121 protein-coding genes, 2 tRNA genes and 1 pseudogene (1 of these 124 running past the window's edge) are annotated in these 111,266 nt (G+C 58.3%); 91 read left to right on the top strand and 33 right to left on the bottom strand.

What is annotated here, in order from left to right; all coding sequences use genetic code 11:
* The 4 genes from FOY56_RS12315 to recO all read left to right on the top strand — a co-directional run.
* On the top strand, nucleotides 1-386 hold the final stretch of the coding sequence (locus tag FOY56_RS12315; protein ID WP_146346147.1) for an amidohydrolase. 1,483 nt of this gene lie to the left of the window's left edge; the window shows 386 of its 1,869 coding nt (coding positions 1,484-1,869); the start codon falls outside the window, past its left edge; its stop codon occupies nucleotides 384-386.
* Nucleotides 387-530: 144 nt separating this feature from the next.
* A complete protein-coding gene (gene era / locus FOY56_RS12310; protein WP_146346146.1) occupies nucleotides 531-1,439 on the top strand; it encodes a GTPase Era in 909 nt (302 codons plus the stop codon).
* Complete coding sequence (locus FOY56_RS12305; RefSeq protein ID WP_146346145.1) at nucleotides 1,436-1,765, top strand: DUF1491 family protein; 330 nt, start codon at nucleotides 1,436-1,438, stop codon at nucleotides 1,763-1,765. The genes era and FOY56_RS12305 overlap by 4 nt, the downstream gene beginning before the upstream one ends.
* A 6-nt stretch (nucleotides 1,766-1,771) precedes the next feature.
* Nucleotides 1,772-2,497 (top strand): DNA repair protein RecO, encoded by a 726-nt coding sequence (recO, locus tag FOY56_RS12300; RefSeq protein ID WP_146346144.1) that lies wholly within the window; start codon nucleotides 1,772-1,774, stop codon nucleotides 2,495-2,497.
* On the opposite strand, the gene FOY56_RS12295 is transcribed toward recO, so the two are convergent.
* A complete protein-coding gene (locus FOY56_RS12295; RefSeq protein WP_342779797.1) occupies nucleotides 2,481-2,957 on the bottom strand; it encodes an META domain-containing protein in 477 nt (158 codons plus the stop codon). The genes recO and FOY56_RS12295 overlap by 17 nt on opposite strands.
* Here FOY56_RS12295 and FOY56_RS12290 point away from each other — a divergent pair.
* Nucleotides 2,956-3,441, top strand: a complete 486-nt coding sequence (locus FOY56_RS12290) for a TrmO family methyltransferase domain-containing protein (RefSeq protein WP_146346143.1) — start codon at nucleotides 2,956-2,958, stop codon at nucleotides 3,439-3,441. The genes FOY56_RS12295 and FOY56_RS12290 overlap by 2 nt on opposite strands.
* Nucleotides 3,442-3,648: 207 nt before the next feature.
* On the opposite strand, the gene FOY56_RS12285 is transcribed toward FOY56_RS12290, so the two are convergent.
* Nucleotides 3,649-5,340 carry an acyl-CoA dehydrogenase family protein gene (locus FOY56_RS12285; RefSeq protein WP_146346142.1) on the bottom strand — a complete coding sequence of 564 codons (1,692 nt, stop codon included), beginning with the start codon at nucleotides 5,338-5,340 and terminating at the stop codon, nucleotides 3,649-3,651.
* 144 nt (nucleotides 5,341-5,484) lie between these two features.
* Here FOY56_RS12285 and FOY56_RS12280 point away from each other — a divergent pair, with 144 nt between their 5' ends.
* Nucleotides 5,485-6,252: a sulfite exporter TauE/SafE family protein gene (locus FOY56_RS12280; protein WP_146346141.1), complete on the top strand. Its 768-nt coding sequence runs from the start codon at nucleotides 5,485-5,487 to the stop codon at nucleotides 6,250-6,252.
* A 60-nt stretch (nucleotides 6,253-6,312) separates the two neighbouring features.
* On the opposite strand, the gene FOY56_RS12275 is transcribed toward FOY56_RS12280, so the two are convergent.
* Nucleotides 6,313-7,911 (bottom strand): phosphoenolpyruvate carboxykinase, encoded by a 1,599-nt coding sequence (locus FOY56_RS12275; RefSeq protein ID WP_146346140.1) that lies wholly within the window; start codon nucleotides 7,909-7,911, stop codon nucleotides 6,313-6,315.
* A gap of 340 nt (nucleotides 7,912-8,251) precedes the next feature.
* Here FOY56_RS12275 and FOY56_RS12270 point away from each other — a divergent pair, with 340 nt between their 5' ends.
* Genes FOY56_RS12270 through FOY56_RS12240 form a run of 7 tightly spaced genes read left to right on the top strand, consistent with a single transcriptional unit; the run spans nucleotide 8,252 to nucleotide 13,640 of the window.
* Nucleotides 8,252-8,953, top strand: coding sequence for a response regulator transcription factor (locus FOY56_RS12270; protein ID WP_146346139.1), 702 nt, complete (start codon nucleotides 8,252-8,254; stop codon nucleotides 8,951-8,953).
* 34 nt (nucleotides 8,954-8,987) lie between these two features.
* A complete protein-coding gene (locus FOY56_RS12265) occupies nucleotides 8,988-10,694 on the top strand; it encodes a sensor histidine kinase (protein ID WP_146346138.1) in 1,707 nt (568 codons plus the stop codon).
* A 3-nt stretch (nucleotides 10,695-10,697) separates the two neighbouring features.
* The gene (locus tag FOY56_RS12260; RefSeq protein ID WP_246139476.1) at nucleotides 10,698-11,132 is read left to right on the top strand and encodes an HPr kinase/phosphorylase; all 435 of its coding nucleotides are present in this window, start codon (nucleotides 10,698-10,700) and stop codon (nucleotides 11,130-11,132) included.
* Nucleotides 11,132-12,025, top strand: coding sequence for an RNase adapter RapZ (gene rapZ / locus FOY56_RS12255; RefSeq protein ID WP_146346137.1), 894 nt, complete (start codon nucleotides 11,132-11,134; stop codon nucleotides 12,023-12,025). The genes FOY56_RS12260 and rapZ overlap by 1 nt, the downstream gene beginning before the upstream one ends.
* Nucleotides 12,022-12,417: a PTS sugar transporter subunit IIA gene (locus tag FOY56_RS12250; protein WP_146346136.1), complete on the top strand. Its 396-nt coding sequence runs from the start codon at nucleotides 12,022-12,024 to the stop codon at nucleotides 12,415-12,417. The genes rapZ and FOY56_RS12250 overlap by 4 nt, the downstream gene beginning before the upstream one ends.
* A 12-nt stretch (nucleotides 12,418-12,429) precedes the next feature.
* Nucleotides 12,430-12,699, top strand: coding sequence for an HPr family phosphocarrier protein (locus FOY56_RS12245; protein WP_146346135.1), 270 nt, complete (start codon nucleotides 12,430-12,432; stop codon nucleotides 12,697-12,699).
* A gap of 38 nt (nucleotides 12,700-12,737) precedes the next feature.
* Nucleotides 12,738-13,640: a lysophospholipid acyltransferase family protein gene (locus FOY56_RS12240; RefSeq protein ID WP_146346134.1), complete on the top strand. Its 903-nt coding sequence runs from the start codon at nucleotides 12,738-12,740 to the stop codon at nucleotides 13,638-13,640.
* 7 nt (nucleotides 13,641-13,647) lie between these two features.
* On the opposite strand, the gene FOY56_RS12235 is transcribed toward FOY56_RS12240, so the two are convergent.
* Together FOY56_RS12235 and FOY56_RS12230 are read right to left on the bottom strand one after the other, a co-directional pair.
* Nucleotides 13,648-14,286 carry a MarC family protein gene (locus FOY56_RS12235; RefSeq protein ID WP_146346133.1) on the bottom strand — a complete coding sequence of 213 codons (639 nt, stop codon included), beginning with the start codon at nucleotides 14,284-14,286 and terminating at the stop codon, nucleotides 13,648-13,650.
* A gap of 14 nt (nucleotides 14,287-14,300) precedes the next feature.
* Nucleotides 14,301-15,176, bottom strand: coding sequence for a 3-hydroxybutyryl-CoA dehydrogenase (locus tag FOY56_RS12230; RefSeq protein ID WP_146346132.1), 876 nt, complete (start codon nucleotides 15,174-15,176; stop codon nucleotides 14,301-14,303).
* A 169-nt stretch (nucleotides 15,177-15,345) separates the two neighbouring features.
* Here FOY56_RS12230 and FOY56_RS12225 point away from each other — a divergent pair, with 169 nt between their 5' ends.
* A complete protein-coding gene (locus FOY56_RS12225; RefSeq protein ID WP_222434984.1) occupies nucleotides 15,346-16,161 on the top strand; it encodes a DUF6473 family protein in 816 nt (271 codons plus the stop codon).
* 59 nt (nucleotides 16,162-16,220) lie between these two features.
* On the opposite strand, the gene FOY56_RS12220 is transcribed toward FOY56_RS12225, so the two are convergent.
* From FOY56_RS12220 to FOY56_RS12195, 6 genes are all read right to left on the bottom strand, one after another.
* Nucleotides 16,221-17,150 carry an electron transfer flavoprotein subunit alpha/FixB family protein gene (locus FOY56_RS12220; RefSeq protein ID WP_146346130.1) on the bottom strand — a complete coding sequence of 310 codons (930 nt, stop codon included), beginning with the start codon at nucleotides 17,148-17,150 and terminating at the stop codon, nucleotides 16,221-16,223.
* Nucleotides 17,150-17,908, bottom strand: coding sequence for an electron transfer flavoprotein subunit beta/FixA family protein (locus FOY56_RS12215; protein ID WP_146346129.1), 759 nt, complete (start codon nucleotides 17,906-17,908; stop codon nucleotides 17,150-17,152). Before FOY56_RS12215 ends, FOY56_RS12220 begins: the two co-directional genes overlap by 1 nt.
* A 182-nt stretch (nucleotides 17,909-18,090) precedes the next feature.
* Nucleotides 18,091-18,663 carry a cob(I)yrinic acid a,c-diamide adenosyltransferase gene (locus FOY56_RS12210; protein WP_146346128.1) on the bottom strand — a complete coding sequence of 191 codons (573 nt, stop codon included), beginning with the start codon at nucleotides 18,661-18,663 and terminating at the stop codon, nucleotides 18,091-18,093.
* On the bottom strand, nucleotides 18,663-18,872 hold the full coding sequence (locus FOY56_RS12205; protein ID WP_146346127.1) for a twin transmembrane helix small protein: 210 nt from the start codon (nucleotides 18,870-18,872) through the stop codon (nucleotides 18,663-18,665). Before FOY56_RS12205 ends, FOY56_RS12210 begins: the two co-directional genes overlap by 1 nt.
* Before the next feature lie 73 nt (nucleotides 18,873-18,945).
* Nucleotides 18,946-19,776, bottom strand: a complete 831-nt coding sequence (locus tag FOY56_RS12200) for an SDR family NAD(P)-dependent oxidoreductase (RefSeq protein ID WP_146346126.1) — start codon at nucleotides 19,774-19,776, stop codon at nucleotides 18,946-18,948.
* Between the two features lie 156 nt (nucleotides 19,777-19,932).
* A complete protein-coding gene (locus FOY56_RS12195) occupies nucleotides 19,933-20,568 on the bottom strand; it encodes an SH3 domain-containing protein (protein WP_246139475.1) in 636 nt (211 codons plus the stop codon).
* A 225-nt stretch (nucleotides 20,569-20,793) separates the two neighbouring features.
* On the opposite strand from FOY56_RS12195, the gene FOY56_RS12190 reads away from it, so the two are divergent.
* The 8 genes from FOY56_RS12190 to FOY56_RS12155 all read left to right on the top strand — a co-directional run bounded on the left by FOY56_RS12190 (nucleotide 20,794) and on the right by FOY56_RS12155 (nucleotide 30,542).
* On the top strand, nucleotides 20,794-23,139 hold the full coding sequence (locus FOY56_RS12190) for a DNA topoisomerase IV subunit A (protein WP_146346125.1): 2,346 nt from the start codon (nucleotides 20,794-20,796) through the stop codon (nucleotides 23,137-23,139).
* A 106-nt stretch (nucleotides 23,140-23,245) separates the two neighbouring features.
* A complete protein-coding gene (locus FOY56_RS12185) occupies nucleotides 23,246-23,836 on the top strand; it encodes a hypothetical protein (protein WP_146346124.1) in 591 nt (196 codons plus the stop codon).
* Between the two features lie 141 nt (nucleotides 23,837-23,977).
* Entirely contained in the window at nucleotides 23,978-25,153 is a 1,176-nt protein-coding gene (tuf, locus tag FOY56_RS12180) for an elongation factor Tu (RefSeq protein ID WP_146346099.1), read from the top strand.
* 301 nt (nucleotides 25,154-25,454) lie between these two features.
* Nucleotides 25,455-26,396, top strand: a complete 942-nt coding sequence (locus FOY56_RS12175; protein ID WP_146346123.1) for a lipid A-modifier LpxR family protein — start codon at nucleotides 25,455-25,457, stop codon at nucleotides 26,394-26,396.
* An 85-nt stretch (nucleotides 26,397-26,481) separates the two neighbouring features.
* Nucleotides 26,482-27,456 carry a zinc transporter ZntB gene (locus tag FOY56_RS12170; RefSeq protein ID WP_186766322.1) on the top strand — a complete coding sequence of 325 codons (975 nt, stop codon included), beginning with the start codon at nucleotides 26,482-26,484 and terminating at the stop codon, nucleotides 27,454-27,456.
* 54 nt (nucleotides 27,457-27,510) lie between these two features.
* On the top strand, nucleotides 27,511-28,167 hold the full coding sequence (locus tag FOY56_RS12165; RefSeq protein WP_146346121.1) for a CatB-related O-acetyltransferase: 657 nt from the start codon (nucleotides 27,511-27,513) through the stop codon (nucleotides 28,165-28,167).
* Between the two features lie 300 nt (nucleotides 28,168-28,467).
* Nucleotides 28,468-29,307, top strand: coding sequence for an HTD2 family dehydratase (locus tag FOY56_RS12160; protein WP_246139474.1), 840 nt, complete (start codon nucleotides 28,468-28,470; stop codon nucleotides 29,305-29,307).
* On the top strand, nucleotides 29,304-30,542 hold the full coding sequence (locus FOY56_RS12155; protein ID WP_146346120.1) for a CoA transferase: 1,239 nt from the start codon (nucleotides 29,304-29,306) through the stop codon (nucleotides 30,540-30,542). Before FOY56_RS12160 ends, FOY56_RS12155 begins: the two co-directional genes overlap by 4 nt.
* Nucleotides 30,543-30,545: 3 nt before the next feature.
* On the opposite strand, the gene FOY56_RS12150 is transcribed toward FOY56_RS12155, so the two are convergent.
* Nucleotides 30,546-31,259, bottom strand: coding sequence for a lysophospholipid acyltransferase family protein (locus FOY56_RS12150; RefSeq protein ID WP_146346119.1), 714 nt, complete (start codon nucleotides 31,257-31,259; stop codon nucleotides 30,546-30,548).
* Between the two features lie 156 nt (nucleotides 31,260-31,415).
* Here FOY56_RS12150 and FOY56_RS12145 point away from each other — a divergent pair.
* The 4 genes from FOY56_RS12145 (at nucleotide 31,416) to secE (ending at nucleotide 34,145) form a co-directional block, all read left to right on the top strand.
* Nucleotides 31,416-31,491 (top strand) — tRNA-Trp (locus FOY56_RS12145).
* A 418-nt stretch (nucleotides 31,492-31,909) separates the two neighbouring features.
* Nucleotides 31,910-32,542: an NAD(P)H-dependent oxidoreductase gene (locus FOY56_RS12140; RefSeq protein ID WP_146346118.1), complete on the top strand. Its 633-nt coding sequence runs from the start codon at nucleotides 31,910-31,912 to the stop codon at nucleotides 32,540-32,542.
* Nucleotides 32,543-32,660: 118 nt separating this feature from the next.
* A complete protein-coding gene (locus tag FOY56_RS12135; RefSeq protein ID WP_146346117.1) occupies nucleotides 32,661-33,890 on the top strand; it encodes a multidrug effflux MFS transporter in 1,230 nt (409 codons plus the stop codon).
* Between the two features lie 57 nt (nucleotides 33,891-33,947).
* On the top strand, nucleotides 33,948-34,145 hold the full coding sequence (gene secE, locus FOY56_RS12130) for a preprotein translocase subunit SecE (RefSeq protein WP_146346116.1): 198 nt from the start codon (nucleotides 33,948-33,950) through the stop codon (nucleotides 34,143-34,145).
* A gap of 18 nt (nucleotides 34,146-34,163) precedes the next feature.
* Here secE and FOY56_RS12125 read toward each other — a convergent pair whose 3' ends face one another.
* Nucleotides 34,164-35,870, bottom strand: a complete 1,707-nt coding sequence (locus FOY56_RS12125; RefSeq protein WP_146346115.1) for a calcium-binding protein — start codon at nucleotides 35,868-35,870, stop codon at nucleotides 34,164-34,166.
* Between the two features lie 336 nt (nucleotides 35,871-36,206).
* On the opposite strand from FOY56_RS12125, the gene nusG reads away from it, so the two are divergent.
* Nucleotides 36,207-36,740 (top strand): transcription termination/antitermination protein NusG, encoded by a 534-nt coding sequence (gene nusG, locus FOY56_RS12120; RefSeq protein WP_146346114.1) that lies wholly within the window; start codon nucleotides 36,207-36,209, stop codon nucleotides 36,738-36,740.
* Nucleotides 36,741-36,813: 73 nt separating this feature from the next.
* Here the strand turns inward: nusG and FOY56_RS12115 are convergent, their stop codons facing one another.
* Nucleotides 36,814-37,254, bottom strand: a complete 441-nt coding sequence (locus FOY56_RS12115; RefSeq protein WP_186766321.1) for an ester cyclase — start codon at nucleotides 37,252-37,254, stop codon at nucleotides 36,814-36,816.
* Nucleotides 37,255-37,606: 352 nt separating this feature from the next.
* Here FOY56_RS12115 and rplK point away from each other — a divergent pair, with 352 nt between their 5' ends.
* From rplK to FOY56_RS12100, 3 genes are all read left to right on the top strand, one after another.
* A complete protein-coding gene (rplK, locus tag FOY56_RS12110) occupies nucleotides 37,607-38,032 on the top strand; it encodes a 50S ribosomal protein L11 (RefSeq protein ID WP_146346112.1) in 426 nt (141 codons plus the stop codon).
* Between the two features lies 1 nt (nucleotide 38,033).
* The gene (rplA, locus tag FOY56_RS12105; protein ID WP_146346111.1) at nucleotides 38,034-38,732 is read left to right on the top strand and encodes a 50S ribosomal protein L1; all 699 of its coding nucleotides are present in this window, start codon (nucleotides 38,034-38,036) and stop codon (nucleotides 38,730-38,732) included.
* Nucleotides 38,733-38,908: 176 nt separating this feature from the next.
* Nucleotides 38,909-40,606, top strand: coding sequence for an AMP-binding protein (locus FOY56_RS12100; protein ID WP_146346110.1), 1,698 nt, complete (start codon nucleotides 38,909-38,911; stop codon nucleotides 40,604-40,606).
* Nucleotides 40,607-41,083: 477 nt separating this feature from the next.
* On the opposite strand, the gene FOY56_RS12095 is transcribed toward FOY56_RS12100, so the two are convergent.
* Nucleotides 41,084-41,455: a hypothetical protein gene (locus FOY56_RS12095; RefSeq protein WP_146346109.1), complete on the bottom strand. Its 372-nt coding sequence runs from the start codon at nucleotides 41,453-41,455 to the stop codon at nucleotides 41,084-41,086.
* 563 nt (nucleotides 41,456-42,018) lie between these two features.
* On the opposite strand from FOY56_RS12095, the gene rplJ reads away from it, so the two are divergent.
* From rplJ to FOY56_RS12065, 6 genes are all read left to right on the top strand, one after another.
* Nucleotides 42,019-42,537 carry a 50S ribosomal protein L10 gene (rplJ, locus tag FOY56_RS12090; protein WP_146346108.1) on the top strand — a complete coding sequence of 173 codons (519 nt, stop codon included), beginning with the start codon at nucleotides 42,019-42,021 and terminating at the stop codon, nucleotides 42,535-42,537.
* Between the two features lie 81 nt (nucleotides 42,538-42,618).
* The gene (gene rplL, locus FOY56_RS12085; protein ID WP_146346107.1) at nucleotides 42,619-42,993 is read left to right on the top strand and encodes a 50S ribosomal protein L7/L12; all 375 of its coding nucleotides are present in this window, start codon (nucleotides 42,619-42,621) and stop codon (nucleotides 42,991-42,993) included.
* Nucleotides 42,994-43,271: 278 nt separating this feature from the next.
* Nucleotides 43,272-47,408, top strand: a complete 4,137-nt coding sequence (rpoB, locus tag FOY56_RS12080; RefSeq protein WP_146346106.1) for a DNA-directed RNA polymerase subunit beta — start codon at nucleotides 43,272-43,274, stop codon at nucleotides 47,406-47,408.
* An 86-nt stretch (nucleotides 47,409-47,494) separates the two neighbouring features.
* The gene (gene rpoC / locus FOY56_RS12075; protein ID WP_146346105.1) at nucleotides 47,495-51,736 is read left to right on the top strand and encodes a DNA-directed RNA polymerase subunit beta'; all 4,242 of its coding nucleotides are present in this window, start codon (nucleotides 47,495-47,497) and stop codon (nucleotides 51,734-51,736) included.
* A gap of 193 nt (nucleotides 51,737-51,929) precedes the next feature.
* Complete coding sequence (locus FOY56_RS12070; RefSeq protein ID WP_146346104.1) at nucleotides 51,930-52,736, top strand: glycosyltransferase; 807 nt, start codon at nucleotides 51,930-51,932, stop codon at nucleotides 52,734-52,736.
* 3 nt (nucleotides 52,737-52,739) lie between these two features.
* The gene (locus FOY56_RS12065; RefSeq protein WP_146346103.1) at nucleotides 52,740-53,600 is read left to right on the top strand and encodes a DMT family transporter; all 861 of its coding nucleotides are present in this window, start codon (nucleotides 52,740-52,742) and stop codon (nucleotides 53,598-53,600) included.
* Here FOY56_RS12065 and FOY56_RS12060 read toward each other — a convergent pair whose 3' ends face one another.
* Complete coding sequence (locus FOY56_RS12060; RefSeq protein WP_146346102.1) at nucleotides 53,601-54,410, bottom strand: putative rhamnosyl transferase; 810 nt, start codon at nucleotides 54,408-54,410, stop codon at nucleotides 53,601-53,603.
* A 349-nt stretch (nucleotides 54,411-54,759) separates the two neighbouring features.
* On the opposite strand from FOY56_RS12060, the gene rpsL reads away from it, so the two are divergent.
* The 15 genes from rpsL to rpiB all read left to right on the top strand — a co-directional run bounded on the left by rpsL (nucleotide 54,760) and on the right by rpiB (nucleotide 65,552).
* The gene (gene rpsL, locus FOY56_RS12055) at nucleotides 54,760-55,131 is read left to right on the top strand and encodes a 30S ribosomal protein S12 (RefSeq protein ID WP_009810698.1); all 372 of its coding nucleotides are present in this window, start codon (nucleotides 54,760-54,762) and stop codon (nucleotides 55,129-55,131) included.
* Between the two features lie 12 nt (nucleotides 55,132-55,143).
* Nucleotides 55,144-55,614 (top strand): 30S ribosomal protein S7, encoded by a 471-nt coding sequence (rpsG, locus tag FOY56_RS12050; protein ID WP_146346101.1) that lies wholly within the window; start codon nucleotides 55,144-55,146, stop codon nucleotides 55,612-55,614.
* 21 nt (nucleotides 55,615-55,635) lie between these two features.
* Nucleotides 55,636-57,753: an elongation factor G gene (gene fusA, locus FOY56_RS12045; protein ID WP_146346100.1), complete on the top strand. Its 2,118-nt coding sequence runs from the start codon at nucleotides 55,636-55,638 to the stop codon at nucleotides 57,751-57,753.
* Nucleotides 57,754-57,814: 61 nt separating this feature from the next.
* Entirely contained in the window at nucleotides 57,815-58,990 is a 1,176-nt protein-coding gene (gene tuf / locus FOY56_RS12040) for an elongation factor Tu (RefSeq protein ID WP_146346099.1), read from the top strand.
* An 87-nt stretch (nucleotides 58,991-59,077) separates the two neighbouring features.
* Nucleotides 59,078-59,392, top strand: coding sequence for a 30S ribosomal protein S10 (rpsJ, locus tag FOY56_RS12035; RefSeq protein ID WP_005621947.1), 315 nt, complete (start codon nucleotides 59,078-59,080; stop codon nucleotides 59,390-59,392).
* A gap of 19 nt (nucleotides 59,393-59,411) precedes the next feature.
* The gene (gene rplC, locus FOY56_RS12030; protein ID WP_146346098.1) at nucleotides 59,412-60,137 is read left to right on the top strand and encodes a 50S ribosomal protein L3; all 726 of its coding nucleotides are present in this window, start codon (nucleotides 59,412-59,414) and stop codon (nucleotides 60,135-60,137) included.
* Nucleotides 60,134-60,751 (top strand): 50S ribosomal protein L4, encoded by a 618-nt coding sequence (gene rplD / locus FOY56_RS12025; protein WP_146346097.1) that lies wholly within the window; start codon nucleotides 60,134-60,136, stop codon nucleotides 60,749-60,751. The genes rplC and rplD overlap by 4 nt, the downstream gene beginning before the upstream one ends.
* Nucleotides 60,748-61,044 (top strand): 50S ribosomal protein L23, encoded by a 297-nt coding sequence (locus tag FOY56_RS12020; RefSeq protein WP_146346096.1) that lies wholly within the window; start codon nucleotides 60,748-60,750, stop codon nucleotides 61,042-61,044. The genes rplD and FOY56_RS12020 overlap by 4 nt, the downstream gene beginning before the upstream one ends.
* Before the next feature lie 153 nt (nucleotides 61,045-61,197).
* Entirely contained in the window at nucleotides 61,198-61,713 is a 516-nt protein-coding gene (locus tag FOY56_RS12015; protein ID WP_146346095.1) for a P-loop nucleotide/nucleoside kinase family protein, read from the top strand.
* Between the two features lie 527 nt (nucleotides 61,714-62,240).
* Nucleotides 62,241-63,083: a 50S ribosomal protein L2 gene (gene rplB / locus FOY56_RS12010; protein ID WP_146346094.1), complete on the top strand. Its 843-nt coding sequence runs from the start codon at nucleotides 62,241-62,243 to the stop codon at nucleotides 63,081-63,083.
* A 3-nt stretch (nucleotides 63,084-63,086) separates the two neighbouring features.
* Nucleotides 63,087-63,365 carry a 30S ribosomal protein S19 gene (gene rpsS, locus FOY56_RS12005; protein ID WP_058260876.1) on the top strand — a complete coding sequence of 93 codons (279 nt, stop codon included), beginning with the start codon at nucleotides 63,087-63,089 and terminating at the stop codon, nucleotides 63,363-63,365.
* Nucleotides 63,366-63,368: 3 nt separating this feature from the next.
* Nucleotides 63,369-63,749, top strand: coding sequence for a 50S ribosomal protein L22 (rplV, locus tag FOY56_RS12000; protein ID WP_146346093.1), 381 nt, complete (start codon nucleotides 63,369-63,371; stop codon nucleotides 63,747-63,749).
* Nucleotides 63,749-64,465, top strand: coding sequence for a 30S ribosomal protein S3 (rpsC, locus tag FOY56_RS11995; RefSeq protein ID WP_146346092.1), 717 nt, complete (start codon nucleotides 63,749-63,751; stop codon nucleotides 64,463-64,465). Before rplV ends, rpsC begins: the two co-directional genes overlap by 1 nt.
* Before the next feature lie 13 nt (nucleotides 64,466-64,478).
* Nucleotides 64,479-64,892 carry a 50S ribosomal protein L16 gene (rplP, locus tag FOY56_RS11990; protein WP_146346091.1) on the top strand — a complete coding sequence of 138 codons (414 nt, stop codon included), beginning with the start codon at nucleotides 64,479-64,481 and terminating at the stop codon, nucleotides 64,890-64,892.
* 210 nt (nucleotides 64,893-65,102) lie between these two features.
* Entirely contained in the window at nucleotides 65,103-65,552 is a 450-nt protein-coding gene (rpiB, locus tag FOY56_RS11985; RefSeq protein ID WP_146346090.1) for a ribose 5-phosphate isomerase B, read from the top strand.
* A gap of 23 nt (nucleotides 65,553-65,575) precedes the next feature.
* Here the strand turns inward: rpiB and FOY56_RS11980 are convergent, their stop codons facing one another.
* The gene (locus FOY56_RS11980; protein WP_186766320.1) at nucleotides 65,576-66,430 is read right to left on the bottom strand and encodes a Vgb family protein; all 855 of its coding nucleotides are present in this window, start codon (nucleotides 66,428-66,430) and stop codon (nucleotides 65,576-65,578) included.
* Nucleotides 66,431-66,571: 141 nt separating this feature from the next.
* Here FOY56_RS11980 and FOY56_RS11975 point away from each other — a divergent pair, with 141 nt between their 5' ends.
* The 18 genes from FOY56_RS11975 to FOY56_RS11890 all read left to right on the top strand — a co-directional run bounded on the left by FOY56_RS11975 (nucleotide 66,572) and on the right by FOY56_RS11890 (nucleotide 77,166).
* Nucleotides 66,572-67,015: an acyl-CoA thioesterase gene (locus FOY56_RS11975; RefSeq protein ID WP_222434983.1), complete on the top strand. Its 444-nt coding sequence runs from the start codon at nucleotides 66,572-66,574 to the stop codon at nucleotides 67,013-67,015.
* Between the two features lie 113 nt (nucleotides 67,016-67,128).
* A complete protein-coding gene (locus FOY56_RS11970) occupies nucleotides 67,129-67,749 on the top strand; it encodes a 2OG-Fe(II) oxygenase family protein (protein WP_146346088.1) in 621 nt (206 codons plus the stop codon).
* Nucleotides 67,750-67,964: 215 nt separating this feature from the next.
* Entirely contained in the window at nucleotides 67,965-68,171 is a 207-nt protein-coding gene (locus tag FOY56_RS11965; RefSeq protein ID WP_146346087.1) for a cold-shock protein, read from the top strand.
* A 176-nt stretch (nucleotides 68,172-68,347) separates the two neighbouring features.
* A complete protein-coding gene (locus FOY56_RS11960) occupies nucleotides 68,348-69,040 on the top strand; it encodes a Crp/Fnr family transcriptional regulator (RefSeq protein ID WP_246139473.1) in 693 nt (230 codons plus the stop codon).
* 429 nt (nucleotides 69,041-69,469) lie between these two features.
* Nucleotides 69,470-70,000 carry a hypothetical protein gene (locus FOY56_RS11955; protein ID WP_146346086.1) on the top strand — a complete coding sequence of 177 codons (531 nt, stop codon included), beginning with the start codon at nucleotides 69,470-69,472 and terminating at the stop codon, nucleotides 69,998-70,000.
* On the top strand, nucleotides 69,997-71,292 hold the full coding sequence (locus FOY56_RS11950) for a hypothetical protein (protein WP_146346085.1): 1,296 nt from the start codon (nucleotides 69,997-69,999) through the stop codon (nucleotides 71,290-71,292). Before FOY56_RS11955 ends, FOY56_RS11950 begins: the two co-directional genes overlap by 4 nt.
* Before the next feature lie 215 nt (nucleotides 71,293-71,507).
* The gene (gene rpmC, locus FOY56_RS11945; protein WP_146346084.1) at nucleotides 71,508-71,708 is read left to right on the top strand and encodes a 50S ribosomal protein L29; all 201 of its coding nucleotides are present in this window, start codon (nucleotides 71,508-71,510) and stop codon (nucleotides 71,706-71,708) included.
* A gap of 14 nt (nucleotides 71,709-71,722) precedes the next feature.
* Nucleotides 71,723-71,953, top strand: a complete 231-nt coding sequence (gene rpsQ / locus FOY56_RS11940) for a 30S ribosomal protein S17 (RefSeq protein ID WP_085794080.1) — start codon at nucleotides 71,723-71,725, stop codon at nucleotides 71,951-71,953.
* A gap of 76 nt (nucleotides 71,954-72,029) precedes the next feature.
* Entirely contained in the window at nucleotides 72,030-72,398 is a 369-nt protein-coding gene (gene rplN, locus FOY56_RS11935) for a 50S ribosomal protein L14 (RefSeq protein WP_146346083.1), read from the top strand.
* Complete coding sequence (rplX, locus tag FOY56_RS11930; protein WP_146346082.1) at nucleotides 72,398-72,709, top strand: 50S ribosomal protein L24; 312 nt, start codon at nucleotides 72,398-72,400, stop codon at nucleotides 72,707-72,709. The genes rplN and rplX overlap by 1 nt, the downstream gene beginning before the upstream one ends.
* Nucleotides 72,702-73,265 (top strand): 50S ribosomal protein L5, encoded by a 564-nt coding sequence (gene rplE / locus FOY56_RS11925; protein WP_146346081.1) that lies wholly within the window; start codon nucleotides 72,702-72,704, stop codon nucleotides 73,263-73,265. The genes rplX and rplE overlap by 8 nt, the downstream gene beginning before the upstream one ends.
* An 18-nt stretch (nucleotides 73,266-73,283) precedes the next feature.
* Nucleotides 73,284-73,589 (top strand): 30S ribosomal protein S14, encoded by a 306-nt coding sequence (rpsN, locus tag FOY56_RS11920; protein ID WP_146346080.1) that lies wholly within the window; start codon nucleotides 73,284-73,286, stop codon nucleotides 73,587-73,589.
* A gap of 13 nt (nucleotides 73,590-73,602) precedes the next feature.
* Nucleotides 73,603-73,995, top strand: a complete 393-nt coding sequence (gene rpsH / locus FOY56_RS11915) for a 30S ribosomal protein S8 (RefSeq protein ID WP_146346079.1) — start codon at nucleotides 73,603-73,605, stop codon at nucleotides 73,993-73,995.
* Between the two features lie 10 nt (nucleotides 73,996-74,005).
* On the top strand, nucleotides 74,006-74,539 hold the full coding sequence (gene rplF / locus FOY56_RS11910) for a 50S ribosomal protein L6 (protein WP_146346078.1): 534 nt from the start codon (nucleotides 74,006-74,008) through the stop codon (nucleotides 74,537-74,539).
* An 11-nt stretch (nucleotides 74,540-74,550) separates the two neighbouring features.
* Nucleotides 74,551-74,910: a 50S ribosomal protein L18 gene (rplR, locus tag FOY56_RS11905; protein ID WP_146346077.1), complete on the top strand. Its 360-nt coding sequence runs from the start codon at nucleotides 74,551-74,553 to the stop codon at nucleotides 74,908-74,910.
* Nucleotides 74,911-75,030: 120 nt separating this feature from the next.
* A complete protein-coding gene (gene rpsE, locus FOY56_RS11900) occupies nucleotides 75,031-75,612 on the top strand; it encodes a 30S ribosomal protein S5 (RefSeq protein ID WP_146346076.1) in 582 nt (193 codons plus the stop codon).
* Between the two features lie 12 nt (nucleotides 75,613-75,624).
* A complete protein-coding gene (gene rpmD, locus FOY56_RS11895; RefSeq protein ID WP_146346075.1) occupies nucleotides 75,625-75,813 on the top strand; it encodes a 50S ribosomal protein L30 in 189 nt (62 codons plus the stop codon).
* Between the two features lie 141 nt (nucleotides 75,814-75,954).
* Nucleotides 75,955-77,166, top strand: coding sequence for a cytochrome P450 (locus tag FOY56_RS11890; RefSeq protein ID WP_146346074.1), 1,212 nt, complete (start codon nucleotides 75,955-75,957; stop codon nucleotides 77,164-77,166).
* Between the two features lie 49 nt (nucleotides 77,167-77,215).
* Here the strand turns inward: FOY56_RS11890 and FOY56_RS11885 are convergent, their stop codons facing one another.
* On the bottom strand, nucleotides 77,216-78,439 hold the full coding sequence (locus FOY56_RS11885) for a DEAD/DEAH box helicase (RefSeq protein WP_425468364.1): 1,224 nt from the start codon (nucleotides 78,437-78,439) through the stop codon (nucleotides 77,216-77,218).
* Nucleotides 78,440-78,876: 437 nt separating this feature from the next.
* Here FOY56_RS11885 and rplO point away from each other — a divergent pair, with 437 nt between their 5' ends.
* The 7 genes from rplO (at nucleotide 78,877) to rplQ (ending at nucleotide 84,140) form a co-directional block, all read left to right on the top strand.
* Nucleotides 78,877-79,356, top strand: coding sequence for a 50S ribosomal protein L15 (gene rplO / locus FOY56_RS11880; protein ID WP_146346073.1), 480 nt, complete (start codon nucleotides 78,877-78,879; stop codon nucleotides 79,354-79,356).
* Between the two features lie 110 nt (nucleotides 79,357-79,466).
* Nucleotides 79,467-80,837 carry a preprotein translocase subunit SecY gene (gene secY, locus FOY56_RS11875; RefSeq protein WP_146346072.1) on the top strand — a complete coding sequence of 457 codons (1,371 nt, stop codon included), beginning with the start codon at nucleotides 79,467-79,469 and terminating at the stop codon, nucleotides 80,835-80,837.
* Nucleotides 80,834-81,433 carry an adenylate kinase gene (locus FOY56_RS11870; RefSeq protein WP_146346071.1) on the top strand — a complete coding sequence of 200 codons (600 nt, stop codon included), beginning with the start codon at nucleotides 80,834-80,836 and terminating at the stop codon, nucleotides 81,431-81,433. The genes secY and FOY56_RS11870 overlap by 4 nt, the downstream gene beginning before the upstream one ends.
* A 259-nt stretch (nucleotides 81,434-81,692) precedes the next feature.
* Nucleotides 81,693-82,061 carry a 30S ribosomal protein S13 gene (gene rpsM / locus FOY56_RS11865; protein ID WP_146346070.1) on the top strand — a complete coding sequence of 123 codons (369 nt, stop codon included), beginning with the start codon at nucleotides 81,693-81,695 and terminating at the stop codon, nucleotides 82,059-82,061.
* Between the two features lie 14 nt (nucleotides 82,062-82,075).
* Complete coding sequence (rpsK, locus tag FOY56_RS11860) at nucleotides 82,076-82,465, top strand: 30S ribosomal protein S11 (RefSeq protein ID WP_146346069.1); 390 nt, start codon at nucleotides 82,076-82,078, stop codon at nucleotides 82,463-82,465.
* Between the two features lie 115 nt (nucleotides 82,466-82,580).
* Entirely contained in the window at nucleotides 82,581-83,597 is a 1,017-nt protein-coding gene (locus FOY56_RS11855; protein ID WP_146346068.1) for a DNA-directed RNA polymerase subunit alpha, read from the top strand.
* Between the two features lie 120 nt (nucleotides 83,598-83,717).
* Nucleotides 83,718-84,140 (top strand): 50S ribosomal protein L17, encoded by a 423-nt coding sequence (gene rplQ / locus FOY56_RS11850; RefSeq protein ID WP_146346067.1) that lies wholly within the window; start codon nucleotides 83,718-83,720, stop codon nucleotides 84,138-84,140.
* 54 nt (nucleotides 84,141-84,194) lie between these two features.
* On the opposite strand, the gene FOY56_RS11845 is transcribed toward rplQ, so the two are convergent.
* Complete coding sequence (locus tag FOY56_RS11845) at nucleotides 84,195-84,641, bottom strand: host attachment family protein (protein WP_146346066.1); 447 nt, start codon at nucleotides 84,639-84,641, stop codon at nucleotides 84,195-84,197.
* Nucleotides 84,642-84,779: 138 nt separating this feature from the next.
* Between FOY56_RS11845 and FOY56_RS11840 the strand changes: the two genes are divergently transcribed.
* From FOY56_RS11840 to FOY56_RS11795, 10 genes are all read left to right on the top strand, one after another.
* A complete protein-coding gene (locus FOY56_RS11840) occupies nucleotides 84,780-86,162 on the top strand; it encodes a trypsin-like peptidase domain-containing protein (RefSeq protein ID WP_146346065.1) in 1,383 nt (460 codons plus the stop codon).
* A gap of 2 nt (nucleotides 86,163-86,164) precedes the next feature.
* Complete coding sequence (locus FOY56_RS11835; RefSeq protein ID WP_146346064.1) at nucleotides 86,165-87,475, top strand: replication-associated recombination protein A; 1,311 nt, start codon at nucleotides 86,165-86,167, stop codon at nucleotides 87,473-87,475.
* A 101-nt stretch (nucleotides 87,476-87,576) separates the two neighbouring features.
* Nucleotides 87,577-87,957, top strand: a complete 381-nt coding sequence (gene crcB / locus FOY56_RS11830) for a fluoride efflux transporter CrcB (RefSeq protein WP_146346063.1) — start codon at nucleotides 87,577-87,579, stop codon at nucleotides 87,955-87,957.
* Entirely contained in the window at nucleotides 87,954-88,997 is a 1,044-nt protein-coding gene (locus FOY56_RS11825) for an RluA family pseudouridine synthase (RefSeq protein ID WP_146346062.1), read from the top strand. Before crcB ends, FOY56_RS11825 begins: the two co-directional genes overlap by 4 nt.
* Entirely contained in the window at nucleotides 88,994-89,674 is a 681-nt protein-coding gene (locus FOY56_RS11820; protein ID WP_146346061.1) for an HAD-IA family hydrolase, read from the top strand. The genes FOY56_RS11825 and FOY56_RS11820 overlap by 4 nt, the downstream gene beginning before the upstream one ends.
* Nucleotides 89,671-90,378 (top strand): ATP12 family chaperone protein, encoded by a 708-nt coding sequence (locus tag FOY56_RS11815; protein ID WP_146346060.1) that lies wholly within the window; start codon nucleotides 89,671-89,673, stop codon nucleotides 90,376-90,378. The genes FOY56_RS11820 and FOY56_RS11815 overlap by 4 nt, the downstream gene beginning before the upstream one ends.
* 205 nt (nucleotides 90,379-90,583) lie before the next feature.
* Nucleotides 90,584-91,600, top strand: a complete 1,017-nt coding sequence (locus tag FOY56_RS11810; protein WP_146346059.1) for an amino acid ABC transporter substrate-binding protein — start codon at nucleotides 90,584-90,586, stop codon at nucleotides 91,598-91,600.
* A 134-nt stretch (nucleotides 91,601-91,734) separates the two neighbouring features.
* Complete coding sequence (locus tag FOY56_RS11805; RefSeq protein WP_146346058.1) at nucleotides 91,735-92,967, top strand: amino acid ABC transporter permease; 1,233 nt, start codon at nucleotides 91,735-91,737, stop codon at nucleotides 92,965-92,967.
* A 3-nt stretch (nucleotides 92,968-92,970) separates the two neighbouring features.
* Nucleotides 92,971-94,266: an amino acid ABC transporter permease gene (locus tag FOY56_RS11800; protein WP_146346057.1), complete on the top strand. Its 1,296-nt coding sequence runs from the start codon at nucleotides 92,971-92,973 to the stop codon at nucleotides 94,264-94,266.
* A 12-nt stretch (nucleotides 94,267-94,278) separates the two neighbouring features.
* A complete protein-coding gene (locus FOY56_RS11795; protein ID WP_146346056.1) occupies nucleotides 94,279-95,046 on the top strand; it encodes an amino acid ABC transporter ATP-binding protein in 768 nt (255 codons plus the stop codon).
* Nucleotides 95,047-95,110: 64 nt separating this feature from the next.
* Here FOY56_RS11795 and FOY56_RS11790 read toward each other — a convergent pair whose 3' ends face one another.
* The 11 genes from FOY56_RS11790 to rpmH form a co-directional block, all read right to left on the bottom strand.
* Nucleotides 95,111-95,611: a SixA phosphatase family protein gene (locus tag FOY56_RS11790; RefSeq protein WP_146346055.1), complete on the bottom strand. Its 501-nt coding sequence runs from the start codon at nucleotides 95,609-95,611 to the stop codon at nucleotides 95,111-95,113.
* Nucleotides 95,608-96,255 (bottom strand): 4Fe-4S dicluster domain-containing protein, encoded by a 648-nt coding sequence (locus FOY56_RS11785; RefSeq protein WP_146346054.1) that lies wholly within the window; start codon nucleotides 96,253-96,255, stop codon nucleotides 95,608-95,610. Before FOY56_RS11785 ends, FOY56_RS11790 begins: the two co-directional genes overlap by 4 nt.
* Nucleotides 96,252-97,046 (bottom strand): sterol desaturase family protein, encoded by a 795-nt coding sequence (locus tag FOY56_RS11780; protein WP_146346380.1) that lies wholly within the window; start codon nucleotides 97,044-97,046, stop codon nucleotides 96,252-96,254. Before FOY56_RS11780 ends, FOY56_RS11785 begins: the two co-directional genes overlap by 4 nt.
* 57 nt (nucleotides 97,047-97,103) lie before the next feature.
* Entirely contained in the window at nucleotides 97,104-97,967 is an 864-nt protein-coding gene (gene argB / locus FOY56_RS11775; protein WP_146346053.1) for an acetylglutamate kinase, read from the bottom strand.
* 57 nt (nucleotides 97,968-98,024) lie between these two features.
* On the bottom strand, nucleotides 98,025-98,678 hold the full coding sequence (gene yihA / locus FOY56_RS11770) for a ribosome biogenesis GTP-binding protein YihA/YsxC (RefSeq protein ID WP_146346052.1): 654 nt from the start codon (nucleotides 98,676-98,678) through the stop codon (nucleotides 98,025-98,027).
* A 150-nt stretch (nucleotides 98,679-98,828) separates the two neighbouring features.
* A complete protein-coding gene (gene yidC / locus FOY56_RS11765) occupies nucleotides 98,829-100,646 on the bottom strand; it encodes a membrane protein insertase YidC (RefSeq protein WP_146346051.1) in 1,818 nt (605 codons plus the stop codon).
* A 128-nt stretch (nucleotides 100,647-100,774) separates the two neighbouring features.
* Nucleotides 100,775-102,322: a putative bifunctional diguanylate cyclase/phosphodiesterase gene (locus FOY56_RS11760; protein ID WP_146346050.1), complete on the bottom strand. Its 1,548-nt coding sequence runs from the start codon at nucleotides 102,320-102,322 to the stop codon at nucleotides 100,775-100,777.
* Between the two features lie 57 nt (nucleotides 102,323-102,379).
* Complete coding sequence (gene ttcA / locus FOY56_RS11755; RefSeq protein ID WP_146346379.1) at nucleotides 102,380-103,261, bottom strand: tRNA 2-thiocytidine(32) synthetase TtcA; 882 nt, start codon at nucleotides 103,259-103,261, stop codon at nucleotides 102,380-102,382.
* A gap of 104 nt (nucleotides 103,262-103,365) precedes the next feature.
* Nucleotides 103,366-103,608: a membrane protein insertion efficiency factor YidD gene (gene yidD, locus FOY56_RS11750; RefSeq protein ID WP_146346049.1), complete on the bottom strand. Its 243-nt coding sequence runs from the start codon at nucleotides 103,606-103,608 to the stop codon at nucleotides 103,366-103,368.
* A complete protein-coding gene (gene rnpA / locus FOY56_RS11745; protein WP_146346048.1) occupies nucleotides 103,605-104,015 on the bottom strand; it encodes a ribonuclease P protein component in 411 nt (136 codons plus the stop codon). The genes yidD and rnpA overlap by 4 nt, the downstream gene beginning before the upstream one ends.
* A 23-nt stretch (nucleotides 104,016-104,038) precedes the next feature.
* On the bottom strand, nucleotides 104,039-104,173 hold the full coding sequence (gene rpmH / locus FOY56_RS11740; protein WP_048599009.1) for a 50S ribosomal protein L34: 135 nt from the start codon (nucleotides 104,171-104,173) through the stop codon (nucleotides 104,039-104,041).
* A gap of 299 nt (nucleotides 104,174-104,472) precedes the next feature.
* Between rpmH and FOY56_RS11735 the strand changes: the two genes are divergently transcribed.
* From FOY56_RS11735 to FOY56_RS11720, 4 genes are all read left to right on the top strand, one after another.
* Nucleotides 104,473-105,201 (top strand): TVP38/TMEM64 family protein, encoded by a 729-nt coding sequence (locus FOY56_RS11735; RefSeq protein WP_146346047.1) that lies wholly within the window; start codon nucleotides 104,473-104,475, stop codon nucleotides 105,199-105,201.
* Between the two features lie 5 nt (nucleotides 105,202-105,206).
* Entirely contained in the window at nucleotides 105,207-106,625 is a 1,419-nt protein-coding gene (locus tag FOY56_RS11730; RefSeq protein ID WP_146346046.1) for a dihydrolipoyl dehydrogenase family protein, read from the top strand.
* A 14-nt stretch (nucleotides 106,626-106,639) separates the two neighbouring features.
* Nucleotides 106,640-108,025: a sensor histidine kinase gene (locus FOY56_RS11725; protein WP_146346045.1), complete on the top strand. Its 1,386-nt coding sequence runs from the start codon at nucleotides 106,640-106,642 to the stop codon at nucleotides 108,023-108,025.
* Between the two features lie 55 nt (nucleotides 108,026-108,080).
* A tRNA-Arg gene (locus tag FOY56_RS11720) sits at nucleotides 108,081-108,157 on the top strand.
* A gap of 39 nt (nucleotides 108,158-108,196) precedes the next feature.
* Here the strand turns inward: FOY56_RS11720 and FOY56_RS11715 are convergent.
* The 3 genes from FOY56_RS11715 to FOY56_RS11705 form a co-directional block, all read right to left on the bottom strand.
* The gene (locus tag FOY56_RS11715; protein WP_146346044.1) at nucleotides 108,197-109,285 is read right to left on the bottom strand and encodes a tyrosine-type recombinase/integrase; all 1,089 of its coding nucleotides are present in this window, start codon (nucleotides 109,283-109,285) and stop codon (nucleotides 108,197-108,199) included.
* The gene (locus FOY56_RS11710; RefSeq protein ID WP_146346043.1) at nucleotides 109,285-109,515 is read right to left on the bottom strand and encodes a hypothetical protein; all 231 of its coding nucleotides are present in this window, start codon (nucleotides 109,513-109,515) and stop codon (nucleotides 109,285-109,287) included. The genes FOY56_RS11715 and FOY56_RS11710 overlap by 1 nt, the downstream gene beginning before the upstream one ends.
* 164 nt (nucleotides 109,516-109,679) lie before the next feature.
* Nucleotides 109,680-110,858 carry a phage major capsid protein gene (locus tag FOY56_RS11705; protein WP_186766319.1) on the bottom strand — a complete coding sequence of 393 codons (1,179 nt, stop codon included), beginning with the start codon at nucleotides 110,856-110,858 and terminating at the stop codon, nucleotides 109,680-109,682.
* Nucleotides 110,859-111,136: 278 nt separating this feature from the next.
* Between FOY56_RS11705 and FOY56_RS11700 the strand changes: the two are divergent.
* Nucleotides 111,137-111,266: pseudogene (locus FOY56_RS11700) on the top strand (IS3 family transposase); the annotation flags it as partial.

Genomic DNA, 111,266 nt, shown 5'->3' with positions numbered 1-111,266 from the left:
TCCTTGGCCCGTCTCAGCGGGTGGATGTGATGACAGGCCTTAAATCGATGACGATCTGGCCTGCATGGCAACATTTTGAATCAGACCTGAAAGGCAGCATCGAAGTCGGGAAGCTGGCGGATTTCGTGATCCTGTCAGACGATCCGACCGCGGTTGATCCCGAAACACTCGACACATTGCAGGTCCTGAAAACGATCAAAGAAGACGTGGTGATCTATGCCGCTGATACCGGGCAGCAAGACGGCGCGCTCCAGAACCCGGCAAACCGGGTTGCTCTGGCATCGGGCGGAACCCCGATGGATGGTCACGCGTTTCTTCATGTGACGGAAGCCGGGATGCTGAAAATGATCGGAGCAGAGCCGAACGCAGCCCACCACCGCCACTGACACGGCGTCACCCCTGCATCGGGCCTTTGCCGGGCCCGGTTGCAACCGGCTTTGCCCCCTTGGCGCAGGCACCCCGATCAAGTTTACTGGTCATGACGACAGAAACCCTGTAAGCGATGCTATCTCAACTTCAGGAAGACCCAAATGACCACACGCGCAGGCTTTGTTGCCCTGATCGGAGAGCCCAATGCGGGCAAGTCCACCCTGACCAATCGTATGGTCGGGGCCAAGGTGTCGATTGTGACCCACAAGGTCCAGACCACCCGCACGCGTATTCGCGGTGTGGCGCTGGAAGGCGACGCTCAGATCGTGTTCGTCGACACGCCGGGCCTGTTCCGCCCGCGTCGCCGGTTGGACCGCGCCATGGTCGCCGCCGCCTGGGGCGGTGCTGCGGATGCCGACATCATTGTCCTGCTGATCGAAGCACAGCGGGGCGTCACGGACGGTGTGGAACGCATTCTTGAGGGGCTGGAAGACATCGGCAAAGGCCGCAAGGTTGCGCTGGCGATCAACAAGATCGACCGGGTGAAATCGGACGTTCTGCTGAGCCTGACCAAGGATCTGAACGACCGCTACCCGTTTGCCGAAACCTTCATGATCTCGGCCGAAAAGGGCTTTGGTGTTGATGACCTGCGCCGCTGGCTGGCAGACCAGTTGCCCGAAGGTCCGTGGCTGTACCCCGAAGATCAGCTGGCCGATCTGCCGATGCGCATGATTGCCGCCGAAATGACCCGCGAGAAACTGACGCTGCGATTGCATCAGGAACTGCCCTATCAGCTGACCGTCGAAACGGAATCTTGGGAAGAACGCAAAGACGGCTCTGCCCGTGTTGACCAGATCATCTATGTCGCCCGCGACGGCCACAAGGGGATCATCCTTGGCAGCAAGGGCGAAACGATCAAGGCAATCAGCCAGGCGGCCCGGGCCGAACTGGAAGAGTTCCTGGGCCGCAAGGTCCACCTGTTTCTGCAGGTCAAAGTGCGGCCCAACTGGCTGGAAGAGGCCGAGCGCTATTCGGAAATGGGGCTGGACTTCAAAGACGGCAACACATGAACGGGCTGGTCTCGTCCTTTTGGGTGCAGGCCTATCTGACACGGCTCCGGCTGAACGACATTCCGGCTTTTGTCACGTCCCACGGCGATGATGATGCCGGGGCGGTTCTGGTGAAACTGAACACACTTGACGGTCAGGCCGTCGCCCTGCACCGCGAATATGACCTGATGACCGGCCTTCGCCGCTGGTCCGAACTGCGCAAGGGCGCCGAGGCCGACGTCGACGAGGCCATCACCCGCCAAAAATCCTTTGACCCCGATCTGTGGGTCATCGAGGTCGAAGACCGCCGGGGCCGCCACCTGCTGGATGAACCGGGGCTGGAGTAGCGGGACATGGAATGGTCCGATCACGGTTTTCTGCTTTCTTCGCGCCGACATGGCGAGACGTCGGCAATCATCGACGTCTTCACACAAGAGCACGGTCGCCACGCCGGTGTTGTGCGGGGCGGCACCAGTCGCAAGATCGCACCGATCCTGCAGCCGGGGGCGCAACTGGCCCTCAATTGGCGCGCACGGCTTGAGGATCATATCGGGTCGTTTCAGGTTGAACCCCTGCGCAGCCGGGCGGTTGCCGCCTTTTCGGGCCGGCTGGCCCTCGCGGGCCTGAACACCGTCACCGGGCTTTTGTCCTTTTGCCTGCCCGAACGCGAACCGCACGCCGCGCTTTACATCCGAAGCGAACAATTGCTGGATCTATTGGGGCAGGACGACCTGTGGCCCCTGGCCTATCTGCGCTGGGAACTGGCCTTGTTGGAAGAACTGGGATTTGGCCTTGATCTGACCGAATGCGCGGCCACCGGGGCAACGCAGGAACTGATTTACATTTCGCCGAAATCCGGGCGGGCCGTGTCGCGCCGTGGTGCCGGGGAATGGGCCGACCGGATGCTGCCGCTTCCGCCGGTCTTGCGGGGTCACGGCGATGCGCCGGATGATGAAATCGCGCTGGCATTGCGCACCACCGGGTATTTCTTTGAAAACCGTGTCGCTCCGGCGCTTGGGAACAAACCAATGCCCGAGGCGCGGGCGCGGTTTCTGGACACGCTCAGTCGGACGCTGTGAACACCATTTCACGCCCCTCGGCGTTTCTAAGGACCAACAGCGCGCCCGAGATCTCGATTTCGGTCATCGCCTGCAGGGCCGAGAAATAAGCGGTCTCGGCATTGGCGTCCGGGCAGGCCCGGCTTGTGGACATCAGTTGCCCAATGTCGAACCACGGATAGGGCACAGCCAAAGTGCCGGAAAACCGGTTGCACGGGCCTTCGCCTGCAACTGCGCCCTGCGCCGGAAAACTCAGCGTCGCATGGGCCGCAAACGTGCGCCCGTCCAGTTCGCTCAGCACCCAGCCCCGATCCGCCGCCCCATAGCCGGTCGCGGTCTCGTCCCGGTCACAAAGGGTCAGGCCGAATAGGGCAAAGATCAACACAGCGCGCATGGGCGACAGGATGCCATGCAAAGACGGGTTGAACAATCGACGCGATAAGGGTGTCATGTTGGCAGCAACGACAGGAGGGTCTGACATGTCCGAGGACGATCATCGCGACGGCGAAACACGGCTAGGGTTCGATCCGGCGGACCAGGCAGATGCATCTGTCAGTTTCATCGGGCATATCCGGTCGGACTGGTCCAAGGGCAACTGTCCGCGCAACATTGGTCAGTCACGTCAGCAGGGGGGTGGCAATGCCCGGATCGAATTGCTCGATGGGTTTGCCCTCGGGCTGGCCGGGATGACAGTCGGTCAGGCGATCTGGGTGGTGACATGGATGGACGCGGCCCCGCGCGATCTGATCGTCCAGCGTCCGGGGCATACGTCTGGCCCACGCGGCGTTTTTCGCCTCAGATCACCGGCGCGGCCAAACCCTGTCGCCATGTCGGCGGTGCGGATCACCTCATTGGATCTTGACGCCGGAGTGATCGGGATCGATGCAACCGATGCCTACGACGGCACGCCCATCGTCGACATCAAGCCGTGGATCGAAGCGGTGGACATTCCGCCCGCGGATTGACCGCGCCCGCCGACCGGTTTGCTCATCCGATCGTAAGAGTACTGTGGGCCCGCATTTGGCGGGCATCGCTGTTGCTGCGTCGCAGCAAGGCGGGTTCACAGTGTCGAGACGTGGGGCACTCCCGCAAACTGAGCGCGGGAATGGGGTGGCCCGGACGATGTACAAAACGCACAATCGACCGTCCGGGCCATGTACAAAACGGACAAATCAGCCCAGCAAACGCCGTGCAATCACCTGCGCCTGAATTTCGGCCGCACCCTCAAAGATGTTCAGGATCCGGGCGTCACACAGCACGCGGCTGATCTTGTATTCCATCGCGAACCCGTTGCCGCCATGGATTTGCAGACCGTTATCGGCCGACGACCAGGCAACCCGCGCACCCAACAATTTGGCCATGCCAGCCTCAAGGTCGCAGCGGTGACCGTGGTCCTTTTCCCAAGCCGAGAAATAGGTCAGCTGACGCGCAATCATGATCTCGACCGCCATCATCGCCAGCTTGCCGGACACGCGCGGGAACTCGATCAGCGACTTGCCGAATTGCTTGCGGTCCTGCGCATATTGCATCGCGATATCCAACGCCGATTGCGCCACGCCGATGGCGCGGGCAGCAGTCTGGATGCGGGCAGATTCAAAGGTCTCCATCAGCTGTTTAAAGCCTTTGCCCTCTTCGCCGCCCAACAGGTTCTCGCCCTTCACGTGGAAGTTGTCGAAGCCCAGTTCATATTCTTTCATGCCGCGATAGCCCAGAACTTCGATCTCTCCGCCTGTCATGCCTTCGGTCGGGAAGGGGGCTTCGTCGGTGCCCGGCGTCTTTTCGGCCAGGAACATCGACAGGCCACGGTGATCGGTGGTGTCCGGGTTGGTGCGCGCCAGCAGTGTCATCACGTGGGTCCGCGCAGCATGGGTGATCCAGGTTTTGTTGCCGGTAACTTTGTAGTCGCCGTTGTCATCCTTGACGGCGCGGGTGCGCAGGCTGCCAAGGTCTGACCCCGTGTTTGGCTCAGTAAAAACAGCGGTCGGCAGGATTTCGGCGCTGGCAATCTTGGGCAACCAGTTGGCTTTCTGCTCATCCGTTCCACCACACAGGATCAACTCGGCCGCGATTTCCGAACGGGTGCCAAGCGATCCGACGCCGATGTAACCGCGCGACAGTTCTTCGGACACAACGACCATGGATGCCTTGGACAAACCAAAGCCGCCGAATTCTTCCGGGATGGTCAGACCGAAGACGCCCATTTCGGCCAGTTCCTCGATGATCTCCATGGGGATCAATTCGTCTTTGAGGTGCCAGTCGTGGGCATAGGGTTCGACCTTGTCGACGGCAAAGCGGCGGAACTGTTCGCGGATCATTTCCAGCTCTTCGTCCAGCCCGGTGGCGCCGACGGTGTTTTCCGCCGCGCGTTCCTGCATCAGTTCGACCAGACGGGTGCGGGCAGCTTGTGTGTTGCCTTTGCCGGCCAGGGTCGTGATTGCGTCGGTTGCCAATGCGGCAGTTGCATCTGCGCCAAGGCCCATGTCCTGCAGGCGCAGGATTTCGGTCTGGCTCATCGGGATGCCGCCCAGGATCTGCGACAGGTATTCTCCGAACGCGATCTGCTGGATCAGCTGTTCGACGTCGCCGAATTTGCCGTCGTCATTCAGGCGCGTCGCCCAGGCCTGCATCTGTCGCAGCGCTTCGACATAGGTGGCCAGCCACGCCAACCCATGTGCAGCGGCCTGATTGGCTTCGATCAGCCCACCAGATACGCGACCCTCTGCGGTAACGGTTTCGCGCACAGCGGCCTTGGCAGCGTCCAGTACGGTTTCGACCGGGGCAATCGCCGCGCCAGTCAACTCAAGAAGATTGGGCAGAGTTACGGGTGCTGAGGTCATCGTCATATCCTGTCCATCATGAGCCATGATTCATATCCTTTCTGGTGTCGCTTGGTCCTAAGCACTTTGCAGGTGCAGCGCAACAAAAATACGTTGAAAGCTTGGGTTTGGTTCAAAAGTTGCGCACACTTTTGTTGCAGCGCAGCGTCAAGGCGCATGGTAAGACCGCATATGGACGCGCTTTTCTCTCTTGTGACACCGTTTCAGTTAGGGCTGGCTTTTGCGATTGCCACTTTGGCCGGACTGGTCAAAGGCATGGTCGGGTTTGCGATGCCGATGATCCTGATCTCGGGTCTTGGCACGTTTTTATCCCCCGAACTGGCGCTGGCCGGGCTGATTCTGCCGACCCTGTTGTCCAACGGCCTTCAAGCCTTTCGCTTGGGCGCCCGGCAGGCCGTAGCAAGTGTTGCCAAATTCCGCGTGTTTCTGGGCGTGGGGGGGGCCTGCCTGTTGTTCAGCTCACAGTTGGTGACAACGATCCCGGCGTCGTTCTTTCTTTTGATGCTGGGCGTGATGGTCACCGGGTTTGCGGTGATGCAACTGATCGGCATCAAGTTTCACCTCGATCAACGCTCAACCCGCGTTGAGGCTGGGGTTGGCGCATTTGCCGGGTTCATTGGTGGTATGTCCGGGGTCTGGGGGCCGCCGACCGTTGCTTACCTGACCGCGTTGAATACGCCAAAGGTCGAGCAGGTTCAGATTCAGGGCGTTATCTATGGGTTGGGGGCCCTGCTGCTGACCTTTGCCCACTTGGGATCGGGCGTTCTCAGGCTTGAAACCTTGCCATTGTCGCTGGCGTTGATCGTTCCGGCGATGCTGGGGATGCGTGTCGGGCTGGTTTTGCTGGACCGGATCGATCAAGTGACCTTTCGCCGGGCGACCTTGGTCGTCTTGATTGTGGCCGGTCTGAACCTTGTCCGTCGCGGTTTGACGGGCTGACCCGCCAAAAAGAAAACCCCCGGCCAAGGCCGAGGGTTTCCAAGACACCAGTCAATCAGATCAGCCGATAGCGACGGCTTTCACATCATCATCGATATACGGGACGTATTGTTCGAAGTTGTCCGCGAACATCTGCACAAGCTTGGCGGCTTGCGCGTCATAGGCGGTGGGATCGTCCCATGTCCGGCGCGGGTCCAACAGAACCTCGGCCACGCCCGGCACAGCGACCGGCACGTCAAAGCCAAAGTTCGGATCCTTGCGGAACTCGGCTTCGGCCAGCGATCCGTCCAGAGCGGCGGTCAGCAGGCCGCGGGTTGCCTTGATTGGCATTCGCGATCCGGTACCGAATGCACCGCCAGTCCAGCCGGTGTTAACCAGCCAGCAGGTCGCGCCGTGCTGGGCGATCTTATCGCGCAACAGGTTGCCGTACACTTCGGGACGGCGCGGCATGAAGGGCGCACCAAAGCAGGTCGAGAACGTCGGCTCGGGCTCAACCACACCACGTTCGGTGCCCGGTGTTTTCGAGGTGAAGCCGGACAGGAAGTGGTACATCGCCTGCGCCGGGGTCAACCGCGAGATCGGCGGCAGCACGCCATAGGCGTCGCAGGTCAGCAGGATGATGTTCTTGGGATGACCGCCCAACGCGCTGGTTGACGCGTTCGAGATGTATTCAAGCGGATAGGCGCAGCGCATGTTTTCGGTCAGGCTGCTGTCTTCGAAATCCAGCTCCATGGTCTCTTCGTCATAGACCATGTTTTCGATCACTGTGCCAAACTTGTTGGTCGTGGCATAGATTTCCGGTTCGGCCTCGGGCGACAGGTGGATCGTCTTGGCATAACAGCCGCCCTCAAAATTGAAGGTGCCGCGATCTGACCAGCCATGTTCATCATCGCCGATCAGGACCCGGGCCGGATCTGCGGACAGGGTGGTTTTGCCGGTGCCCGACAAACCAAAGAAGATCGCCGTGTCGACCGGGTTACCCACGGCGTGGTTGGCCGAGCAGTGCATCGCCATGATACCTTTGCCAGGCAGCAGGTAGTTCAGCAAAGAGAAGACCGATTTCTTGTTCTCACCCGCGTACTCGGTGCCGCCGATCAGGATCAGCTTCTTGTCGAAGTTCATCGCGATGACCGTTTCGCTGCGGCAATTGTGCCGTTCGGGATCGGCCAGGAAGCTGGGGCAGTTAATGACGGTAAAGTCGGCGATGAAATCGTTCAGGTCTTCCCGGTCGGGACGACGCAGCATGTGCCGGATGAACAGGTTGTGCCATGCCAGTTCGGTCACCATGCGGACGTTGATCGCGTGGGTCGGGTCGGCACCGCCGACCAGATCCTGAACAAAATAATCCTTGCCCTTCATGTGGGCCAGCATGTCGTCGTACAGCGTGTCAAACCCCTCGGGCGTCATCGCCTTGTTGTTTTCCCACCAGATGGTGTCGGCGACGCTGTCGGTTTTAACGACGTGCTTGTCCTTGGGGGACCGACCAGTGAACTTGCCGGTCGACACCAGAAAGGCGCCTCCGTTCCCGAGGGTTCCTTCGTCGCGCTTGAGAGCGGCCTCGATCAGCGCGGGCTCAATTAGGTTGTAATAGACATTTCCCAGACCCTCGATGCCTTGATCTTCGAGGCGGAAGTTCGGGTTAACCCGTCCAGATGTCATGTGTATTTCTCCTGTGGCGGCGCTCGGCGTCTTATCTAAAAAGGGTCGCGCCTGATCACGATATGCCGGCAAATCAGCCGATGAGCCGGGTCTTAACATGACGTTTCGGGGCATGAACAGGTCGGTTTGACCCAGTTAGCGCAACCAAGGCAATCTTTAGCGCAACCATGCCGAAGAGCCGGATTTCAAAGGCAGGAATTCAACCGACCTTAACATATTTTTGCACAATCTGTTTGAAAAGGGACATCCGATTCGCAGTTATGGATTGATTCGCAATAGCAAAAAGTGTCAGAGTCACAGAAAAATATAACATACTCGAGCAGCATAGGGGCATGTTGAGATGTCTAAGATCGCATTGGTGGATGACGACAGGAATATCCTGACGTCCGTGTCGATGACACTTGAGGCAGAGGGCTTCGAGGTTGAAACCTATAACGACGGGCAGGCGGCTCTGGACGCCTTTAACAAGAAACTTCCCGATATGGCCGTGCTGGACATCAAGATGCCGCGCATGGACGGGATGGATCTTCTTCAAAGGCTTCGTCAAAAAACCCAGATGCCGGTCATTTTCCTGACGTCCAAGGACGATGAGATTGACGAAGTTCTGGGTCTGCGGATGGGCGCGGACGACTATGTCAAAAAACCGTTTTCTCAGCGCTTGCTGGTCGAACGTATCCGGGCGCTGCTGCGCCGGCAGGAAGCTGTAGACGGCGATGCTGCGGGCACGGGCCCCGAAAGCAAGCTGATGGAACGCGGCAATTTGCGGATGGACTCACTGCGCCATTCGGTCAGCTGGAAAGGCAATGACGTGTCGCTGACCGTCACCGAGTTCCTGCTGCTTCAGGCGCTGGCACAACGGCCCGGTTTCGTCAAAAGCCGCGATCAGCTTATGGACGTTGCGTATGATGATCAGGTCTATGTCGACGACCGAACCATCGACAGTCACATCAAGCGCCTGCGCAAGAAGATGCGCACTGCCGACAGTGACTTTGCCGCGATTGAGACCCTTTATGGTATCGGCTATCGATACAACGAAGAATAACACCGCCTTCGGGACTGGATGCTAAGGAACAACTGTGCGCGATACCGGGACATTGCCAACTTCTCGAAACGGAGACGTGGTGCTCGGCGACGATTGGGTCGCCCCTCGTAGCACGGTCGGCGAAGAGATGCGCGACATGCGGTCTCGCCGCGGCTTTTTCTCGGTCAGGGGGTCGCCTCTGACCCGAAAGATCATCGTTTTCAATATGATCGCGCTGATCATTCTGGTGTCGGGTATCCTGTATCTGAATTCGTCCCGGGAAAGCCTTGTGGCGCAACGTGCTGGCGCTCTTGTCGGCGAAGCCCGCCTGATTGCCAACGTTTTCGAGGCGCAGCTCAGCGATGGTACGCCGGTCAATCTGGCTGCATCAGATGGTGTGGATGTCGCGCAGACGCTGGACGTTCTGACCCTTCGGCAGGGGGTTGAGGTCTATGTCTTTGACACGGCTGAGGCGGTTGTCGGGTATACTCAGGGTACCGACGAAGCACCGGGCAAGATCGATACCGAAAAGACCCGGAACACGCCGCTTAGCGATACATTGACGGCGATCTGGCGCTCGGTTGCTTCGGTTTTCTCGTCACCGCAGCAGGCGGACCCCGCCGACCCGGTCGAGGATCAGCTGCGGGCTCAGGTCAAGGATACGGTTGCGAACGGAACGCGCATTCAGCCAATCGTCGACGAACCCGGCGGCACTGAGTTCGCCGTGCTTGCCCCGATCCTGCAGAGCGGTACCGCGGTCGGCGTTGTTGCATTGCTCAGCCCCTCTGGCGAAATTGACGCTTTGGTACGAAGTGAGCGTGAACGGGTGCTCCAGATGTTTGTCGTTGCCTTGCTTGTCTCGGTGGGTCTGAGCCTTGTGCTGGCGTCGACCATCGCCAACCCGCTGGCAGACCTTGCCGAGGCCGCCGAACTGGGGCGCGACCGGAACGCCCGCAAGATGAACCCTGAACGAATCCGCATCCCGGACCTGACGGCCCGCCCGGACGAAATCGGACGCCTGAGCCGCGCTTTAAGGGGCATGGTCTCGGCACTTTACACGCGCATCGATGGCAATGAACAATTCGCGGCCGATGTCGCACATGAGATTAAGAACCCGCTGGCCAGTCTTCAATCGGCCGTCGGAACGATGCGCATGGTCAAGCGCGAAGATCAGCGCGAAAAGCTGCTTGAGGTCATTGAACATGACGTGCGGCGGCTGGACCGGTTGGTCAGTGACATTTCGAATGCCTCGCGTCTGGACGCCGAACTGGTCAAAGAAGATCAGGAAAACTTTGACTTGCTGAACATGCTGGGCAATCTCAACCAGTATCTGGGCGAAGATGCCAAATCCAATGGCATCGACTATATTACTGACATGCCAGCCGGACCAATCATGATCCACGGTTTGGAAGCACGCTTGGCGCAGGTTTTTGTCAACCTGATCACCAATGCCGTATCGTTCTGCGAAGACGGCGATGCGATTCGGGTTTGGGTGCGCCGCCGCAACAATCGCGTGCTTGTGGTGGTCGAAGACACCGGCCCCGGTATCCCGGATCAGGCGCTCAGCAAGATTTTCAAACGCTTCTACTCGCAACGCCCCGAAGAGCATTTTGGCAATAACTCGGGCCTGGGCCTTGCGATTTCAAAGCAGATTGTCGAAGCACATGGCGGTGTAATCTGGGCCGAAAACATCCGCCCGACCGAGGCTGATGTGACGTCGGATCCATTGGGTGCCCGCTTTGTCGTTGGCCTGCCGGTCTGATCTGTGCCCGGTTCCGCGCCGGAAATCACCCTTCATGCAAGTTGTGTCGCTCTTGATGGCCGCGCCCTTCTGATCGTTGGCAAATCCGGCAGCGGCAAATCGGCCCTTGCCCTGTCCTTGATGGCGATGGGGGCAGACCTGGTCGCGGATGATCGTACGATATTGCGGCGGGACCAGTCGCAGGTGATCGCATATGCGCCTGATGCGATCAAAGGGCTGATCGAAGCCCGCTGTGTCGGGCTGCTTCAGGCGACCCCCTGCGCATTGGCACAGGTCGTCGCCATCGTGGATCTTGACCGGACTGAAACTCAGCGCCTGCCCACGCTTCGAAAAAGTGATCTGCTGGGGCAATCTGTAACCTTGTTTCTGAAAGTGGAAGGCGCACATTTTGCATCAGCATTAATCCAGTTCTTGAAAGCCGGTCGCAGGAGCCCGTGATGCCCGAGCACAGCCCCGTCCCAAAGCGGCTCGTCCTTGTGACGGGCCCGTCCGGCGCAGGCCGGTCGACGGCGATCAATGTGCTTGAAGATCTCGATTTCGAAGCCATCGATAATATCCCTTTGCGTCTTGTGCCCCGGCTTCTGGACGATCCGGAACAGCCACGCCCAATGGCGCTGGGAATTGATACGCGAAACCGCGATTTTTCGACCATTGGCCTGTTCGACCTGATCGATCAGCTGGGCGCAAAAGCAGACGTGGATCTGACCATTCTCTATGTGGATTGCAATGATGATGTGCTGTTGCGCCGGTTCTCGGAAACCCGTCGGCGCCACCCGCTGGCCCCGGCAGAAAATCCAGAAACCGGCATTGCGCGCGAACAGGAGCTGTTAAGTCCGATCCGTGATCGCGCCGACATCCTGATCGATACGTCCGACCTGAACGTTCATCAGCTACGCGCCGATATCGAAAACTGGTTTGCGCCAGATGGTGGCCGGAAACTGGCGCTATCCATCCACTCGTTTTCGTACAAACGTGGTTTGCCGCGCGGCATCGACATGGTTTTTGACTGCCGTTTTCTGGCCAATCCCTATTGGGAGCCGTCCTTGAGGCACCTGAATGGCCTGGATGCCCGCGTCGCAGATCACGTAAAAGGCGATCCGCGATTCGGGGTGTTCTTTGAAAAGGTTCTGGATCTGACCCAGAGTTTGCTGCCAGCCTATGTTGACGAAGGCAAATCGCATTTCTCGATCGCATTCGGATGTACCGGCGGGCAACACCGGTCGGTTACATTAACCGAAACTCTGGCCAAAGCCCTTGCGGAACAGGGCCAGCAGGTGTCAATTAGACACCGCGAGCTGGAAAACCAGCAGAAAGTTAAGAGGCCGGTTTGATCGGAATCGTGATCGTGGCGCATGGGGGGTTGGCGAGAGAGTATCTGGCCGCCATGCAACATGTCGTCGGGCAGCAACCTGGCATGATGGCCATCTCGATCGAGCCGGATGATGATCGCGACGCCAAACAGACCGAGATTTGTGTTGCGGCTGACGCTGTCGACAAGGGCGATGGTGTGGTCATGGTGACCGACCTGTTTGGCGGATCACCGTCGAATCTGAGCCTTCTGGCCTGCGCACCCGCCGACCGCCGCATACTTTACGGTGCGAATCTTCCGATGTTGATCAAACTGGCAAAATCCCGCCATATGCCCGTTGGCGACGCAGTGCGCGGTGCCATGGAGGCCGGCAAAAAATATATCAACACACAAAATATCAGCACCGACACCTGACAGACGGACCAAATGACCCAACGCACACTGAAAATCGTGAATGAAAAAGGCCTGCATGCGCGGGCCTCGGCAAAATTGGTGGAAGTCGTCGAAGGATTTGACGCCACCGCGGAAGTGGAGCGGGACGGCATGAGCGCGTCCGGCGATAGTATTATGGGGCTTTTGATGTTGGCAGCGTCGAAGGGAACGACTATTGACGTTGAAACATCGGGACCTGACGCAGAACCTTTGGCGAATGCGCTGGAGGCTCTGGTGGCAGACCGGTTCGGCGAGAAGTACTAGCATCAGTGATCCGGCGCCGGTCGGACAGGAAAGGCGACGTGGCAGACACCGCTCATAACAGCGACGCCGGGGTTCAGCCCAAGCGTCCGGTGGAGCAGACAGCCGAGGTCTATGACCGTCGGACCCTGACCTATGCAAATTCCTTCGATGACCCTTGGACATCTTTTGCTATCAAGACAATCGAATGGTTCACCGGCAAGCTGACGATCTTGCGCATGGTCAGACAGTTCGAACGCCAGAACGCCGATTATCGCGGGCAAAAATTCTGGCGCGGCGCGCTGAATGTCATGGGAATCGAACTTCAGACGCCGGAAGAACAACTGGCCAATATCCCGAAAGACGGGCCTGTTGTGGTCGTGGCGAACCACCCGCACGGTATGGTCGATGGTATGATCTTTGCGGATCTGATCGGCCGCGTGCGTGAAGATTACCGCATTCTGACACGTTCGGTCCTGACCGGGCTGGACGAAACCGCGACGTCTTTCATGATTCCAGTTCCGTTCCCGCACGACCCGGAAGCGCAGCGCAAGATGGTCGAAATGCGCGCCAGCGCGATGGAGCATCTGGCCAACGGCGGCGTCGTGGCGCTGTTCCCATCAGGCGTTGTGATGTCATCGGACACATGGTGGGGCCCGCCGATTGAACAGGAATGGAACGTTTTCACGGCGAAAATGATCCGCAAGTCCGGTGCGCGCGTCGTGCCGATCTACTTCCCGGGTCGAAACTCCCGTGCCTATCAGATTGCGAACCGTATTTCTGCGATCCTGCGGCAGGGTTTGTTGCTGCATGAAATCGTGCGGGCTTGCAACAAACCGCAAGCCCCTATTGTGGGTGAGCCGCTGACCGATGCTCAGATGGAGCAGCTGGCCCAGAACCCGCGTGGGTTCATGGCATGGCTGCGCCAGCACACGCTGGATTTGGGCGCCAAAAGCAAGGGCTGAAACCTGATCAGTTTGGCACAGTGCTGAGCATCGGGAAATGTGCGGCGATTCCGTCGAACATGAATTCAAACGCGATGGCCGCAATCATCAGGCCCATCACCTTGTTAAAGATCAGCGTTACATTGGGCGTGAACAGGCGGTCCGAGGCCAATGCAACGCGCAAGGTCAGAAATACCGAAGCCGATACCAACGCCATGATCCCGACCATGAACAACTTGTGCGTCACACCACTGAATTCGGTGGAAAACAGGACAACTGCGCTGAGCACGCCGGGGCCGGCCAGAACCGGAATCGTCAGGGGCACGATGCCCAATGCGATGATCGAGCTCGCCCTTGCTTCGCCCTGATTGCCTTCGTCCGGTTCGCTGCGCAGCATGTCCAGAGCAATCAGCAATAACAGGAACCCGCCTGCCGCCTGAAACGCGCTGAGCTCGATGCCAAAAGCGGTGAGGATGGTTTGCCCCGCAAAGACGAACAGCGATGTTGCAACGAAAAAGCCAAGCGCGCCGACATTGGCCGCAGTTTTCTTGTCGGCAAGTGTGCGACCGCCAACAAGCCCCAGAAACATCGGGACAATGACGGGCGGCGATACGAGCGCAAAAATCCCGACGAAAATCTGCACATATTCAGGCCATGAAACTGTCAAGCGCGTCCCCTTGGTTACCGTGTCGGGACCGGCACATCGCCGCGATAGTCATAGAACCCGCGCTGAGTTTTGCGCCCCAGCCACCCGGCTTCGACATATTTGGTCAACAGCGGGCAGGGGCGATACTTTGTATCGGCAAGCCCGTCGTGCAGCACGTTCATGATGGCAAGGCAGGTGTCCAACCCGATAAAATCGGCAAGTTCAAGCGGCCCCATCGGGTGGTTGGCACCCAGCTTCAAAGACTGATCGATCGACAGCACGTTCCCAACGCCTTCGTACAACGTGTAGACCGCTTCGTTGATCATCGGCATCAGGATACGATTCACGATAAAGGCCGGGAAATCTTCGGCGCTGGCCGAGGTCTTGCCAAGTTTATCCACCACAGCCTTGCAGGAGGCGAAGGTTTCCGCATCCGTGGCAATGCCGCGGATCAGTTCGACCAGTTGCATCACCGGTACCGGGTTCATGAAATGGAACCCCATGAACCGTTCGGGGCGATCCGTGCGGGACGCCAACCGTGTGATTGAAATCGAGGATGTGTTTGACGTCAGGATCGTGTGTGGTTGCAAATGTGGTTGCAGGTCATCAAAGATTGCCTGCTTGATCGTTTCACGTTCCGTGGCGGCTTCGATCACAAGGTCGGTTGCACCAAGGTCAGGCAGGTCCAGCGTCGTGACGATGCGTTTCAGCGCAGCGTCCATGTCAGCTTCGGTCATCTTGCCGCGCGACACCTGACGGGCCATATTCTTGTGAACCGACGCCAGGGCCGCATCCAGTGCCTGTTGGCTGATGTCGGTCATCAGAACGTCATACCCGGCCTGCGCCATGACATGGGCGATACCATTGCCCATCTGGCCCGCGCCGATCACACCGATTTTCTGAATGTCCATTCTGTGCTGCCCTTCGCTGGAAGTTCTCAGGTGACCTTATCGGTCTGTACGCGCGATGGACAAGGGCCGCGATCCTCTGGCGACACTTTGCAGCAAATTGTGCCATTAGCCGAATCGCAAGAGTCTGGTCTGCATTGTCCCTCTTGGGTGAACAAAATTGGTGGGTGTTATGACCTTTCAGGTAACAGGAACTGGTGCGCCGGGGGATGCAGCTTGCACATATGGAACGTCGAAATTGCTGTTCAGGGGACCAAAGCGGTCCTTGGATCAGCCCTACATTGCCTTTCTGGGGGGCAGCGAAACCTTCGGACGGTTCGTCGACCGGCCTTTTGCGTCGTTGATTGAATCCCGACTGGGCAGAACCTGCGTCAACCTTGGAAGCACAAATGGCGGTCTGGATACGATCCTGCGCGATGTCGAGGTGATGCGGATTGCCGCCGCAGCATCAATGGTCGTGCTGCAGCTTCCGGGCGTACAGGGGCAGTCCAACCGGTATTATCGGGTCCATCCCCGGCGCAATGATCGCTTTCTGCAGGCCACGTCACATCTGAGGCGTCTTTATCCCGAAGTAGATTTTACCAGATTTCACTTTGTGCGTCATTTGCTGGTTGCTTTGTGTGACATTGATCCGGCCCGGTTTCGGACAGTCAGCGATGACCTGCAGGCCCGGTGGGTCCGGCGCATGCAAGGGATGTTCACAAAGTTTCAGGGAAGGGTTCATCTGCTGTGGTTGCAGTATCAAACAGGAGCCGGTGATGGCGCGCTAGACGATGAGCCATTGCTGGTCACCCGTGCCATGCTTGAAAGCGTTTCAAAGACGGCGATGGGTGTGGTCACGCTCCCTGTTCAGGCGGCAATACAGACCGGTGACATGAGCGAAATGCGGTTCGGTGATCTGCAGCAGCCGATTGCAGAAAACATGATCGGCCCGGACACGCATCGCCGGATCGCGGAACGGCTGGCTGAAGTGCTGGAGCGCCAATAGAAAAGGCCCGCCAAACAGGCGGGCCCGAGATTTTTCGTCGAAAAATCTTTTGCTACCGGTCAGCCCAGCTTTTCGGTCAGCTCAGGTACGGCCGAGAACAAGTCTGCGACCAGACCGAAGTCCGCGACCTGAAAGATCGGGGCTTCTTCGTCTTTGTTGATCGCAACGATGATCTTGGAGTCCTTCATTCCGGCCAAGTGCTGGATTGCGCCCGAGATGCCAACTGCGACGTACAGATCCGGTGCAACGACCTTGCCGGTCTGACCAACCTGCCAGTCGTTCGGGGCATAGCCCGAGTCGACAGCTGCCCGCGATGCACCAACGGCTGCGCCCAGCTTGTCGGCCAGGGCTTCGATGATCTTGAAGTCTTCTTCCGACCCAACGCCACGGCCACCAGAGACGACAACACCGGCCGAAGTCAGTTCCGGACGATCGCTTGCGGCAACCTTGTCCTCGACCCACTCGGACAGGCCGGGGTTTTCGGCAGCGCCAATGGTTTCGACAGATGCCGAACCGCCTTCACCAGCTGCATCAAAGGTCGCGGTGCGGAAAGTGATGACCTTCTTGGCATCCGACGATTTGACGGTCTGCATGGCGTTGCCGGCGTAGATCGGGCGTTCGAATGTGTCGGCGTCGATTACGGCGGTCGCGTCCGAGATCACCATCACATCCAGCAGCGCGGCGACGCGCGGCATGACGTTCTTGGCATCGGTCGTGGCCGGGGCAACGATGTGGTCATAGTCGCCAGCCAGCGAAACGATCAGCGCGGCTGTGGGTTCTGCAAGGCGATGGCCCAGCGATGCGTCTTCGGCGACCAGAACCTTGGCAACACCGTCGATCTTGGCCGCGGCTTCGCCAGCGGCGGCAGCCGAGGCACCGGCGCACAGCACGGTCACATCACCCAGCGCCTGCGAGGCGGTCACGGCCTTGGCAGTGGCATCCATCGCCAGTTCGCCACTGGTCACTTCGGCAAGGAGAAGAACAGCCATTACACAGCCCCCGCTTCTTTGAGTTTCTCAACCAGCTCGTCGACCGAACCGACAATAATGCCAGCCGCACGCTCAGCAGGCTCAACAGTCTTGACGATCTCAAGGCGCGGCGTGACGTCTACGCCATAGTCGGCGGCGGTTTTCTCATCCAGCGGCTTTTTCTTCGCCTTCATGATGTTGGGCAGCGACGCATAACGTGGTTCGTTCAGACGCAGATCGACAGTGATGATGGCGGGCATCTTCACGGAAAGGGTCTGCAGGCCGCCGTCAACTTCGCGGGTCACTTTGGCGGTGTCGCCGTCAATGTCGACTTCCGAAGCGAACGTGCCCTGGGACCAGCCCAGCAGCGCCGACAGCATCTGGCCGGTGGCGTTCATGTCATTATCGATCGCCTGCTTGCCGCAAAGTACAACACCCGGCTGCTCTTCTTCGACAATCTTGGCGAGGATCTTGGCAACCGACAGCGGTTCGATATCTGTGTGCACGTCATCTGCGGCAATGACCAGGATGGCGCGGTCGGCGCCCATGGCCAGTGCGGTGCGCAGGGTTTCCTGCGACTGCTTGACGCCGATTGAAACAGCGATGACTTCGTCAGCCTTGCCTGCTTCTTTCAGGCGGATCGCCTCTTCGACGGCGATCTCGTCGAATGGGTTCATCGACATCTTAACATTGGCGAGATCAACACCCGATCCGTCCGCTTTCACGCGAACTTTCACGTTGTAGTCAATCACGCGCTTGACAGGTACCAATACCTTCATTTCGCGGTCTCTCCTTCAGATAACGGTCAGTCGCCAGTGCGACTCCCCCTTCAACTCAAGCCGAGTTGATAACGGTAAGATGACAGGGGGAATAGTCCAAAATCGTCACGCCGCGGCGCGGCGACGTCGCGTTTCGGATCAATTTGCAGCGCAAAGAGAGCATCGGCCTGTCAGTCCAAGCCTTAGCGGTTTGCGCCAGGCACCCAAAGCACATCGTCTTTGCCGCCGTTATTGGCCACCCGAGCGGCAACAAAGAACCAGTCCGACAGCCGGTTGAGGTACTTGATTGCGGAGGCGTTCACCTGTTCATCCGTCGACAGTTCGACGGCCAGCCGTTCAGCACGGCGCGACACGGTGCGGCACACATGCAGATGCGCCGAGAGCGCCGATCCGCCGGGCAGGATGAAACTGCGAAGCGTCGTCAAATCCGCGTTCATCACGTCGATTTCAGATTCCAGCCGTGTGACCTGCTCTGGCGCCATACGCAGCGGCGGGTATCCGGCCTCAAAATCCTTGTCCATATCGGGGCGGCAAAGGTCAGCCCCAAGATCGAACATGTCGTTTTGGATGCGGGCCAGCGCCTCGTCCATCTCACCCGAGGCTTCAAGGCGGGCGACGCCGATGAATGAGTTCAACTCGTCCGACGTGCCATAGGCATCGACCCGGATGGCGTGTTTGGCGACACGCACACCATTGCCCAATGCCGTGTCTCCGGCATCACCGGTGCGGGTATAGATCTTGTTCAGGATAACCATCAGTTAAACGCCCCCTGGCCACGCAGATAAACAAACAGCAGGATCAATGCGATGGCGACAGCCTGCAGCAGGATGCGCAGCTGCATCATCTTATTGCCGTACTTCGCGTTGAACTTGCCGCCTTTTGCAAAACCGCCAATGCCAAGCATCAGGACAATCACGACGGCGCACATTGCGACAATCATGGCTATGAACAGAACTTGACCCATCCGACGCAGACTCCTTTTGCGGCTATTGCGGTGATCTAGCGGTCCGGGGCCGAAAAGCGAACAGGTTTTTTCGTCAGATGCGCTTGATCAGGCGATCGGTCGCCCGCGTCGACAGGATGCGACGCAGATATCCCGCGACGTAAGTTGGGGTGGTTACGTAGTAGCGCGGCTTCGGACGCCGCGCTTCCAGCGCCTTTACCAATTTGGCGGTGACCGCTGATGGAGGCAGCTCAAACGCGTCCTTGCTGCCGCTGTCATCATACATCCGCGGTATCAGGCCGGTTTCATAGTCTTTGCGGCGGGGAGAACGCTTCCATTCGATATAGTGTTCGAACCAAGGTATGCCGTTCTCGCGAAACTTGGTTGTGATCGGGCCGGGTTCGACAAGAATCACGTCGATGCCTGTCCCGTCAAGTTCGACTCGCATTGTGTCTGTCAGCGCCTCAAGCGCATGTTTGGTCGCTGCATATGCACCGCGCCACTTCATGTAAACCAAGCCCAGCGTGGACGAACACTGAATGATTCGACCTTCTTCCTGACGTCGCATGATTGGGATTACCTGGCGGGTCAGGTCGTGCCATCCAAAGAAATTCGCTTCAAAGATCGCGCGCAGACCGTCTGTCGGCAAATCTTCGACGGCGGCGGATAAGGGATGTGCGCCGTTGTTGAACAGAGCATCCAGGCGTCCGCCTGTTGCCTCAAGCACCTCGGCCAGGCCGGATTCAATGGATGCACTATCGGTATAGTCGATCCGCGGGCTGTCAAAGCCCATGACGCGCATCCGATCACAGTCTTTTTGTTGGCGGCACGACGCAAACACGCGCCACCCCCGGTTTCGCAGGCCGTGGGCCGCGTCGTGACCAATGCCCGACGAACAGCCGGTTATCAGGATGGATCTTTTCATGACGCTCTAATTCCGTTTGTGCTGGCCAAAGCTATTCGCCGAAGTGCGGTCGCACAATCGCGATAAGCTCAGTTCTCATGCAGAAGAAGGAAGCAGGCTCAGGAAATCGCTTCAACATGTCTGTGTGGGATATCAGGCAGGCAAGCACGTCGGCTACTATTGCGTCTTTTTGGCAATCAAAGACGCAGAAATCCAACCCATTGTGCCTTCGGGTCTGGTCCGCAGGCGCAGCCAGCCGGTGCCCGAGTCACTTAGCACTTCGACTTCATGGCCAAGGGTAAGACTGGTGACGACTTCATAATTAGTCCCGGGTCCATGCCGCATGTTCACACGGGTGCCTTTTACCTCGCGGATATCAGGCTCGGGCGACGTGTACTCCTGGGTCGCGGGTTCGTCAGAGGTTTCGGTTTCTTCTGTTGGGGCGGTCCGCAGGCCGATCACACCTTCGCTCAGCGACGCAAGTTGCAGGCCCTGAACCGAGTTCTGGTCACCCAGAAGTGTCAGCCCATCACTCAGGCTGACCCGTGCTTTAGCCAGACGGACAGCAGCTTCAATGGCAGCGGTATCAGGCTTGGGTGCAGCACTTGGGGTGGCAGCAGCTTGCCCATCTTTGCGCGGCGCGAGAACCGGTTCAGCATCGCTTACCTGAATAGGGGTCGGCGCAGACACAGAGGATGACACGGCGGCTGTTTTCTCCGCACGTACGCCACGCGGTTCAAAGTCCGAGCCGCCACTCAGTTGATAAAAGGCAATGCCCATGAACAGAAACGTCACAACGATGAAGCGTGCCATGCCGTCAAACCCCCAATTTCGACCGTATACAAAACCCTAACCGCACTCCCGATCATGTCAGAGGCGGCAACAGAATCACTTCATAAAGGAATTGTACTCCTTTTGGACGGGGAGAGGGTCAGCGGAGTTCCCCTAATCTGAGAATCTCTTAAACGCGGAGCTTGACGCAAGAACGTCCACAAGGGGTGCTTGCCGCGCGCCGCGACTATGCGTATCACACGATCTATGAGCGATACTGTTGACGACCCCAACATGAAGTCCCCCAAAGGCCGCGAAGTGGCCGAGCCTTTGCGCCGTGCGATCGGGGACAGATACCTGACCTATGCCCTGTCGACCATCATGCATCGGGCGTTGCCTGATGCCCGGGACGGGCTGAAACCGGTGCATCGGCGCATATTGTATGCAATGCGCGAACTCAAACTCAGCGCATCCGGGGGGTTCCGAAAGTCTGCCAAGATCTCAGGCGACGTGATGGGCAACTATCATCCGCATGGTGACGCCGCGATTTACGACGCGATGGCGCGCTTGGCGCAGGATTTCAACGTTCGCTATCCGCTTGTCGATGGCCAAGGCAATTTTGGCAACATCGACGGCGACAATCCGGCCGCCAGCCGATACACCGAAGCGCGCATGACCATCGTCGCCGAGGCCCTGCTTGAGGGTCTGGACGAAGATTCGGTCGACTTTCGCGAAAACTATGACGGGACCCTTAGCGAACCGGTGGTTCTGCCGGCAACGTTCCCGAACCTGCTGGCCAACGGGTCATCCGGGATTGCGGTTGGCATGGCGACCAACATCCCGCCGCACAACATTTCGGAACTGTGCGATGCTTGCATGCACATGATCAAAACGCCCGATGTGCGTGATGAAACCTTGCTGAACTATGTGCCGGGTCCAGATTTCCCGACGGGCGGTGTAATTGTTGAGCCGAAGGAAAACATCGCTCAGGCCTATCGCACCGGGCGCGGGTCATTCCGCTTGCGCGCGAAATGGGAGAAAGAGGATCTGGGTCGCGGTCAGTGGCAGATCGTCGTAACCGAGATTCCGTATCAGGTTCAGAAATCCAAGCTGATCGAAAAGTTGGCCGAGGTGATCCAGACCAAAAAGGTCCCGATTCTGGCCGATGTGCGCGACGAGAGCGCCGATGACATCCGCATGGTGCTTGAGCCACGATCCAAGAACGTCGATCCTGAGATCCTGATGAACATGCTGTACCGAAATTCCGATCTGGAAGTGCGGTTCTCGCTGAACATGAACGTGCTGATCGATGGTGTTACGCCAAAGGTCTGTTCGCTCAAGGAAGTCCTGCGCGCGTTTCTTGATCATCGCCAAGAGGTGTTGCAGCGCCGATCACGCCACCGGATGGCCAAGATCGATCACCGGCTGGAAGTGCTGGAAGGGTTCATCATTGCCTTCCTCAATCTGGACCGTGTGATCGACATCATCCGATACGATGATGACCCCAAGGCGGCTTTGATGCGCGAAGACTGGGGCCGTGATTTCGTGCGCGCCATGTCCGAGGCTGACTATGTTTCTCCGCCCCGTGGCGAAGGCGAACTGTCTGACGTGCAGGTCGATGCCATCCTGAACATGCGCCTGCGGTCTTTGCGGCGTCTGGAAGAGATGGAACTGGTCCGCGAGCGCGACGCCCTGATGATCGAACGCGCCGGACTTGAAGATTTGCTGGCCGACCCCGGTTTGCAGTGGGACCGGATCAGCGAGCAACTGAAGGAAACCAAGAAGAAGTTCGGCAAGAATTACGAAGGTGGGGCGCGCCGGTCGCGCTTTGCGGAAGCTGGTGAAGTCGAAGAGGTCCCGCTTGAGGCGATGATCGACCGCGAACCTATCACCGTTGTTTGTTCTCAGATGGGCTGGGTGCGGGCGATGACCGGCCATATCGACCTTGGCCGCGAGCTGAAGTTCAAGGATGGCGACGGTCCGCGATTTGCGTTCCATGCTGAAACGACTGACCGGTTGCTGATTTTCGGATCGAACGGCCGGTTCTATACGCTTAGCGCTGCGAACCTGCCCGGAGGCCGGGGCATGGGCGAACCGGTCCGTCTGATGGTCGACCTGCCGAACGAGGTCGAAATCGTCGACTTGTTCATCCACCGCCCCGAAGGCCGGTTGATCGTCGCGTCGACGGCCGGAAACGGCTTTGTCGTGGCGGAAAAGGAAATCGTTGCGCAAACGCGGGCTGGCAAACAGTCGTTGAACGTCAAAGCGGACGAACGGGCCGTGGTTTGTCATCCCGTGGTCGGCGATCACGTTGCCATCGTATCGCAGAATGGCAAATTCCTGGTCTTCCCAGTGACCGAATTGCCGGAATTGTCGCGTGGAAAAGGCGTCCGTCTGCAGAAGTACAACATGGCCCGTGGCCGTCAGGGCGCGCTGGAATTGGATGGCGGCTTGGCCGACCTGACCACGTTTGACTGGTCCGAAGGTCTGAAATGGGAAATGGGCGGCGGCAAGACCCGGCATGAAACCGATTTGACCGAATGGTTGGGTAAACGGGCCAGCGTCGGCAAAAAGGCGCCGTTCGGGTTCCCGCGGGATCACAAATTCACGTGATTGTGGGCGCAGATATGACACGCTTTCAGATGCGGCACAGATTCAGGGGTTTGCACCTGTCGGCGCGCCGACTATGTGGTCTTCCTGACGAACCCTTCGAGGTAACATGACCCGACTGCTCTCTCTTCTGACCGGCCTCATCCTGCTTGCAGGCTGCGCAACGCAATCCATCGAGAACGAACCGAAGGTTCCGCTGGGGGATTTCAGCCTGGGCCACAATGTGGTGGTCGCGTCCAAAATGGCGAAAGGACCGATTTCGCGCGAGGCGACGGCAGACGAGTGGATAGCCGCACTCCGCAAAGGAATCGATACCCGGTTTGGGCGCTACGAAGGCGAAGCTTTGTATCATCTCGGGATCAGCGTCGAAGGTTATATGCTGGCTCCGGGCGGCATCCCGGTCCTTTACAGCCCCAAATCCGCGTTGATCATCCTGGTGACGGTCTGGGACGACGAACTTGGCAGAAAGCTGAATGACGAGCCACACGCGCTGACCATTTTTGAAACCACGGATACAGGATCGGTCGTGGTTGGGTCGGGACACAGCCGCACCAAAGCAGAACAGATGGACCAGCTATCCTACAATGCAGCCAAAGCGATCGAAACATGGCTGGCTGACATGCACGAACAGCACGGTTGGTTCACGGACAACCCGACTTTTAACCCGCCAAAACCCGAGCCACTGACGGGCCAACAGTAAGCCACTGACCTTGTGGCCGGACAGCCGGCTGTACACCCGAGTCAGGATGCGCTTGATTTTCGTCTCTGAACCAAATATGTCGCGCGCGCAGAGGAAACCGGGTCGCGTGTGACCCCACTATTTCAAAAGGGCGCCAAAAGAATGGCTAAGGAAAAGTTTGAGCGTAATAAGCCGCACGTGAACATTGGCACGATTGGCCATGTTGACCACGGGAAGACCACTCTGACGGCGGCGATCACCAAGTATTTTGGTGACTTCCAGGCGTATGACCAGATTGATGGCGCGCCCGAAGAAAAAGCCCGCGGGATCACGATCTCGACGGCGCACGTGGAATACGAGACCGAAAACCGTCACTATGCCCACGTCGACTGCCCCGGCCACGCTGACTATGTGAAGAACATGATCACCGGTGCGGCGCAGATGGACGGCGCGATCCTGGTTGTAAACGCTGCTGACGGCCCGATGCCGCAGACCCGCGAGCACATTCTGCTGGGCCGCCAGGTTGGTATCCCGACCATGGTCGTCTACATGAACAAAGTTGACCAGGTTGACGACGAAGAGCTGCTGGAACTGGTGGAAATGGAAATCCGCGAGCTTCTGAGCGCCTATGAGTACCCTGGCGACGACATCCCGGTCATCCCCGGTTCGGCTCTGGCCGCTCTGGAAGGCCGCGACGAGGAAATCGGTGAAAACTCGATCCGCGCGCTGATGGCGGCTGTTGACGACTTCATCCCGACGCCCGAGCGCGCCGTGGACCAGCCGTTCCTGATGCCGGTCGAAGACGTGTTCTCGATCTCGGGTCGTGGGACTGTTGTGACCGGTCGTGTCGAGCGTGGCGTGATCAACGTCGGCGACACCATCGAAATCGTTGGTATCAAAGACACCCAGACCACCACCTGTACCGGTGTTGAAATGTTCCGCAAGCTGCTGGATCGCGGCGAAGCCGGTGACAACATCGGCGCCCTGCTGCGCGGTATCGACCGTGAAGCCGTTGAGCGTGGACAGGTTCTGTGTAAGCCGGGTTCGGTGACACCGCACACCAAGTTCGAAGCCGAAGCCTATATCCTGACCAAGGATGAAGGTGGCCGTCACACGCCGTTCTTCGCGAACTATCGTCCGCAGTTCTACTTCCGGACGACCGACGTGACCGGTACCGTGACCCTGGCCGAAGGCACCGAAATGGTGATGCCTGGCGATAACGTGTCGTTCGGCGTTGAGCTGATCGCTCCGATCGCGATGGAAAACGGCCTGCGCTTCGCCATCCGCGAAGGCGGCCGCACCGTCGGCGCCGGCGTCGTCTCCAAAATCATCGAGTAATCGAGAAATCGATCTGAATCGAAAAGGCCGCCTGACAGGGCGGCCTTTTTTTGTCTGGGTACATAAAGACAAGATCCAACCCGTTTGCCATGGCGACACCGCATTCGAACCTCAAACCGGGCCGCAACTCCTTGGGTTGAGAGCAAGTGTATTCTGATTGAGACAGGTCCGATTCCATCCAAGTCAAAAACAACAAATTGTCTTGCTGCGAACAATTTCTCGTTCGTACAGTCTTGTAGAACTCTGAAGTGTCAGCCGACATACCAAAGGCCTTCTCAACCTGACTGGAAAGTCGCTGCTCATGAGAAAACTTCTTTTTATAGCGTTGCTGTGCATCCCTCAGCTTGTGTTTGCACAGTCAGACACTGACAACGACGTCAAACCTGATCCGCTCAAAAGAGAACTTGTTGGCGTTGGCTGGCTGTTTTCTGATGATCTTATCGGCGATGATTATGATCGCTGGCAAACGGCCTCTCTAACGTTCTCGTGGATTTATGCGCGCGGATGGCAGGGTAAGTTACCGTCCGGTTTCGGGGACCTGTTTGAAATTCGCGCCTATACTCAAATGATTTCGCCGGAAAACCTGACAGTCCCGAGCGCGACGGACAGGCGCTATGCAGGCGTCTTGTCACTGGGCGCGTATACCCATTTCGCGAGACGGAACTACGAATATTCGATTGGCGCAGAACTGGTATCGACAGGGCCGCAGAACGGCGTCGGGGATCTTCAGGTTCAGTTCCACAAATTGATCGGAAGCACACCTCCGTCGCAGGCGATCCGCAACAATCAAATTCCGAACGGGTTTTATCCGACCGTGGTCGCTGAAGTCGGTCGCGAGTTTGATCTTGGTCACTCTGTTCGGTTCAGACCCTTTGGCGAAGCCCGCGCTGGTGATGAAACTTTGGCGCGTATTGGATTTGACTTCACGTTTGGGCAGGTCGGGCGATCCGAACTTCTGGTGCGCGACAAAGTCACTGGCCAGCGCTATCGGACGATGCGCTCAGGGCCGAAGGGGGTTAGCGCCATTTTCGGCGTCGATGCGGCGTATGTTGGCGACAGTGTGTATTTTCCAGGCTCAGCCACTGTCATCATGGAAAACCAACGCTATCGAGCCCGCCTCGGATTTAACTGGGAAGCCAAACACGGCAACCTGTTTTACGGCCTGACCTATCTGAGCCGTGAATTTGAAAGCCAAAGACAAAGCCAGGTTGTCGGATCGCTGAGCTTTAAGATGTCATTCTGAATACGTAGCACAGAGCGACCTTTTTCCTCGTGACCTGCGTAATCGATGTAGTACTCTAAGTGCGATTTTCAGAGGAACATCGCCGGTGACCGAATTTATTCATTTTGCGTTGCGGCTGGATGGCCCGACCCCCGGGGCAGAGCTGTCAGACGACGATGTTCCCAAAGCGCTGGAAGCCGAGGACCTGGCTTGGGTTCACCTTTCGGCCACCAACCCGGAAAGCGTCCCGTGGCTTCAGCGCAACCTGGCGTATTTGCCAGATCCGGTGCACGACGCGTTGTTGGCGCAGGCGACGCGCCCACGGGTCAAGTTCATCGGGAATGGTGTTCTGGTGATCCTGCGCGGCGTGAATACAAACCCGGGGGCCAATCCTGACGACATGGTTTCGATCCGGCTTTGGGTGGATCCGGCGCGGATTGTCAGCCTGTCCCAGCGGCCTCTGTTATCGGTGCAGGACCTGTATACGACGATCCGGTCGGGCAAAGGCCCGCAAGAGGCAGGGGCCTTTCTGGCCGATCTGATCGACCGCCTGACCGACCGGATCGGTGCGCGTGGTGATATGCTTGAAGAGATCGGTGAAGAGATCGAAGACCAGATTTTGGGTGGGGGGGATAGCACCAGTCTGACGTCCAGATTGTCGGAAACCCGCCACGGGCTGGTCCTGTTGCGCCGCTTTCTGCCCCCTCAGCGCGAGGCGATTACACTGCTTGCCAGTGATAAGCTGCATTGGATCCGCGACCTTGCGCGGCTGCAACTGTCAGAATCGCATGATGCGCTGACCCGTAGCATCGAAGGATTGGATTCGTTGTCCGAACGCATGGATGTGGTCAACGACGAAATCGCCAATGCCCATTCCGAGCGCTTGAACGCCAACCTGTATCGACTGTCTATTCTAACGGCCGTGTTCTTGCCGCTTGGGTTTTTAACCGGGCTGATGGGGGTGAACCTTGCGGGTATGCCCGGGGCGAATTGGGAGCCATCGTTCTGGATTTTTTCCGCCGGCTTGGGGGTTGTTTTTGCACTTCAGATTTACATTCTCTGGCGTATGCGCTGGATGTAGATCATCGTTTTGCAGTCCGTGAGATGGTTGTGCTTGGGGTCAAAGGTGTCGTGAATGTCTGACGGATTTCCCTCGCCTGATACGCGCAACCCGGTCCGGTTGCCGGATGGCAGCGATCTGCAAGGGACGGTCTTTTTGAGGCCGGAAATTGATCACCCTCAGATTGAGGTGGGCGCTTATACCTATGCCAGTACCTTCGATCCGCCTGATGACTGGGCTGAGCGGTTGGCGCCCTATCTGTTCGACTTCTCGCCCGAGAAGCTGGTGATTGGCAAGTTCTGCCAGATTGCGGACGGTGTGACGTTCATCACAGCCTCGGCCAATCACCGGTATGATGGGTTTTCGACGTTTCCTTTTGCCGTATTCGGTGACGGGCGACGCGAAAACCGCCCGTCCCTGCCGGGGCCGGGCCCCGACACGATCATTGGCAACGACGTCTGGCTGGGGCAGGGTGCGCGCGTGTTGCCCGGCGCACGGATCGGGGATGGCGTGATCGTCGGAGCAGGGGCTGTCGTTGGCGGAGAGATCCCGGCCTATGGCATTGTTGCGGGTAATCCTGCGCGACTGGTACGCCGCCGCTTTGACGATGCCACGATCAATCGCTTGCTAGAGCTTGGTTGGTGGGACTGGCCGATCGAGACCATCGTAAAGGCCGAAGCCGCGATATGCGGGGCCGACCTTGCCGCGCTGGAACGGGCGTGCCCTTGGTAAATGCCTCGCGGTGTTTGTGCCCTTAGGTCTGTCATTGCGTCATCCGCGTGGCCAAAACTCTGTCCCTCGCGAATCACTGTTTCCGCTCACATCGGGGACTTCTGGATTGTAGACCAAAGAATACCGAAATGCCGCGCTGGCAAACTGCGATGGTCTTATCGTTATCTTTCAACATTCCAAATTTGCTGCATCTGCATAAATCGCCGAATGTATACGATGGTATTCTGCTAAGTGTATAATAAATATTGATTTTTCCGGAAGTCCCTGCATCCTTTGATGACACTCACGGGAGGGTAAGTTTTGGATCAGTTGAACGTAACAGCATGGGTTGGGCGTATGGAGCGTCTGGTTGGTGGGATCTCGGAACTGCAGGCACAGCAAATCTCTGCGACACTTGATCAAGGGTACAATATGCCGTTGCGAAACGGGGATCCGCTGCCGCCGCTGTGGCATTGGTGTGCGTTCCCGCCGACCGCTCCGATGGACGAATTGGGCCGCGACGGTCATCCGCGAACCGGTGAGTTTCTGCCACCATTGCGATTAGAGCGCCGCATGTGGGCCGGTGGGTCTTTGCAATTCTATGCGCCGTTGCGCGTGGGGGAACGCATCACGCGGCAATCGACAGTCAGCCGCGTTCAGAAAAAAGGCGATGACATGGTGTTTGTCACCGTTGATCATGTCATCCGGGGGGAGCAGGGCGTCGCGATTGAAGAGACCCAGGACATCGCGTATCTGCCGATTCCTCAGGACTACGCTCCACCCCGCAAGCGTCCGCTTCCAAATGCGCCAGTCCTGCGCGAAGCCTATCATATGAACGAGACGATGCTGTTCCGCTACTCGGCGGTCACGTTCAATGCACATCGCATCCACTATGATGCGGATTATGCGAGAACGGTGGAAAGATACCCGGGTCTCGTTGTGCACGGCCCCCTGCAAGCCACGCTTTTGATGCAGGCCGCAACCCGACACCGTGGATCGGTCCCTTGCGGTTTCCACTTTCGGGGTGTGCACCCGTTGTTTGCCGGCAAGCGGATGGAAGTCGTGGCGACCGACGACGCAGATGGTTCCATGCAGCTTTACACCGGGCAAGACGGCCACCAGGGCATGCAAGCCACGGCAATCTGGCAGGGCACGGTATGAGCGGGATTCTGAACGGGATGCGCGTGGTCGAAGGTTCGGCCTTTGTCGCTGTGCCGCTGGCCGGTATGACGCTGGCTCAGATGGGCGCTGACGTTATCCGGTTTGACCGCGTCGAAGGCGGTTTGGATGCAGGCCGCTGGCCCTTGGCCCCGTCCGGCGAAAGCCTGTTCTGGGCAGGTCTGAACAAGGGCAAGCGATCTGTCGCCGTTGATATGCGGTCGCCCGAGGGGCGCGAATTGATCACCCGCATCGTAACCGCGCCCGGAGACGACGCCGGGCTGTTTCTGACCAACCTGCGGGTGCGCGGGTGGATGGACTACGAAACACTCAGCCAGTTTCGCCGCGACCTGATCATGGTCACCTTGTCCGGCGACCGACACGGTCGTCCGGCTGTCGATTATACGGTCAACCCCGCTTTAGGAATTCCAGATATCACCGGGCCGGAATGCTATGATGAGCCTGTGGCCAACGCCTTGCCGGCGTGGGACCTGATCGCGGGCAATATGGTGGTTTCGGCAGCCCTGGCGGCCGAACGTCACCGGATGCGCACCGGGCAGGGGCAGGACGTTAACCTGTCGCTCAAGGACATCGCCGCAGCCATGGTCGGCCATCTTGGCATGATCGGCGATGCAGTGGTCAACAGCGCACCGCGTCAGAAATCTGGCAACGCGCTTTACGGTGCCTACGGACAGGACTTCCTGTGTGCTTGCGGTCAGCGCGTCATGGTCATCGGCCTGACACGTCGGCAATGGGGCGGTCTGATCAAACTGACCGGCACCGGCGACGCCATGGATGCATTGTCCAACGCCAGCGGTCTTGATCTGCGCGACGAAGGCAATCGATGGAAGCTGCGCAGGGCGATCACTGCAGTGCTGGAGCCTTGGTTTGCCTCCCGCCGCGTTGTCGATTTTGCAGCTGCGTTCGATACCGCCGGGCTGACCTGGTCAGTTTTTCGGTCGCTCAAGGATGCCGTCGCCGAGGATCCGGATCTGAGCGAAGACAACCCGATGTTTCGCATGATGAACCAGTCGGGCCTCGGGCGGTTTCCGGTCCCGGGATCGCCGATGTCCTTCGGGTCTCATACACGGCAGGCACCCGTACCCGCGCCGGTTTTGGGGGCGGATACCGAAGAGGTGCTGGGGGATGTGGCCCGGCTTGACAGCCGTGAAATCGCAACGTTGTTCGATCGTGGTATCGTTGATGGTCCGCGTCAGCGGGCGCGTCCGGCTGCCTGAGACCTAGTCTGCAGTTTGCGGCGGCGCCCAGGGCGTCCGCCCCATCATCTCATCAGCCTCGGCTGTGATCTGGTTCATGTGATCTTCAAGGCTTTGGCGCAGCACCTCGAAGTCTTCCGGGCTGGCCTTGCGGGGCACCGGATCGGTCCATTCCCTGCACAACAAAACCCCTTCGTTGCGCCGGGCGCGGGGCAATAGCATGTGGTCCCAGGTTCCGGCCTCGCGGGCGTGCCGCACGGAATAGGTAATACCGAATACCCGTTTGCCAGATGTTCGCGCCCAGACCAGCGGAACCGTCGACAAAACACGTTCCGGCCCCCGAGGACCGTCAGCCGCGATTCCGATCGAGATGCCCTGTTTCATTTTGCCCAACACCTCGCGGGACAGCGCCACATGGCGTTTGTGGCTGGACATGGCGATGGTATCCATGCCGAACAGCATCTGCACCCGACCCACCATGCTACCTGCGCGCGCGGCGGACGTGATGGTACAGACCCGCCCTTTGTCCAGCGGGAACAGATATGGCGATTGCACCAGCCTCTGATGCCACAGAACCAGGATAACGGGCTCTCCGGAGTCGACCAGCGCATCCAGTTCCTCATACCCGATGCGCTGCCATGCGGTGTTTTTGTGGACCTTGCGAATGTACCCGGCAAAGCGACGTGCGAACCAATTCAGAACGGTATCACTGTCAGCGAGTTTCTTGCGCAGGTTCATTCAGGGGCGTCCGGGGTAAAAACGGGTACGAACGCGGCGTATACCAGATGCCGTCGCGTTGCCAACCTTGGTCAGGTCTTTCGCACGGAAACCGCAGCTTGGCGCAAAAAGCCTCTTGAGTCCGTCGCGCGGCTTAGATACTTGGAGATCGGCCTTAGGGGTATAGCTCAGCTGGTAGAGCGACGGTCTCCAAAACCGTAGGTCGCGGGTTCGAACCCTGCTGCCCCTGCCATTTCCAATCAATGACCCAGTCGGGATAATCTTTTGACCGCGTGATGTGGTTTCCCAAGGTGTTCCTGATTCCCTCTGTCGCAGGCTCTCGATAACCGCAAGGTGACGCTGCCTGAAGGCCAAGGCCGAACGGGATCGCTTTGCGCCAATGTTCGATAATCCATCCGGGCGACCATGCCGGGGACACCCGGTTCAACGATGTGCCCGCACAGGACACCGACATTTTCAATGGAACCAGTGCAGCGCGGTCTGTACGTTCGTGAGCTGGATGTAAGCGGGCATTGCGGACACTGACCCGTTGCGTCTGAACGGGGTTGCTGAACTCTATAGAGTACTAGAAGCTGCAATTTCGGGACTGAACATCTTTGGGTTGGGATGCCGGAATTCGAGGTATGTAAATTGTTCAATCGGCCAGACAGATGCACGTATTAACGATCCTGGATCATCCAAACCCAAACTCTTTCAGTGCGGCTGTGGCCCGGCAGTTCATGTCCGGTGCTGGCGCAGCAGGACATACGACAGAATTGGCCGACCTGAATGCGGAGGGCTTTGACCCGCGCTGGTCTATGGCCGACATCGAAGCCGATGATGCGGGGCCCACACCAAAGGACGTTTTGTCCGAACAGGCGCGGATCGCACGGGCGGATGCAATTTGCTTTGTCTTTCCACTTTTTTGGTGGGGAATGCCCGCGATGACCAAAGGTTGGGTCGACCGGGTTTGGTCCTGGGGCTGGGCGTACAATCAGTTGGATGACCCGGACAAATCGCTTCAGCGACCGCGTACGGGGGTTCTTCTGGTTCCGGCGGGCGCACGGTCAGACGAGATGTCTCAGAGCGGCTATCTGGCGGCTTTGGAGACTGTCTGGATCAATGGGACATTCGGCTATTTCGGGTTCACCAAGAGAACCCTTGAGGTCCTTAATGGGTCAACAGGGTCCGAAAACCGACGCAAAGCGCTGTTGGACAAGGCGTACCAATGCGGCTTTGCCTTGTCGCGACCCACAGTCGACTCTTCGGACCGTGCGGTATCCGGCAACCACACCGGTCTTTGACCGGTCTGTCTGGAGACCGGCTGGCCACCTGAAACAGGTCTGACAGCGGTATTCAGTATTGCCAGAGGATATGATAGCGCTGGGTAAACGGCGGGTAGGTCCCGCAGACAGGCTTGTCATGCCCGCCCCAGCGCGAACGCCGCCCAGGCTCTCTACCCTGATCGTTCTGACCGGATTGTCGGTTCTGACGCTGAACATGTTCATGCCGTCGCTGCCGTCGATCGCAGAAGACTTCGGGGCGGATTATGCCATCGTTAACCTGTCTATCGCAGGCTATCTGGCGCTGACCGGTGTGCTTCAGCTGATTCTGGGCCCGATGTCCGACCGCTATGGGCGCAGGCCCGTCCTGTTGGTTGGGTTGGCGATCTTTGTCGTGGCGTCGCTGGGCTGCGCCCTCAGTACCTCGGTCTGGATGTTCCTGGCCTTCCGGATGCTTCAGGGGGTGATCATTGCCGGGTCTGTTCTGTCTCGCGCCGTCATCCGCGATACGACCGAGCCGAACCAGGCGGCAAGCCTGATGGGATACGTCGGCATGATTATGGCCATCGCGCCGATGACCGGCCCGATGTTCGGTGGTCTGCTGGAACAGTTTTTTGGTTGGCGGTCGACCTTTGTGTTCTTCACCGGTGGCGGGCTTATGGTGCTGATCTGGTGTTGGATCGATCTGGGCGAAACCAACACCTCCCCTTCGGCAACGTTCGCGGCCCAGTTCCGCAGCTATCCCGAGCTTCTGCGATCACGCCGGTTCTGGGGCTATACCCTGTGCGTGTCGTTTTCGGTCGGGGCGTTTTATGCGTTTCTGGGCGGGGCGCCATTGGCGTCCAAAGCACATTTCAACCTGTCCCCGGCGGCGCTGGGGATCGGACTGGGGTCAATCACGAGCGGTTTCATGCTGGGCAACTATTTGTCCGGCCGTCTGACCCCGCGCTATGGGCTGACCATGATGATGATCGCCGGACGGGTGGTCGCCAGCGTGGCCCTTCTGATCGGGTTGTGCTTGTGGATGGCGGGTGTACATCACGTGCTTGTCTTGTTTGCGCCTGCGGTTGCGACCGGACTTGGCAATGGGCTGACCATGCCATCAGCGCATGCAGGGACGATGTCGGTCCGCCCGCATCTGGCGGGCAGCGCATCGGGGCTTTCCGGCGCGGTCATGGTGATGGGCGGGGCGCTGATCACCTGGGCCACCGCCGCACTGCTGACGGATTCTAACGCCGCTTATGGCGTTCTGGGCATGATGCTTGTCTCGGCCGGGGGCGGATTGGCCGCGGCGCTCTATGTCCGTCGCATCGACCTGCGCGAAGGCCCGCCCGACGCCCAAGCCACGAGCCGGGACAACCGGTCTTGAATTCGACGTAAAGCCCCGTTATGTGCGGACCGTCGACAGCAAACAAACGAGCGCCCAATGGCCACCATGAACCCGATCCAGTTTTTCCAGCAGGTCCGCGCCGAGGTCTCCAAGGTCGTGTGGCCGACTCGCCGCGAAGTGTTGCTGACCACGGTTATGGTCTTCATCATGGCTGCGCTGACAGCTGTGTTCTTCGCTCTGGTTGATTTGATTATCCGAAGCGGCCTGCAATTCGTTCTGAATTTCTTCGGCTGACCGCTTCGGCATTTTCGGTCAAAGGATGAAGTCTGTCGCGTCCAGGGCATTGATGCCCCGGATCGAAATCGCCATATCATCCTGTCCATCCCCATCAATATCCGCGCGCAGCACGGTTGTGTTAGGGGATTGGGTAAAGCGCAACTCGCCTCCAGCGCCGGAATAAGCTGCCGTTCCGATAAAGGTAAACGCTTGGTTCCCGGTCGCAAGTCCGGCATCGATCAGCGACAGATCGATCAGGTCGACTCCGTCCTCGAAATCGCCAATGATGTCGCGCCCACCAAGGGCCACGGTGCTGTCGCTTACATTGAGGAACCGGAAGACATCTGCCTCGGAACCGCCTGTAAGCGTATCACGGCCCAGATCGCCTTGCAGGACGTCCTGATCGGCACCACCGTTCAGCGCATCATTGCCGGCGCCGCCGCGCAACAGGTCGTCATCAGCCCCCCCAAGAAGCCGGTCCAGCCCGTCACACCCTTCAAGCGCGTCGCTGCCCGCATTGCCGAAAAGCGTGTCATGGCCTGCGCCGCCAACCAATGTGTCGTTGCCATTTAGACCTGACAATGTATCCGCAGCGCCAAGGCCGAAAATGACGTTGTCGTCACCGTCTCCGGCGATGGTGTTGATGAAACCCGTGCCATACACACCGGCGTCAAAAATCTGCATCATCACGTCCTGACCAGACGCGTAAGTTGCATAGATTTGGTTGTAGTCGTTCTGCGCCATGGTGATTTCATTTCCGGCGGCACCTGTCACTTCGTAAGGATGCCCAACTGCATACCCATCCACGTCATAACGTTGGATGAACGTGCCGGTGTCATAGCTTGGGCTGTACGTTGTGCTGGAATAGGAAATCAGGAAGCCGCCATCATCCAAAGCTGCGACGTTAGGCGCACCGTCGAAATAGTCGAGGTCCTCGCTCACCAGAAATTCGGTGCCCTGCGGTGTGCCATTGGCGTCGAAAATCCGGGCGTAGACGCCGAAATCATCCGGGCCTTGTGATCCCGACCCCTCCCAGGCGACCAGAACACTACCGGACGCAAGCGTCGTCATCGCCACGTTGACGTTGAATGTGGACGCGTGTGTCGCAATCGGAATTTCCGCCGTCAGCGCGGTGCCAGCAGCGTCGAAAAACATGATCGTCGGGACGTATGAGTTTTCGAACAGCACGGCAAAGCCACCGGTGTTAAGCGACGTGACCTCGGCGTTATCTTCCAACGATATCTGGGTTTCGGCAAGCACCGTCGCGCCGGTTAGATCAACGATCTGCAGGTAGGATTGGTTGGATGCGCCTTCATAGACCACGGCCAGATTGCCGTTGGACAATTGCGTCAGCGCGTTATGGTCCGAGTTCGTTCCAAAGCTGAACGGGCCGCCAACCAGATCACCGTTATTGGCGTAGACCTGAACATAGGTTTCATGATCCTGCGTGCTGGTTTCGTGAACCCAGCTGACGGCAAACCCCCCGCCGGCCAGCGGCGTGGTGTCGTGCAGGTTGCCCCAGCCTGTGTAATCTTCCTGACCTATGATAACATAGCGGTCGTGTTCGACATTGAACAGTTGACCGATGAATTGAAACGGGTCGGTTAATCCGTTGGCACCGTGATCTTGCTCATAGCTGATCAGGAAATCGTCGTGACTGTAGCTGATGATCTGCACGGTTTGAGGGTAGGCGCCGGTATAGCCACCAACTTTGATCGGGGAAATGACTTCAATAAGGCTCAACGTTAAAGGCTCCGTAACATGTTGAATTTGTGGTCTAATGGCATAACGTTATGACGGGTCGGCACAAAATGCATCTCCATGTTGAGGTGACGTTGGGGAAGTCTAAACATGAGCCAGCCGCTGAGAAGTGTGCCCAAATTCTCGGCCGGTATCCGGCATCCTGGGGGCGCGGGCCTTGTCATGGGCGGCAAAGCGGAGTATGCACCCCGTCACTTCATGACATGGCGTGCGGCGATTCCGTTGGCACGCCGCTTTTTTGTTGCGCGACACGCTGCAACGCAAATCTAAGACAATGGGGTTCGGGCCGCTTCCCGACCGACACAGGGTGAACTGACAATGGCAAAACGGTGGTATTCGGTCAGCGTTCTTTCGAATTTCGAAAAGAAGATCGCAGAATCAATCCGGACTGCGGTGATCGAAAAAGGGCTTGAGGACGACATCGACGAAGTTCTGGTTCCCACCGAAGAAGTGATCGAAGTGCGTCGCGGCAAGAAGGTCACGACCGAGCGCCGCTTTATGCCCGGCTATGTTCTTGTCCACATGGAAATGTCCGATCAGGGCTATCACCTGATCAACTCGATCAACCGCGTCACCGGTTTTCTGGGCCCGCAAGGTCGCCCGATGCCGATGCGCGACGCCGAAGTGAACCAGATCCTGAACCGCGTTCAGGAAGGCGAAGAATCGCCGCGCACCCTGATCCACTACGAGATCGGCGAGAAGGTCAAAGTCAACGACGGCCCGTTCGAAGATTTCGACGGCATGGTCGAAGAAGTCGACGAAGACAACCAGCGCCTGAAAGTCACAGTGTCGATCTTCGGTCGCGAAACCCCGGTCGAGCTGGAATTCACCCAGGTCACCAAGCAAATCTAAGCGTCTGTTGCCTGATGCGTCGCGTCGGGCAACACCTTATCTCACCACGTTCAAGACCCGCTCGGATCAATGCTTAGGGTTGTGTATCGAACAACTGTGGCCGTGATGAATCAAACACGACGGGCGTGTCGAACATGGCGCACAGCCACAGCCGATAACGCGCGATCCGTCCCTCCCTTAGCTCGAAAAAGCTGAACACCGTGCCCGAAACCGGATTGCCGGTTGGCGCACGGTTCAGCCACGGGCCGACATGGGTTCCGGTGAACGACCACCACGCCATCACGTCGTCGGGGCCTGCTACGATCCGGTCGATGGAAAACTGCGGTGCATCCAGCGCCCTCCGAAACCCTTTGACATGGGCGATCAACCCATCCCGCCCGGGTGGTCCGCCAAAGGCTTGGTTGGCTTCATCAACCATATCGGGATGAGCGAGTTCATTGATCAGCTCAAACCGACCTTTGCCGCCAACCTCGGTCAGATAGGTTTCCATAACGTCATAAGGGGTTCGTTTCATGTCGATGATCATAAGCGTCGCGAATTCTCAGGCAATGGGCTGTACAAATCGCAAGCGTTTCAGGCCGATGTGCTGACCTTTGTGGTTTCGCTGGCCCAGGTCGCCCGGCATATCCTCCGGTTTGCCAGGCAGGGCCGTTCCTCTTCGCGGGGGGATCATCTGACAGCGCGCTGTGACATAGCCACTTACGGCGGAATCACTTGCATTGCACGCGGGGCCGGTGTAGGACGCGCGCCTGTCGCTGTCTCAGTGACACCCCCGTGGGAGGCGAGGTGATCGCGATCATCAGACCGGACCACATCGACCATATCTTTTGGAACGCGTTCCGGAAGAGTTGAAAAGGAGAAGGCCAATGGCCAAGAAACTCGTTGGCAGCATGAAGCTGCAAGTGCCTGCCGGACAGGCAAACCCGTCGCCGCCCGTCGGCCCTGCGCTGGGTCAGCGCGGCATCAACATCATGGAATTCTGCAAGGCGTTCAACGCCAAGACCGCAGACATGGAGCCTGGCGCTCCGTGCCCGACCGTGATTACCTATTATCAGGACAAGTCCTTCACCATGGACATCAAGACGCCCCCGGCGTCGTATTACCTGAAGAAGGCGGCCAAGGTTAAGTCGGGTGCGAAAACCCCGTCGCGTGAAACCGTTGGTACCGTGACCGCTGCTCAGGTGAAAGAAATCGCCGAAGCGAAGATGAAAGATCTCAGCGCCACCGACATGGAAGGCGCCATGAAGATCATCCTGGGCTCTGCCCGCTCTATGGGCATCGAGGTGAAGTAAGATGGCAAAGCTCGGAAAACGCACCCGCGCCGCGCGCGAAGCCTTTGCAGGCAAGAACGACGTCACCGTCGAAGAAGCTGTTGCAATGATTAAGGCAAACGCCTCGGCCAAGTTCGACGAAACCGTTGAAATCGCCATGAACCTGGGCGTCGACCCGCGCCACGCTGACCAGATGGTCCGCGGCGTGATCGGCCTGCCGAACGGCACCGGCAAAACTGTCCGCGTGGCTGTTTTTGCACGCGGCCCCAAGGCCGAAGAAGCTCAGGCCGCCGGAGCCGATATCGTTGGCGCCGAAGACCTGATGGAATCCATTCAGGGTGGCACCATCGATTTCGATCGTTGCATTGCAACCCCGGACATGATGCCTGTTGTTGGTCGTTTGGGTAAGATCCTTGGCCCACGCAACCTGATGCCGAACCCCAAGGTTGGTACCGTGACCATGGACGTCGCCGAAGCCGTCAAGAACGCCAAGGGCGGTGAAGTCCAGTTCAAGGCCGAAAAAGCCGGTGTTGTGCACGCAGGTGTTGGCAAGGCATCGTTCAACGAAGCCCAACTGGTCGAAAACGTTCGCGCCTTTATCGGCGCGGTTGCCAAGGCGCGTCCGTCGGGCGCCAAAGGCACTTACCTGAAGAAAATCTGCCTCAGCTCGACCATGGGTCCGGGTGTATCGGTGGACGTGGCCAACGCCTCGGGCGAATAAGCCCACCTTAAATCAATTCTGAAAGCCCGGGCTGTTTTGGTACAGCCCGGGCTTTTTGCTGTCCTGAGGACGGCAAATGGCAGAGTCGTACACGCGCCCCTGTTCGAATTGCGTTTTTTTTGTACAGTGAACTGCGGAGGACACGCAAAAACAATAAAATCAGGGGAGGAGACCGGATGCCAAACGTCTGGGACAAATATTATACCGAGGCCGCGCGCAGTTTTGATCCGATCACTGTCGAAAACCAGACACTGCCGCAAATGATGCGGCAGGCGGTGCAGGAGTATGCAGACCGCCCGGCTTTGACCACCATCCTGCCGACCGGCGCTGACGCCACGGTTACCTATGGCGATCTGGATGAGCATTCGGATCATTTCGCAGCCTATCTGCGGGAAGAACTAGGGATGGCGCAGGGCGATACGGTGGCCCTGATGACGCCGAACTGTATTGGCTTCGGTGTCGCTTCGATGGGGATCGCCAAGGCGGGCTGCATCAGCACCAACGTCAACCCGCTCTATACGGCGCATGAGCTTGAACATCAGTTGACCGACAGCGGGGCCAAGACGCTTGTGATCATCGATCTGTTTGGTGACAAGGTTGATCAGGTCATCGCAAACACAGGCGTCAAGCACGTCATCGTCTTGTCGCTGGTCGATTTCTTCCCGGTCATCAAGAAGACGCTGCTGGGGTTTGTGCTGAAACGTGTACGCAAGGTCGTGCCTGACATGGCGACGCCGCACACCAAAATGTCGGCAGCCCTGAACACCGGGCGGCGCGCGGCGCAGGGCCGCGATATTGCGGCCTATTCTGCCACCGTGCAGCCCTCGGATACGGCGTTGTTTCAGTACACCAGCGGAACCACGGGGCGTAGCAAAGGGGCTGAACTGTCACACGAAGGCATCATTCTGAACGCACATCAGGCTTATCTGATGACCGAAGGTCAGATGGAGGGCAGTGGAGAAACCACCCTTATCGCATTGCCGCTGTATCACATCACGGCCTTTGCGCTGATCTTTGTTGCAGGCCTGCAAACCGGTGGCCACGGCGTTCTGGTGCCCAGCCCACGCCCGCCGTCGAACCTGAAAACGGCGTTCGAGAAATACAACATCACTTGGTTCACCGGCATCAACACTCTGTTCGCTGCGATGATGGTCGAGCCCTGGTTCGACAAGAAGATGTTCGAAAACTTCCGGTTCTGCGGGTCGGGTGGCGCTGCCCAGCAGGCGGGTGTCGCGACCAAATGGCAGGACATGACGGGCATCAGCATCAATCAGGGCTATGGGATGACGGAAATCTCGGGCGTTCTGACGTTGAACCCACCGGCCGACAATCGCTTTGGCAAGGTTGGTATCCCGGTGCCGGGGGCCGAAATCCGAATTGTCGACGACAACGGCAACGATGTGCCTTTGGGCCAACCCGGCGAGGTGATCGCGCGTAGCCCGACCTTGATGAAAGGTTATATCAATCGGGCCGAGGCCACAGCCGAAACCATCCGCGATGGCTGGCTTTACTCCGGTGATATCGGCGTGATGGACGAAGATGGGTTTCTGGAGATCGTGGACCGTAAGAAAGACATGATCCTCGTGTCTGGCTTCAACGTCTCACCGAACGAGATCGAAGATGTGATTTCGACCATTCCCGGCGTGGTTCAGGTCGGCGTCATCGGCATCCCGGACGAAAAGTCGGCCGAAGTACCCGCAGCCTTCATCGTGCGCGCAGACGACAGCGTCACCGAAGAGGCCGTGCTGGCCGCCTGCCGCGAGGATCTGACCAACTACAAGATCCCGAAGCTGATCAAATTCGTCGAGGAGGTGCCCGTCACTCTGTCCGGAAAAGTGCTGCGTCGCCAGTTGCGAGAAGACTATCTGAGTTGAGGCTGGGATCTCCTAACTTACAAACAACCGGTTGATACATGATCGCCGACATCCGCAAATTTTGGTCGGATGTCGGTTCATAGTCCGAAATTCTGAATGCCGGAGAGCGCTTGAACGGAAGGTCTGGGGCTAATGTTTGAAGGTGACGAGCGTAGTTGTGTCCGACTATAGCATCCGCAAGAGCACCACTAACGCCACCCGCAGAAACACGGGCCAGGACTGCAATTCTAATACGCGGAGGTTTCGTAACGAACACCTCGAAGCACACCATCCGGGCTCCAGGTTGCCAAAAACTCTTCTATGGCAACCATGCGTTTCAGCATCAAAGACGATACCAATCCTTGGGATACAAAAATTTCACCTGATTCTCGGGGATGATTATAAACGCGGACACGTGTGATGATTTCCGTATGTGCGGTGTAAGTATCTGAGATAACGCCCTCCAGGCCTTGCGCCTCGAGCCAGAGCTTTGCCTTTTCAGGCGATCCATAACTGGCGAAAACCCGGAACATACAAACTTGCAAACGCGGCTTTGCTGGTCATTTTTTTCCAGTCTATTTTGCGCAGGTCCGGTGTCTCAGAGTGTCGCTCCATTCGAACCAGACAGTCTGTAACTGTCTTGAAACGCTCTACTTGCCGCAGTTCCGCTTTCCTTTCACGGGGAAATGGGCTCAAAACAAAAGGATCCGTGTCCTGCGTCGCAAGATGATCGTATTCAATCGGGCACGAGGCTGATGGCTCGCAGGTTGTGTGGATATAATCAACGTCTTGGTCTGACGCAGCAATCGCCGACACCCACAAGCAGAAGCCGAAAACAATAAATGCCGATACTGAGAAACTACGGATCATTCAGCGCCCTCCGAGCGATTTTGTATTGCATGCCCTAAATTTGAGAAAGCATGGCTACCAGTACCTTGCGGTCATTAGCTGCCCAAACAAGCCCTTGGTGTAATCGCAGCCAACTTTCGCTTTTGTACGCAAGACAGATATTGCCACCTTCCCCGTCAGGGTTTGCCTAGCGTAGGGGGCATCTACTTACACGATATCTGCACAGGTGCCGAACTGGTTATAGCCTATGGGCAAGCCGTCCGGGTTTGTGCGAACGGATACAACCTGTCGTTCAGCCGCTAAACTTTCACGTTTACCCCTTGGAAACCTCCGAACGCTGTCTTAAGTAAGGCTGCGGAACAAAGCGTGCGATTCGTCGTGCGCTTTATTTCGTTTCGTCCAAGACGGTGGGTGACGCGTTCTGCGTGTCTTAATCTCCTGCCTGAGACGGGAAAGACCAGATTGACCGGGGGCTGTTCCTCGGGCGGTTTTTGGCTCAACCCCGTATATCGGACCTGAACGCCGGGTGAATGCCCGGCAAACATGAGCCGGGACGTGGTTGCGTCCCAAACTTGGAGAGAACTGTGGATAGAGCCCAGAAAGAGAAAGTGGTCGAGGAACTCGGCCAAATCTTCGAAAGCTCTGGCGTCGTAGTGGTATCCCACTATGTCGGTCTGACAGTTGCTGAAATGCAGGATCTGCGCGCCCGTGCACGCGAAGCGGGTGGATCTGTGCGTGTTGCCAAGAACAGGCTCGCCAAAATCGCCCTTGACGGAAAGCCTTGCGAAAGCATCGCCGACCTTCTGACCGGTATGACCGTTCTGACCTATTCCGAGGATCCTGTGGCTGCGGCCAAGGTTGCCGAGGATTTCGCCAAAGAGAACAAGAAATTCGAAATTCTTGGCGGCGCAATGGGTGAGAACGCTCTGGACCGGGCCGGTGTTCAAGCAGTGTCGAAAATGCCGTCGCGCGAGGAGCTTATTGCTACCATCGCGGGCATGCTCGGCGCACCTGCTTCGAATATCGCCGGGGCCATTGGCGCACCTGCAAGCAACATCGCAAGCATCCTTTCGACCATCGAAGAGAAGGCGGAAGCCGCGTAAGCGGACAGCGACATGTACTGACCGGCGTAGGGTACCTGACCTGACGTTGGAAAACACATCTAAACGGAAAGAGCTGATAAAATGGCTGATCTGAAAGCACTCGCAGAAAGCATCGTGGGCCTGACCCTGCTGGAAGCACAAGAACTGAAAACCATCCTCAAGGATGAGTACGGCATCGAGCCCGCAGCTGGCGGCGCAGTGATGATGGCTGGCCCGGCAGATGCCGGTGGCGCAGCTGAAGAAGAAAAGACCGAATTTGACGTTGTCCTGAAAAACCCGGGCGCGTCGAAAATCAACGTGATCAAAGAAGTTCGCGGCATCACCGGTCTTGGCCTGAAAGAAGCCAAGGCACTGGTCGAAGCTGGCGGCAAGATCAAAGAAGGCGTGTCGAAAGACGAAGCCGAAGACGTCAAAGGCAAGCTGGAAGCAGCTGGCGCCGAAGTCGAAGTGGTCTAATCACCCTTTAGCGGGCGCATTGCTCCGGCGTAGCCGGGCAATCGCGATGCGACCCGTGAATATTGTGGCTGGATCCGGGGAAACCGGGTCCAGCCGAACCTGTCTTAGAAAGGGCCCGTGCGACTTCGGGCGTTTCCTAAGGCGCGGTTCATGGATCGGGAGGCCACCACTCGGGATGGCGGCCAGGTATTGATCCAAGCGCGCACTCTCGTATGGGCGGGGAGCCGGGGCCCGACGGCCTCCCTGACCGGTGAGACAAACACAAGGTGACCTCTGTTATGGCGCAAACCTTTCTTGGCCAGAAACGGCTTCGCAAGTACTATGGCAAAATCCGCGAAGTGCTGGAAATGCCGAACCTCATTGAGGTTCAGAAATCGTCGTACGACCTTTTCCTGAATTCAGGCGATGCTCCCCAGCCGTCTGAAGGCGAAGGGATCATGGGCGTTTTCCAGTCGGTTTTCCCGATCAAGGATTTCAACGAGACAGCGGTTCTTGAGTTCGTGAAGTACGAACTGGAGAAACCGAAATACGACGTTGAGGAATGTCAGCAGCGTGACATGACCTATTCGGCTCCGCTGAAGGTCACCCTGCGCCTGATCGTGTTCGATGTCGACGAAGACACTGGCGCCAAGTCGGTCAAGGACATCAAGGAACAGGATGTCTTCATGGGCGACATGCCTCTGATGACCCCGAACGGAACGTTCGTCGTGAACGGCACCGAACGTGTGATCGTGTCCCAGATGCACCGATCGCCCGGCGTGTTCTTCGACCACGACAAAGGCAAGACGCATTCTTCGGGTAAACTGCTGTTTGCCTGCCGCATCATCCCGTATCGCGGCTCGTGGCTCGATTTTGAATTCGACGCCAAGGATATCGTTTACGCCCGCATCGACCGTCGCCGCAAACTGCCGGTGACGACGCTGCTGTATGCTCTGGGCCTGGACCAGGAAAGCATCATGGATGCTTACTACCAGACCGTCGATTACAAGCTGGACAAGAACAAGGGTTGGGTTACCAAGTTCTTCCCTGATCGCGTGCGTGGCACCCGCCCGACGTTTGATCTGGTGGATGCGGACAGCGGCGAAATCATCTGCGAAGCCGGCAAGAAAGTTACCCCGCGCGCTGTCAAGAAGATCATCGACGAAGGCAAGATCACCGAATTGCTGGTGCCCTTTGAAAACATCGTCGGCAAATTCGTGTCCAAAGACATCATCAACGAAGAAAACGGCGCGATCTATGTCGAAGCTGGTGATGAGCTGACGCTTGAATACGACAAGGACGGCGACCTGATCGGCGGCACCGCCAAGGAACTGATCGACGCGGGTATCACCGAGATCCCTGTTCTCGACATCGACAACGTCAATGTCGGCCCCTACATGCGCAACACCATGGCGATGGACAAGAACATGAACCGCGAAACCGCGCTCATGGACATCTATCGCGTGATGCGTCCGGGTGAACCGCCCACCGTCGAAGCCGCAAGTGCTTTGTTTGACACGCTGTTCTTTGATAGCGAACGTTATGACCTGTCGGCTGTTGGCCGGGTCAAGATGAACATGCGTCTGGCGCTGGATGCCGAAGACACCATGCGCACCCTGCGCAAGGAAGACATCGTTGCCTGCATCAAGGCGCTGGTCATGCTGCGTGACGGGAAGGGCGACATCGACGACATCGACCACCTCGGCAACCGTCGTGTGCGTTCTGTCGGCGAACTGATGGAAAATCAGTACCGTGTCGGCCTGCTTCGTATGGAGCGCGCCATCAAAGAGCGTATGTCCTCGGTCGAAATCGACACTGTCATGCCGCAGGATCTGATCAACGCGAAACCAGCCGCTGCCGCCGTGCGTGAATTCTTTGGCTCGTCGCAGCTGTCGCAGTTCATGGACCAGACCAACCCGCTGTCGGAAGTCACGCACAAACGCCGTCTTTCGGCGCTTGGACCAGGTGGTCTGACGCGCGAACGTGCCGGCTTTGAGGTGCGCGACGTTCACCCGACCCACTATGGCCGGATGTGTCCGATTGAAACGCCGGAAGGCCCGAACATTGGTCTGATCAACTCGCTGGCGACCTTTGCCCGTGTGAACAAGTACGGCTTCATTGAAACGCCGTATCGCGTCGTTAAGGAAGGCACCGTAACGGACGAAGTCCACTACATGTCCGCCACAGAAGAGATGCGTCATACTGTGGCTCAGGCGAACGCCAACCTTGATGAGAACGGCAAGTTCGTGAACGACCTCGTGTCGACCCGCCAGTCGGGTGACTACACGCTGGCCCCGAACGAAAATGTCGACTTGATCGACGTCAGCCCGAAACAGCTGGTCTCGGTTGCGGCCTCGCTAATTCCTTTCCTGGAAAACGATGACGCCAACCGCGCTCTGATGGGCTCGAACATGCAACGTCAGGCGGTTCCGCTTTTGCGGGCCGAGGCTCCACTGGTCGGGACCGGTATCGAAGAAGTTGTGGCACGAGATTCTGGTGCGGCGATCATGGCGAAACGCGCCGGGATCATCGATCAGGTTGACGCTCAGCGGATCGTGATCCGGGCAACGTCCGATCTGGAACTGGGCGATGCGGGGGTTGATATCTACCGTATGCGCAAGTTCCAGCGTTCGAACCAGAACACCTGCATCAACCAGCGTCCGCTGATCAAAGTGGGTGACACGGTGCAGAAAGGCGAAGTGATTGCCGATGGTCCGTCCACCGATATCGGTGAACTGGCGCTTGGCAAGAACGTCATCGTCGCGTTCATGCCGTGGAACGGTTACAACTACGAAGACTCGATCCTGATTTCAGAACGTATCGCACGTGACGACGTTTTCACCTCGATCCACATCGAGGAATTCGAAGTGGCCGCCCGTGACACGAAACTGGGTCCGGAAGAGATCACCCGCGACATTCCGAACGTCGGTGAAGAAGCGCTGCGCAACCTCGACGAGGCTGGCATCGTTTACATCGGCGCGGACGTGGAGCCGGGCGACATTCTGGTTGGCAAGATCACGCCAAAGGGCGAAAGCCCGATGACCCCGGAAGAAAAGCTGCTGCGCGCCATCTTTGGCGAAAAAGCATCTGACGTGCGCGACACCTCGCTGCGCGTCAAGCCGGGCGATTTCGGAACTGTTGTCGAAGTGCGCGTGTTCAACCGTCACGGCGTCGAAAAAGACGAACGTGCCCTGCAGATCGAGCGTGAAGAAGTCGAACGTCTGGCCCGTGACCGGGACGACGAAATGGCGATCCTTGACCGCAACATCTATGCGCGTCTCAAGTCGATGATCATGGGCAAAACCGTTGCCAAGGGGCCGAAAGGCGTCCGCTCGGGTGCCACGGTCAATGATGAGCTTCTGGAAACCCTGACCCGTGGTCAGTGGTGGCAGATCGCTCTGACGGAAGAGGCCGATGCCCAGGTCGTCGAAGCCCTGAATGAGCAGTACGAGGTGCAAAAGCGCGCCTTGGATGCCCGTTTCGAGGACAAGGTCGAAAAAGTCCGTCGTGGCGACGACCTGCCGCCGGGTGTGATGAAGATGGTCAAAGTCTTCGTCGCGGTGAAGCGTAAGCTGCAGCCGGGCGACAAGATGGCGGGCCGTCACGGCAACAAAGGTGTGATTTCGCGCGTTGTTCCGATGGAAGACATGCCGTTCCTGCAGGACGGGACTCCGGTCGACTTCTGCCTGAACCCGCTGGGTGTTCCGTCGCGGATGAACGTTGGTCAGATCCTTGAAACTCACATGGGCTGGGCCGCACGCGGTCTGGGTCTGAACGTCGACGAGGCGCTTCAGGACTATCGCCGGACCGGCGATCTGACCCCGGTGCGCGATGCGATGAAACATGCGTATTGCGAAGACACCTATGCCGAAGGCATCGCCGATATGGACGAGGCTCAGTTGTTGGAATCGGCGGGCAATGTGACCCGTGGTGTTCCGATCGCAACGCCGGTCTTTGATGGTGCCAAGGAAGCTGACGTGAACGATGCGCTGATCCGCGCGGGTTTCTCGGAAAGCGGTCAGTCGGTTCTGTTTGATGGTCGCACCGGTGAGCAATTCGCCCGCCCAGTTACCGTCGGCGTCAAGTATCTGCTGAAACTGCACCACCTGGTGGACGACAAAATCCACGCCCGTTCGACCGGACCATACTCGCTTGTTACTCAGCAGCCGCTGGGTGGTAAAGCGCAGTTCGGTGGTCAGCGCTTTGGTGAGATGGAGGTCTGGGCCCTGGAAGCCTACGGCGCTGCATACACCCTGCAGGAGATGCTCACGGTCAAGTCGGATGACGTGGCTGGCCGGACCAAGGTGTATGAATCCATCGTCAAAGGCGAAGACAACTTCGAAGCCGGCGTGCCGGAATCGTTCAACGTTCTCGTCAAAGAAGTCCGTGGCCTCGGCCTGAACATGGAACTCCTGGATGCGGAGGAGGAAGGGTAGGCTTTGCACGCAAGTTCACAGCCAACCGCAAGGTGCGTGGCAACACGCACCTTTCCCCCGCACCCTCTGAAAACTGAGGAACTCTCATGAACCAGGAACTGACCAACAACCCGTTCAACCCTGTTGCACCGGTTAAAACCTTCGACGAGATCAAAGTCTCTCTGGCATCCCCAGAGCGGATCCTGTCGTGGTCTTATGGCGAGATCAAAAAGCCCGAGACCATCAACTATCGGACGTTCAAACCCGAACGTGACGGCCTGTTCTGCGCGCGTATCTTTGGCCCGATCAAAGACTACGAATGCCTGTGTGGCAAGTATAAGCGCATGAAGTATCGCGGCGTTGTCTGCGAAAAATGCGGCGTAGAAGTCACGCTGCAAAAGGTCCGCCGCGAACGTATGGGCCATATCGAACTGGCGTCGCCGGTTGCGCATATCTGGTTCCTCAAGTCGCTTCCGTCGCGGATCGGCCTGATGCTGGACATGACCCTGCGTGATCTTGAGCGTGTTCTCTATTTCGAAAACTACGTTGTGATCGAACCCGGTCTGACCGATCTGACCTATGGCCAGATGATGACCGAAGAAGAATACATGGACGCCCAGGATGCGTTCGGCATGGACGCCTTCACCGCCAATATTGGTGCCGAAGCGATCCGCGAAATGCTGGCCGCGATCGATCTGGAATCAGAAGCCGAACAGCTGCGCGCCGATCTGGCCGAAGCCACCGGTGAACTGAAACCTAAGAAGATCATCAAGCGTCTGAAAGTCGTTGAATCCTTCCTTGAGTCGGGCAACCGGCCTGAATGGATGGTTCTGACCGTCATTCCCGTGATCCCGCCAGAGTTGCGCCCGCTGGTGCCGCTGGATGGGGGCCGTTTTGCGACGTCGGATCTGAACGATCTGTATCGCCGCGTGATCAACCGGAACAACCGTCTCAAGCGTCTGATCGAACTGCGCGCGCCCGACATCATCGTGCGGAATGAAAAGCGGATGTTGCAGGAATCGGTCGATGCCTTGTTCGACAACGGTCGTCGTGGCCGCGTGATCACCGGCGCCAACAAGCGTCCGTTGAAATCGCTGTCCGACATGCTGAAAGGTAAGCAAGGTCGCTTCCGTCAGAACCTTTTGGGTAAGCGCGTCGACTTCTCGGGTCGATCCGTGATCGTGACCGGTCCGGAACTGAAGCTGCATCAATGTGGTTTGCCAAAAAAGATGGCGCTCGAACTGTTCAAGCCGTTCATCTATTCGCGGCTTGAGGCCAAAGGCCTGTCCAGCACCGTGAAGCAGGCCAAGAAACTTGTCGAAAAAGAGCGCCCCGAAGTCTGGGATATTCTGGACGAAGTGATCCGCGAACATCCGGTTCTTCTGAACCGTGCGCCGACACTGCACCGTCTTGGTATTCAGGCGTTTGAACCGACGCTGATCGAAGGGAAAGCCATTCAGCTGCACCCGCTGGTCTGTTCGGCCTTTAACGCTGACTTTGACGGCGACCAGATGGCCGTGCACGTTCCGCTGAGCCTTGAGGCCCAGCTGGAAGCGCGTGTTCTGATGATGTCGACGAACAACGTTCTGTCGCCTGCCAATGGCGCACCGATCATCGTTCCGTCACAGGATATGATCTTGGGCCTCTACTACCTCACGCTGGAGCGTGAAGGCATGGTGGGTCAGGGCAAAGTGTTCGGCACAATCGACGAAGTTCAGCACGCTCTGGACGCCGGCGAAGTGCATCTGCACACCAAGATCACCGCGCGGATCACCCAGATCGACAACGAAGGCAACGAAGTGTTGCAACGTTTCGAGACAACCCCGGGACGGGTTCGCCTTGGCGCGCTGTTGCCGCTGAATGCCAAAGCGCCGTTCGAACTGGTCAACCGTCTGCTGCGTAAGAAAGAAGTGCAGCAGGTCATCGATACCGTCTACCGATATTGCGGCCAGAAAGAGTCTGTCATCTTCTGTGACCAGATCATGACCCTGGGCTTCCGCGAAGCGTTCAAGGCGGGCATCTCGTTCGGTAAGGACGACATGGTGATCCCGGACAACAAGTGGTCGATCGTTGACGAGACACGCGATCAGGTCAAAGACTTTGAACAGCAGTACATGGACGGCCTGATCACTCAGGGTGAAAAGTACAACAAAGTTGTCGATGCCTGGTCCAAGTGTAACGACCGCGTCACCGATGCCATGATGGGGACGATTTCGTCCACACATCAGGACGAAAATGGCGCTGATCAAGAGCCGAACTCGGTCTACATGATGGCCCACTCGGGTGCGCGTGGTTCTGTTACGCAGATGAAACAGCTGGGCGGGATGCGCGGTCTGATGGCGAAGCCGAACGGCGACATCATCGAAACGCCGATCATTTCGAACTTTAAAGAAGGTCTGACCGTTCTGGAGTACTTCAACTCCACACACGGGGCTCGTAAGGGTCTGTCGGACACCGCTTTGAAGACAGCGAACTCGGGCTACCTGACCCGTCGTCTGGTTGATGTTGCACAAGACTGCATCGTGCGGATGCGCGATTGTGGCACGGACAACGCGATCACCGTCGAACCGGCGGTCAACGACGGCGAAGTCGTTGCCGGTATCGGTGAACGTCTTCTGGGTCGCGTTGCGGCTGAGGACATCTTGCGCCCCGGCACCGACGAGGTCCTGATTGCGATTGGTCAGTTGATCGACGAACGTATGGCGGATCTGATCGAAGAGGCCGGCGTGCCAAGTGTCCGGATCCGCAGCCCGCTGACCTGTGAGGCCGAAGAAGGCGTTTGCGCCATGTGCTATGGTCGTGACCTTGCACGCGGTACAATGGTCAACTCGGGCGAAGCGGTCGGGATCATTGCGGCTCAGTCGATTGGTGAACCCGGTACACAGTTGACGATGCGGACGTTCCACATCGGCGGTGTTGCTCAGGGTGGCCAGCAGTCGTTCCTCGAAGCCAGCCAGGAAGGCAAGATCGAGTTTGAGAATTCAAACACGATCGCGAATTCTGCTGGCGAGTTTCTTGTGATCGGGCGGAACATGAAGCTGCGCATCATCGATGAAAACGGCGACGAGCGGGCCAGCCACAAGCTGAGCTATGGCTCCAAGCTGTTCGTCAAGGATGGCGACATGATTGCCCGTGGCGACAAGCTGTTCGAATGGGATCCGTACACATTGCCGATCATCGCGGAAAAGCCGGGTACAGCGAAGTATGTTGACCTGGTTTCGGGTATCGCCGTGCGCGACGAAACCGATGATGCGACCGGCATGACCCAGAAGATCGTGATCGACTGGCGTGCGGCCCCCAAAGGCAACGAACTCAAGCCGGAAATCATTCTGGTCGGCGAAGATGGCGAACCGGTCCGCAACGATGCGGGTAACCCGGTGACCTATCCGATGTCGGTGGACGCGGTTCTGTCCGTCGAAGACGGTCAGGAAATCCAGGCTGGTGAAGTCGTGGCACGTATCCCGCGGGAAGGCGCCAAGACCAAGGACATCACCGGTGGTCTGCCGCGTGTGGCCGAACTGTTTGAGGCACGTCGCCCCAAAGACCACGCCATCATCGCGGAAATCGACGGCTATGTGCGCTTCGGACGTGACTATAAGAACAAGCGTCGGATCAGCATTGAACCGTCCGATGAATCGATGGATCCCGTCGAATACATGGTGCCCAAGGGCAAGCACATTCCGGTTCAGGAAGGTGACTTCATCCAAAAGGGCGACTACATCATGGACGGCAACCCGGCGCCGCATGACATCCTTGCCATCATGGGTGTCGAAGCGCTTGCCAACTACATGATCGACGAAGTTCAGGACGTTTATCGCCTGCAGGGTGTTAAGATCAACGACAAGCACATCGAGGTGATCGTTCGCCAGATGCTGCAAAAGTGGGAGATCTCGGACTCTGGCGACACGACGCTGCTGAAAGGCGAGCACGTGGACAAGCAGGAATTCGACCAGGCCAATGAAAAGTCGCTGTCCAAAGGCGGACGTCCTGCACAGGGCGCCCCGATCCTTCTGGGCACCACCAAAGCCTCGTTGCAGACCCGTTCGTTCATCTCGGCGGCGTCCTTCCAGGAAACCACGCGTGTGCTGACCGAAGCTTCGGTTCAGGGCAAGAGAGACAAGCTGGTCGGCCTGAAAGAGAACGTCATCGTGGGTCGTCTGATCCCGGCCGGTACCGGCGGGGCCACACAGCAGGTTCGCCGCGTGGCGCAGGATCGTGACAACGTGGTGATCGAAGCCCGTCGTGAAGAAGCCGAAGCCGCTGCAGCTCTTGCTGCGCCGGTGATGGATGGCGATATCATCGACGATGATTTCGACACTTTGGTGGACACACCGGAAAGCCGCGATTGATCGCGTCTGACACCTGAAAACACGAGAAACCCGTCGCAGCTTGCGGCGGGTTTTTCTTTTGGCAAGCGGTCGTTCAAATGCTTTGCCGCCACATCGCACTGAATGATCCCGCTCCCGGACAAAACCGGGTTTAAAAGGCTTTCCTTTCCGCCCCTTGGTGTGTTTTCTGGGCGGGTTCAGAACGGAGTCCCGCATGGAACGCATTTTCAAAACCATAGGCTTGCTGCGGTTCTCGGTCCTGACACCCACCTATTATTCGGAACGGTTTCCAACGCTGAAAGAAACCGCGGCCCACATCTTTTCGGACGAACGCATGGATCTGCGGTTCCGTATCTTCGAAAACCTGTGCCTGCCGACCCTGATCAACCAGACCGATCCGGATTTTGAGATGATCGTGCTGACCGCGGAATCGATGCCGCCGGTTCATCTGGAACGTCTTCTGGATCTGATCGAACCTCTGCCGAACATCCACTGCCGACCGGTGGGAACCGACAACCATTACAAGCTGCTGCAGAATGGGTATAACTCGATCTCACGCGATGGGATCACGCACCGGATTTTGTTCCGGCTTGATGACGATGACGCCGTTGACCTGAATTTCGTCAAACGCACCAAACGTTTTGCCAAGGGGCTGGCCAAGTTTCAGTCGCCTCGCCAACCGTATGTGATCGCCCACAACCGCGGCTTCTATGTTAACACCACCGATGGCGCGCCCGAGATTTTCGATGCGGTCGAACGTGCGCCCCTGTCAACCGGCACAACACTGGTCGCGCCCGCAAAGCACGGGCACAATCCCTATCGCTTTAACCATCGCAAATTGCCCCAACACTATAACACCTATCAGGACATCTCGGTCCCGGCGTTTATCCGCACCATCCACGGTGACAACAAATCGAACCCGGCGCAGATGGGGCTTACGCACAAGCTCGGCATGGACGAGATCGCCGATCAGGTGCAAACCCACTTCGGGATGACGCTGGACGATCTGCGGGCGCTTTAGGCGATGCAGCCGAACCTTCAGGGCGCTTTGCTGATGATGGGCAGCATGGCCGCGTTCACCATCAATGACACGCTGGTCAAAGCGGTCGGTGGAACGGTTCCGCTGTTCCAGATCATCACCCTGCGCGGAGCCGTCGCGACGCTGCTGCTGTTCGTTCTGGCGCGCCAGCTTGGGGCGATAGATTTCCGGATGTCCCGCCACGATGCCGGTCTTGTCGCGTTGCGCAGCCTGTCCGAAATTGGGGCAACCTATTTCTTTCTCACGGCCCTGATGAATATGCCGTTGGCAAACGTGACGGCAATCCTGCAGATCCTGCCACTCAGCGTCACCCTTGGCGCGGCCGTGTTCTTTGGCGAACAGGTTGGCTGGCGCAGGATGCTGGCCATTCTGATCGGGTTTTGTGGTATGCTTCTGATCGTACGCCCCGGTCCAGACGGGTTCAGCCCCCATGCGATCTATGCGCTTGCTGCGGTTGGCTGCGTCACCATGCGCGATCTGACGACGCGTCGCATGTCGGCGCAGGTGCCGTCGCTGACCGTGACCCTGACAGCCTCGACGACGATCTTCATTGTTGCCGGGCTGGCGTCCCTGACGGATGACTGGGTGCCCTTGAACAGTCTTGAACTGGCCCTGATCGCTGGGTCATCGGTGTTCATCCTGCTGGGCTATTTGTTCAGCGTGATGGTCATGCGTATCGGCGATGTGTCGTTCATTGCCCCGTTCCGCTACACAGGGCTGATATGGGCCCTTCTGCTGGGCTGGGCCGTGTTCGGTGACTGGCCGGACCCGATAACGCTTTTGGGGGCCACAATCGTCGTCAGCACAGGTCTGTTCGCCCTGTCGCGTGAGCGCGCCCGGCGGTGATCACGCCTTCGCAAAGACGCGTCGGACATGATCACAGTCGATATTGTAAGTTGACCGAAACAGCGCTTCCCCCGCCGCGTCCAGAGGCTCCAGCTTGACCGGCTTTACATGTTTCTTCTGGCGCGAATCGTTAAAGTCGTTGTGCCCCCGCAGCATCATGTCTTCGCCGGTCAGGGTGACCGTGGGCATGTTCTGATCGACCTTGCCGTGGGCAAAATTCATGATGCTCAGCCGAACGGTATCCTGAAACAGGATCGCCAGCCCAGCCGTCGTGTAGGGTAGCCGGGTCGGGGTCACGGACAACCCGCTCGGCCCGGGACGGGCAATATATCCCTGATTGAAATCGATCGCGACGTGACGATGGTGGCGGCTGAACGTTTGCAGATCCTGCGCCACCTCGCGCAGACGCGCGACGTACGTCACCGCAACTGCATCGTCATCATCCATGCGAAACTGAAGGCAAGGCGTTCCGTCATAGGTCCGAACCGAGTTAATCGCCTTTTGCATGACCTGCCGGTGCTTTCCCGGTGCCCATGGCTGGATCACGGCCTGGGGAATATCCGAGACCATATCAACCAGTCGCTCAAGGTAAGAATCGGGCATCGCATCGCCGACCACGATCAGAAACGTAAAGTCCGGATCGGTCTGGGCGCGCAGGGGCGGCAACGTCAAAGTTTCGAATGTACGAAACCGCTCTTCCATGCGGTCGGGGTTGTACAAAAAGGCCATTCTCTCTTCATTCGTGGCGTGTTCGACCTGAAACCCGCCAATCGCCGGATAGGAAAACCGACAGATACCGATGACCTGCATATTGATGCCTGCTGCCTCTTGCCAATTGGGCAATTCCCGCCCATCTGCAATCTTGCAGCGGGTCGGGGTCTTGGCAAGCGCGACGCCCTGTTGACACAGCCCGCGACTCCCCCTATACGCCCGCTATCTCGGCACCGGGGGGACCTCCCCTTTCGCCGACTTCAGAACTGAAGTGGTCACGATCCGGCTTTGAAAAATAGGCCCGATCCTCTGGAAACCCACCGCGTCGTTCCCACGAAGGGGACGAATGCGGTTTTTGCGCTTTGCGGACGCGTAAAGTGTATCGAATTGAAACCGCACGTTACGGCGTGCATGACACATGTGTTGATGAGACGGGGAAACAACCGGAATGCCAACGATCCAACAGCTGATCCGCAAGCCGCGGCAGCCCAAAATTAAACGCTCGAAGTCCATGCACCTGGAGCAGTGCCCGCAGAAGCGTGGCGTGTGCACCCGTGTGTATACAACCACACCGAAAAAGCCGAACTCGGCCATGCGGAAGGTTGCCAAGGTGCGCCTGACGAATGGCTTCGAGGTCATCTCGTATATTCCCGGCGAAAGCCACAACCTGCAGGAACACTCGGTGGTTCTGATCCGCGGTGGTCGTGTAAAAGACCTTCCCGGTGTGCGTTACCACATCCTGCGCGGTGTTCTGGATACCCAGGGCGTCAAAGATCGTAAGCAACGTCGTTCGAAGTACGGCGCCAAGCGTCCCAAATAAGGAGAGAGCGAGATGTCCCGTCGTCACGCCGCTGAGAAGCGCGAAGTTCTGCCCGACGCCAAATATGGCGACCGCGTTCTGACCAAGTTCATGAACAACCTGATGCTGGATGGCAAAAAGTCGACTGCCGAACGCATCGTCTATAACGCGCTTGATCGCGTTGAGAACAAGGTAAAGCGCGCCCCCGTGGAAGTGTTCCACGAAGCGCTGGAGAACATCAAACCGGCCGTCGAAGTTCGTTCGCGCCGTGTTGGTGGTGCCACGTACCAGGTTCCGGTTGAGGTGCGCACAATCCGTCAGGAAGCATTGGCCATCCGTTGGCTGATCACCGCGTCGCGCAACCGCAACGAAAACACAATGGAAGAGCGCCTGGCTGGCGAGCTGCTGGACGCTGTCCAGTCGCGCGGCACAGCCGTTAAGAAGCGCGAAGACACCCACAAGATGGCCGAGGCTAACAAAGCCTTCAGCCATTATCGCTGGTAAACCGTTCAAAGGCTCAGACCAATGGCACGCGACTATACACTCAACCATTACCGTAACTTCGGTATCATGGCGCACATCGATGCAGGCAAAACCACCTGCTCCGAGCGGATCCTGTACTACACTGGTAAATCCCACAACATTGGTGAGGTGCACGATGGTGCAGCCACCATGGACTGGATGGAGCAGGAGCAGGAACGCGGCATCACCATCACCTCGGCTGCGACGACCACGTTCTGGGAGCGCACCGAAGACGGTGAAACGGCCATGACGCCCAAGCACCGGATGAACATCATCGACACCCCTGGCCACGTGGACTTCACCATTGAAGTCGAACGGTCGCTGGCGGTTCTTGATGGCGCGGTTGCCGTGCTGGATGCCAACGCCGGTGTCGAGCCTCAGACCGAAACCGTGTGGCGTCAGGCTGACCGCTACAAGGTTCCGCGGATTGTGTTCGTCAACAAGATGGACAAGATCGGCGCTGACTTCTTCAACTGTGTTGAGATGATCGCTGACCGGACCGGTGCTATCCCGGCTCCGATCCAGATCCCGATCGGTGCAGAAACCGAACTCGAAGGCCTCGTTGACCTGGTCACCATGGAAGAATGGGTCTGGGCCGGTGAAGATCTGGGTGCAACCTGGGAACGCCGTCCGATTCGTGACAGCCTGAAAGACACGGCCGACGAATGGCGCGCCAAGCTCATCGAGACTGCGGTCGAGATGGACGACGACGTCATGGAAGCCTACCTCGAAGGCGAAGAGCCCGATGTGGAAACGCTGCGCAAGCTGATCCGCAAGGGTACTCTGGAAATCGCGTTTATCCCGGTTCTGTGTGGATCTGCCTTTAAAAACAAAGGTGTACAGCCGCTGCTGAACGCCGTGATCGACTATCTGCCCAGCCCGCTGGACGTTGTCGATTACATGGGCTTCAAACCCGGTGACGAAACAGAAACCCGTGACATCGCCCGCCGCGCGGATGATAACATGGCGTTCTCGGCGCTGGCGTTCAAAATCATGAACGACCCGTTTGTTGGCACGCTGACCTTTACCCGGATCTATTCGGGTGTCCTGAACAAGGGCGACACGCTGTTGAACTCGACCAAAGGTCGTAAAGAGCGTGTTGGCCGGATGATGATGATGCACTCGAATAACCGTGAGGAAATCACGGAAGCGTTCGCGGGCGACATTATCGCACTGGCGGGTCTGAAAGACACCACAACCGGTGACACGCTTTGCGCCGTCAACGATCCGGTGGTTCTGGAAACCATGACCTTCCCCGATCCGGTTATCGAGATCGCGGTTGAGCCTAAGACCAAAGCCGACCAGGAGAAAATGTCTCAGGGTCTGCAGCGTCTGGCCGCCGAGGATCCGTCCTTCCGCGTCGAAACCGACATCGAGTCGGGTCAGACCATCATGAAGGGCATGGGTGAACTTCACCTCGACATCCTGGTTGATCGCCTGAAGCGTGAATTCAAGGTCGAAGCCAACATCGGTGCGCCGCAGGTTGCCTATCGTGAGACCATCTCGAAAGAGGTCGAACATACCTACACCCACAAGAAACAGTCGGGGGGTTCGGGTCAGTTCGCCGAGGTCAAGATGATCATCTCGCCGACAGAGCCTGGTGAAGGGTATTCGTTTGAGTCCCGCATCGTTGGTGGTGCTGTTCCGAAAGAATACATCCCGGGCGTTGAAAAAGGCATCCAGTCTGTCATGGACAGCGGCCCTCTGGCCGGCTTCCCCGTGATCGACTTCAAGGTCGCTCTGATCGACGGTAAGTTCCACGATGTGGACTCCAGCGTTCTGGCCTTTGAAATTGCTGGCCGTATGGGCATGCGTGAAGGCATGCGCAAAGCGGGCGCCAAGATGCTGGAACCTGTGATGAAGGTCGAAGTTGTGACACCGGAAGAATACACCGGCGGTATCATCGGCGATCTGACATCGCGTCGTGGTCAGGTGTCCGGACAGGAAAACCGCGGAAACGCGATCGCAATCGCTGCGTTCGTTCCGCTGGCCAACATGTTCGGCTACATCAACACCCTGCGTTCGATGAGCTCGGGCCGCGCCCAGTTCACCATGCAGTTCGATCACTACGATCCGGTGCCGCAGAACATCAGTGAAGAGATCCAGGCGAAATTCGCCTAAGCAAGACTTAATCATACGGATGGGGCAGGGCCCCATCCTTTGACAAGACAGGAGGCCTCTCATGGCTAAGGAAAAGTTTGAGCGTAATAAGCCGCACGTGAACATTGGCACGATTGGCCATGTTGACCACGGGAAGACCACTCTGACGGCGGCGATCACCAAGTATTTTGGTGACTTCCAGGCGTATGACCAGATTGATGGCGCGCCCGAAGAAAAAGCCCGCGGGATCACGATCTCGACGGCGCACGTGGAATACGAGACCGAAAACCGTCACTATGCCCACGTCGACTGCCCCGGCCACGCTGACTATGTGAAGAACATGATCACCGGTGCGGCGCAGATGGACGGCGCGATCCTGGTTGTAAACGCTGCAGACGGCCCGATGCCGCAGACCCGCGAGCACATTCTGCTGGGCCGCCAGGTTGGTATCCCGACCATGGTCGTCTACATGAACAAAGTTGACCAGGTTGACGACGAAGAGCTGCTGGAACTGGTGGAAATGGAAATCCGCGAGCTTCTGAGCGCCTATGAGTACCCTGGCGACGACATCCCGGTCATCCCCGGTTCGGCTCTGGCCGCTCTGGAAGGCCGCGACGAGGAAATCGGTGAAAACTCGATCCGCGCGCTGATGGCGGCTGTTGACGACTTCATCCCGACGCCCGAGCGCGCCGTGGACCAGCCGTTCCTGATGCCGGTCGAAGACGTGTTCTCGATCTCGGGTCGTGGGACTGTTGTGACCGGTCGTGTCGAGCGTGGCGTGATCAACGTCGGCGACACCATCGAAATCGTTGGTATCAAAGACACCCAGACCACCACCTGTACCGGTGTTGAAATGTTCCGCAAGCTGCTGGATCGCGGCGAAGCCGGTGACAACATCGGCGCCCTGCTGCGCGGTATCGACCGTGAAGCCGTTGAGCGTGGACAGGTTCTGTGTAAGCCGGGTTCGGTGACACCGCACACCAAGTTCGAAGCCGAAGCCTATATCCTGACCAAGGATGAAGGTGGCCGTCACACGCCGTTCTTCGCGAACTATCGTCCGCAGTTCTACTTCCGGACGACCGACGTGACCGGTACCGTGACTCTGGCCGAAGGCACCGAAATGGTGATGCCTGGCGATAACGTGTCGTTCGGCGTTGAGCTGATCGCCCCGATCGCGATGGAAAACGGCCTGCGCTTCGCCATCCGCGAAGGCGGCCGCACCGTCGGCGCCGGCGTCGTCTCCAAAATCATCGAGTAATCGAGCAATCGATCTCGGGTTCGAAGAGGGCCATCGGATGCACCGGTGGTCCTCCTATCAACTCCAAAGCCTGAAAGGCTAATAATAATGCAAAGCCAAAACATCCGTATTCGGCTGAAGGCATTTGACTATCGCGTTCTGGATGCCAGCACGCAGGAGATCGTCAACACTGCCAAGCGGACCGGCGCGCAGGTGCGTGGCCCGATCCCCTTGCCGAACAAGATCGAGAAGTTCACGGTTCTCCGTGGCCCTCACGTCGACAAGAAATCCCGCGACCAGTTCGAGATTCGTACGCACAAGCGTCTGCTCGACATCGTTGATCCGACCCCCCAGACCGTGGACGCGCTGATGAAGCTCGACCTCGCCGCTGGTGTGGACGTCGAGATCAAGCTGCAGTCTTAATTCAGGAGGGTATTGACAGATGCGCTCTGGAATTATCGCAAAAAAAGTCGGCATGACCCGGCTGTTCATGGAAGACGGCAAGCAGATCCCTGTGACCGTTCTCCAACTGGAAAACCTGCAGGTCGTCGCACAGCGGACCCCGGAAAAGGATGGCTATACAGCTGTTCAACTGGGTGCCGGTTCGCCGAAGGTCAAGCGTGTAAGCAAAGCCATGCGTGGACACTTCGCTGCTGCGAAAGTTGAACCCAAGCGCAAAGTCGCTGAGTTCCGCGTGTCCGCAGACAACCTGATCGAAGTTGGTGCCGAGATTTCGGCCGAGCACTTCCTTGAAGGTCAGAAAGTTGACGTTGCGGGCACTTCGATTGGTAAAGGCTTTGCCGGTGCCATGAAGCGTCACAACTTCGGCGGTCTGCGTGCCTCGCACGGTGTTTCGATCTCTCACCGTTCGCATGGTTCGACCGGTCAGTGTCAGGATCCCGGCAAGGTCTTCAAAGGCAAGAAGATGGCTGGTCACATGGGTGCTGCCCGCGTGACAACTCAGAACCTGGAAGTGGTGAAAACCGACGCCGATCGTGGCCTCGTCTTCATCAAGGGCGCTGTGCCCGGTTCCAAAGGTGGCTGGGTCACTGTCAAGGATGCCGTGAAAAAGAAAGCGCCCGAAGGTCTGCCGTATCCGGCTGGTCTGAAAGCTGCTGCTGCCGAGGCTCCGGCCGTGGAAGCGCCCGCAGAAGGGGGTGAAGCATGAAACTTGATGTGATCAAACTGGACGGCGAAAAAGCCGGCGACATCGAGCTGGCAGAAGACCTGTTCGGTCTGGAGCCGCGTGCCGATATCCTGCACCGTGTGGTCCGCTGGCAGCGTAACAACGCGCAGGCCGGTACGCACAAGGTCAAGACCCGGTCGGAAGTCAAATACTCGACCAAGAAGATCTATCGCCAAAAAGGTACCGGTGGCGCCCGCCACGGCGCCCGCTCGGCACCGATCTTCCGCGGGGGTGGCATCTATAAGGGTCCCGTTGTGCGGTCGCACGGCCATGACCTGACCAAGAAGTTCCGCAAGCTGGGTCTGAAGCACGCTCTGAGTGCCAAGGCGAAAGCTGGTGAATTGGTCGTGATTGACGCTGCCGAAGCCGAAGGCAAGACCGCAGTTCTGGCCAAACAGGTAAAGAACCTGGGCTGGAAGCGCGCGCTGGTCATCGACGGTGCCGCCGTGAACGAAGGGTTCCTGAATGCGTCCAAGAATATCGAAGGCCTGGATATCCTGCCGTCGATGGGCGCGAACGTCTATGATATCCTCAAGCGTGACACCCTGGTGATCACCAAAGCGGGTATCGAAGCTCTGGAGGCTCGTTTGAAATGACCGCGAAAGCAGAACATTACGACGTGATCCGCAAGCCGATCATCACCGAGAAATCCACAATGGCGTCCGAAAACGGTGCCGTGGTGTTCGAAGTGTCGATCGACAGCAACAAACCCCAGATCAAAGAGGCCGTTGAGGCGCTTTTTGGTGTTAAGGTGAAGGCGGTTAACACCACCATCACCAAAGGCAAGGTCAAGCGGTTCCGCGGCCAGCTGGGCAAGCGTAAGGACGTCAAGAAGGCGTATGTTACGCTGGAAGAAGGCAACACAATCGACGTGTCCACCGGACTCTGACGATCTGTTCCTTGAAGACTTGAGGAAGCCCCTCGCCGACAGGCGGGGGGCTTTTTCGTTGGGGGGGGCGGGATGTACATCTGGTACAGATCGGGTGATTTTAGGCCCGAACCGTACGATTGTGATCCCAACGCAGCCCGAGGAGGCGAGCAGATGTCTTATCCCACCCCGACCCTCCATCTGATGTGCGGCAAAATCGGGTCCGGGAAATCCTCGCTGGCGCGCCTCCTGGGGGAGTCACCGGTAACGATTGTTCTGAGCGAAGACAGCTGGCTTGCGACCCTTTACGGGGACGACATGTCATCGATTGGCGACTATGTGCGGAATGCCGCGCGGCTGCGCGATGCGATGCACCAACATGTCGTCACCTTGCTCGGGGCAGGGGTGTCGGTGGTGCTGGATTTCCCGGCGAACACGATCGACAGCCGCGCGTGGTTGCGTAGCCTTGTGGACGAGACCGGGGTTCACCATGTCCTGCATTACCTTGATGTGCCTGACGCCGTGTGCAAGGCGCGTCTGCGGAAACGTAACGCGTCGGGAGCCCACGCCTTCGACGTTTCAGATGCGCAGTTCGATCAAATCACGGGGTACTTCGTGCCGCCAGCGGAGGACGAAAGGTTCAACGTGGTTTTGCATCGGAATGATGAGGTTGCGGTGAAGCGGACCTGAGGTCCGGTGAGTAAGTGCAAGGGCCACAGGAAGATTTGTGTGACCTTTGCAGAGAGCCATACGATCAATTTGCCCGCCAGACTCTCATCGGGCAGTTTTGTTAGGTTTCGCGCGGAATCAAGGCCGCAGGCCGCCGCGCGATTGCCAGACCGCCCCCCGGGCTGGCGATTGGGTGATGTTGGGGCTTTCAGCTGAGGTTGTAGGAGTTTGGCTGAGATAAAGTGCCCCTCACTCACGTCGGCTCGCCACCCCGCGGTCTGGCAATCGCGCGTCTTTGTGGGAATCTTGGGTCTTTTGCTTGACCCGATCAAGACTCTCCCATAGGAGAACCCATCGGCTTGGCCCCGGATTCGTCCGGGGCTTGGCTTTTGTTCATTTGAACAACCCTAATCGGGGACCTTCGGGGCCCTATACATCAGGCACCCTAGTAGTCGGTTTCTTGTGAAACCTGCGGGCGGGGGCCTTCAACATAGCCGGGCCAAAGACAACAACCCAAGGCCGGGCACGCTAAACGGAAGACAGAAAGCATGGCACTCAAGTCGTATAAGCCGACGACGCCGGGCCAGCGCGGGCTGGTGCTGATCGACCGTTCAGAGCTGTACAAAGGACGTCCCGTCAAATCTCTCACCGAGGGTTTGACGAAATCGGGCGGCCGGAACAACACTGGACGGATCACATCGCGTCGTCGCGGTGGTGGGGCGAAACGCCTCTACCGGATCGTTGATTTCAAACGTAACAAAATGGATGTGGCGGCAACCGTCGAACGGATCGAATATGACCCGAACCGGACCGCCTTCATCGCTCTGATCAAATATGATGACGGCGAGCAGGCCTATATCCTGGCCCCGCAGCGTCTGGCCGTTGGTGACAAGGTCATCTCGAGCCAGAAGGCCGACATCAAGCCGGGCAACGCAATGCCGTTCTCGGGCCTGCCGATCGGTACCATCATTCACAACATCGAACTGAAGCCCGGCAAAGGTGGGCAGATTGCCCGTGCTGCTGGCACGTATGCGCAGTTCGTTGGTCGTGACGGTGGCTATGCCCAGATCCGCCTGAGCTCGGGCGAACTGCGCCTGGTGCGTCAGGAATGTCTGGCAACCGTTGGTGCCGTGTCGAACCCCGACAACAGCAACCAGAACTATGGTAAAGCTGGCCGCATGCGCCACAAGGGCAAGCGTCCTTCGGTACGTGGTGTCGTCATGAACCCGATCGATCACCCGCACGGTGGTGGTGAAGGTCGGACCTCGGGCGGTCGTCACCCGGTGACCCCATGGGGCAAGCCGACCAAAGGTGCACGGACCCGCAACAAGAACAAAGCGTCGCAGAAGCTGATCATCCGCTCGCGCCACGCCAAGAAGAAGGGGCGCTAATATATGTCTCGCTCTGTTTGGAAAGGCCCTTTTGTTGACGCCTACGTCCTGAAAAAGGCCGAAGCGTCACGCGAAAGCGGTCGCAACGAAGTGATCAAGATCTGGTCGCGTCGTTCAACTATCCTGCCCCAGTTCGTGGGCCTGACGTTTGGGGTCTATAACGGCCACAAGCACATTCCCGTCAATGTCTCGGAAGACATGATCGGTCAGAAGTTCGGTGAATATTCGCCGACACGGACCTATTATGGCCATGCCGCAGACAAAAAAGCGAAGCGGAAGTAAGTCATGGGCAAGGCAAAGAACCCCCGCCGCGTGGCAGATAACGAAGCAATGGCCAAAGTCCGTATGCTTCGCACCAGCCCGCAGAAATTGAACCTGGTTGCAGGATTGATCCGTGGCAAGAAAGTGGAACGGGCATTGACCGATCTGACTTTCAGCAACAAGCGGATCGCCGAAGACGTGAAGAAATGCCTTCAGTCTGCGATCGCGAACGCCGAGAACAACCATAACCTGGATGTTGACGAGCTGATCGTGGCCGAAGCCTATGTTGGCAAGAACCTGACACTGAAACGCGGTCGTCCGCGCGCCCGTGGCCGGTTCGGCAAGATCGTCAAGCCGTTCTCGGAACTCACCATCAAGGTGCGTCAAGTTGAGGAGCAAGCATAATGGGTAATAAAGTCAATCCCGTCGGCATGCGTCTTCAGGTCAACCGCACCTGGGACAGCCGCTGGTACGCCGATACCAAGGATTACGGGGATCTTCTTCTGGAAGACCTCAAGATCCGCGACTTCATCAAAGAAGAGTGCAAGCAGGCCGGTATCGCCCGTGTGATCATCGAACGTCCGCACAAGAAGTGCCGTGTTACGATCCACACAGCCCGTCCTGGTGTCATCATCGGCAAGAAAGGCGCGGACATCGAAGTCCTGCGCAAGAAGCTGTCGAACATGACCGACTCGGAACTGCATCTCAACATCGTTGAAGTGCGCAAGCCCGAGCTGGACGCACAGCTGGTTGCTGAATCGATCGCTCAGCAGCTGGAACGCCGTGTTTCGTTCCGCCGTGCGATGAAGCGGTCTGTTCAGAACGCCATGCGCATGGGCGCCCTGGGTATCCGGGTGAACGTGGCTGGTCGTCTGGGCGGTGCCGAAATCGCGCGTACCGAATGGTATCGTGAAGGTCGTGTGCCTCTGCACACCCTGCGCGCTGACATCGATTACGCGCACGCCGAAGGCAAGACAGCTTACGGCATCATCGGGATCAAGGTCTGGATCTTCAAAGGTGAGATCATGGAACACGATCCTGCGGCCCGCGACCGTAAGGCGCAGGAACTTCAGGACGGCCCCGCACCACGTGGTGCAGGTGGCGGCCGTCGCGATCGCTAAGGGGTAATCAGAAATGCTACAGCCAAAGCGTACGAAATTCCGCAAGATGCACAAAGGCCGGATCAAGGGCGAAGCCAAAGGCGGCTCGGACCTGAACTTCGGGACATATGGCCTGAAGGCGCTTCAGCCTGAGCGTGTGACTGCACGCCAGATCGAAGCCGCCCGTCGTGCCATGACGCGTCACATGAAACGTCAGGGCCGTGTCTGGATCCGTATCTTCCCCGACACTCCGGTGACCTCGAAGCCAACCGAAGTCCGGATGGGTAAAGGTAAAGGATCGGTCGATTATTGGGCCGCCAAGGTCAAGCCTGGTCGCGTGATGTTCGAGATCGATGGCGTCAACGACGACATCGCCCGCGAGGCCTTGCGCCTTGCTGCGATGAAGCTGCCGATCAAGACCCGCGTTGTGGTCCGCGAAGACTGGTAAGTCTTCGCACGGTTCGGTGTGGAGATTATTCGACGAATAATCTCGGGCCGCGCATTGAGAAAAAACGAGCGCCCCCGTCGGGAAACCGGCGGGGGTTCTTTCATTGCGGCAGAGTGTTGGCAGCCTTGCGTGTCTATTCACACCATGCGGTTTGTCGGCTAGACGTCGGCACAATCGAAGCTATTGCGCGGACAACAGGACCTTATCTTCATGACAGCCACCAACCGCATCGTTCTTTCCAGCGATCACGCCGCCATTGATCTCAGGCAGGCCATTGCCGCGCATATCGCGGCCCTTGGATGGGAGGTTGTCGACATTGGACCGACCACGCCGGAAAGCACGCATTACCCCAAGCACGGCGAAGCCGCCGCTTTGCGGGTCGCGTCGGGCGATTGCCGGTTGGGCATCATCCTGTGCGGGACTGGTCAGGGCATCATGATGTCCGCGAACAAGGTGAAGGGCATCCGCTGTGGCGTGTGCGCCGACACATTCTCGGCGCGCATGATCCGCCAGCACAATGATGCGAACATGCTTTCGATCGGTGAGCGCGTCGTGGGCGAAGGGCTGGCGCTGGATATCGTGGACGCATTTCTGACAGCCGATTTCGAAGGCGGGCGGCATGCGACGCGGGTTGAGATGATTAACGCGCTGGAAGGCTGACGGGGTCTGCCAGGTGGCAAAACCTAGTTTAGGACCACCATGTATTTCACGATCCGGTTGTTGTCGCTGTCGGCAAAGAAATACGCGGCGCCTTTGATCGCCACACCTTCGGGATCATCCAGCAGCCCGGGTCCGATACCCGGTTGCCCGGTCCCGATCACACCCAGAACCTTGCCACCAAAGGGGTCGATCTTGAGCACCCGATGCGCGTTTTGATCGGCCACATATAGAACCCCGTCGGGATCGATATCCATATAGCGCGGACCGATGAATCCGTATTGCGGACCGTCCAGCACCCGGATCTGTTCCAGATCGGGCGTGAACTGGACCAGGCGCCGCTGGAAGTTGTCGGCCACCCATATGGTTCCATCCGGTGCTTCGGCGACGTCATGCGCCCCTGGCATCCCGGTGGCCAGGGCTTCGATCTGATCACCCTGCACGGAATAGAGCCGCCCGGTTCCCGACGCCATCACGTACAGATTGCCGTTGGAATGGGCCAAAACCCCTTCGGTTCCGGGAAACGGTGCGACGGCGCCGTCGTTCGTCGGCACGTCCGTTGACATGTCATAAACCGCAACCGCGCTGAACCCGGTCACGGCAACGTACATCCGCCCGTCTGGGCCAAAGGACACGTCATGTGCGCCGCTCAGATCGCCATCGCCGATGGTGGCCATGATTTCGAGCGTGTCGGGGTCCATGACAACAACCCGATTGGCAAATTTGTCTGCGATGTACAGGTTGCCATCCGGCCCGATTGCCAGATCATGGGGATCATTCAGCACCGCCTCGCTGGCCCCGACAAAAGTGGCAAAAGGCCGATGCTCCTGCGCAAGGGCAGGAGCCACCAACAGAAACACGGCAAAAACGGCTCGGAACATGCGACTTCCCCAGAGCGAAACAGCTTCGGTCAAGCTTAGCGGATCGCAAGCCTGAAACAATCCTGTCATCCGGGCGTCGATTTGGCTAAAACCGGTCCTGCCATTCCGGCCCGCGCAGGATAACAACAAAGGACCTCAGACTTGGAAACTCCGTTCAAGACCAAGAGAATGCTGAACTTCGGCGATTGCGATATCTCGGGCACCGCCTATTTCCCGTCTTATCTGAACATCCTGAACGGCGTGAATGAAGAATTCTGGCTGCATCTGGGGTTTCCCTGGCACAAGATCATCTGGGAAGACCGCTGGGGCACGCCGACCGTACATATCTCAAGCGACTTTTCCAGCCCGTCGTTCTTTGGCGAGGAACTGGATTTTGAACTGACCGTATTGAAGGTCGGTCGATCTTCGATGACCATCCACCATGACATCAGTTGCAAGGGCGAAAAGCGCTGGTCCAGCACACAGGTGCTGGCGGCAAGCGATCTGGACAAACATTGTTCGATCCCTTGGCCAGACGATGTTCGGGCGGCGTTGTTGGCCTGTCTGGTAGAGGACAAACAAAGCGAACCTGGCGCAGCTGACTAGGGTCCGCGTTTGAGGTCAATTCCGGGACTATCGGCTAGTCGCCTGAGATTATTCGTCGAATAATCTCGACGTTGCCCTGTCGTCATGCGCCGTGTCGCGATATGACGCGGGGCATGGCACATATCGAATCTCTTTTCGTCACCCGGCTGTACCGCGCGCCGCTGTCCGAATTCGCCCCGAAGATCGACGCGGGCGAGATGGAGAACTCTTGTCTGGTTATCGCCGAGGATGACGAGGCTGGGCAGGACTGGTCGGAGAAAAACGGCTATCCCGGTTACACCTCATACGCATCGCTGACCGATTTGCCCTGGCGGTTTCCGATCTTTGCCGATCTGGTCAAGGTGCTTGATCAGCACGTGGCCGCCTTTGCCGAAGATCTGGAGTTTGATCTGGACGGGCGTGCCCTGAAGCTGGAAGATCTGTGGATCAATATCCTGCCGGAAGGCGGCATGCATGCCAGCCATATCCACCCGCATTCGGTGATTTCCGGCACGACGTATGTCGCCATGCCCGACGGGGCCAGCGCGCTGAAACTGGAAGATCCCCGGTCGGCGCGGATGATGGCCTCTCCGGCGCGGCGCGCGGACGCACGCCGCGATCTGAAGCCGTTCATCTATATGAAACCCAAAGTCGGCGACGTGTTGCTCTGGGAAAGCTGGTTGCGCCACGAGGTGCCGATGAACATGGCTGAAGACGACCGGATCAGCGTCAGTTTCAACTATAGCTGGACCTGAATGCGGCCTGATCGGCCTTGTCCGAGTCGCGTCGTGCCAAATAATTTGGCAAAAAACACTTGCAAAGTGGCGCGGTTGCCCCGATATGAACTTTGCTAACGTTTTTCTTTTTCGACCACTGTCTCCCGATCTTCGGCTTACAGTCTTTCGATCCAGACTTGCTACGCCGGGTTGCCGCACTTATGCGGGCAACGATCAATTTGGAGACTACGGATATGGCTACTGGCACCGTAAAATGGTTCAACACAACTAAAGGTTTTGGTTTTATCGCGCCCGACGGCGGCAGCAAAGACGTGTTTGTGCACATCTCGGCTGTTGAGCGTTCCGGTCTGACCGGCCTGGCCGACAACCAGAAAGTGACCTTTGACATCGAAGCAGGCCGTGACGGTCGCGAATCGGCGTCGAACATCGCTCTGGCATAAGCCTGATCTGATGTGATTTTGCAGCGCGGCTCTGGTAACAGGGCCGCGTTGTGCGTTTTGACCCTATCCTTTAAGCTTTCCGTCTCTGGCCGGGATTTCGGCCAAGCCTGTCCTGCCGCTCCGGGTTTTATGTGGGCGTTAGCCGGGCACAGTTTTGCAAACCGGGCATTTTCCAGGTGGGCCACATTTTGGATCTGAGTTTCATTACCGACGACTGGGCCGGTCACCTGTCTTACCTGCTGCTGGTGCTGTCCATGCTGATGCGCCGTATGCTGTGGCTGCGGCTGTTCGTGATTGCCTCGGCGCTGGCTGGTATCGCTTTTGATTATTTCTGGCTTGGCAACCCGGTGGGCGTGTTCTGGCAGGCGCTACTGGTGATGGTGAACCTTGGCGAATTGTTCCTGTTGTGGCGCAATGATCGGCGGGCGACTTTTTCGGACGAAGAAGACCGGTTTCGCGCGGATCTGCTGACCGGCTTGTCTCCGGGGCCCGCCCGGCGGTTTCTGGATCGCGGACGCTGGGAGGATCTGGCCGCAGGCACAGTTCTGACAGTCGACGGGCACACGCCCGACTTCCTGACCTATGTGGCCAGTGGCAAGGTGCGGGTCGAGGCCCATGACCGGATCGTGCGCGTTGTCGAAGACGGGCATTATATTGGCGAGATGTCCCTGATGGGGGACGGCAGGGCCATTGCGTCGGCAACACTTCAAACCGACGCCCGCGTCTGGCGGATCGAACGGCCCAAGCTTGAGCGTTTGCGCGAAACCAGCCCCGCAACCATGTCTGTGGTAGAAGCCGGCATCGCGCGGGACATGCGCTCAAAGCTGGTGTTTCAGAACGCGACCGTTCAGAAAACCACTGGACAATAACCGAAAGACTGAGAGTGTTTTGCTATTGCTAAGTGGTGGAAGACCATTGGCTTAGTGTGTCACCATGCAGTGGATAGCGCCGGTGCCCATTTACCGTCAATTGGCCGCAGTTTGTAGGGTCGTGCTATCGAAAGTTTACATTTGATCAATTCTTTGCTATTTTTACGTCGTTAATTTGGAGGGCATCATGATTCGGGTCTATATATTGGCATGTATCTGTTTCTCTGCTTGGAGTGGCGAGGTTTTGCTGTCTCCCGCCGTTGCTGGTGAATGCAACCCCGCTGTGCAGAGATGCTGATGGATAGCATTTGAAGAAAACTGAGCATTTTGTATGTTCATGACAGTTTTAGGAAATGAATTTTAGGTTTTTTTGATTTTGGAGCCGAGTGTTGGACTCGGAAGGTGCTAATAGCTGCTCGTGAGGACTCTATGTCCGATGTAAACTTTAAGACGATCTTTGATAAAAGCTTCTGGACTACCGGTGCGGACACCTTGGTTCAGGAAATTGTTATGTCCGCCGTCAAAGCGGTGGTTTCGGCTTTGGTCATCGGCGTTTTAGCGCTATTTTTGGTCGATTGGGCAGAGAGGGCGATTGAGCGGGGTGAGAAGCGCCGCGCGTTGCAGGAATTTCGAAACCAGGAAACAACTAAGGTAATTCACTTACTGCAAAATGGATATGCCGATGGATATGAGTGTGTTTTCACCTTTTCGATCGCACAGGAAAGTGAGTGCGGCAATAATTTTCGAACCTTTCAGCGTGACGTGTTATTGGCGCAGAAACTGCTAGAAGGTGTATTGAACAGCGACTTGGCAACTCTAACCAAGTTCCAAGCTGTCCTTGGACAGATGGCTGATATTGGGCCTTCTAGTGCGACTAGAGAGGATTTTCAGGCAGCTGGCAAAGAACTGGCTCGCGAGTTTCGCGTATCCATAATTGACCTGTCTTCGAGGTACCAATGATGACGCACCTGTTTCGAAATATGGCTTTAATTACCGCAGTGTTTACTATGGGCGCTTTGGTCCTAACCGCAGGTCAGGTACACGGGCAAGTTCCGACGCCTGTGGCAAAGTGGGTGAAGAGAGGCACGTACCCGCTGTCCGGCTTCCAGCCAAACCCGGTCCGAGGAAAGCAATCGTACCGTGGGGCGGAGAAAGAACCGGCGCGTGTTCTTACTTTTTTGCCAGGCATGACCATCTTTTTTCCAGCAACGCCCCAAAACGCAAGAATCGGATCCGATTTCCTCACCGGTCGCACTCAAACCGGTTTGCCGGTTTCCGTATGGCGAAGCGATTTGTCTACAAGTAACTTTGGAAGCCGTGAGACTCACGAAGTGGTTGTACACCATGCTCACAACGCGTGCACGTCGAAATTCTGTAAACCGGCCGAGCGGGAAGAAATTGGTGTCGGACATTCATTTAGAATTGTGGCGGAGACTGGCGGCGTTATTCATCTCCAAAATGGCGATGAATTGGCGTATTTTTATCGAGAAGACCGCTTTGAGCAACTCGAACGCCAAGGCATGCTGACTCGTGTTAAAGACCGAACGATCCCTCGTTGGGAAGTTTATGAAGGATATGCAAGCCGACTGTCTCTGCCATGTGGACGGAAGCACGTGTCTGGGACACAGTTTGATGTCAGTCGAAAAGAATATTTGAGTTCCGCCGACACATGGAAACTAAATTCTGACCAATGGGATGTGAAAGCCGTCGAAGTATTTGTTGGCGGGGGCGTTAGTGAAGGAAGCGACAAGTACATTGCGGAGATATCAAAGCCGGTTGAAGACTTGACCAAACCAGACAGCGTTCCAGAGACCGATTACAAATCTGCCATTGATTTCACGGTGTTCGCTTATCGCGACAAAGATTTGAAAGATGGAATGTTTCAGTTTGCAGTTCTAATTTCGATTGTTGCTTGCGAAAAAGGAGGACCTTTTGGTAAATTTGTGCCGTCCTATGTCAGGGAAGCACATTTGAGTTTTGATGGCAGCAGCTATAAACTTCCCGACCAGATGAGCGAGGAGGGAAAGCGCTTGCTATCAAACAAGCTCAAGCGATCTATGATGTACAGCGTAAACGGTCCACTCCAGCACAAGCGTCTATTCAAGCTTCTGTCAGATAAACTGGATATTGAGCAGTCTGACATTCGGGCAAATCTGGTCACTATGTTGATATCCCGTCTGAACGCGACCTGTGGCAGCAAGCAACGCAATGACTGTGCGGTTAGTGTGAAGAAGCACATCTACAGCGAGTAGTGACGTCATTTTTCAATAAGCAATGATTCTACTTGCAAAGTTGCAGAGCGTTCGGCCTAGAACTTTGTTCTTGTCACAGCAGTGAAACACCCGTAGAGAGCGTCATCCTGCGGATTCCTCCTGACGGAAGGATTCGCATGTCAATCATTCATCCACCAGGTCAAAGGTGACCCGATAATCGGGGCTTTCTGGTGTTTTGAGAAAAGGAAAAGGCGATGAACGCCCAAGAATTGCGTGATAAGACGCCCGATCAGCTCCGTGAGGATCTGGCGGGACTCAAGAAAGAAGCTTTCAATCTTCGCTTCCAGCAGGCCACCGGCCAGATGGAAAACACCGCGCGCATGCGTACGGTGAAGCGGGATGTGGCGCGGGTCAAAACCGTGCTGAATGAAAAAGCCAAGACAGCAGCCGAGTAAGAGGAGCCTGACAGATGCCCAAACGTATTCTCCAAGGCACCGTAACTTCGGACGCCAACGCACAAACTGTAACCGTGTCAGTGGAACGTCGTTTCACACACCCGGTTCTGAAGAAGACCATTCGTAAGTCCAAGAAGTACCGGGCTCACGATGAAAAGAACGCTTTCAAGGTCGGCGACTCAGTCCGCATCATCGAATGCGCGCCGAAATCGAAAACGAAACGCTGGGAGGTTCTGGAGGCGTAAGCCAAAAGACCTTTTAGTTTGATCGAAACCCTGGGGGATAGAACAAGACCAGCCCCCACAGGTCGGGAGAAACCACATGATCCAGATGCAGACCAATCTGGATGTCGCTGACAACTCCGGCGCACGCCGAGTTCAGTGCATCAAGGTCCTGGGTGGTTCCAAGCGTAAATACGCCTCTGTAGGCGACATCATTGTCGTCTCGGTGAAGGAAGCCATTCCACGCGGCCGCGTGAAGAAAGGTGACGTCCGCAAGGCCGTCGTCGTACGCACCGCAAAAGAAGTTCGCCGCGACGATGGCACCGCGATCCGTTTTGATCGCAACGCCGCCGTTATCCTGAACAACAACATGGAGCCCGTAGGTACACGTATCTTTGGCCCGGTTGTTCGTGAGCTGCGCGCCAAAAGCTTCATGAAGATCATCTCGCTTGCGCCGGAGGTGCTGTAATGGCTGCTAAACTCCGCAAGGGCGACAAGGTCGTCGTGCTGACCGGCAAGGACAAGGGCAAAGAGGGTAACATCACCTCTGTTGATCCCAAGTCCGGCAAAGCCGTGGTCGAAGGCATCAACATTGCCATCCGCGCCACCCGTCAGACCCAGACAAGCCAGGGCGGTCGCCTGCCCAAGGCCATGCCGATCCAGCTGAGCAACCTGGCTCTGGTGGACGCGAACGGCAAAGCAACCCGCGTCGGCTTCCGTATGGAAGGTGACAAGAAGGTTCGTTTTGCCAAGACCACGGGGGACGTGATCGATGCTTGATACTGCAGCCTATACCCCGCGTCTCAAGGATGTGTACAACACAACCATCCGTGCCGCGATGAAGGAAGAGTTCGGCTATAAGAACGACATGCAGACCCCGCGTCTGGACAAGATCGTTCTGAACATCGGTTGCGGTGCAGCTGCTGTCCGTGACTCGAAGAAAGCCAAGTCAGCCCAGGCCGACCTGTCTGTGATTGCAGGCCAGAAGGCCCTGACAACCGTAGCCAAGAAGTCGATTGCTGGTTTCCGCGTTCGTGAGGACATGCCGATGGGTGCGAAAGTGACCCTTCGTGGTGACCGCATGTACGAATTCCTTGATCGTCTGATCACCATCGCGATGCCCCGTATCCGTGACTTTCGCGGCGTGTCGGGCAAGTCGTTTGATGGCCGTGGCAACTATGCCATGGGCTTGAAGGAACACATCGTGTTCCCCGAGATCGACTTCGACAAGGTTGACGAGAACTGGGGCATGGACATCGTGATCACCACCACGGCGGACAACGATGCCGAAGCCAAGGCGCTGTTGAAGCATTTCAACATGCCGTTCAACAGCTGAGCCTGGGAGAGATATTTCATGGCTAAGAAAAGCATGATCGAACGCGAGAAAAAGCGCGAGCGTCTGGTGGCAAAATATGCCGCTAAGCGCGCCGAGCTGAAAGAAATCGCGAATGACGAAAGCCTGCCGATGGAAGAGCGTTTCAAAGCGCGTCTGAAACTGGCAAAACTGCCGCGCAACAGCTCGGCAACCCGTCTGCACAACCGTTGTCAGCTGACTGGTCGTCCTCACGCTTACTACCGTAAGCTTAAGGTCAGCCGGATCGCGCTGCGGGAACTGGGCTCGAATGGCCAGATCCCCGGTATGGTGAAATCGAGCTGGTAAGGGAGAGCGACAGATGAACGATCCTATCGGCGATATGCTCACCCGGATCCGCAACGCACAACTGCGTGGCAAATCCACCGTATCCACCCCCGCATCCAAACTGCGCGGTTGGGTTCTGGATGTGCTGGCGGACGAAGGCTATATTCGCGGCTACGAAAGTGCCACGGATTCCAATGGCCATCCGGCAATCGAGATCAGCCTGAAGTACTATGAAGGCATTCCTGTTATTCGCGAAGTCAAGCGGGTCTCCAAACCCGGTCGTCGCGTGTACATGGGTGTCAAAGATATCCCCAGCGTCCGTCAGGGACTGGGTGTGTCGATTGTCAGCACTCCGAAAGGTGTGATGTCGGACGCGAACGCACGCAGCCAGAATGTTGGCGGCGAAGTGCTTTGCACCGTCTTCTAAGGAGAACGCAATGTCTCGTATTGGTAAGAAACCGGTCGAGCTGCCCAGCGGCGTAACTGCTGCTGTCTCCGGCCAGACCATCGAAGTGAAGGGCCCGAAAGGCGCCCGTTCCTTCACCGCGACCGACGACGTCACGCTTTCTGTCGAAGACAGCTCGATCAGCGTCATCCCACGCGGCAAATCCAAGCGTGCCCGCCAGCAATGGGGCATGTCCCGCACCATGGTCGCCAATCTGGTGACCGGTGTGACCGACGGCTTCAAGAAAGAGCTGGAGATCCAGGGTGTTGGTTACCGGGCTCAGATGCAGGGCAACACCCTGAAGCTGAACCTCGGCCTGTCGCATGATGTTGATTTTGTTGCCCCGGAAGGTGTCACAGTCACCTCGCCGAAAGCGACAGTCATCATCGTCGAAGGCACCGACGAACAGTTGGTTGGCCAGGTTGCAGCAAACATCCGAGCATGGCGTAAGCCCGAGCCCTATAAGGGCAAAGGTATCCGCTATAAGGATGAGTATATCTTCCGCAAGGAAGGCAAGAAGAAGTAAGGACCAGACAAATGGCAAACAGCAAACGGGATCTGTTCCTCAAGCGCCGCCTGCGCGTCCGGAACAAGCTTCGCAAAGTCAACGCAGGGCGTCCGCGCCTGTCGGTTCACCGTTCGAACAAGAACATCAGCGTTCAGCTGATCGACGACGTCAACGGTGTCACCCTGGCCTCGGCTTCTTCTCTCGAGAAGGATCTGGGAATTGTCGGCAAGAACAACGTCGAAGCAGCCACGAAAGTGGGTGCAGCGATTGCCGAACGTGCCAAGGCAGCCGGTGTGAGCGAAGCCTATTTCGATCGCGGCGGATTTCTCTTCCACGGCAAGGTGAAGGCTTTGGCCGACGCTGCGCGTGAAGGTGGCTTGAAGATCTAAGACCAGTGTGGGCGGTGGCGACACCGCCCCGATAATCCGGGGGTCAGCTGACCCACCTGGATTGACAAATTCAAGGCGCAGGGCCTGACAAGGGCAGCGCCAGTCTGAAAGGAATGCCGCATGGCAGAACGTGATAACCGTCGGGGCCGTGGCCGCGATCGTGACGAAACACCGGAATTCGCAGACCGCCTGGTCGCGATCAACCGGGTTTCTAAAACCGTTAAGGGTGGTAAGCGCTTTGGTTTCGCCGCTCTCGTAGTGGTTGGTGACCAGAAGGGCCGCGTCGGTTTTGGCAAAGGTAAAGCCAAAGAAGTTCCCGAAGCGATCCGCAAGGCCACAGAACAGGCCAAGCGCCAGATGATCCGTGTGCAGCTGAAAGAAGGCCGCACCCTGCACCACGACATGGAAGGTCGTCACGGTGCCGGCAAGGTCGTCATGCGGTCAGCACCTGAAGGTACCGGAATCATCGCCGGTGGTCCGATGCGTGCCGTGTTCGAGATGCTGGGTGTAAAGGACGTTGTGTCGAAGTCGATTGGCTCGCAGAACCCCTATAACATGATCCGTGCCACCATCGACGGCCTGCAAAAAGAGCAGTCGCCCCGTTCGGTGGCTCAGCGCCGCGGCAAAAAGGTTGCTGACATCCTGCCCAAGCGGGACGAAGCACCGGTTGCAGCAGCGCCTGCTGAAACCGCAGACGCATAAGGAGACGCACTCATGGCAAAAACCATCGTCGTCAAGCAGGTCGGCTCTCCGATCCGCCGCCCCGCCGACCAGCGTGCAACGCTTATCGGTCTGGGTCTCAACAAGATGAACCGCACCCGCGAACTTGAGGATACACCCTCGATCCGCGGCATGGTGCGGAAGGTTTCGCACATGGTCGAAATCATCGAAGAACGCGACTGACACGTTTGGCGAGGGGATCTTCGCCATATCTGATCGTTCAAACGCCTCCGGGAAACCGGGGGCGTTTTTTTCGTTGAGCGGGCATGGCTCTTGCCAGAACAGATCTGACAGGTCAGAGTTCGGACGGGGGAGGAGATAAGCATGCTTACGGATTTACGGGCGTTCGACCTGAATTCCATAGATCGGGGGTTTATCGAAAACCCGCATCCGACGTTGCACTGGTTGCGTGACAACAGCCCGATCCACACAAACGCCGACGGGTCGGTGTATCTGACGCGGCATGCCGATTGCCTGAAGGTGTATCAATCCCGTGACATGCTGTCGGACAAGACGGATGAGTTCGGCAAGAAGTTCGGGCAATGTCCGCTGCACACCCACCACACCACCAGCCTGATCTTTCGCGACCCACCCTATCATACCGTGGTGCGCAAGCTGATCGCCGGGGCGTTCACGCCGCGCAAACTGGCCGAAATGGAAAGCCGGATAGAAGGCATTGTGGATGGCTTGCTGGACCGTGTCGATGACATGGGAGAGCTGGACCTGATCTCGGATTTCGCCACCATTCTGCCGACCGAGATCATCTCGTTCATGTTGGGGATTCCGGAAGAGTACCGCGAAAAGCTGCGTGGCTATTCGCTGGCCATCCTAGGGGCTTTGGACCCGATTGTTCCGCCAGATCGCATGGCGGCGGGCAATGCGGCGGTTGTTGAGTTCTCGAAAATTCTGGGCGACCTGATTGATCACAGGCGGCGTAACCCCGATGGCGCGGCCGAGGGCGAAGTGCTTGAATCGCTGATCTTTGGCGAACATGACGGGCGCAGCCTGACGCAAGAAGAATTGATCCAGAACTGTATCTTCCTGCTGAACGCGGGGCATGAAACCACGACCAGCATGACGGCAAACGCGATTGCCACGCTGTTGGACCATCCTGACCAACATCAATTGCTGATGGATGAACCCGACCATATCACAACGGCTGTGGAAGAGTTTTTGCGGGTGCAAAGCCCGCTGCAGATCGGCAACCGTCTGGCGGGCGCTGATATCGAACTGCCGGGTGGAGAGGTCTTGCCCAAGGGCACCTATATCCATACCTCGATCGCCGGGGCCAATCGCGACCCGGCGGTGTTCGAAGATCCTGACCGGGTGGATATCACCCGCAAGCCGAACCGCCACATCGCGTTCATCACCGGCATCCATGTTTGCCTTGGGGCGACGCTGGCGCGGGTGGAAGGGCGCATTGCGTTGGGACGTTTCGTGAAACGTTTCCCCAATGTTACAGGTAATGGCCCGCGTGAGATCCTGCCGCTGGCCCGGTTCCGTGGTTTTACGTCGCTGCCGATCCGGGTGCGATAGGGTGCAAAGAAAAACGCCCCGGTCGCTGGACCGGGGCGTTCTTTCAAGCTTATGCAGCGCGTCTGTTGCCGCCACCAGACCTGCGGCCCTGCGGCCTGCGCCGTTTGTACGGCTTGGCCTTTGCCTTGGCTTCAGACTTCACAGGCTCCCACGGGGTGCCGCTGGCCACCGGGATGTCGCGGCCCATGGTTTTCTGAATGTCTTTCAGCTGACCCATTTCATCAGGCGCACAATAGGCAACGGCACTGCCATCACGACCGGCACGGGCGGTCCGGCCGATCCGGTGCACATAGTTGTCGGGCACGTTCGGCAGATCAAAGTTATAGACGTGGCGCACATCCGGGATATCCAGACCCCGCGCCGCAACATCCGTCGCGACCAGAACCTGCAGATCGCCATTGCGGAAGGCTTTCAATGCACGTTCACGCTGGCCCTGCGATTTGTTGCCGTGCACAGACCCGGCCTTGAACCCGGCCTTGTCGAGCGATTTGCTGAGCCGTTCGGCGCCGTGTTTGGTGCGCGAGAACACCAGCGCCAGTTCGCCGCGATGCTCACCCAGATGTTCGATCAACAGCGAACTTTTCGCGGCTTGTGCCACAAAATGTACGGACTGCTCGATCTTTTCGATCGGTTTGCCCGGAGGCGCGGTTTCAACGCGAACCGGATCATTGAGGTAGCTGTCGGCGATTTCCGACATCTGTTTTGGCATGGTGGCCGAAAACAGCATGGTCTGGCGTTCGTCCGGCAGCAGCCGCGCAATCTGGCGCAGCGCGTGGATAAAGCCAAGGTCCAGCATCTGGTCGGCTTCGTCCAGCACCAGAAACTTGGTGTCATCCAGACGAACGGCTTTGCGATCCAGCAGGTCAATCAAACGGCCGGGTGTTGCAACCAGCAGCTCGGTGCCGCGCTGCAACTTGTTGATCTGGGCGTTGATCGACACGCCGCCAACGACCAGAGCGACGCGAACCGAAGTCCCTGCGCCATAGGCCAGAAGGTTGTCGACGATCTGCTTGGCCAGCTCGCGCGTTGGCGCAAGGATCAGGCCGCGTGCGGTCTTCGGCTCGGGCTTGCCTTCGATCCGCTGAAGGGCGGTCAACAAGGGCAGACCAAAGGCCAGCGTTTTGCCGGTGCCGGTCTGAGCAAGGCCCATCACGTCACGCCCGTTCATGGCGTGTGGCACGGCTTTTTTCTGGATCGGTGTCGGTTCGTTGATGCCAAGGTTTTCAAGATTGGCGATCAGGCGGGGCGTCAGCCCCAACATGGTAAAGTCCAAAGACTGGTCCTTTCGGGTGCGGCAAGCATTGCCACACGAACAGGTGATGCCATCCCGTAGGGGACGACGATCGCGGTATGCGGTCCGCACCAGACAGATCCGGAGGAGCCCGGACATGTTCAGCGCGCTGAACCCCGCGTGAAATGGGAACAAGGTGAGGATAGTATGTGCTGCGGAGTCCGTGGCTGAATTTCAGCCAAACAACGCGCGGTCCGCTCACGCAGCAGACAAGCAAGTAAGAGGCATATGGGCGGCTTTGGTCGTTATGTCAACAGGCAGGCCGACTGAGGCGCCAAACCTGCCCAAGAGCACTTGAAACGACAGGGGCATCCATGTAAACGCAGCCGGTGGCCATCTGTGCCACAGAATCAAAACCAAGAAACGCCGTGGTTGGCCCGTTACGCTTCGGGGGCCACATCCGGCTTAGGAGAAGCGATATGAAACTGAACGAACTGCGCGACAACCCTGGCGCAACCAAGAAACGCATGCGCGTTGGCCGTGGCCCCGGGTCCGGTAAAGGTAAAATGGGTGGCCGTGGTATCAAAGGCCAGAACTCCCGTTCGGGTGTGGCGATCAACGGTTACGAAGGCGGTCAGATGCCTTTGTACCAGCGTCTTCCCAAGCGTGGCTTCAACAAGCCGAACCGCAAAGAATTCGCCGTTATCAACCTGGGCCTGATCCAGAAGTTTGTTGATGCGGGCAAGATCGACGGCTCGTCCGCGATCACCGAAGATGCGCTGATCGCATCCGGACTGGTCCGTCGCAAGCGTGACGGCATCCGCGTTCTCGCCAAAGGCGACGTCACCGCAGCCCTGAACATCGAAGTCACCGGCGCGTCGAAATCGGCGGTCGAGGCGGTCGAAAAGGCTGGTGGGTCTCTGAAGGTGGCAGCCGCAGCGGCACCCGCCGCAGAATAACGGGTTGTGAGCGGCGCATATGCCGCTTACATATCCCCTGAGTTTTCCCTGACGCCGCCCGAGCCAGAAAACGGTTCCGGGCGGTGTTTGCATAAAAGAGACCGCATTCAATGGTATCAGCAGCAGAACAAATGGCGGCGAACACAAGTTGGTCCGCCCTTGGCAAAGCGACAGATCTGCGTAATCGCATCCTTTTCACGCTTGGCCTTCTGATCGTCTATCGCCTTGGCACCTTTATCCCGGTGCCCGGCATTGATGGGTCGGCGCTGCGTGAATTCATGGAGAGTGCGGGGCAGGGCATCGGCGGCATGGTGTCGATGTTCACCGGTGGCGCACTGGGTCGTATGGGCATCTTCGCCCTTGGCATCATGCCCTATATCTCGGCGTCGATCATCGTGCAGTTGCTGACGGCCATGGTGCCGTCGCTTGAGCAGCTCAAGAAAGAAGGCGAACAGGGCCGTAAGAAGATCAACCAGTATACCCGTCTGGGCACGGTGGCGCTGGCCACGGTGCAGGCCTATGGCCTTGCGGTGTCACTGGAAGCGGGCGATCTGGCCCATGATCCGGGCATGTATTTCCGATTCTCGACGATGATCACCCTGGTGGGGGGCACAATGTTCCTGATGTGGCTGGGTGAACAGATCACCGCGCGCGGCATCGGCAACGGTATTTCGCTGATCATCTTCGTCGGCATCATCGCCGAAGTTCCCGCTGCCATCGCGCAGTTCTTTGCCTCGGGCCGCAGCGGCGCAATCAGCCCCGCCGTGATCGTTGGTGTGCTTTTGATGGTTATCGGCGTGATCACCTTCGTGGTGTTCATGGAGCGGGCGTTGCGCAAGATCCATATTCAGTATCCGCGCCGTCAGGTCGGTATGAAGGTCTATGACGGTGGCTCCAGCCACCTGCCGGTCAAGGTCAACCCAGCCGGTGTAATCCCGGCGATCTTCGCCAGCTCGCTTCTGTTGCTGCCGGTCACGATCTCGACCTTCTCAAGCGGTGCGGCAAGCGGCCCTGTGATGTCCTGGCTTTTGGCCAACTTTGGCCCCGGCCAGCCGCTGTACCTGTTGTTCTTCGTCTCGATGATCGTGTTCTTTGCCTATTTCTATACGTTCAACGTGTCGTTCAAACCCGATGACGTGGCGCAGAACCTGAAGAACCAGAACGGCTTTGTCCCCGGCATCCGTCCGGGCAAGAAAACCGCCGAGTATCTGGAATATGTGGTCAACCGCATCCTTGTGCTGGGCTCGGCCTATCTGGCTGCAGTCTGCGTCTTGCCGGAAATTCTGCGCGGCCAGTTCGCCATTCCGTTCTATTTCGGGGGCACGTCGGTTCTGATTATCGTTTCGGTCACCATGGATACGATCCAGCAGGTGCAGAGCCATCTTCTGGCGCACCAATACGAAGGTCTGATCGAAAAATCTCAGCTGAGCCGTAAAGGTGGTGGCAAGAAGCGCGGCAGGAGGGGGCCAGCTCGTCGATGAACATCATTCTGCTTGGGCCTCCGGGGGCCGGTAAAGGAACGCAGGCTGGCATGCTGGTCGCAGACCGCGACATGATCCAGCTGAGCACCGGCGACATGCTGCGCGCAGCACGCACCAGCGGCACCGAGATGGGCAAGATTGTGGCCGACGTCATGGACAAGGGCGAGCTTGTCACCGACGAGATCGTGATCGGGCTGATCCGCGAACAGCTTGAAGGCGATAAAAAGGGTGGCTTTATCTTTGATGGCTTCCCCCGCACCCTGGCCCAGGCTGACGCATTGGCGGATCTGCTGGAAGAGAATGGCGAACAGCTTGACGCTGTGATCGAGATGCAGGTTGACGACGACACGCTGGTCAAGCGCATCGTTGGCCGCGCCGCCGAAGCCGTCGCTGCTGGCAAAGAGGCCCGCGCCGACGACAACGAAGACAGCGTGCGCATCCGCCTGATGGAATATTACAAGAAAACCGCGCCGCTGATTGGTTACTATCATGCCAAGGGCAACCTGACCTCGATTGATGGTCTGGGGACGATGGATGAGGTCAAGTCGGCGATTTCAGCAGTGCTGAATGGCGGCGATATCATCGGCAACGGTTAGGCAATTCACAGCGCCCCGATACGAGATGATTTAGCGTTTCGGGGGCTTTGACAACGGCACTTGCTTCGCAGGGCTTGACGATTTCTGAAAAACCCCATATCGACCCCCATCCCGCAAGGGAATCAATCGCGTGGGCGGGATTCGTCTGTCCACAAGATCACCTCTCATACTGCTGGGCCCGCTGGCGACACTGCCAAGGTCAAGCGTTGTGAAAAAAGGTTCCGGCACAACGGAACCGCAACGAAAAGGAAAGTGACACGTGGCACGTATTGCCGGCGTAAACATCCCGACTGCAAAGCGGGTCCCCATCGCCCTGACATATATCACCGGAATCGGCCCTGCATCGGCCAAATCCATCTGCGAATCGGTCGGCATCGACCAGGCTCGTCGCGTCAATGAACTGTCTGACGCCGAAGTCCTGAAGATTCGTGAGCATATCGACGAGAACTTTACCGTCGAAGGTGACCTGCGTCGTGAAACGCAGATGAACATCAAGCGTCTGATGGACCTTGGTTGCTACCGTGGCCTGCGCCACCGCCGCAACCTGCCTGTTCGCGGTCAGCGGACCCATACCAATGCTCGTACTCGCAAAGGCCCCGCACGGGCCATTGCCGGTAAGAAGAAATAAGGGGGGTCTGATCAATGGCACGCGATAAGACACGCACCAAGAAAAAAGAGCGTAAGAACATTGCATCCGGCGTGGCGCATGTGAACAGCTCGTTCAACAACACCAAGATCCTGATCTCGGATGTGCAGGGCAACGCGATCGCATGGTCGTCGGCTGGCACCATGGGCTTCAAGGGATCGCGGAAATCGACTCCCTATGCCGCTCAGATGGCTGCAGAAGATGCAGGCAAGAAGGCCCAGGATCATGGCGTGAAAACGCTGGAAGTCGAAGTTCAGGGCCCCGGCTCGGGACGTGAATCGGCCCTGCGCGCACTGGCCGCTGTCGGTTTCAACATCACCTCGATCCGTGATGTGACCCCGATGGCGCACAATGGCTGCCGCCCGCCGAAGCGCCGCCGCGTTTAAGAACCGATCAATTTGCTGGGGCTACGCATTTCCGCGCGGCCCCAGTTCGCCGTTTTGAAACCTCGGGCGTCTGAACCTAATGGACATGGGGGACAGACAAGTATGGAGGGACCGCATGATCCATAAAAATTGGGCAGAACTGATCAAGCCGACACAGCTTGACGTCAAGCCGGGCAATGACCCAGCGCGCCAGGCCACCGTTGTGGCCGAACCGCTGGAACGTGGTTTTGGTCTGACGCTGGGCAACGCCCTGCGCCGTATCCTGATGTCATCGCTGCAAGGCGCTGCCATTACGTCGGTTCAGATCGACAACGTCCTGCACGAATTCTCGTCCGTTGCTGGTGTGCGTGAAGACGTCACCGACATCATCCTGAACCTCAAAGGCGTATCGCTTGCGATGGACGTCGAAGGCCCCAAGCGCCTGTCGATTTCTGCCAAGGGCCCGTCGGTTGTGACCGCCGGTGACATCAGCGAAAGTGCCGGCATCGAGGTTCTGAACCGCGAGCATGTGATCTGCCACCTTGATGATGGCGCTGACCTGTTCATGGAACTGACCGTCAACACCGGCAAAGGGTATGTCTCGGCTGAAAAGAACAAGCCGGAAGATGCGCCCATCGGCCTGATCCCGATCGATGCGATCTATTCGCCGGTCAAGAAGGTTGCCTATGACGTTCAGCCGACCCGTGAAGGTCAGGTTCTGGACTATGACAAGCTGACGATGAAAATCGAAACCGACGGATCGCTGACTCCGGAAGATGCCGTGGCGTTTGCCGCGCGTATCCTTCAGGACCAGCTGTCGATCTTCGTCAACTTCGATGAGCCTGAATCGGCCAACCGTCAGGACGACGATGATGGACTCGAGTTCAACCCGCTTCTGCTGAAGAAAGTGGACGAGCTGGAACTGTCTGTCCGGTCGGCAAACTGCCTGAAGAACGACAACATCGTTTACATCGGCGATCTGATCCAGAAAACCGAAGCCGAGATGCTGCGCACCCCGAACTTCGGCCGCAAGTCGCTGAACGAGATCAAGGAAGTGCTGTCCGGAATGGGTCTGCACCTTGGCATGGACGTCGAGGACTGGCCGCCCGACAACATCGAAGATCTCGCCAAGAAATTCGAAGACGCGTTTTAAGCGCGTCTTCCCCAAAATGCCCGGAATTGCCGGGGACAAAATGGGCAGCATCGCCCCAAGGAGAGGGCCCCGCACGCATGGGGCTCCGGACAAAGCATAAAGCACTAAGGAGACCATGAAATGCGTCACGCACGAGGCTATCGCCGCCTAAACCGCACCCACGAGCACCGCAAGGCGCTGTTTTCCAACATGGCCGGCTCGTTGATCGAGCACGAGCAGATCAAGACGACTCTGCCCAAGGCCAAGGAACTGCGCCCGATCATCGAAAAGATGATCACGCTGGCAAAACGCGGTGACCTGCACGCCCGCCGTCAGGCCGCGTCCAAGCTGAAAGAAGACAAGGACGTCGAAAAGTTGTTCGCCGTTCTGGGCCCGCGCTATAAAGACCGTCAGGGTGGCTATGTCCGCGTCCTGAAAGCCGGCTTCCGCTATGGCGACATGGCACCGATGGCGATCATCGAATTTGTCGACCGCGACGTCGACGCCAAAGGCGCCGCCGACAAGGCCCGCCTTGCAGCTGAAGAAGTTGCCGAAGAAGCTTAAGTTTTTTCCCCTTGGGGAAGAAGAAACGCCGCCCGGGTTTCGGGCGGCGTTTTTTTATGCCGCGTCAAGATCGGCTTTGATCAGCTTTTCCAGTTCGCGCACCGGGTGGTTGGTCAGCGTTTTCGGGATTTCGGCGACCACGCGATCGGCCACCACTTTGTGCAGATCCCCGCGCAGGGCCCCCAGAACCTGCGGCGAGGCCACGATCACCAGCCGGTCAAACCGACCCTTGTTGGCAAAGCCATACAGAAGGTCCGACAGGTCTTTGGCAAACCGATCCCGCGCCAGCGCGTGCCAATCGGTTTCTTCCATTGCGGAGCTTTGACTTGGCCCACTGTCGGATCTGCGCCCGGGTCGATCCGAACCGCTTCCGGTCTCATCGCCGTCTTCGCGGGCGATGATTTCGAAATTGGGGTCCTGATGATCGGTCACGTTGCGCATCAGCAAAGCTTTTTCGCTGTCTGCAACGACGATCCAGGTTCCGTTGGTCAACTGTGTCATGGCACTCTCCCTTAACGTATCACCGTAAAAGTAAGGATCGTTCCATTGCCCCACAAGGTGTGGGGCGTGTGTGACGCAGGGCGGCTTGCAATCCCTGGCACCGGGGCGCATATCCAAGCCTAACGTTAAGGAGACGCCATGTTCCGCTTGCTTATTCTTGCCGTCGGGATCGCTTTGGCCGCGCCGGCCTTGAGCCAAACGCAGGTCCCGCAAAGCCAGTCACAGATTTCGCTGGGCTTTGCGCCGCTGGTCAAACAGGCGGCCCCGGCCGTGGTAAATATCTATGCCAAGATCGTGCGCCAGGGCTATGACAGCCCGTTTTCAAACGATCCGTTCTTTCGCGATTTCTTTCGTGGTTTTGGCACCCCGCAGCCGCGCGTGCAGAATTCGCTGGGGTCCGGCGTGATCCTGTCAGACGATGGTATCGTGGTGTCGAATTATCATGTGGTGGGCCAGGCGACGGATATCCGTGTCGTCACCAATGACCGCAAGGAATACACGGCGCGCGTCATTCTGGGCGATCAGGGTGCGGACCTTGCCATCCTGCAGCTGGAAGAGGTCAAAGACCTGCCCTATCTGCGCCTGCGCAATTCGGACCATGTTGAGGTCGGCGAACTGGTACTGGCCATCGGCAACCCGTTTGGAGTGGGGCAAACCGTATCCAGTGGTATCGTGTCGGGGCTTGCCCGCACGGGGGCAGGCGGCGGTCAGGGTCGGGGGTATTTCATCCAGACCGATGCGCCGATCAACCCGGGCAATTCGGGCGGAGCGCTGATCGACGTGAATGGCGATCTGATTGGCATCAACACCCGCATCGTCAGCCGCTCGGGCGGATCCAACGGCATCGGCTTTGCGATCCCGGCCAATCTGGTGGCCGAATTTGTGCATCAGGCCCGCGCTGGCAATGAACGCTTCGAATTGCCATGGGCCGGGATGGCCGGTCAGCCGGTCGATTCCGATCTGGCGGCGTCGATGGGGCTGGATTTGCCCGAGGGCATTGTCATCTCGGATCTGCATGCCGACAGCCCGTTCCTGAAAGCCGGGTTTGCCGTGGGCGATGTGATCACCGAAGTCGATGGCCTGCCGGTCAACACGGCACCCGAGATGATCTTTCGCATGACGGTGGCCGGGCTGGGCAATACGGCGCAGGTGACCCGCGCCACACCCGATGGCAGCGAACAGGTCGCCGTGCCCATGATCGCGCCGCCTGACACCCCAAAGGCCGAGCGGTTGACGCTGGATGACAAGACCGTTCTGCCCGGTCTGTCGGTGGCCCGTGTAAATCCGGCTGTGATCGCTCAGGTCGGGTTGCCGCTATCGACCGAGGGCGTGGTTGTGATCGACCCCGGAGCCTATGGCGCGCGGGCCGGGTTTCAGCCCGGGGACGTGCTGCTGACGATCAACAAGACCGAAATCGACCGCACCGGTGATGTGCGCAAGGCGCTGACCAAACCGGGCCGCTGGGTGCAGGTTGACCTGATGCGCCGGGGTGGCCGCATGTCGATGCGGTTCCGTCTCTGACCATGGCGGACCTGTTCGCCACCGATCCGACTCCGGCTGACGCGCCCAACCGGCCTCTGGCCGACCGGCTGCGCCCGAAGGTACTGAGTGACGTGATCGGGCAGGAGCAGGTGCTTGGCCCCGAGGCGCCTTTGGGCGTCATGCTGGCTTCGGGTTCGCTGTCGAGTCTGGTTCTTTGGGGGCCGCCGGGCGTGGGCAAGACCACGATTGCCCGGCTGTTGGCGCAGGAAAGCGATCTGCACTTTGTTCAGATCAGCGCGATCTTCACCGGGGTGCCGGATCTGAAAAAGGTGTTCGAGGCCGCAAAAATCCGGCGCGGAAACGGGCAGGGGACCCTGCTGTTCGTCGATGAAATCCACCGCTTCAATAAGGCCCAGCAAGACGGGTTCCTGCCCTATATGGAAGACGGCACGATCCTTCTGGTGGGCGCGACGACCGAGAACCCGTCTTTTGAGTTGAACGCAGCCCTTCTGAGCCGCGCGCAGGTGCTGGTGCTTGAACGCCTGTCGCTGATCGATCTTGAACGCCTGACCCAACGCGCCGAGAAAGAGCTGGACCGCGCCCTGCCGCTGACCGGCCACGCGCGCGAAGCCCTGCAGGAGATGTCAGACGGTGACGGTCGCGCCCTGCTGAACCTGATCGAACAGGTTGCGGCATGGACGGTCGAGGGCAAGCTGGACCCGGACACCCTTGCCACCCGGCTGATGCGCCGGGCGGCCAAATACGATAAATCAGGGGATGAGCATTACAACCTGATTTCGGCGCTGCACAAATCGGTGCGCGGGTCTGACCCGGATGCGGCGCTGTATTGGTATGCGCGGATGCTGACCGGGGGCGAAGACCCGCGATACCTGGCCCGCCGTATTACCCGCATGGCCGTCGAAGATATCGGGCTGGCCGATCCGCAGGCGCAGACGATCTGCCTGCACGCCTGGGAAACCTATGAACGGCTGGGATCGCCCGAAGGGGAGCTGGCGCTGGCGCAGGCGGTTGCGTACCTTGCGCTCGCGCCCAAATCCAACGCCGGATATGTGGCCTATAAGGCGGCGATGCGGCTGGCAAAACAAACCGGCAGCGCCCCGCCGCCCAAGCATATCCTGAACGCGCCGACGTCGCTGATGAAGGATCAGGGCTATGGCGCGGGCTATGCCTATGATCACGATGCCGAGGACGGGTTTTCCGGTCAGAACTATTTCCCTGATGGCGTGCCGCGGGCCGATCTGTATCAGCCGGTCGAGCGCGGGTTCGAGCGGGATTTGAAGAAACGGCTGGACTATTTTGCTCGGCTTCGGTCCCAACGGGGCAGCGACTAGGGTCCGCGCTGTGCGCGGAGGCCTCCGGCGGGAGTATTTGTCAAAGAGATGAAAGGGGCGCGGTGCTTGACTCCGCTGGCGTCCCGCGCGACAGACCGCCCATGATGACATCGCTTGCATATGTGGCCCTTGGCGGAGCGCTTGGGGCGTCCGCGCGGTTTCTGGCCGGGGTCGGGATTGCCCGTGTCTTTGGCATGAACCCGTTCCCGTTGGGCGTGATCGTGGTCAATGTTGTGGGGTCGTTCCTGATGGGGATGTTCGTGGTTGCGGCAGCGCATCGTGGGCTGACACATTTAAACCCATTGGTGATGACCGGGTTCCTGGGCGGGTTCACGACGTTTTCGGCGTTTTCGCTTGAAACCATGACGCTGTATGAACGCGGTGATCTTGGGCTGGCCGCGCTTTACATCGTCTTATCGGTGGTGTTGTCGGTCGGCGGACTGGCTGCAGGTCTGTATTTTGCAAGGGGGATCTGGGCATGAGCCGGGTACAAACGATTACCGTGGGGCCGGGCGATGGCGATCAGCGGGTTGACCGCTGGATGCGGCGCAAGTTTCCGCATGTCAGTCAGGGCCGCATTGAAAAGATGTGCCGCAAGGGCGATCTGCGCGTTGATGGCGGGCGGGTCAAGGCGTCGTCCCGTCTGGAGGTCGGCCAAAGCGTGCGCGTACCGCCGTTGCCAGAGCCGGGGCAGGTTGAATCGCAACCCAAGCCGCAGGTCTCGGAAGCAGATGCCCGGATGATCCGCGATTGCGTGATTTATCGCGACGATGATGTCATTGCGTTGAACAAGCCGCATGGGCTGGCCGTGCAGGGCGGCAGCGGGACGACGCGCCATGTTGATGGTATGGGCGAGGCGCTGCGCTTTGGCTATGATGAAAACCCACGTCTGGTGCACCGGCTGGACAAGGATACCTCGGGCGTTTTGCTGCTGGCCCGCACGCGCTCGGCGGCGAGCGCCTTGACGGCAGCGTTCCGTCATCGGGCCACGCGCAAGATATACTGGGCGCTGGTTGCCGGTGTGCCAACGCCCTATCTGGGCGAGATCAAGGCCGGGCTGGTCAAGGCCGGCGGCCATGGTCGGCAGGGCGAAGGCGAAAAGATGGTCACGGTGCACCCGCGCGACATTGACAGCACGCCGGGCGCCAAGCGGGCGCATACGCTGTATGCCACGCTGTACCGTGTGGCCGGGCGCGCGGCCTGGGTTGCGATGGAACCGATCACGGGCCGTACCCACCAGCTGCGGGCGCATATGGCCGAGATGGGGCATCCGATCATCGGTGATGGCAAATACGGCGGATCCAGTCAGGAAAACCTTGGCGATGGCTGGGGCGCGCAACTGGGCGGGATCATCAGCAAGAAGATGCACCTGCATGCGCGCCGCCTGATGATCGAACATCCTGTCACCCGCAAACCGCTGGTGATCGAAGCCCCGTTGCCGCCGCATATGAAAGAAAGCTGGGACACCTTTGGGTGGACCGAAGACCTGGCCGATGACGATCCGTTCGAGGGGCTGGTATGACGTCACCCCTGCGGCTGGTGATCTTTGATGTCGATGGCACGCTGGTCGACAGTCAGGTCAGCATTGTCTCGGCGATGACGGCGGCGTTTGACGGGCTTGAAATGCCGGTGCCTGCGCGCGGCAACATCCTGTCGATTGTCGGCCTTTCGCTGGACGAAGGCATGGTTGAGCTTGCAGGCGAGCATCCCAAGCCGGTGCGCGATCAGCTGGTGACCGGGTATAAAGCAGCGTTTCAGACCAACCGGCACGCACTGGGCGCGGGATCTGCGCCGCTGTATCCCGGCACGCTGGACACGCTGGCGCGCTTGCACGCGATCCCGGATGTTTTACTGGGTATCGCCACTGGAAAATCGCGGCGTGGTCTGGATGCGTTGCTTGAGGCGCATGGGCTGTCGCAGATGTTCGTGACGCAGCAGGTGGCCGACCATCATCCGTCAAAACCGCACCCGTCGATGGTGCTGACCGCTATGGCCGAAACCGGGGTCGAGCCGCGCAATACGGTGCTAGTCGGTGACACGCGGTTCGACATGGATATGGCACGCGCCGCCGGGGTGACGCCGATTGGGGTCGACTGGGGCTATCACCCGGCCGATACCCTGCACAACGCGCACCGGGTCCTGTCGAATTTCGACCAGTTGCACCCGGAACTGGAACAGATCTGGGGCAGATTGACATGACCGAGTGGAAGCAGAAACGGTTCTGGAAAACTGTATCGGTTGAAGAGGCCGATGATGGATACACCGTGGCCCTTGATGGCCGGCTGGTGAAAACACCGGCCAAGGCGGCGTTGGTCGTGCCCAGCCGGGGTATGGCTGACAGCATCGCTGGCGAGTGGGACGCCCAGACCGAAAAGGGCGTTGACCCCGGCAGCATGCCGATGACCCGATCAGCCAATGCGGCAATCGACAAGGTCGCCGTGCAGCATGCCGAAGTGGCAGATATGCTGGCCGCGTACGGTGACTGCGATCTGCTGTGTTATCGGGCTGACAGCCCGCAGGCACTGGTTCGGCGTCAGGCCGATCTTTGGGATCCGGCGCTGGACTGGGCGGCTGATACGCTGGGTGTCCGGCTGACCGTACAGACCGGGCTGATGCATAAACCGCAGGACGCCGAAGGTCAGCAACACCTTGCCGCGCAAGTGCATGCGCTGAGCCCATTTCAGCTGGCCGCCTTTCACGATCTTGTCAGCCTGAGCGGGTCGCTGGTGCTGGGATTCGCAACCGCCAGGGGGTGGCGCGATGCCGAGTCGATCTGGGCCTTGTCGCGAGTCGATGAAACCTGGCAGGAAGAGCAATGGGGTGCTGATGACGAAGCGCAGGCCGTTGCAGAACGCAAGCGGCAGGAATTTTTACACGCGAAAAGGTTCTTTGACCTCGCGTAATGGTTCAGCTTTTGGGCGACACGGCCTTTCCCATGATTTGTTGGGGCTTGGACACATGCGAATCTCTGATACCGGTCTTGACCTTTGTTGATGATTCCGCCCAAACTCACGTCGCTGAGGGGAAATACCCGTCAACAGCTCAAACCGGCATGAGGGTGTCGGACAAACCGCCCCGTACGAGGCGGAAAATCAGGAAGAGGTAACAATGAAAAAATCGGTATTCTTGGGTGCGCTGACCGTTGCTGGCCTGGCTGCAGCCGCTGCTGCCGCTGGCACAGTCGACGACGTGAAAGCACGTGGCAAACTGAACTGCGGCGTGACCACCGGTCTGGTGGGCTTTGCGGCACCGGATGCCAACGGAGAGTGGAATGGTTTTGACGTCGCAGTCTGCCGTGGCGTTGCCGCAGCTGTTCTGGGCGATCCGGCCGCTGTCGAGTTTGTTCCGACAACCGGCAAGACCCGCTTCACCGCGCTGGCTTCCGGCGAAATCGACATGCTGGCCCGTAACACAACCTGGACCTTCTCGCGTGACGTCGACCTTAAGTTCACCTTTGTTGGCGTGAACTATTATGACGGTCAGGGCTTCATGGTTCCGAAGGATCTGGGCGTTTCGTCGGCCAAAGAACTGGACGGCGCCACTGTCTGTATCCAGACCGGCACCACGACCGAGCTGAACCTGGCGGATTTCTTCCGCTCCAACAACATCAGCTATGAGCCGGTTCCGATCGAAACCAACGCCGAAGCGCAGCAGCAGTACCTTGCCGGTGCCTGTGACGTCTACACCACGGACGCATCCGGCCTGGCCGCGACCCGCGCAACTTTCGAAGATCCGGCTGCGCACGTGCTGCTGCCTGAAATCATTTCGAAAGAGCCGCTGGGCCCGCTGGTTCGCCATGGCGACAACGAATGGGGTGACGTGGTCCGCTGGACTCTGAACGCTCTGATCACCGCAGAAGAGCTGGGCGTGACCTCGGCCAACATCGGTGAGATGGCAGCCGGCACCAACAACCCGGAAATCAACCGTCTGCTGGGCACCGAAGGTACCCTGGGCGAGATGCTGGGTCTGGACGCCGAGTGGGCCAAGCGCGCCATCATGGCGGGCGGCAACTATGGTGAAATCTTTGCCAAGAACATCGGCGAAGATACCCCAATCGGTCTGGCGCGTGGTCTGAACGCACAGTGGACCGAAGGCGGCCTGCTGTACTCGCCTCCGTTCCGTTAATCCGGATACTTTGAAAAGGGCGCGGATCACACCGCGCCCTTTTTGCCTCTACCTACAATAATCGACCGGTTTTCGAGGAGCGGAGAACAACTCTGCCGGAGGGAAAAAATCGGGAAAACGGGGATAATCCGAACATGACGACTATTACAGACCCCCCGCGTCAATCCTTCCAGCTGTCGATGCTGCTGAACGATACGCGGTACAGATCCTTCACATTTCAAGCCATCGCCCTGATCCTGCTGATCGTGGCCATTGCCTATCTTGCCAGCAACCTCGCCCGCAATCTGGAGCAGGCCGGGCTGAACATCAGCTATGAATTTCTGCGTAATCCGGCGGGTTACGACATTAACCAGACACTGATCCCCTATGACAGCCAATCGTCGAACCTGCAGGCGGCATGGGTCGGGATTCTGAACACCCTTCTGGTTGCCTTTCTGGCCTGTATCACCGCCACCGTATTAGGTGTTGTGGCAGGGGTTCTGCGCTTGTCGAACAACTGGCTGGTTAGCAAGCTGATGTCGTTCTATGTCGAGATCTTTCGGAATATTCCGGTCCTGATCTGGATCATCATCATCTTCACAATCATGACAGCCGTTCTGCCGGCCCCCCGGGCGTTCCGGGGTGATGAACCGGCAGCGTCGATGTTGTTTGGCAGTTTCGCCTTTACCAACCGCGGCATTTATATCCCCGGTCCTCAATTGGCCAACCCGCTGTTTGCGGCAACCGCGCTGAACTGGGTTCTGGTCCTGCTGGTGCTTGTGGGATCGTCGTTCGGATCCCGGGCATTGTCGCGCTGGGCCACCGCCAAGCAAGAGGCCACCGGCCTGCGCCCGACCACATGGTACTGGACGCTGGCGATCTGGTTTGTCCCTGTTGTCGTGCTGCTAGCCATCATGGGCTTGTCTTGGGAATACCCCGCGCTCAAAGGCTTTAACTTTAGTGGTGGCATCAAGATCGGCGGACCGCTGATCGCCCTTTGGTTCGCCTTGTCGGTCTACACCGGCGCCTTTATCGCGGAAAACGTCCGCGCCGGTATCCAGGCCATCTCGAAAGGTCAGACCGAGGCTGCTGCGTCGCTGGGCCTGCGCCCGGGCCGCGTCATGAACCTTGTGGTCCTGCCTCAGGCGCTGCGTGTGATCATCCCACCGTTGATTTCGCAGTACCTGAACATCACCAAGAACAGTTCACTGGCGATTGCCGTTGGATATGCCGATATCACCGCCACTTTGGGGGGGATCACGCTGAACCAGACGGGTCGCGCCATCGAATGCGTTCTGTTGCTGATGTTGTTCTATCTCACCATTTCGCTGGCGATATCGTTTGTGATGAACATCTACAACAACGCCGTTAAGCTGAAGGAGCGGTGAGACATGACTGATACAAGTTCTCAAATCGCCTTCGTTCAAAAAGAACCAATCCCGGAATCGCCACCGCCGTCAACTGCGGCCGGTCCGGTCAAATGGATGCGGGACAACCTGTTCTCTGGCTGGCTCAACTCGTTGCTGACTCTGGCAGCACTCTGGGCGATCTATGTGATCCTGTCGGGTACTTTGCCCTGGTTGTTGAACGGCGTCTGGAATGCAGACAGCCTCGCGGAGTGTCGCGAGATCCTGAATGGTAAGACCGGGGCCTGTTTCGCCGTTCTTGCCGAACGCTGGAACCAGCTTCTGTTCGGGTTCAAATATCCGGCCGACCTCTACTGGCGCCCGACACTGGCCTTTGTGCTGTTGTTTGTCGCCGTTGCACCGGTTCTGTTCTTTGACCTGCCGCGCAAACTTTTGATGTTCACGGCGCTGTATCCGTTCATCGCTTTCTATCTGATCTGGGGCGGAACCATCTGGTCGCCGATCTTTGCGCTGGCCGGCTTTGCTGCCTGGTACATGGTCTTTGAACGTCTTGGCAAGAACAGCTTTGTACAGGGGTTCTTTGGCGGAGCCGCCGTTGCTGCAATCGTCTGGGGCATCGGGTCATTCATCACGGGTGCGATTGCCCCTGAAGAACCGTTCCTGCAAGCCGTGCCCAGCCGTGACCTTGGTGGGTTCATGCTGAACATGATGCTGGGCGTCACCTGTGTGTCGCTCTCGATCCCGATTGGCATTGTGCTGGCGCTGGGTCGTCAGTCTGACATGCCGCTGATCAAGATCATCTGCGTGGTGTTCATTGAATTCATCCGTGGTGTGCCGTTGATCACCCTTCTGTTCGTGGCATCGGTCATGCTGGCGTATTTCTTCCCGCCTGACAGCACGGTGGATTTGTTCCTGCGCGTGGTGATCATGATCACGGTGTTCTCGGCAGCTTATATCGCCGAAGTGATCCGGGGTGGTCTGGCCGCCTTGCCGACAGGCCAGTACGAGGCTGCTGACAGCCTTGGGCTGGACTATCCGCAAGCCATGCGCCTGATCATCCTGCCACAAGCGCTCAAGATCTCGATCCCGGGCATCGTGAACGTGGCGGTGGGGCTGTTCAAGGACACCACGCTGGTTTCGGTCATCTCGATGTTCGACCTGCTTGGCATGATCCGTGGACCCATTCTGGCCTCGACAGAATGGAATGGCGTGTACTGGGAGCTTCTAGGCTTTGCCGCGCTCCTGTTCTTCGTCGTCTGCTACGGCATTTCGCAATACTCTCAGTGGCTCGAGCGTCGTCTCGCCACCGATCACCGTTAAGGAGGCCAGATCATGGCTGAAGCTTCACAAATGAAAGTCTCTGACGAAATCGCCATCACCATCGATGGCATGAACAAATGGTACGGTTCGTTCCATGTGTTGCGCGACATCAACCTGACGGTGAATCGTGGCGAACGCATCGTGATTTGTGGCCCGTCCGGGTCAGGCAAATCCACGCTGATCCGGTGCATTAACGCGCTTGAGGAACATCAGCAGGGCAAGATCATTGTTGATGGAACCGAGCTGAGCTCGGATCTGAAAAACGTCGACAAGATCCGGTCCGAGGTTGGCATGTGTTTCCAGCACTTCAACCTGTTCCCGCATCTGTCGATCCTGGACAACTGTACGCTCGCGCCGATCTGGGTTCGCAAGACCCCCAAGAAAGAGGCCGAAGAACGGGCCATGCATTTCCTGGAAAAGGTCAAGATCCCCGAGCAGGCCGACAAGTTCCCCGGTCAGTTGTCGGGTGGTCAGCAGCAGCGTGTGGCGATTGCCCGCTCGCTGTGCATGATGCCGCGCATCATGCTGTTTGACGAACCGACATCGGCGCTTGACCCCGAGATGATCAAAGAAGTGCTCGACACCATGATCGAGCTCGCGGAAGAGGGCATGACCATGCTTTGCGTGACCCACGAGATGGGCTTTGCCCGTCAGGTCGCCAACCGCGTGATCTTTATGGATGCGGGGCAAATCGTCGAACAGAACGAACCCGAAGAGTTCTTTAACAACCCCAAAAGCGAGCGGACCCAGCTGTTCCTCAGCCAGATTCTGGGGCACTGAACCTTCTACAGTCCAAAGAAAAGCCGGGCCTTGTGCCCGGCTTTTTTGTGCCTGAACGCCAAAGTCAGATCTGGTCGAGCAAATCGCGTGGGACAATGAAATCCACAACCGCGCCGCTGCGCCAGCCGAGGCTTGACCAGTCGTCGATGTCAAAGCGCAGCACAAGCGTGGCACCCGTCGGGTAATCAACGAATTTTGGATGCTTTGGCGGCGCAGAGACGATCTCGTCCGCGAATTCTGAGATGCCCGGATTGTGGCCCAGCAACAGGACGGTCTTTTCCGTTTCGCCCGACAGCATCCGCAATATCTGGTTGCCGGTCACGTGGTACAGATCATCGGTAAACGTTACCGGCGCGTCAAAGCCCAGCAAATCCCAGGTTTCGCGCGTCCGGGTCGATGACGAACTGAGCGCCGCATCCGGGACATGGCCTTTTGCGCGGAGCCAGTCTCCGATGGCTTTGGCCGATTTTCGACCGCGCCCGTTCAGCGGCCTGTCCTTGTCGGACAGGTCCGGGTCATCCCAGCTGGACTTGGCATGGCGGATCAGGATCAAATTTCGCGTCATGTGATGTCTCCTCCAGGGTGGAAGCTGAGCATGTGCAGGGCCGATTGTGCGGGCGGTCGCTGCGCACCGGCGCTGATCGGACAGGCCAGTCGCGCCGCGCACCCGCCCAGCATACACGATTTTCCGGCTTCGGTGTCGAGAAACCCGTGGCAGGCGGATACGTCATAAGGCGCGTCTGCGGACAAAGCCCCGACCGGACAGGCCGTGGTGCAGGGCTGGTCGACACAGGTCAGGCAGGGCGATGCGGTTTCGATCGGCACAACGGCCACATGATCGGCCAGATGCAGCGCACCGCGCAGGGACAGCAGCATGCCCACCGTGTCATGCACCATCATGCCCACCGGGCTTTGAAAGAACCGCCCCGTCTCTATCGACCAGCGGATGAACGGCGGATAGGGCGGACCATCCGAGGGATAGCTGCAACTTGCGCCCACCTGTGCGGCCATCGCCCCAATCACCCGCTTTGACCAACGGTCGACCGGATGCGGGTTTCCATCGCCATATTCGGGCGATGCGGTGAAGACCGACCAAAAGGTCGGCCCCGTCCCCAGCAGCGCAATTGTGCCAGTATCCTCGTCCTCGACGACGCCCATGACGATCAGCCCGGCCGCATCAGCGGCGCTGTGGATCGTGGACCAGCTCACACGCGGGTAAAGGGCAGGCGCAGGCTCCACCCCAACCGTGCAGGGCGGTCATCCTGCCAGCGCAGGCCCACGGTCATCTCGCTATGCCCTGCGGCGGGCTGCGCGATATAGGTGCGAAACAGCCGGTCCCAGATCGACAGGGAAAATCCGTAATTGCTGTCATGTTCGTGCCGGTGCACCGAATGATGCACGCGGTGCATGTCGGGCGTGACCAGAACCAGCCGCACGATCCGGTCAATGGCCAAGGGCAGGCGCAGGTTGGCATGGTTAAACATGGCGGTCCCATTCAGGATGATTTCGAACAGGATCACTGCAAGCGCAGATGGCCCCAAAAGGTAAACCAACCCGATTTTCAGGCCCATGGAAAGCCCGATTTCAACTGGATGAAACCGGATTGCCGTGGTCACATCCATATCCCGATCTGCGTGGTGTACCCGGTGCAGACGCCACAACACCGGCACTTTGTGGGTGATCAGGTGCTGGGCCCAGATCGCAAAGTCCAGAATCAGGATCGCGGCGACCATTTCGACCCAGACGGGCCAGTCCAGCGTGTTGAACAACCCCCAGCCTTCGGCGCGCGCATCAAGCGCCGCCCCTACGGCCAATGCCGGTACCACAAAGGCAAATGCACGCAAGGTCAGCGTGCTCAGGATGGAAATGCCCCAATTGGTCACCCAGCGGCTGCTGCGTGGCGCTACACGGGCCCGACGGGGTCTGATTGCCTCGGCCACTGCAAACAGGGTAAACAGGCCTAAAAAGACCGACAGGCGGATGACCGTTTCATGCTCCATGCATTCAGAAATATGCATGTGATGGGGAATAGCAAGGGGAAAGCCCCCGCAACCGCCTTAGTCGGGGCGGATCAGCGACCCTGCACCATGTTCGGTGAACAGCTCTAACAAGCAGGCATTGGGCGCGCGCCCGTCCAGAATCACCACTGCCCGCACACCGCCGCGAATGGCGTCCAGTGCGGTTTCTGTCTTGGGGATCATCCCACCGGCAATCACGCCGTCGCGGGTCAGCTGGCGGATCTGCTCGGCCTTAAGCTCGGTCAGGACTTCGCCGTTCGCATCCTTGACGCCATCGACATCGGTCAACAGCAACAGCCGGTCTGCCTTCAACGCGGCGGCATACGCGCCTGCGGCGGTATCGCCATTCACGTTGAAGGTTTCGCCATTACGGCCGGCACCCAGTGGCGCAATCACCGGAATCACGTCATGTGCAAACAAATCCTGCAGCATCTTGGGGTTCATTTCGGCCGGGGTGCCGACAAAGCCCAGATCAGGGTTGGTCTGATCGCAGATCATCAGATGTGCGTCCTTGCCCGACAGGCCCACGGCCGTGCCGCCCTGCCGGTTGATCGCCTGAACGATGCGCTTGTTGACGACGCCCGACAGCACCATTTCAACCACTTCAACAGTCGCGGCATCGGTGACGCGTTTGCCGTTCACGAACTCGGACTGGATGTTCAGCTTGTCCAGCATCGCGTTGATCATCGGCCCGCCGCCATGCACGATCACCGGGTTGATCCCGACCTGCTGCATCAGCACCACATCGCGGGCGAAATCTTCCATGGCCTCGTCGCTGCCCATGGCGTGACCGCCCAGCTTGATCACGACAATCGCTTCGTCGTATCGCTGCAAATAGGGCAGGGCCTGTGACAGCGTCCGTGCAGTGTCGATCCAGTCGCGGTTCATGTCTCGTTTCTTCATGGCATCCATCCGTTCCCGGCGGAGTGTCGCGGATCCGGCCCGAGACACAAGTTTAGTTTACCCCAGTCCGGCGATGATGCTGCGCAGCGTTGGGATCCCGTCGCCTTTTTCCGAGGATGTCAAAACCAGTTCCGGATACGCGGCGGGGTGTTTCGACAAGGCCTTGCGGACCTGAGCCAGAATGGCGTCGCGATCCTTTTCCTTGACCTTGTCGGCCTTGGTCATAACGCATTGAAACGTCACTGCGCTGCTGTCGAGCAGCGACATGATTTCATCATCCACGGCTTTCACACCATGGCGGGTATCGATCAGAACAAACGCCCGGCGCAGCGTCTGACGCCCGCTTAGATACCGTTTCAACAGCTTCTGCCACTGTTCGACCTTGGCCAGCGGCGCGTTGGCATAGCCATAGCCGGGCAGGTCGACCAGATACATGTCTGGCCCTTGCGTGAAATAGTTGATCTCTTGCGTGCGGCCCGGCGTGTTCGAGGCCCGCGCCAGCCCCTTGGTGCCGGTCAGCGCATTGATCAGGCTGGATTTGCCAACGTTTGAGCGCCCGGCAAAGCAGACCTCCATCCGGTCAGCAGCCGGCAGGCCGGACATGGCGACGACGCCTTTGACAAACTCGGACGGGCCCGCAAACAGTTTGCGGCCCCGTTCCAGCATGGCGGCGTCAGGCTCTTCGGCCAACGGAAAAGGCAGGAGTGGCATCGCAGGGTTACCTCATCACGGACCGAAAGCGGCCCATCTTTCGCACATCAGTCGCAGACACCCTGAAACCCGGACGGGTCGACCCATCACTTAAGGCGTCGCATCCGATCAGAAAGATCGGATGCTGCCACGGATGGTCGATCCGGCCGTTCATTTTTCGTCAGTCTTCTTCTTGCGATTGAAGGTCTGCCGGATGTTGCCAAACACGTCAGGCGTATACCCCTGAGAGCGCATGATCAGATATTGCTGGGTAAAGGTGATCACGTTGTTCGAAATCCAGTACACCACGAGACCGCTTGCAAATCCGCCCAGCATGAACATGAACACCCACGGCATCCACGCAAAGATCATCTGCTGAGTCGGATCGGTCGGGGCCGGGTTCAGCTTTTGCTGCAGGAACATCGATATCCCCAGCAGTAGCGGCAGAATACCGATCAGAACTGTTGCCATCAGCGTGCCGGGTTCAGGACCTGCCCAGGGCAGCCAGCCGAAGAAGTTCATGATCGACGTCGGATCGGGCATGCTCAGATCCTGGAACGGTCCGAACCAGGGGGCTTGTCGCAGTTCAATCGTGACAAAGATCACCTTGTACAGCGAGAAGAAGATCGGGATCTGCAGAAGGATCGGCAAACAGCCCGCAGCGGGGTTCACCTTTTCCTTCTTGTACAGCTCCATCATGCCCTGCTGCATCTTCTGGCGATCATCGCCAGCGGCCTCTTTCAGGGCCTCCATCTGCGGCTGCAGTTCTTTCATCTTGGCCATCGAGACGTAAGATTTATACGCCAGCGGGAACAGTATGGCCTTGAGGATCAGCGTCAGACCGATAATGGCCCAGCCCATGTTTCCGATGATCTTGTTCAGCTCGTGCAGCAGCCAGAAGATCGGCTTGGTCAGGAAAAAGAACCAGCCCCAGTCGATGCTGTCCAGAAAGCCCAGAATGCCGTCTTTTTCATAGTTCCGGATTGCGGCCCATTCTTTGGCGCCCGAAAACAGCTGAGTCGTTACGGAAACCGAGCCGCCATCGGCCAGCGTCTGCGTCGGAAGCACGGCTTCGGTCTGATAGATATCGCGGCGCTCGTCATACTTTGCGACCTGCTTGAATGCGCTGCCCGGGGCCGGGATCAGCGTGGACATCCAATAGTGATCGGTGAACCCGATCCAACCGTCATGTTCGACTTGCGTGACATCGGCACGGGCCCCTTCGCGGGGCTCGAACTCAAAGTCGGGCATGTCGTCATAGTCGATCTCGCTCAGGCTGCCATCGGCCATTGCGACGACGCCTTCGTGCAGCACGAAGAAGTTCTTCAGATCCTGAGGTTCGCCATGCCGGGCCAGAACGCCATAGGGCGCAAGACTGACCTGCTGGCCGGTCGCATTCGTGACCGACTGGGTGACGGTGAACATGAAATTGTCGTCCACGGCCAGTTCACGACCAAAGGTCAGGCCCTGTCCGTTTGTCCAGCTGAGCGACACCGGGCTGTCAACCGACAGCGTGTCGCCGCTTTCCAGCGTCCATTCGGTGTTGGCACCCGGCACATCGTCGATGGTCAGCCCGGATCCTGGGGCCCAGCCATAGAGCGCGTAATACGCCGACGGGCTGCCGACCGGGGACAAGACCCGGACGATCTCGTCGCTGTCCAGCGACACGCGGTAGTCTTTCAATTGCAGATTATCGATCCGGCCACCCAGCAGCGACACGCTGCCAGTCAGGCGTGGCGTGTCGATGTCGATGCGGGGCACGTCCTGCCCGGCGGCCTCCAGCGTCGTGTCGGTCTGACCCGCACTGGTTGCAGGGGCTTCGGCGGTGGTGGGCGCAGCGGCCACATTTTCACCGGTCTGAGCTGTTTGCTCAATCGAGGTCTGCGGCGCTTGTTCCGGCTCGGGGGGCGGAAACACAACGAACCAGACAAGGATCACGACAAAGCTGAGCGCGGTTGCAAGGATGAGGTTCTTGTTCTGATCGTCCATCGGGGACAGCCACCTTCACGGTTGGAATGACACCGCTGGGTTCAACAGAGTGCAGGGCCAAAGGTCAAGCGGATTCCGGACGTGCGGCCCGGGCGAGTTGCCGCAAAACCCGGCAAAATGCCCCAATTTCAGGTTTTGGTGCCGCCAATCTGCGGTGCGTCCTGCAATTTCGCTGTATGCGCCGCGATCCAATCCAGCGTTTGTTCGAACGGCATCGGTCGCCCGATCCCGAAGCCCTGAACATGGTCACACCCCAGCTGGGCCAGCAAGGCGTGCTCTCCGACGGTTTCAACCCCTTCGGCCAGTGTTTCCAGATCCAGCCGTTCGGCCATGGTCAGGATCGCCCCGATCAGGCGTTGTTGTTCGGGGTCGCGATCGGCCTTCATCACGAAAGACCGGTCGATCTTGATCCGGCCCACCGAAAACCGGCGGATCGATGCGATCGAGGCATGGCCGGTGCCGAAATCGTCCAGTTCGATCTGACAGCCAAGTTGCCCCAGCCCGCGAATATTGCGCAGCACGGTTTCATCCGGACTGTCGGTCATGACCGATTCCAGAATCTCGACCGAGACGCGGTCGGGGCTCAGTTCGAATCGGTCCAGCTCCCAGCGCAACCGGTCGACCAGCCCGGGATTGCGCAGCTCTTGCGTGGTAAAGTTCAACCCCACACGCGGAACATGCACCCCGGCCATGTCCCAAGCTTTCATCGCGGTCAGCGCGTGATACAGGATCACCTGCCCCAATCGTTCGAGCAGCCCGGCCTGCTCGATGGTCGGCAAGAAATCATTCGGCGGAATCATGCCGTAAACCGGGTGCTGCCAGCGCGCCAGCGCCTCAAACCCGGTGATCTTGCCGGTGTCGGTCGAGATTTGGGGTTGGTACCACGGCTGGATCTGCATCGCATCCAGCGCCTGAGCCACATCTTCGCGCAGGTCACTGCGGGTCTGCACGCGTTTGTGCATCTCGACAGAATAGGCGCGAATTGCCGATGGTCCGGTCAGCTGAGCATCGGCCAACGCCTCTAACGCGGCACCCTGCCAGTCGGCAGCCGTTTTGCCCGGTGCGCGACTGCGCAAACAGAAACCGACCGAACAGGACAGATAGATCGACAGGCCATCGACCGAAACGGGTTCTTCCACTGCGGTTTGCATTCGACCTGCCATTTGCAGACACAGTTCCAGATCCATCTGGGCCACCGGGTGGAGACAGACAGCAAAGCGCCCGTCGCCCAGCCGGGCCACAGTATCCTGAGACCGCAGGGCCGACGCGATCCGTTCACCGCTGCGCCGGGCTGCCAGATCAGCTGCGTCCTGCCCCTGACGGGTGGCCAGATCGCGCAGATCGTCCAGTTCGATCACGAAACAGGCCGACCGCAGCCCGTTGCCATTCGTCTCATCATGGACCTGACTAACCACGGCATCGAACCCGTCCCGCAGCATAAGCCCGGTGACGCTGTCGCGGGCCAAAAGGCTGGTGGTGGGCCATCGCCCAAGAACACCGGTCGCAATGAACAGCAAAGGCAGGCCAAGGGACACGATCACCAAAGCCTGTTCACCGCCCAGCCAGAAGGCCCCCAGTGTGATGGCGGGCAGAAAGGCAAGAATCGGTGGGCCAGTGAGAATCGGCAGGATCACCTGCTGAAATCGGGCCAGAAACCCAGGGAGAGAACGTTGCATGAACCGACCTTTTACCTCTGCGTGGGGTCACGCTAGGCATCTGGTCTGACTGCCGGGTTAACGCAGGTGTGGAATATCCGGATTATTTTCCGCAATTTTATCAGGGTTCAGCATCAAGCCGGCAAAATCGAACAGTTTCGGGTCCAGCATATGCGATGGCCGGATATTCATCAGGGATCGAAACATCACCTGTCGCCTTCCGGGGCTGTTCTTTTCCCAACCGTCCAGGATCTGTTTGACCTGTTGGCGTTGCAGCCCGTCTTGCGATCCGCACAGATCGCAGGGAATAATCGGATAGTTCAGCGCCTTGGCGAATTTTTCGCAATCCACCTCGGCGACATGGGCCAGCGGGCGATAGACGAACAGATCGCCCTCTTCATTGACCAGTTTTGGGGGCATTGTCGCCAGGCGACCACCATGGAACAGGTTCATGAAAAACGTCTCAAGAATGTCGTCCCGATGATGGCCAAGAACCACCGCTGAACAGCCTTCTTCCCGTGCAACCCGATACAGGTTCCCGCGCCGCAGCCGCGAACACAGAGCGCAAAAGGTGCGTCCTTCGGGTACTTTATCCACTACGATCGAATAGGTGTCCTGATATTCGATCCGGTGCGGTATGCCCATCTTTTCCAGAAACGCGGGCAGCACAGTCGCCGGGAATCCGGGTTGTCCCTGATCCAGATTGCAGGCCAGGATCTCAACCGGCAACAGCCCGCGCCATTTCAGCTCGTACAGCACCGCCAGCAGGGTATAGCTGTCTTTGCCGCCCGAGAGGCAGACCAGCCACTTGTCTTTCTGCGCGCCATCCCGCTGGACCATGCCGTACTGATCCACCGCCTCGCGCACCTGGCGCACGATGCGCTTGCGTAGCTTCTTGAACTCGGTGGTCGAGGGGGCGCCGTGAAACAGCGGGTGAATATCGTTGTTGTCGTCCAGCATGACGCGGATGTAATCCAGTTGCGAGGGTCGGGCAAGCCTTGCCATCCCGCCTGGCCGGACACGTCAGAGTCGATGTGTCGTGACGTGGGCGCAAAACCGTAGTTTCAGTGCTGATGCGGCGTTTTGGGGTCCGGCACCGGATCATAGCCGCAACTGCCCCAGGGCTGGCATCGGCCAATCCGTTTCAACGCCAGCCAGCTGCCCTTGACCGCGCCGTGTTTTTCCAACGCTTCCAGCGCATAGGCCGAACAGGTTGGTTGATACCGGCAATTAAAGCCAACCCATGGGCTGAAAATCAGGCGATAGGCGCGGACGGGCAGGGCGGCGATATGGGCAAGCGGGGTCATTTGCGCGATCCATGCAGTTTGGACAACGCAAATATAAGATCTTGCTGAAGTTTATCGAAGGGGCGCGCGTCAGTTTTATCGCGAAAGCCGATCAGCACGTAATCCCAGCCGTCTTTGCCGTGCGTGGGCAGAACGGCGCGGGCGACCTCACGCAGCCGCCGCTTGGCGCGATTGCGGGCAACGGCATTGCCGACCTTCTTGGAGCAGGTGAAGCCGACGCGAATGCCCGTTGCTTCGCCCTCGGGACGCTTGCGGGCCTGCACCATCATGCTGGTCGCCGCCTGACGGCGCGCCCGAGCGGCGGCAAGAAATTCGCTACGGTTTTTGAGAACCTGCAGACATGACAAAGCCGCCGGGGGCGGTGTCCCGTTGGCCTTTTGGTCAGCGGGCGCCTCTGGCGGCATCATGTCGTTCGACCGTGTCGGCTGGCTTATGCGCTCAGCGACTTGCGGCCGCGTGCGCGGCGCGCGTTCAGGATCTTGCGGCCGGCCTTGGTGGCCATGCGCGAACGGAAACCGTGGCGGCGTTTGCGAACCAGGTTCGAAGGCTGATAGGTGCGTTTCATCGCTCCGTCTCCAATCTTACGTCGGGTGCACGGATTCGGCGCCCGGGTTAATTCGAAGTCCGTCCTTTAAGGGGGGTTCCGGGGCAAGTCAAACCCTCTGATCGCGGAATCGCCCCAAGTCTGCAACATTTCCCGCAATTTTCGGCATTTGCCGCGGCGGAACTGTTTCAATTGGCCCGCCAGACCGTCCAACGTTCACGAAAACAGGCGCGGCTGTCACTGCGCCGTGAACACCCTGTTGCTTTGCCGCGCCGCAGCGCATCTTGGTCACAGGACAAAACAGGCGAAAAGGCCCCGATATGACCGAAACACCCCGAAAACGGCCCGGATGGCTGCGGCACCTGCCGTTGATGGCCATCCTGACAGTTGCCGTGATCGGCAGTCTGACGCTTGGCGACTACCTGAGTTTCGACACTCTGCGAGAGAATCAAGAGGCGCTGCTGGCGTTTCGCGATCAGAATTATCTGGGGCTCGCGCTGGGATTTTGCGCGCTTTATGTTGTTATTGTTGCGTTTTCCCTGCCCGGTGCGGCCGTCATGTCGCTGACAGGGGGCTTCCTGTTTGGCCTTGCCGCAGGCACCGTTTTGAACATCACCAGTGCAACCATCGGCGCGTCGGTGATCTTTCTGGCGGCCCGTCTTGGTCTGGGAGAAACGCTGTCGGCCCGTATTGATGCTTCGGAAGGGCGCATTCAAAAGCTTAAAGAGGCGCTGAAACAGAACGAGGTCAGTGTCCTGTTCCTGTTGCGGTTGGTGCCGGTTGTGCCGTTCTTTGTCGCGAACCTGCTGCCAGCCCTGGTGGGCGTGCGGTTCTGGACTTTTTTCTGGACCACCGCGCTGGGCATTATCCCCGGCGGCATCGTCTATACGTGGATCGGCGTCGGCGTGGGCGAGGTTCTGGCCCGCGGCGAAGACCCCGATCTGTCGCTGATCTGGGAGCCCTATGTGATTGGCCCGATTCTGGGGCTGTGTGCCTTGGCGATCCTTCCCATCATCATCCGCGCCCTGCGCGGCAATCAGGAGGCCTGAGGCCCATGGAACAGATCAAAACCGACCTGCTGGTCATTGGGGCAGGGTCAGGCGGGCTGTCCGTCGCTGCAGGGGCCGTGCAGATGGGGGCCAGCGTTGTGCTGTTGGAAGGCCACAAGATGGGCGGCGACTGTCTTAACTATGGCTGCGTGCCGTCCAAGGCTTTGATCGCAAGCGCGAAGGCGGCTTATGGCAAGGGGCACAGCGCTGATCTTGGCGTGGCCGAGGTCGCGGCGGACGTCAATTATGCCGCCGCCATGACCCATGTCAGCGGTGTGATCAAACAGATCGAACCGGTTGACAGCCAAGAGCGCTTTGAAGGTCTGGGCGTTCGGGTGATCCGCGAATTCGGGCATTTCGTGTCTGATCGCGAGGTCGAGGCAGGCCGTTATCGCATCACCGCCCGGCGGATCGTGATTGCCACCGGATCCTCGCCGCTGGTGCCGCCGATTCCGGGGCTGGATCAGGTGCCGTACCTGACCAACGAAACGCTGTTCGATCTGCGCGAACGGCCCACACATCTGTTGATCATCGGCGGAGGGCCGATTGGCATGGAAATGGCGCAGGCGCATATTCGGCTGGGATCAAAGGTGACCGTGATCGAAGGCGCACAGGCGCTGGGCAAGGATGATCCCGAACTGGCTGCCGTTGTTCTGGACCAGTTGCGCGGCGAGGGCGTCGAGATCGCCGAAGACGCGATGGTCAAATCGATCAGCGGGCAGGCCGGGGCCATCACGGTCGACACAGCGGACGGTCGCAGCTTTACCGGATCGCATCTTTTACTGGCCGTCGGGCGCAAGACGAACACAGACCGGCTGACCCTTGACGCGGCGGGGATCGAAACCACCCGCGCCGGGATCAAGGTGGATGACAGCCTGCGCACCACCAATCGCCGGGTCTATGCCATCGGCGACGTGGCGGGGGGCATGCAGTTCACTCATGTTGCAGGCTATCATGCGGGCGTCATCATCCGTTCGGCGCTTTTCAGCCTGCCATCCAAGGCCAAGACATCGCATATCCCTTGGGCCACTTACACCGATCCGGAGCTGGCGCAGGTCGGCCTGACCGAGGCACAGGCGCGCGAACAGCACGGTGACAGGCTGGAGGTCGCAAGGTTCGACTATCACCACAATGACCGTGCAATTGCTGAGCGAAAAACACCCGGTTTTATCAAGGTGATGGTGGTCAAGGGGCGTCCCGTAGGGGCCTCGATCGTTGGGCATCAGGCCGGAGACCTGATCGCCTTGTGGTCGCTGGCCATCGCCAACAGTCTGAAGATGAGCCAGGTTTCTGCCATGGTCGCGCCCTATCCGACTTACGCTGAACTTAACAAACGTGTGGCCGGGGCCTATTTCTCACCCAGACTGTTTGATAGTCAGACAGTTAAACGAGTTGTGGGGGCCGTGCAGCGCTGGCTTCCCTGACCGGGAAAGGGACTATGCTGAATTCACTTTCGGGCCGCTTTCTGATTCTGACGACGGTCTTCGTGATGCTGGCCGAAGTGTTGATCTTTGTCCCGTCCGTGGCCGGTTTTCGCGAAGATTACCTGCTGGGCCGACTGGAGCGCGCCCAGATCGCGTCGCTGGCTTTGCTGGCCGATGACATGCTGGCGACCGAGCTTGAAGCCGAGCTTTTGGAAAACGCAGAAGTCTTCAACGTGGTGCTGCGGCGGAACGAAATGCGCCAGCTGGTGTTGTCATCCCCGATTCCCGAGCCGATTTCGGCAACCTATGATCTGCGTGATCCCAGCGCGATGACGTTGATCGGCGACGCAATGATACGGCTATTCACGCCGGACAACCAGATTGTCCGGGTTATTGGCGCGCCAGTGCGCGAGGCCGGACTGCTGATCGAAATCACCATGGAAACGGCGCCACTCAGACAGGCGATGATCGATTATGGCCTGCGCGTACTTTTGTTGTCGGCGGTCATCTCGATTTTTACGGCGGTTCTTTTGTTCCTCGCGGTGCGCGCCTTGCTGGTGCGACCGATCAAGGGAGTCGTCGGGTATATGCAACGCTATGCTGCCGCCCCGGAAGACGCGCGTGGCATCATCCAACCCAGTGCCAGCCTGATCGAACTGCGTGAGGCAGAAGAGGCGCTGTTAAAGCTTCAAACAGAGCTGACCCAGGCCCTGAAACAGCGCGAGCGTCTTGCGCAACTGGGCGGTGCGGTTGCCAAGGTCAGCCATGATTTGCGCAACATCCTGACCAGTGCGCAGCTGTTCACCGACCGGATCGAGGCCAGCGAAGATCCGTTGGTGCGCCGCCTTGCGCCCAAGCTGGTGGGGTCAATCACCCGGGCGGTGTCCCTGTGTGAAAGCACGCTGGCCTTTGGGCGTGCCGAAGAACCCGCGCCGACCCTGACCATGGTGCATCTGTCCGAGGTGGTGGCAGACGTGGTCGAAAGCGAAGCCTTGGCCGACCCCGACGGATGCATCGTGCTGGAAAACGCCGTCCCGATACAGCTGACCGTCCGCGCCGACCCGGAACAATTGTTCCGGGTGCTACTGAACCTGACCCGCAACGCGCGTCAGGCCATCGCGGCGACCAAGTCTCCGGGCACGGTCACAATCTCGGGCCGAGAAGATGTGGCAGACTGGTGGATCGAAGTCGCCGATACCGGCCCCGGCCTGCCACCCAAAGCGCAACAACACCTGTTTACGCCGTTTCAGGGCGGCACGCGAAAAGGCGGGTCAGGTCTGGGGCTGGCCATCGCGTCCGAACTGGTGCGCGGCCATGGCGGTCGTCTGACGCTGAAGCAGACCGGCCCCGAAGGTACAGTTTTCGAAATCTGTTTGCCGCGCGGGGATGGCGCGATTTAGATATGATTTTGGGGTTGCAAACCCCTGCGGCTAACTCTACATGCTCGTCCTTAGTGGACCGATAGCTCAGCTGGATAGAGTACCTGACTACGAATCAGGGGGTCGGGGGTTCGAATCCTCCTCGGTCCGCCACTTCACCCCTTTTGTAATTGATTTCATTGGGTTTTTCATTCATGTTGTCGAACCATTTCCATTAGGTTCGTCAATTCTTGAACCCGTTTCGTTCTGCCGCAACTTTGCGAAACCCTGATCAGCCATAAGGCCGCGTCGCGCTTTTCCGGCGTAGATCTGGACCATCTGCGGCGACGTGTGGCCTGTCCAAGCCATGATTTCCCGTTCCGATGCCCCAGCCTCAGCCAATCGTGTGGCACAAGCCTTTCTCAGTCCGTGAGAAGTGCAGTCAGGCAGCTTGGCTGCATTGCACCATTTGCGCATGGCATTGCCCAACCCGTTTGCCGAACGCGAGCGCCCGCCGGATGTCTCAAGGAACGTCATTTGTGATTTGGGCAGAGCATCCAGCACTCTTTGAAGGTCTGGATGGATCGGAATATCAACAACCACTTCAGAAAACCGCTCAGTCTTTTGCCGCCGATATTGGAGGCGAGAGCCGTTTACATTCTGCCAACCAAGCCGAACCGCATCAACGCGAGAACAAGCGGTGTAGAGCATGAGCGTCACAGCCGTGTGAGCTGTTGAGCCGATCTCGTGACAGGCAAAGAATGCGTTCAGTTCATCCTCAGTCCAAGTGTGGAACCCTTGCGATCCAGTGCGCATTTTCTTGATCGCTACCGTTGGGTTGTCAGACCGCCAGCCGATTTCAACGGCATGGTTGAGCAACATTCGCAGCATCCGCAAGCGATTATTGCGGGCAGAGGGCCGATCTGTCAGCGGTTCCAAGAGCTTCACAACATGGGCGCGTTTCATTTGCTGAATCAGCCGATGCCCATGCTCATTTCGCAACCTTTCGATCTCACGCCGGTATGTCGTTTTTGTGCTATCACTCAGCGACACAAACTCAGGGCTCTTGTAATAGGAAACAACGAGACCATTAATCGTGCCCCGCTTTGTAGCCGCAGCACCGATTTCCTGCGATCTGTAGCCTCGGACTGCCCGTTCATAATTGCGGCGAAAATCATCAGAGCCGTATTCACCGTGGATTTCGGTAGAGAAGCCTTTCTGGCGAAACCGATAGCGGCGCTTTTGGTGGCGATCAAAATACGCGGTCACACCGGGAAATTCACGTTTGATCCGGCGGGCCATCAAAGATCGCCCCAAGTATCGCCCTCATCCTGCGAAGGGAGCGCCGCTGCGCAAGTGTAAAGCTCATTCACCAGCCACAGGCGGCGAGAGCCTACACAGCGCGGTTTCGGCATTGCACCGGCCTCGACCAACTCTGAAAACTTGCCAGGCGACAGATTGAGCATGGCGGCGGCGCCTGATTTGCTGACGCAGATCGCGGGTGCATTCGATGGAATTGCAATACTTGACATGTTCATTCTCCGGCGGATGTGTCCCGGTGAGGGAAGGAAAACCTCACCGGGACCGTCAAGGATGCTGGCATGTCGACAACCAAACATCCCGTTGCATGTGGCTACAGGCACAACCAAAACCCCGCCACATGATCAGTAAGGGCACGGCGTACCGCGCCCTCAACTTAGGCAGAGGGGCTCATGAACCAGCCGCGATGGTCAGTGAAGCCCGCCCCAAAATCCATGCGAACTTTGTATTCAATGCCATCAACCTCAAAGCCCTCGCGGGTGAAAAGTTGAGGCCCGGCTACGCCGTCCAGATAGGCGTGCTGCAAGCCGTCCGGAGCGCCGGGAGCGGCGCATAGATACCAAGCCGTTGTGCTGCCGAAGCGGGGCTCAACAAGCAGTTTCAGCTTGCCTGCAAATGGGTTGGCATTGGCGACCTCGCTGGCCGCGATTTCAGTCAGCACTTGCTCAGCGAGCGTTTCAAGTTCAGGCGGAACCACGAGGAAAGAGGGGATCACATTGATCGCCTCGCCCGCGATACCTTTCTGGCGGCGCATGGCAACCCGCGCATCGCCAAGACTTGTCACCGACAGTGACGATGTAGCTTGGGCGAGGTTGCCGTGATCAGTATGCAAGAGCGTTTTGCCATCTGAGAGTTTGGGGCCAAGCCCGGTGTTTTCTTCCAGCAGTCCGGCGAACAGTTTCGCCTCGGTGTTGGCTGCGCCTTGGCCCAACAGCGGGAACATGTTCGAAAACACGTCGAGATCATCGTTGACGATGGCCTGACGGGTGATGCCGAAGATTTTGCCGTAGGTTTTGACCGCGAAAGTTTCCGCGCCTTCCTCAATCGTCCCGGCCTTGAACTCGCCTTGCTCATTCACTTCCTCAAGATCAGGGCCAGCCGAAACCTTGACGGAATGCAGCGCTCGGAAATTTGATGCGGCGATTTCGCGACCGGTCTGTTTAATGGCCGATTGCGCGGCCTCATAGGCATTTGACAACGACATGTTGCCCACATCGCGTAGGATGTTAGGGAAGTCGCTGGTGCCGTGTAGCGCCATTTCCACCCGCGAGGCGACCGAGGCCATAGCGGTGCTTTTGCCGTTTTTCTGCAAGCAAATGTCCGCGATTTCGGAAAGCGACGCGCCCGCAAACTCGCGGCCCATTGTCGGCTCGTGCGCCCTGTTCACACGTGAATAGATGCCATCAACGATCATACTGTTGAGCCCCTCGCCGTTATCCCAAGAGTGACCGACCGAATTTCGGCCATAGTGCGCTTCATCGGGTGCGCGGCGCGTGATGGGGCTTTGCGCGGCAAGTTCGCTCGTTACAAATACTTGGGCGGCTTCGATGGTCACGCCTTCATTGATCCACCCCTCAAGCCGGGTTTGGGCATCCACGCGCTGTGCAAGGGGTTGCATTGCCAAGGCGGTGAGTTCCTTCACACGCTTCAACTCTTTGCGCGGATCGCTGCGATCCGCCGGGCCCATGACCGGGGAAAGGCTGGCGGGCGTTGCCGTAGTTTCGGCGGTTTCGATTTGGACTGTCGATTGGCTTGCCATGTTATTTACCTTTGAATTGAGCCTCCCCCTTTGAAGTGGTCCGCCCCTATGATTAGGAAAGCTGAGGATCAGAGATGGCCATTAAAAGACCCAAGCCCGAAGAGATTGTCGTGAAGTTGCGGCAGGTTGAAGTTCTGATGGGGCAAGGGATGCCCCGGATTGATGCGATCAGACAGATCGGAGTGACGGAACAAACCTATTACC

The sequence above is a fragment of the Falsiphaeobacter marinintestinus genome (assembly GCF_007923355.1).
In the GTDB taxonomy this organism is placed as follows: Bacteria; Pseudomonadota; Alphaproteobacteria; order Rhodobacterales; family Rhodobacteraceae; genus Phaeobacter_A; species Phaeobacter_A marinintestinus.
This window is presented reverse-complemented; position numbering and strand designations above follow the sequence as displayed.

Bases quoted from the DNA above. Each gene is read 5' to 3' on its own strand.
- FOY56_RS11710 (WP_146346043.1), bottom strand. From the start codon at position 109,515: ATGTCAAGTATTGCAATTCCATCGAATGCACCCGCGATCTGCGTCAGC.
- FOY56_RS11855 (WP_146346068.1), top strand. From the start codon at position 82,581: ATGATCCATAAAAATTGGGCAGAACTGATCAAGCCGACACAGCTTGAC.
- FOY56_RS12015 (WP_146346095.1), top strand. From the start codon at position 61,198: ATGTCTTATCCCACCCCGACCCTCCATCTGATGTGCGGCAAAATCGGG.
- FOY56_RS12205 (WP_146346127.1), bottom strand. From the start codon at position 18,872: ATGGGTCAAGTTCTGTTCATAGCCATGATTGTCGCAATGTGCGCCGTC.
- rpsK (WP_146346069.1), top strand. From the start codon at position 82,076: ATGGCACGCGATAAGACACGCACCAAGAAAAAAGAGCGTAAGAACATT.
- FOY56_RS11840 (WP_146346065.1), top strand. From the start codon at position 84,780: ATGTTCCGCTTGCTTATTCTTGCCGTCGGGATCGCTTTGGCCGCGCCG.
- rplN (WP_146346083.1), top strand. From the start codon at position 72,030: ATGATCCAGATGCAGACCAATCTGGATGTCGCTGACAACTCCGGCGCA.
- rplO (WP_146346073.1), top strand. From the start codon at position 78,877: ATGAAACTGAACGAACTGCGCGACAACCCTGGCGCAACCAAGAAACGC.
- FOY56_RS12295 (WP_342779797.1), bottom strand. From the start codon at position 2,957: ATGTCAGACCCTCCTGTCGTTGCTGCCAACATGACACCCTTATCGCGT.
- FOY56_RS12060 (WP_146346102.1), bottom strand. From the start codon at position 54,410: ATGCAGGTCATCGGTATCTGTCGGTTTTCCTATCCGGCGATTGGCGGG.
- rpsJ (WP_005621947.1), top strand. From the start codon at position 59,078: ATGCAAAGCCAAAACATCCGTATTCGGCTGAAGGCATTTGACTATCGC.
- rpsS (WP_058260876.1), top strand. From the start codon at position 63,087: ATGTCTCGCTCTGTTTGGAAAGGCCCTTTTGTTGACGCCTACGTCCTG.
- FOY56_RS12220 (WP_146346130.1), bottom strand. From the start codon at position 17,150: ATGGCTGTTCTTCTCCTTGCCGAAGTGACCAGTGGCGAACTGGCGATG.
- FOY56_RS11780 (WP_146346380.1), bottom strand. From the start codon at position 97,046: ATGGAGCATGAAACGGTCATCCGCCTGTCGGTCTTTTTAGGCCTGTTT.
- yihA (WP_146346052.1), bottom strand. From the start codon at position 98,678: ATGCCACTCCTGCCTTTTCCGTTGGCCGAAGAGCCTGACGCCGCCATG.
- crcB (WP_146346063.1), top strand. From the start codon at position 87,577: ATGATGACATCGCTTGCATATGTGGCCCTTGGCGGAGCGCTTGGGGCG.
- FOY56_RS12150 (WP_146346119.1), bottom strand. From the start codon at position 31,259: ATGAACCTGCGCAAGAAACTCGCTGACAGTGATACCGTTCTGAATTGG.
- FOY56_RS11790 (WP_146346055.1), bottom strand. From the start codon at position 95,611: ATGACGCGAAATTTGATCCTGATCCGCCATGCCAAGTCCAGCTGGGAT.
- rpsG (WP_146346101.1), top strand. From the start codon at position 55,144: ATGTCCCGTCGTCACGCCGCTGAGAAGCGCGAAGTTCTGCCCGACGCC.
- FOY56_RS12175 (WP_146346123.1), top strand. From the start codon at position 25,455: ATGAGAAAACTTCTTTTTATAGCGTTGCTGTGCATCCCTCAGCTTGTG.
- FOY56_RS12230 (WP_146346132.1), bottom strand. From the start codon at position 15,176: ATGGACATTCAGAAAATCGGTGTGATCGGCGCGGGCCAGATGGGCAAT.
- FOY56_RS12185 (WP_146346124.1), top strand. From the start codon at position 23,246: ATGACCCGACTGCTCTCTCTTCTGACCGGCCTCATCCTGCTTGCAGGC.
- rpsN (WP_146346080.1), top strand. From the start codon at position 73,284: ATGGCTAAGAAAAGCATGATCGAACGCGAGAAAAAGCGCGAGCGTCTG.
- rplB (WP_146346094.1), top strand. From the start codon at position 62,241: ATGGCACTCAAGTCGTATAAGCCGACGACGCCGGGCCAGCGCGGGCTG.
- FOY56_RS11980 (WP_186766320.1), bottom strand. From the start codon at position 66,430: ATGTTCCGAGCCGTTTTTGCCGTGTTTCTGTTGGTGGCTCCTGCCCTT.
- rplE (WP_146346081.1), top strand. From the start codon at position 72,702: ATGCTTGATACTGCAGCCTATACCCCGCGTCTCAAGGATGTGTACAAC.
- FOY56_RS11835 (WP_146346064.1), top strand. From the start codon at position 86,165: ATGGCGGACCTGTTCGCCACCGATCCGACTCCGGCTGACGCGCCCAAC.
- FOY56_RS12225 (WP_222434984.1), top strand. From the start codon at position 15,346: ATGACCTTTCAGGTAACAGGAACTGGTGCGCCGGGGGATGCAGCTTGC.
- rpoB (WP_146346106.1), top strand. From the start codon at position 43,272: ATGGCGCAAACCTTTCTTGGCCAGAAACGGCTTCGCAAGTACTATGGC.
- rpsH (WP_146346079.1), top strand. From the start codon at position 73,603: ATGAACGATCCTATCGGCGATATGCTCACCCGGATCCGCAACGCACAA.
- rpsE (WP_146346076.1), top strand. From the start codon at position 75,031: ATGGCAGAACGTGATAACCGTCGGGGCCGTGGCCGCGATCGTGACGAA.
- FOY56_RS12215 (WP_146346129.1), bottom strand. From the start codon at position 17,908: ATGAAGGTATTGGTACCTGTCAAGCGCGTGATTGACTACAACGTGAAA.
- FOY56_RS12305 (WP_146346145.1), top strand. From the start codon at position 1,436: ATGAACGGGCTGGTCTCGTCCTTTTGGGTGCAGGCCTATCTGACACGG.
- FOY56_RS11955 (WP_146346086.1), top strand. From the start codon at position 69,470: ATGTCCGATGTAAACTTTAAGACGATCTTTGATAAAAGCTTCTGGACT.
- yidC (WP_146346051.1), bottom strand. From the start codon at position 100,646: ATGGACGATCAGAACAAGAACCTCATCCTTGCAACCGCGCTCAGCTTT.
- FOY56_RS11890 (WP_146346074.1), top strand. From the start codon at position 75,955: ATGCTTACGGATTTACGGGCGTTCGACCTGAATTCCATAGATCGGGGG.
- tuf (WP_146346099.1), top strand. From the start codon at position 57,815: ATGGCTAAGGAAAAGTTTGAGCGTAATAAGCCGCACGTGAACATTGGC.
- rplQ (WP_146346067.1), top strand. From the start codon at position 83,718: ATGCGTCACGCACGAGGCTATCGCCGCCTAAACCGCACCCACGAGCAC.
- FOY56_RS12165 (WP_146346121.1), top strand. From the start codon at position 27,511: ATGTCTGACGGATTTCCCTCGCCTGATACGCGCAACCCGGTCCGGTTG.
- FOY56_RS11795 (WP_146346056.1), top strand. From the start codon at position 94,279: ATGGCTGAAGCTTCACAAATGAAAGTCTCTGACGAAATCGCCATCACC.
- rplC (WP_146346098.1), top strand. From the start codon at position 59,412: ATGCGCTCTGGAATTATCGCAAAAAAAGTCGGCATGACCCGGCTGTTC.
- rplX (WP_146346082.1), top strand. From the start codon at position 72,398: ATGGCTGCTAAACTCCGCAAGGGCGACAAGGTCGTCGTGCTGACCGGC.
- rpoC (WP_146346105.1), top strand. From the start codon at position 47,495: ATGAACCAGGAACTGACCAACAACCCGTTCAACCCTGTTGCACCGGTT.
- nusG (WP_146346114.1), top strand. From the start codon at position 36,207: ATGGCAAAACGGTGGTATTCGGTCAGCGTTCTTTCGAATTTCGAAAAG.
- rplA (WP_146346111.1), top strand. From the start codon at position 38,034: ATGGCAAAGCTCGGAAAACGCACCCGCGCCGCGCGCGAAGCCTTTGCA.
- FOY56_RS11760 (WP_146346050.1), bottom strand. From the start codon at position 102,322: ATGCAACGTTCTCTCCCTGGGTTTCTGGCCCGATTTCAGCAGGTGATC.
- rplP (WP_146346091.1), top strand. From the start codon at position 64,479: ATGCTACAGCCAAAGCGTACGAAATTCCGCAAGATGCACAAAGGCCGG.
- FOY56_RS11870 (WP_146346071.1), top strand. From the start codon at position 80,834: ATGAACATCATTCTGCTTGGGCCTCCGGGGGCCGGTAAAGGAACGCAG.
- FOY56_RS11730 (WP_146346046.1), top strand. From the start codon at position 105,207: ATGGAACAGATCAAAACCGACCTGCTGGTCATTGGGGCAGGGTCAGGC.
- rpsQ (WP_085794080.1), top strand. From the start codon at position 71,723: ATGCCCAAACGTATTCTCCAAGGCACCGTAACTTCGGACGCCAACGCA.
- FOY56_RS11725 (WP_146346045.1), top strand. From the start codon at position 106,640: ATGCTGAATTCACTTTCGGGCCGCTTTCTGATTCTGACGACGGTCTTC.
- era (WP_146346146.1), top strand. From the start codon at position 531: ATGACCACACGCGCAGGCTTTGTTGCCCTGATCGGAGAGCCCAATGCG.
- FOY56_RS12155 (WP_146346120.1), top strand. From the start codon at position 29,304: ATGAGCGGGATTCTGAACGGGATGCGCGTGGTCGAAGGTTCGGCCTTT.
- FOY56_RS12020 (WP_146346096.1), top strand. From the start codon at position 60,748: ATGACCGCGAAAGCAGAACATTACGACGTGATCCGCAAGCCGATCATC.
- FOY56_RS12290 (WP_146346143.1), top strand. From the start codon at position 2,956: ATGTCCGAGGACGATCATCGCGACGGCGAAACACGGCTAGGGTTCGAT.
- rpmH (WP_048599009.1), bottom strand. From the start codon at position 104,173: ATGAAACGCACCTATCAGCCTTCGAACCTGGTTCGCAAACGCCGCCAC.
- FOY56_RS11970 (WP_146346088.1), top strand. From the start codon at position 67,129: ATGGCACATATCGAATCTCTTTTCGTCACCCGGCTGTACCGCGCGCCG.
- rplK (WP_146346112.1), top strand. From the start codon at position 37,607: ATGGCCAAGAAACTCGTTGGCAGCATGAAGCTGCAAGTGCCTGCCGGA.
- rplF (WP_146346078.1), top strand. From the start codon at position 74,006: ATGTCTCGTATTGGTAAGAAACCGGTCGAGCTGCCCAGCGGCGTAACT.
- FOY56_RS11810 (WP_146346059.1), top strand. From the start codon at position 90,584: ATGAAAAAATCGGTATTCTTGGGTGCGCTGACCGTTGCTGGCCTGGCT.
- fusA (WP_146346100.1), top strand. From the start codon at position 55,636: ATGGCACGCGACTATACACTCAACCATTACCGTAACTTCGGTATCATG.
- rplD (WP_146346097.1), top strand. From the start codon at position 60,134: ATGAAACTTGATGTGATCAAACTGGACGGCGAAAAAGCCGGCGACATC.
- ttcA (WP_146346379.1), bottom strand. From the start codon at position 103,261: ATGCTGGACGACAACAACGATATTCACCCGCTGTTTCACGGCGCCCCC.
- FOY56_RS11815 (WP_146346060.1), top strand. From the start codon at position 89,671: ATGACCGAGTGGAAGCAGAAACGGTTCTGGAAAACTGTATCGGTTGAA.
- rplR (WP_146346077.1), top strand. From the start codon at position 74,551: ATGGCAAACAGCAAACGGGATCTGTTCCTCAAGCGCCGCCTGCGCGTC.
- recO (WP_146346144.1), top strand. From the start codon at position 1,772: ATGGAATGGTCCGATCACGGTTTTCTGCTTTCTTCGCGCCGACATGGC.
- FOY56_RS12285 (WP_146346142.1), bottom strand. From the start codon at position 5,340: ATGGCTCATGATGGACAGGATATGACGATGACCTCAGCACCCGTAACT.
- FOY56_RS12275 (WP_146346140.1), bottom strand. From the start codon at position 7,911: ATGACATCTGGACGGGTTAACCCGAACTTCCGCCTCGAAGATCAAGGC.
- FOY56_RS12245 (WP_146346135.1), top strand. From the start codon at position 12,430: ATGACCCAACGCACACTGAAAATCGTGAATGAAAAAGGCCTGCATGCG.
- FOY56_RS11715 (WP_146346044.1), bottom strand. From the start codon at position 109,285: ATGGCCCGCCGGATCAAACGTGAATTTCCCGGTGTGACCGCGTATTTT.
- FOY56_RS12210 (WP_146346128.1), bottom strand. From the start codon at position 18,663: ATGGTTATCCTGAACAAGATCTATACCCGCACCGGTGATGCCGGAGAC.
- FOY56_RS12140 (WP_146346118.1), top strand. From the start codon at position 31,910: ATGCACGTATTAACGATCCTGGATCATCCAAACCCAAACTCTTTCAGT.
- FOY56_RS12065 (WP_146346103.1), top strand. From the start codon at position 52,740: ATGCAGCCGAACCTTCAGGGCGCTTTGCTGATGATGGGCAGCATGGCC.
- rnpA (WP_146346048.1), bottom strand. From the start codon at position 104,015: ATGATGCCGCCAGAGGCGCCCGCTGACCAAAAGGCCAACGGGACACCG.
- secE (WP_146346116.1), top strand. From the start codon at position 33,948: ATGGCCACCATGAACCCGATCCAGTTTTTCCAGCAGGTCCGCGCCGAG.
- FOY56_RS12095 (WP_146346109.1), bottom strand. From the start codon at position 41,455: ATGATCCGTAGTTTCTCAGTATCGGCATTTATTGTTTTCGGCTTCTGC.
- FOY56_RS11800 (WP_146346057.1), top strand. From the start codon at position 92,971: ATGACTGATACAAGTTCTCAAATCGCCTTCGTTCAAAAAGAACCAATC.
- rpsL (WP_009810698.1), top strand. From the start codon at position 54,760: ATGCCAACGATCCAACAGCTGATCCGCAAGCCGCGGCAGCCCAAAATT.
- FOY56_RS11845 (WP_146346066.1), bottom strand. From the start codon at position 84,641: ATGACACAGTTGACCAACGGAACCTGGATCGTCGTTGCAGACAGCGAA.
- rpmD (WP_146346075.1), top strand. From the start codon at position 75,625: ATGGCAAAAACCATCGTCGTCAAGCAGGTCGGCTCTCCGATCCGCCGC.
- rplV (WP_146346093.1), top strand. From the start codon at position 63,369: ATGGGCAAGGCAAAGAACCCCCGCCGCGTGGCAGATAACGAAGCAATG.
- argB (WP_146346053.1), bottom strand. From the start codon at position 97,967: ATGAAGAAACGAGACATGAACCGCGACTGGATCGACACTGCACGGACG.
- FOY56_RS11820 (WP_146346061.1), top strand. From the start codon at position 88,994: ATGACGTCACCCCTGCGGCTGGTGATCTTTGATGTCGATGGCACGCTG.
- rapZ (WP_146346137.1), top strand. From the start codon at position 11,132: ATGCCCGAGCACAGCCCCGTCCCAAAGCGGCTCGTCCTTGTGACGGGC.
- FOY56_RS12135 (WP_146346117.1), top strand. From the start codon at position 32,661: ATGCCCGCCCCAGCGCGAACGCCGCCCAGGCTCTCTACCCTGATCGTT.
- tuf (WP_146346099.1), top strand. From the start codon at position 23,978: ATGGCTAAGGAAAAGTTTGAGCGTAATAAGCCGCACGTGAACATTGGC.
- FOY56_RS12070 (WP_146346104.1), top strand. From the start codon at position 51,930: ATGGAACGCATTTTCAAAACCATAGGCTTGCTGCGGTTCTCGGTCCTG.
- FOY56_RS12270 (WP_146346139.1), top strand. From the start codon at position 8,252: ATGTCTAAGATCGCATTGGTGGATGACGACAGGAATATCCTGACGTCC.
- FOY56_RS12200 (WP_146346126.1), bottom strand. From the start codon at position 19,776: ATGAAAAGATCCATCCTGATAACCGGCTGTTCGTCGGGCATTGGTCAC.
- FOY56_RS11735 (WP_146346047.1), top strand. From the start codon at position 104,473: ATGACCGAAACACCCCGAAAACGGCCCGGATGGCTGCGGCACCTGCCG.
- FOY56_RS12280 (WP_146346141.1), top strand. From the start codon at position 5,485: ATGGACGCGCTTTTCTCTCTTGTGACACCGTTTCAGTTAGGGCTGGCT.
- rpmC (WP_146346084.1), top strand. From the start codon at position 71,508: ATGAACGCCCAAGAATTGCGTGATAAGACGCCCGATCAGCTCCGTGAG.
- FOY56_RS11825 (WP_146346062.1), top strand. From the start codon at position 87,954: ATGAGCCGGGTACAAACGATTACCGTGGGGCCGGGCGATGGCGATCAG.
- FOY56_RS12190 (WP_146346125.1), top strand. From the start codon at position 20,794: ATGAGCGATACTGTTGACGACCCCAACATGAAGTCCCCCAAAGGCCGC.
- FOY56_RS11805 (WP_146346058.1), top strand. From the start codon at position 91,735: ATGACGACTATTACAGACCCCCCGCGTCAATCCTTCCAGCTGTCGATG.
- secY (WP_146346072.1), top strand. From the start codon at position 79,467: ATGGTATCAGCAGCAGAACAAATGGCGGCGAACACAAGTTGGTCCGCC.
- FOY56_RS12115 (WP_186766321.1), bottom strand. From the start codon at position 37,254: ATGAAACGAACCCCTTATGACGTTATGGAAACCTATCTGACCGAGGTT.
- rpsC (WP_146346092.1), top strand. From the start codon at position 63,749: ATGGGTAATAAAGTCAATCCCGTCGGCATGCGTCTTCAGGTCAACCGC.
- FOY56_RS11950 (WP_146346085.1), top strand. From the start codon at position 69,997: ATGATGACGCACCTGTTTCGAAATATGGCTTTAATTACCGCAGTGTTT.
- rpiB (WP_146346090.1), top strand. From the start codon at position 65,103: ATGACAGCCACCAACCGCATCGTTCTTTCCAGCGATCACGCCGCCATT.
- rplL (WP_146346107.1), top strand. From the start codon at position 42,619: ATGGCTGATCTGAAAGCACTCGCAGAAAGCATCGTGGGCCTGACCCTG.
- FOY56_RS11965 (WP_146346087.1), top strand. From the start codon at position 67,965: ATGGCTACTGGCACCGTAAAATGGTTCAACACAACTAAAGGTTTTGGT.
- FOY56_RS12195 (WP_246139475.1), bottom strand. From the start codon at position 20,568: ATGGCACGCTTCATCGTTGTGACGTTTCTGTTCATGGGCATTGCCTTT.
- yidD (WP_146346049.1), bottom strand. From the start codon at position 103,608: ATGACCCCGCTTGCCCATATCGCCGCCCTGCCCGTCCGCGCCTATCGC.
- FOY56_RS12100 (WP_146346110.1), top strand. From the start codon at position 38,909: ATGCCAAACGTCTGGGACAAATATTATACCGAGGCCGCGCGCAGTTTT.